This window comes from Actinokineospora terrae, assembly GCF_900111175.1.
Lineage (GTDB): Bacteria > Actinomycetota > Actinomycetes > Mycobacteriales > Pseudonocardiaceae > Actinokineospora > Actinokineospora terrae.
In genome coordinates, this window is sequence record NZ_FOGI01000001.1 from 1 (window position 1) to 115,343 (window position 115,343).

The 115,343-nt window shown below is 71.3% G+C and carries 97 protein-coding genes and 1 pseudogene (1 of these 98 running past the window's edge); 59 read left to right on the forward strand and 39 right to left on the reverse strand.

Features of this window, described 5'->3' with window-relative positions:
- Positions 1-433: 433 nt before the first annotated feature.
- The 6 genes from BMY07_RS34740 to BMY07_RS00035 form a co-directional block, all read right to left on the reverse strand.
- On the reverse strand, positions 434-1,369 hold the full coding sequence (locus BMY07_RS34740) for a GNAT family N-acetyltransferase (protein ID WP_218150551.1): 936 nt from the start codon (positions 1,367-1,369) through the stop codon (positions 434-436).
- A 147-nt stretch (positions 1,370-1,516) separates the two neighbouring features.
- Positions 1,517-3,166: a glycosyl hydrolase family 18 protein gene (locus tag BMY07_RS00015; RefSeq protein ID WP_092774308.1), complete on the reverse strand. Its 1,650-nt coding sequence runs from the start codon at positions 3,164-3,166 to the stop codon at positions 1,517-1,519.
- Positions 3,167-3,315: 149 nt separating this feature from the next.
- Positions 3,316-4,821: a glycoside hydrolase family 3 N-terminal domain-containing protein gene (locus tag BMY07_RS00020; protein ID WP_092774309.1), complete on the reverse strand. Its 1,506-nt coding sequence runs from the start codon at positions 4,819-4,821 to the stop codon at positions 3,316-3,318.
- Positions 4,821-5,654, reverse strand: coding sequence for a carbohydrate ABC transporter permease (locus BMY07_RS00025; protein WP_092774310.1), 834 nt, complete (start codon positions 5,652-5,654; stop codon positions 4,821-4,823). Before BMY07_RS00025 ends, BMY07_RS00020 begins: the two co-directional genes overlap by 1 nt.
- Before the next feature lie 4 nt (positions 5,655-5,658).
- Positions 5,659-6,636, reverse strand: coding sequence for a carbohydrate ABC transporter permease (locus BMY07_RS00030; protein WP_092774311.1), 978 nt, complete (start codon positions 6,634-6,636; stop codon positions 5,659-5,661).
- A gap of 9 nt (positions 6,637-6,645) precedes the next feature.
- Positions 6,646-7,944, reverse strand: a complete 1,299-nt coding sequence (locus BMY07_RS00035; RefSeq protein ID WP_092774312.1) for a sugar ABC transporter substrate-binding protein — start codon at positions 7,942-7,944, stop codon at positions 6,646-6,648.
- A 183-nt stretch (positions 7,945-8,127) separates the two neighbouring features.
- On the opposite strand from BMY07_RS00035, the gene BMY07_RS00040 reads away from it, so the two are divergent.
- Positions 8,128-8,916 (forward strand): GntR family transcriptional regulator, encoded by a 789-nt coding sequence (locus tag BMY07_RS00040; protein WP_092774313.1) that lies wholly within the window; start codon positions 8,128-8,130, stop codon positions 8,914-8,916.
- 260 nt (positions 8,917-9,176) lie between these two features.
- Here BMY07_RS00040 and BMY07_RS00045 read toward each other — a convergent pair whose 3' ends face one another.
- The 4 genes from BMY07_RS00045 to BMY07_RS00060 all read right to left on the reverse strand — a co-directional run bounded on the left by BMY07_RS00045 (position 9,177) and on the right by BMY07_RS00060 (position 14,723).
- Positions 9,177-10,688: a beta-N-acetylhexosaminidase gene (locus BMY07_RS00045; protein WP_092774314.1), complete on the reverse strand. Its 1,512-nt coding sequence runs from the start codon at positions 10,686-10,688 to the stop codon at positions 9,177-9,179.
- A gap of 112 nt (positions 10,689-10,800) precedes the next feature.
- The gene (locus BMY07_RS00050) at positions 10,801-11,814 is read right to left on the reverse strand and encodes a lactonase family protein (protein WP_092774315.1); all 1,014 of its coding nucleotides are present in this window, start codon (positions 11,812-11,814) and stop codon (positions 10,801-10,803) included.
- Between the two features lies 1 nt (position 11,815).
- Positions 11,816-13,417 (reverse strand): N-acyl-D-amino-acid deacylase family protein, encoded by a 1,602-nt coding sequence (locus BMY07_RS00055; protein ID WP_092774316.1) that lies wholly within the window; start codon positions 13,415-13,417, stop codon positions 11,816-11,818.
- Position 13,418: 1 nt separating this feature from the next.
- Positions 13,419-14,723, reverse strand: a complete 1,305-nt coding sequence (locus tag BMY07_RS00060; RefSeq protein WP_092774317.1) for an alanine racemase — start codon at positions 14,721-14,723, stop codon at positions 13,419-13,421.
- 258 nt (positions 14,724-14,981) lie between these two features.
- On the opposite strand from BMY07_RS00060, the gene BMY07_RS00065 reads away from it, so the two are divergent.
- The 5 genes from BMY07_RS00065 (at position 14,982) to BMY07_RS00085 (ending at position 18,598) form a co-directional block, all read left to right on the forward strand.
- Complete coding sequence (locus BMY07_RS00065) at positions 14,982-15,971, forward strand: sugar kinase (protein WP_425426212.1); 990 nt, start codon at positions 14,982-14,984, stop codon at positions 15,969-15,971.
- Positions 15,968-16,720 carry an IclR family transcriptional regulator gene (locus tag BMY07_RS00070; protein WP_092774318.1) on the forward strand — a complete coding sequence of 251 codons (753 nt, stop codon included), beginning with the start codon at positions 15,968-15,970 and terminating at the stop codon, positions 16,718-16,720. Before BMY07_RS00065 ends, BMY07_RS00070 begins: the two co-directional genes overlap by 4 nt.
- A 55-nt stretch (positions 16,721-16,775) precedes the next feature.
- On the forward strand, positions 16,776-17,153 hold the full coding sequence (locus BMY07_RS00075; RefSeq protein ID WP_092774319.1) for a RidA family protein: 378 nt from the start codon (positions 16,776-16,778) through the stop codon (positions 17,151-17,153).
- Positions 17,154-17,236: 83 nt separating this feature from the next.
- Positions 17,237-18,169 carry a sporulation protein gene (locus BMY07_RS00080; protein WP_092774320.1) on the forward strand — a complete coding sequence of 311 codons (933 nt, stop codon included), beginning with the start codon at positions 17,237-17,239 and terminating at the stop codon, positions 18,167-18,169.
- Positions 18,170-18,223: 54 nt separating this feature from the next.
- The gene (locus BMY07_RS00085; protein ID WP_281245012.1) at positions 18,224-18,598 is read left to right on the forward strand and encodes a pyridoxamine 5'-phosphate oxidase family protein; all 375 of its coding nucleotides are present in this window, start codon (positions 18,224-18,226) and stop codon (positions 18,596-18,598) included.
- Between the two features lies 1 nt (position 18,599).
- Here the strand turns inward: BMY07_RS00085 and BMY07_RS00090 are convergent, their stop codons facing one another.
- A complete protein-coding gene (locus BMY07_RS00090; RefSeq protein WP_092774322.1) occupies positions 18,600-19,382 on the reverse strand; it encodes a peptidase M10A in 783 nt (260 codons plus the stop codon).
- A 221-nt stretch (positions 19,383-19,603) separates the two neighbouring features.
- On the opposite strand from BMY07_RS00090, the gene BMY07_RS00095 reads away from it, so the two are divergent.
- Positions 19,604-20,326 carry a response regulator transcription factor gene (locus BMY07_RS00095; protein ID WP_092774323.1) on the forward strand — a complete coding sequence of 241 codons (723 nt, stop codon included), beginning with the start codon at positions 19,604-19,606 and terminating at the stop codon, positions 20,324-20,326.
- Positions 20,327-20,334: 8 nt separating this feature from the next.
- On the opposite strand, the gene BMY07_RS00100 is transcribed toward BMY07_RS00095, so the two are convergent.
- Together BMY07_RS00100 and BMY07_RS00105 are read right to left on the reverse strand one after the other, a co-directional pair.
- Positions 20,335-21,150 (reverse strand): peptidase M10A, encoded by an 816-nt coding sequence (locus tag BMY07_RS00100; RefSeq protein ID WP_092774324.1) that lies wholly within the window; start codon positions 21,148-21,150, stop codon positions 20,335-20,337.
- Between the two features lie 103 nt (positions 21,151-21,253).
- Positions 21,254-22,057, reverse strand: a complete 804-nt coding sequence (locus BMY07_RS00105) for a DNA/RNA non-specific endonuclease (RefSeq protein WP_092774325.1) — start codon at positions 22,055-22,057, stop codon at positions 21,254-21,256.
- A 386-nt stretch (positions 22,058-22,443) separates the two neighbouring features.
- Between BMY07_RS00105 and BMY07_RS00110 the strand changes: the two genes are divergently transcribed.
- The 5 genes from BMY07_RS00110 to BMY07_RS00130 all read left to right on the forward strand — a co-directional run bounded on the left by BMY07_RS00110 (position 22,444) and on the right by BMY07_RS00130 (position 27,471).
- Positions 22,444-24,936: a nitrate- and nitrite sensing domain-containing protein gene (locus tag BMY07_RS00110; protein ID WP_092774326.1), complete on the forward strand. Its 2,493-nt coding sequence runs from the start codon at positions 22,444-22,446 to the stop codon at positions 24,934-24,936.
- 26 nt (positions 24,937-24,962) lie between these two features.
- On the forward strand, positions 24,963-25,430 hold the full coding sequence (locus BMY07_RS00115; protein WP_092774893.1) for a roadblock/LC7 domain-containing protein: 468 nt from the start codon (positions 24,963-24,965) through the stop codon (positions 25,428-25,430).
- Positions 25,430-25,801 carry a DUF742 domain-containing protein gene (locus BMY07_RS00120; RefSeq protein WP_092774327.1) on the forward strand — a complete coding sequence of 124 codons (372 nt, stop codon included), beginning with the start codon at positions 25,430-25,432 and terminating at the stop codon, positions 25,799-25,801. Before BMY07_RS00115 ends, BMY07_RS00120 begins: the two co-directional genes overlap by 1 nt.
- Positions 25,782-26,378, forward strand: coding sequence for a GTP-binding protein (locus BMY07_RS00125; protein WP_177215348.1), 597 nt, complete (start codon positions 25,782-25,784; stop codon positions 26,376-26,378). Before BMY07_RS00120 ends, BMY07_RS00125 begins: the two co-directional genes overlap by 20 nt.
- A 646-nt stretch (positions 26,379-27,024) precedes the next feature.
- Positions 27,025-27,471, forward strand: a complete 447-nt coding sequence (locus tag BMY07_RS00130) for an NUDIX domain-containing protein (protein WP_245782094.1) — start codon at positions 27,025-27,027, stop codon at positions 27,469-27,471.
- Positions 27,472-27,474: 3 nt separating this feature from the next.
- Here BMY07_RS00130 and BMY07_RS00135 read toward each other — a convergent pair whose 3' ends face one another.
- Both BMY07_RS00135 and BMY07_RS00140 read right to left on the reverse strand, forming a co-directional pair.
- Positions 27,475-28,506 carry a hemolysin family protein gene (locus BMY07_RS00135; RefSeq protein ID WP_092774330.1) on the reverse strand — a complete coding sequence of 344 codons (1,032 nt, stop codon included), beginning with the start codon at positions 28,504-28,506 and terminating at the stop codon, positions 27,475-27,477.
- A complete protein-coding gene (locus BMY07_RS00140) occupies positions 28,503-29,852 on the reverse strand; it encodes a hemolysin family protein (RefSeq protein ID WP_092774331.1) in 1,350 nt (449 codons plus the stop codon). The genes BMY07_RS00135 and BMY07_RS00140 overlap by 4 nt, the downstream gene beginning before the upstream one ends.
- A gap of 663 nt (positions 29,853-30,515) precedes the next feature.
- Between BMY07_RS00140 and BMY07_RS00145 the strand changes: the two genes are divergently transcribed.
- From BMY07_RS00145 to BMY07_RS00165, 4 genes are all read left to right on the forward strand, one after another.
- On the forward strand, positions 30,516-31,592 hold the full coding sequence (locus BMY07_RS00145) for a tryptophan dimethylallyltransferase family protein (protein WP_245782095.1): 1,077 nt from the start codon (positions 30,516-30,518) through the stop codon (positions 31,590-31,592).
- A gap of 38 nt (positions 31,593-31,630) precedes the next feature.
- A complete protein-coding gene (locus BMY07_RS00150) occupies positions 31,631-33,001 on the forward strand; it encodes a tryptophanase (protein ID WP_092774333.1) in 1,371 nt (456 codons plus the stop codon).
- A 627-nt stretch (positions 33,002-33,628) separates the two neighbouring features.
- On the forward strand, positions 33,629-34,318 hold the full coding sequence (locus tag BMY07_RS00160; protein WP_177215349.1) for a DUF998 domain-containing protein: 690 nt from the start codon (positions 33,629-33,631) through the stop codon (positions 34,316-34,318).
- A gap of 69 nt (positions 34,319-34,387) precedes the next feature.
- On the forward strand, positions 34,388-35,191 hold the full coding sequence (locus BMY07_RS00165; protein WP_143073280.1) for a hypothetical protein: 804 nt from the start codon (positions 34,388-34,390) through the stop codon (positions 35,189-35,191).
- A 1-nt stretch (position 35,192) separates the two neighbouring features.
- Here the strand turns inward: BMY07_RS00165 and BMY07_RS00170 are convergent, their stop codons facing one another.
- Both BMY07_RS00170 and BMY07_RS00175 read right to left on the reverse strand, forming a co-directional pair.
- Positions 35,193-35,858 carry a leucine-rich repeat domain-containing protein gene (locus BMY07_RS00170; RefSeq protein WP_092774335.1) on the reverse strand — a complete coding sequence of 222 codons (666 nt, stop codon included), beginning with the start codon at positions 35,856-35,858 and terminating at the stop codon, positions 35,193-35,195.
- 21 nt (positions 35,859-35,879) lie between these two features.
- Complete coding sequence (locus BMY07_RS00175; protein WP_143073281.1) at positions 35,880-39,851, reverse strand: hypothetical protein; 3,972 nt, start codon at positions 39,849-39,851, stop codon at positions 35,880-35,882.
- A gap of 318 nt (positions 39,852-40,169) precedes the next feature.
- Between BMY07_RS00175 and BMY07_RS00180 the strand changes: the two genes are divergently transcribed.
- Positions 40,170-41,132, forward strand: a complete 963-nt coding sequence (locus BMY07_RS00180) for a DNA topoisomerase IB (RefSeq protein WP_092774337.1) — start codon at positions 40,170-40,172, stop codon at positions 41,130-41,132.
- Here the strand turns inward: BMY07_RS00180 and BMY07_RS00185 are convergent.
- A complete protein-coding gene (locus tag BMY07_RS00185) occupies positions 41,112-43,490 on the reverse strand; it encodes a glycoside hydrolase family 65 protein (protein ID WP_092774338.1) in 2,379 nt (792 codons plus the stop codon). The genes BMY07_RS00180 and BMY07_RS00185 overlap by 21 nt on opposite strands.
- Positions 43,487-44,221 (reverse strand): HAD family hydrolase, encoded by a 735-nt coding sequence (locus tag BMY07_RS00190; RefSeq protein WP_092774339.1) that lies wholly within the window; start codon positions 44,219-44,221, stop codon positions 43,487-43,489. The genes BMY07_RS00185 and BMY07_RS00190 overlap by 4 nt, the downstream gene beginning before the upstream one ends.
- Here BMY07_RS00190 and BMY07_RS00195 point away from each other — a divergent pair.
- Positions 44,220-44,732 carry an STAS domain-containing protein gene (locus tag BMY07_RS00195; RefSeq protein ID WP_177215350.1) on the forward strand — a complete coding sequence of 171 codons (513 nt, stop codon included), beginning with the start codon at positions 44,220-44,222 and terminating at the stop codon, positions 44,730-44,732. The genes BMY07_RS00190 and BMY07_RS00195 overlap by 2 nt on opposite strands.
- 327 nt (positions 44,733-45,059) lie before the next feature.
- Complete coding sequence (locus BMY07_RS35090) at positions 45,060-45,347, forward strand: WhiB family transcriptional regulator (RefSeq protein WP_342741514.1); 288 nt, start codon at positions 45,060-45,062, stop codon at positions 45,345-45,347.
- Here the strand turns inward: BMY07_RS35090 and BMY07_RS00205 are convergent.
- Entirely contained in the window at positions 45,344-46,129 is a 786-nt protein-coding gene (locus BMY07_RS00205) for a SigB/SigF/SigG family RNA polymerase sigma factor (protein WP_092774896.1), read from the reverse strand. The two genes, BMY07_RS35090 and BMY07_RS00205, sit on opposite strands and share 4 nt — an antisense overlap.
- Before the next feature lie 11 nt (positions 46,130-46,140).
- Complete coding sequence (locus BMY07_RS00210) at positions 46,141-46,596, reverse strand: ATP-binding protein (RefSeq protein WP_092774341.1); 456 nt, start codon at positions 46,594-46,596, stop codon at positions 46,141-46,143.
- Between the two features lie 123 nt (positions 46,597-46,719).
- Between BMY07_RS00210 and BMY07_RS00215 the strand changes: the two genes are divergently transcribed.
- The 3 genes from BMY07_RS00215 to BMY07_RS00225 are packed head-to-tail and all read left to right on the forward strand — an operon-like array spanning position 46,720 to position 47,692.
- Entirely contained in the window at positions 46,720-47,142 is a 423-nt protein-coding gene (locus BMY07_RS00215; protein ID WP_092774342.1) for a phage holin family protein, read from the forward strand.
- Complete coding sequence (locus tag BMY07_RS00220) at positions 47,139-47,423, forward strand: DUF3618 domain-containing protein (RefSeq protein WP_092774343.1); 285 nt, start codon at positions 47,139-47,141, stop codon at positions 47,421-47,423. Before BMY07_RS00215 ends, BMY07_RS00220 begins: the two co-directional genes overlap by 4 nt.
- 2 nt (positions 47,424-47,425) lie before the next feature.
- Positions 47,426-47,692 (forward strand): DUF4235 domain-containing protein, encoded by a 267-nt coding sequence (locus BMY07_RS00225; protein WP_092774344.1) that lies wholly within the window; start codon positions 47,426-47,428, stop codon positions 47,690-47,692.
- Between the two features lie 10 nt (positions 47,693-47,702).
- On the opposite strand, the gene BMY07_RS00230 is transcribed toward BMY07_RS00225, so the two are convergent.
- Complete coding sequence (locus BMY07_RS00230) at positions 47,703-47,909, reverse strand: hypothetical protein (RefSeq protein ID WP_092774345.1); 207 nt, start codon at positions 47,907-47,909, stop codon at positions 47,703-47,705.
- 131 nt (positions 47,910-48,040) lie between these two features.
- Between BMY07_RS00230 and BMY07_RS00235 the strand changes: the two genes are divergently transcribed.
- Positions 48,041-49,975, forward strand: coding sequence for a SpoIIE family protein phosphatase (locus BMY07_RS00235; protein WP_092774346.1), 1,935 nt, complete (start codon positions 48,041-48,043; stop codon positions 49,973-49,975).
- 436 nt (positions 49,976-50,411) lie between these two features.
- Here BMY07_RS00235 and BMY07_RS00240 read toward each other — a convergent pair whose 3' ends face one another.
- Together BMY07_RS00240 and BMY07_RS00245 are read right to left on the reverse strand one after the other, a co-directional pair.
- Positions 50,412-50,792, reverse strand: a complete 381-nt coding sequence (locus tag BMY07_RS00240; RefSeq protein ID WP_092774347.1) for a hypothetical protein — start codon at positions 50,790-50,792, stop codon at positions 50,412-50,414.
- A 9-nt stretch (positions 50,793-50,801) separates the two neighbouring features.
- Positions 50,802-51,899: a carboxylate-amine ligase gene (locus BMY07_RS00245; protein ID WP_092774348.1), complete on the reverse strand. Its 1,098-nt coding sequence runs from the start codon at positions 51,897-51,899 to the stop codon at positions 50,802-50,804.
- Between the two features lie 87 nt (positions 51,900-51,986).
- On the opposite strand from BMY07_RS00245, the gene BMY07_RS00250 reads away from it, so the two are divergent.
- The 3 genes from BMY07_RS00250 to BMY07_RS00260 all read left to right on the forward strand — a co-directional run bounded on the left by BMY07_RS00250 (position 51,987) and on the right by BMY07_RS00260 (position 55,529).
- On the forward strand, positions 51,987-53,474 hold the full coding sequence (locus BMY07_RS00250) for a CYTH and CHAD domain-containing protein (RefSeq protein WP_092774349.1): 1,488 nt from the start codon (positions 51,987-51,989) through the stop codon (positions 53,472-53,474).
- 67 nt (positions 53,475-53,541) lie between these two features.
- Positions 53,542-54,198, forward strand: a complete 657-nt coding sequence (locus tag BMY07_RS00255) for a hypothetical protein (protein WP_092774350.1) — start codon at positions 53,542-53,544, stop codon at positions 54,196-54,198.
- Positions 54,195-55,529: a sodium:proton exchanger gene (locus tag BMY07_RS00260; protein WP_245782097.1), complete on the forward strand. Its 1,335-nt coding sequence runs from the start codon at positions 54,195-54,197 to the stop codon at positions 55,527-55,529. Before BMY07_RS00255 ends, BMY07_RS00260 begins: the two co-directional genes overlap by 4 nt.
- On the opposite strand, the gene BMY07_RS00265 is transcribed toward BMY07_RS00260, so the two are convergent.
- Positions 55,505-55,933 carry an anti-sigma factor antagonist gene (locus BMY07_RS00265; protein ID WP_092774351.1) on the reverse strand — a complete coding sequence of 143 codons (429 nt, stop codon included), beginning with the start codon at positions 55,931-55,933 and terminating at the stop codon, positions 55,505-55,507. The two genes, BMY07_RS00260 and BMY07_RS00265, sit on opposite strands and share 25 nt — an antisense overlap.
- Positions 55,934-56,095: 162 nt before the next feature.
- On the opposite strand from BMY07_RS00265, the gene BMY07_RS34005 reads away from it, so the two are divergent.
- The 3 genes from BMY07_RS34005 (at position 56,096) to malQ (ending at position 59,969) form a co-directional block, all read left to right on the forward strand.
- The gene (locus BMY07_RS34005; RefSeq protein ID WP_177215351.1) at positions 56,096-56,638 is read left to right on the forward strand and encodes a hypothetical protein; all 543 of its coding nucleotides are present in this window, start codon (positions 56,096-56,098) and stop codon (positions 56,636-56,638) included.
- Between the two features lie 25 nt (positions 56,639-56,663).
- Positions 56,664-58,016: an SDR family oxidoreductase gene (locus BMY07_RS00270; protein ID WP_177215352.1), complete on the forward strand. Its 1,353-nt coding sequence runs from the start codon at positions 56,664-56,666 to the stop codon at positions 58,014-58,016.
- Positions 58,017-58,112: 96 nt separating this feature from the next.
- The gene (gene malQ / locus BMY07_RS00275) at positions 58,113-59,969 is read left to right on the forward strand and encodes a 4-alpha-glucanotransferase (RefSeq protein WP_092774353.1); all 1,857 of its coding nucleotides are present in this window, start codon (positions 58,113-58,115) and stop codon (positions 59,967-59,969) included.
- A gap of 226 nt (positions 59,970-60,195) precedes the next feature.
- Here the strand turns inward: malQ and BMY07_RS00280 are convergent, their stop codons facing one another.
- Positions 60,196-60,780 (reverse strand): DUF7711 family protein, encoded by a 585-nt coding sequence (locus BMY07_RS00280; RefSeq protein ID WP_143073282.1) that lies wholly within the window; start codon positions 60,778-60,780, stop codon positions 60,196-60,198.
- A gap of 154 nt (positions 60,781-60,934) precedes the next feature.
- Here BMY07_RS00280 and BMY07_RS00285 point away from each other — a divergent pair, with 154 nt between their 5' ends.
- A complete protein-coding gene (locus BMY07_RS00285) occupies positions 60,935-62,134 on the forward strand; it encodes a cytochrome P450 (RefSeq protein WP_092774355.1) in 1,200 nt (399 codons plus the stop codon).
- Positions 62,131-62,349 carry a ferredoxin gene (locus BMY07_RS00290; RefSeq protein ID WP_092774356.1) on the forward strand — a complete coding sequence of 73 codons (219 nt, stop codon included), beginning with the start codon at positions 62,131-62,133 and terminating at the stop codon, positions 62,347-62,349. Before BMY07_RS00285 ends, BMY07_RS00290 begins: the two co-directional genes overlap by 4 nt.
- A gap of 6 nt (positions 62,350-62,355) precedes the next feature.
- Here BMY07_RS00290 and hisG read toward each other — a convergent pair whose 3' ends face one another.
- From hisG to BMY07_RS00305, 3 genes are all read right to left on the reverse strand, one after another.
- Positions 62,356-63,213 (reverse strand): ATP phosphoribosyltransferase, encoded by an 858-nt coding sequence (gene hisG, locus BMY07_RS00295; RefSeq protein ID WP_092774357.1) that lies wholly within the window; start codon positions 63,211-63,213, stop codon positions 62,356-62,358.
- 677 nt (positions 63,214-63,890) lie between these two features.
- Positions 63,891-64,490 (reverse strand): SRPBCC family protein, encoded by a 600-nt coding sequence (locus BMY07_RS00300; protein WP_092774358.1) that lies wholly within the window; start codon positions 64,488-64,490, stop codon positions 63,891-63,893.
- Complete coding sequence (locus BMY07_RS00305) at positions 64,487-64,837, reverse strand: ArsR/SmtB family transcription factor (RefSeq protein WP_092774359.1); 351 nt, start codon at positions 64,835-64,837, stop codon at positions 64,487-64,489. Before BMY07_RS00305 ends, BMY07_RS00300 begins: the two co-directional genes overlap by 4 nt.
- 97 nt (positions 64,838-64,934) lie before the next feature.
- Between BMY07_RS00305 and BMY07_RS00310 the strand changes: the two genes are divergently transcribed.
- Positions 64,935-65,351: a VOC family protein gene (locus BMY07_RS00310; RefSeq protein WP_092774360.1), complete on the forward strand. Its 417-nt coding sequence runs from the start codon at positions 64,935-64,937 to the stop codon at positions 65,349-65,351.
- Between the two features lie 102 nt (positions 65,352-65,453).
- A complete protein-coding gene (locus BMY07_RS00315; protein ID WP_092774361.1) occupies positions 65,454-65,819 on the forward strand; it encodes an STAS domain-containing protein in 366 nt (121 codons plus the stop codon).
- 18 nt (positions 65,820-65,837) lie between these two features.
- On the opposite strand, the gene BMY07_RS00320 is transcribed toward BMY07_RS00315, so the two are convergent.
- Positions 65,838-67,130, reverse strand: coding sequence for an FAD-dependent monooxygenase (locus BMY07_RS00320; RefSeq protein ID WP_092774362.1), 1,293 nt, complete (start codon positions 67,128-67,130; stop codon positions 65,838-65,840).
- A 363-nt stretch (positions 67,131-67,493) separates the two neighbouring features.
- Between BMY07_RS00320 and BMY07_RS33320 the strand changes: the two genes are divergently transcribed.
- Positions 67,494-67,679, forward strand: a complete 186-nt coding sequence (locus BMY07_RS33320) for a hypothetical protein (protein WP_143073283.1) — start codon at positions 67,494-67,496, stop codon at positions 67,677-67,679.
- Here BMY07_RS33320 and BMY07_RS00325 read toward each other — a convergent pair.
- The gene (locus BMY07_RS00325; protein ID WP_092774363.1) at positions 67,665-68,822 is read right to left on the reverse strand and encodes an MFS transporter; all 1,158 of its coding nucleotides are present in this window, start codon (positions 68,820-68,822) and stop codon (positions 67,665-67,667) included. The genes BMY07_RS33320 and BMY07_RS00325 overlap by 15 nt on opposite strands.
- Positions 68,823-68,990: 168 nt before the next feature.
- On the opposite strand from BMY07_RS00325, the pseudogene BMY07_RS00330 reads away from it, so the two are divergent.
- The 3 genes and pseudogenes from BMY07_RS00330 to BMY07_RS00340 all read left to right on the forward strand — a co-directional run.
- A pseudogene (locus BMY07_RS00330) lies at positions 68,991-71,207 on the forward strand (terpene synthase family protein); the annotation flags it as partial.
- A 754-nt stretch (positions 71,208-71,961) separates the two neighbouring features.
- A complete protein-coding gene (locus BMY07_RS00335; protein ID WP_092774898.1) occupies positions 71,962-72,588 on the forward strand; it encodes a hypothetical protein in 627 nt (208 codons plus the stop codon).
- Positions 72,585-73,604 (forward strand): GNAT family N-acetyltransferase, encoded by a 1,020-nt coding sequence (locus BMY07_RS00340; protein WP_143073284.1) that lies wholly within the window; start codon positions 72,585-72,587, stop codon positions 73,602-73,604. Before BMY07_RS00335 ends, BMY07_RS00340 begins: the two co-directional genes overlap by 4 nt.
- Here BMY07_RS00340 and BMY07_RS00345 read toward each other — a convergent pair.
- Together BMY07_RS00345 and BMY07_RS00350 are read right to left on the reverse strand one after the other, a co-directional pair.
- Positions 73,591-74,790, reverse strand: coding sequence for a hypothetical protein (locus BMY07_RS00345; RefSeq protein WP_092774365.1), 1,200 nt, complete (start codon positions 74,788-74,790; stop codon positions 73,591-73,593). The two genes, BMY07_RS00340 and BMY07_RS00345, sit on opposite strands and share 14 nt — an antisense overlap.
- A 7-nt stretch (positions 74,791-74,797) precedes the next feature.
- Entirely contained in the window at positions 74,798-75,574 is a 777-nt protein-coding gene (locus BMY07_RS00350) for a hypothetical protein (RefSeq protein WP_177215353.1), read from the reverse strand.
- 134 nt (positions 75,575-75,708) lie between these two features.
- Between BMY07_RS00350 and BMY07_RS00355 the strand changes: the two genes are divergently transcribed.
- Positions 75,709-76,449, forward strand: coding sequence for a hypothetical protein (locus tag BMY07_RS00355; RefSeq protein ID WP_143073285.1), 741 nt, complete (start codon positions 75,709-75,711; stop codon positions 76,447-76,449).
- A gap of 5 nt (positions 76,450-76,454) precedes the next feature.
- Here the strand turns inward: BMY07_RS00355 and BMY07_RS00360 are convergent, their stop codons facing one another.
- Complete coding sequence (locus tag BMY07_RS00360; RefSeq protein WP_092774367.1) at positions 76,455-77,267, reverse strand: hypothetical protein; 813 nt, start codon at positions 77,265-77,267, stop codon at positions 76,455-76,457.
- Positions 77,264-78,253 carry a hypothetical protein gene (locus BMY07_RS00365; protein ID WP_092774368.1) on the reverse strand — a complete coding sequence of 330 codons (990 nt, stop codon included), beginning with the start codon at positions 78,251-78,253 and terminating at the stop codon, positions 77,264-77,266. Before BMY07_RS00365 ends, BMY07_RS00360 begins: the two co-directional genes overlap by 4 nt.
- An 88-nt stretch (positions 78,254-78,341) precedes the next feature.
- On the opposite strand from BMY07_RS00365, the gene BMY07_RS00370 reads away from it, so the two are divergent.
- The 12 genes from BMY07_RS00370 (at position 78,342) to BMY07_RS00425 (ending at position 93,178) form a co-directional block, all read left to right on the forward strand.
- A complete protein-coding gene (locus tag BMY07_RS00370) occupies positions 78,342-78,725 on the forward strand; it encodes a YybH family protein (protein ID WP_177215354.1) in 384 nt (127 codons plus the stop codon).
- Positions 78,726-79,003: 278 nt separating this feature from the next.
- Positions 79,004-80,011, forward strand: coding sequence for an NAD-dependent epimerase/dehydratase family protein (locus BMY07_RS00375; RefSeq protein ID WP_092774370.1), 1,008 nt, complete (start codon positions 79,004-79,006; stop codon positions 80,009-80,011).
- Positions 80,008-80,988: a glycosyltransferase family 2 protein gene (locus tag BMY07_RS00380; RefSeq protein ID WP_092774371.1), complete on the forward strand. Its 981-nt coding sequence runs from the start codon at positions 80,008-80,010 to the stop codon at positions 80,986-80,988. Before BMY07_RS00375 ends, BMY07_RS00380 begins: the two co-directional genes overlap by 4 nt.
- Positions 80,985-82,199: an ATP-grasp domain-containing protein gene (locus tag BMY07_RS00385; RefSeq protein ID WP_092774372.1), complete on the forward strand. Its 1,215-nt coding sequence runs from the start codon at positions 80,985-80,987 to the stop codon at positions 82,197-82,199. Before BMY07_RS00380 ends, BMY07_RS00385 begins: the two co-directional genes overlap by 4 nt.
- Positions 82,200-82,223: 24 nt before the next feature.
- A complete protein-coding gene (locus tag BMY07_RS00390; protein WP_092774373.1) occupies positions 82,224-83,783 on the forward strand; it encodes an amidohydrolase in 1,560 nt (519 codons plus the stop codon).
- 208 nt (positions 83,784-83,991) lie between these two features.
- Positions 83,992-86,979: a DUF7927 domain-containing protein gene (locus BMY07_RS00395; protein WP_177215355.1), complete on the forward strand. Its 2,988-nt coding sequence runs from the start codon at positions 83,992-83,994 to the stop codon at positions 86,977-86,979.
- 61 nt (positions 86,980-87,040) lie between these two features.
- Positions 87,041-87,517 carry a molybdenum cofactor biosysynthesis protein gene (locus BMY07_RS00400; protein WP_092774899.1) on the forward strand — a complete coding sequence of 159 codons (477 nt, stop codon included), beginning with the start codon at positions 87,041-87,043 and terminating at the stop codon, positions 87,515-87,517.
- A gap of 53 nt (positions 87,518-87,570) precedes the next feature.
- Positions 87,571-88,524 carry a small ribosomal subunit Rsm22 family protein gene (locus tag BMY07_RS00405; RefSeq protein WP_092774375.1) on the forward strand — a complete coding sequence of 318 codons (954 nt, stop codon included), beginning with the start codon at positions 87,571-87,573 and terminating at the stop codon, positions 88,522-88,524.
- Positions 88,525-88,707: 183 nt separating this feature from the next.
- Positions 88,708-88,884, forward strand: coding sequence for a sigma factor-like helix-turn-helix DNA-binding protein (locus BMY07_RS35095; protein WP_245782099.1), 177 nt, complete (start codon positions 88,708-88,710; stop codon positions 88,882-88,884).
- Between the two features lie 49 nt (positions 88,885-88,933).
- Entirely contained in the window at positions 88,934-89,359 is a 426-nt protein-coding gene (locus tag BMY07_RS00415) for an ester cyclase (protein ID WP_092774377.1), read from the forward strand.
- 301 nt (positions 89,360-89,660) lie between these two features.
- Positions 89,661-92,060 carry an immune inhibitor A domain-containing protein gene (locus BMY07_RS00420; protein ID WP_245782100.1) on the forward strand — a complete coding sequence of 800 codons (2,400 nt, stop codon included), beginning with the start codon at positions 89,661-89,663 and terminating at the stop codon, positions 92,058-92,060.
- A 431-nt stretch (positions 92,061-92,491) separates the two neighbouring features.
- The gene (locus BMY07_RS00425; RefSeq protein WP_143073286.1) at positions 92,492-93,178 is read left to right on the forward strand and encodes a GPO family capsid scaffolding protein; all 687 of its coding nucleotides are present in this window, start codon (positions 92,492-92,494) and stop codon (positions 93,176-93,178) included.
- Here the strand turns inward: BMY07_RS00425 and BMY07_RS00430 are convergent.
- The 4 genes from BMY07_RS00430 to eccCa form a co-directional block, all read right to left on the reverse strand.
- A complete protein-coding gene (locus BMY07_RS00430) occupies positions 93,175-93,921 on the reverse strand; it encodes a phosphotransferase family protein (protein ID WP_092774380.1) in 747 nt (248 codons plus the stop codon). The genes BMY07_RS00425 and BMY07_RS00430 overlap by 4 nt on opposite strands.
- Before the next feature lie 254 nt (positions 93,922-94,175).
- A complete protein-coding gene (locus BMY07_RS00435) occupies positions 94,176-94,661 on the reverse strand; it encodes a sigma-70 family RNA polymerase sigma factor (protein WP_092774381.1) in 486 nt (161 codons plus the stop codon).
- 150 nt (positions 94,662-94,811) lie between these two features.
- Entirely contained in the window at positions 94,812-95,951 is a 1,140-nt protein-coding gene (locus BMY07_RS00440; protein ID WP_092774382.1) for a S8 family serine peptidase, read from the reverse strand.
- A complete protein-coding gene (eccCa, locus tag BMY07_RS00445) occupies positions 95,948-99,892 on the reverse strand; it encodes a type VII secretion protein EccCa (RefSeq protein ID WP_092774383.1) in 3,945 nt (1,314 codons plus the stop codon). Before eccCa ends, BMY07_RS00440 begins: the two co-directional genes overlap by 4 nt.
- Positions 99,893-100,078: 186 nt before the next feature.
- Between eccCa and eccD the strand changes: the two genes are divergently transcribed.
- The 9 genes from eccD to BMY07_RS00490 all read left to right on the forward strand — a co-directional run.
- On the forward strand, positions 100,079-101,452 hold the full coding sequence (eccD, locus tag BMY07_RS00450) for a type VII secretion integral membrane protein EccD (RefSeq protein WP_092774384.1): 1,374 nt from the start codon (positions 100,079-100,081) through the stop codon (positions 101,450-101,452).
- Between the two features lie 57 nt (positions 101,453-101,509).
- The gene (gene eccB, locus BMY07_RS00455; protein ID WP_092774385.1) at positions 101,510-102,844 is read left to right on the forward strand and encodes a type VII secretion protein EccB; all 1,335 of its coding nucleotides are present in this window, start codon (positions 101,510-101,512) and stop codon (positions 102,842-102,844) included.
- A gap of 18 nt (positions 102,845-102,862) precedes the next feature.
- Complete coding sequence (locus tag BMY07_RS00460) at positions 102,863-103,162, forward strand: hypothetical protein (protein WP_092774386.1); 300 nt, start codon at positions 102,863-102,865, stop codon at positions 103,160-103,162.
- Positions 103,163-103,209: 47 nt separating this feature from the next.
- On the forward strand, positions 103,210-103,500 hold the full coding sequence (locus BMY07_RS00465; RefSeq protein ID WP_092774387.1) for a hypothetical protein: 291 nt from the start codon (positions 103,210-103,212) through the stop codon (positions 103,498-103,500).
- Between the two features lie 86 nt (positions 103,501-103,586).
- Positions 103,587-103,961 (forward strand): hypothetical protein, encoded by a 375-nt coding sequence (locus tag BMY07_RS00470; RefSeq protein WP_092774388.1) that lies wholly within the window; start codon positions 103,587-103,589, stop codon positions 103,959-103,961.
- Between the two features lie 30 nt (positions 103,962-103,991).
- The gene (locus tag BMY07_RS34010; RefSeq protein WP_177215357.1) at positions 103,992-106,352 is read left to right on the forward strand and encodes a hypothetical protein; all 2,361 of its coding nucleotides are present in this window, start codon (positions 103,992-103,994) and stop codon (positions 106,350-106,352) included.
- A gap of 177 nt (positions 106,353-106,529) precedes the next feature.
- Positions 106,530-106,928 carry a YbaB/EbfC family nucleoid-associated protein gene (locus BMY07_RS00480; RefSeq protein WP_092774389.1) on the forward strand — a complete coding sequence of 133 codons (399 nt, stop codon included), beginning with the start codon at positions 106,530-106,532 and terminating at the stop codon, positions 106,926-106,928.
- Positions 106,925-107,230: a hypothetical protein gene (locus tag BMY07_RS00485; protein ID WP_092774390.1), complete on the forward strand. Its 306-nt coding sequence runs from the start codon at positions 106,925-106,927 to the stop codon at positions 107,228-107,230. Before BMY07_RS00480 ends, BMY07_RS00485 begins: the two co-directional genes overlap by 4 nt.
- 18 nt (positions 107,231-107,248) lie before the next feature.
- Positions 107,249-115,343: the 5' portion of a toxin glutamine deamidase domain-containing protein gene (locus tag BMY07_RS00490; protein ID WP_092774391.1), read on the forward strand. Its footprint extends 3,122 nt past the window's final position; only the first 8,095 of its 11,217 coding nucleotides appear in the window; it begins with the start codon at positions 107,249-107,251; its stop codon lies beyond the right edge, outside the window.

Below are 115,343 nucleotides of genomic sequence, written 5' to 3' on the forward strand. Positions count from 1 at the left end.
CCGGACAATCATTCGAGAAGCCCCCCACCTTTATTGGTGGGGGGCTTTCTCGTGTTCAAGAACAGCCGCCCCCAACAACGTTGGCCCACCACCCGGCCCTCACGATCGTTGGCCGACAACCGCTCCTCGGAGTCGCTGGTGCCAAGCCGGCTCGATGGGGTGGACTTGTTTTGTGTGGGGTGGCGGCGTCCGTAAGCTCTCCGCGCGGGGGAGGGCCGTCTCTTCAGGCCCCGCCTTTGTGCTCTTCCCAGGACGCCGCAGGGGCCCCGCGCAAAACAAGTTCGCCCCATCGAGCAAAGCTCAAAACTCGCGCCCCGGCCAATGCCGCAGGCGAGGCCCCATCCATCGACGCCGCAGGCGAGACCGAGAGCCGAACAAAAAAAATCGCGCCCCCGCCAATGCCGAGGACGCGACCAAGCAGACACCCCACCCCTCACCCGATCGGCAGCTCCGCCCGCACATCATCCCCGTGATGCGTCAAAGTAGCCCCACAAGTCCGCAACGCCCCCAACGCCGCCGAGTTCCCCGACGTCGTGTCAGCCACGATCGTCCGAACCCCCGCGGCGGCAGCCTCAGCCACCAGCGCCCGTAAAGCGGCAGTCCCGATCCCCTTGCCGCGGGCAGACCGACCCAGCCACATCCCCGTCTCGGCCTCGTCCTGCGACACCCGCGCCATCCGGATCATGCCCGTCAGGCTGCCCTCGGACTCGACCGCGTACATCACGGTGCCGTTGGCGCCGTGGAAGTGGGAGCGGTGGAACTCGCGGAAGGCGTTCTCGGTCGCCGGGGTCCAGGTGTCGGCCCCGTCCTGGGTGGGCATGACGTCGGTGGGGCGGGCCTCGTGGACGGCCACGCTGAGCAGGCGCTCGGTGGTGGCCTCGTCCAGGGGGACCAGGCGGACCACCGGGTTGGTGGGCTTGTCGGCCCGGACCACGTCGTGCATGCGGTCGAGGAAGCGGCGGGCGACCGCCAGTTCCGAGCCGTCGAACTCGCGCATCGCGTCGACCATGTCGGTGATGATGCCACCGTAGAACGACCAGCCCAACCGGATTGCCTCGTCCTGCACGGTCAGCAGGACCCGTCTGCGGTCGCGGTTGTCCCTGGTCCGCCGGACGTACCCGGCCCGGACCAGGCGGTCGACCAGGGCGGTGACCGAGGCCGAGTTCAGCGCCAGCTTGCCGCTGAGCCAGCCCGGTGTCGCCGCCAGCTCCTCGCGCCGCGCGTCCAGCAGGTGGATGAGCGCGCGCAGGTCGGTGGGGTGCAACCCGTTGGCCGCGGCGAACTCCGCCGCCATCAGGTCGAGCCTGCCGGTGATCCGGCGCAGCAGGTGCACCAGTTCCAGTCCCGCGTCCCCGTCGTCCACGTCCACGTGGCACCTCCGCGTGAGCGCTGCCGTCGTGGGCAGCGCGCCGAGTGGAAAGAAAAGCAAGCCGTGCCGGGCGGGGGAACGGGCTGAGCGGCTGCCTGGGGGTTGACCCAGGCAGCCGCCCACATCCGGCCCGTCCCAGCCGGAGATCTAGCCGCGCAGCGCGGTGATCAGCTCACCGTTGGAGGTGTCGCCGGAGAGCTCCCAGAAGAAGGAGCCGCCGAGACCCTGCGCCTTGCCCCAGTTGCGCTTGCCCGCGACAGTGGCGGGGGTGTCGTAACCCCACCAGTTGCCACCGCAGAACGCGTAGGCCGTGCCACCGATGGTGCCGGTCGCGGGGCACTTGGTCTTGAGGACCTTGTAGTCCTCGAAACCGGCCTCGTAGGTGCCCGGAGCGGCGGCGGTCGCGGTGCCACCCGGGGTGGCCTGCGTGACGCCGGTCCAGCCGCGGCCGTAGAAGCCCACGCCCAGCAGGATCTTGCTCGCCGGGATGCCCTTGGACTTGAACTTGTTGATCGCGCCCTCGGTGGTCCACTTGTCCTTCGGGATACCGGGGTACGCGGTCAGCGGCGAGTGCGGGTTGGTCGGGCCCTTGGCGTCCCACGCGCCGAAGAAGTCGTAGGTCATCGGCATGACCCAGTCCAGGTACTGGACCGCGCCCGCGTAGTCCGCGACGTCGAGCTTGCCGCCGTCAGCACCGTCGGCCGAGGTGGCCGCGGTGATCAGGTTGTTGGCGCCGAACTTGTTGCGCAGCGCCTGGGTGACCGCCTTGAAGGAGTCCGGGCCGCTGGTGTCGCAGGTCAGACCACAGGCGTTCGGGTACTCCCAGTCGATGTCGATGCCGTCGAACACGTCGGCCCAACGGGGGTCCTCGACCAGCTTGTAGCAGGAGTCCGCGAACGCGGCCGGGTTCTTCGACGCCTGGCCGAAGCCACCGGACCAGGTCCAGCCACCGAAGGACCAGAGGACCTTCAGGTTCGGGTACTTCTTCTTCAGCTTGCGCAGCTGGTTGAAGTTGCCCCGCAGCGGCTGGTCCCAGTTGTCGGCGACACCGTCGACGCTGTCGGCCGCGGTGTAGGCCTTGTCGTAGTCGGCGTAGGCGTCACCGATGGTGCACTGGCCGTTCTGGACGTTGCCGAACGCGTAGTTGATGTGCGTCAGCTTCGCCGCGGAACCGCTGGTGTCGACGTTCTTCACGTGGAAGTTGCGCCCGTAGACGCCCCACTGGATGAAGTAGCCCACGAGCTTGTCACCGGGGGGCGGGTTGCCCGTGGTGGTGGTCGTCGTGGTCGACGACGAGGTCGTGGTGGTCGTCGAGGACGAGGTCGTCGTCGTCGTGGAGGACGTCGGACGAGTGGTCGTCGTGGTGGTCGTCGTGGTGGACGAGGAGGTGGGGTTGGTGCCACCGCCACACGGCTGGCCGTTCAAGGTGCAGTTGCTCGGCGAACCGGTGCCCGAGCCGTTGAACCCGAACGAGGCCGTGCCACCGGCCGGGACGTTGCCGTTCCAGGACAGGTTCGTGAACTTGTAGTGGTTACCCGTCTTGGTCAGTGCCGCGTCCCACGCCGACGGGATGGAAGTGCCTGCCGGGAGGTCGAACTCGACCGCCCAGCTGCTCAGCGCGGAGCTGCCACCGTTGCGCACGGTGACCTTGCCCGTCCAGCCGGAGCCCCAGTCCTGCGTCTTCTGGAACTCGGCGGTGGGCGAGGCGGCGCCACTGGCTGGCGCGGCCACGATTCCGAACGTGACGGCGGCCGCGGCGATGGCCGCCGCGGTCAGGTGCCATCTGATCCTGGACAATTGTTCACCTCGGGAGGGAGCAGGGATAACACGGTCTACCGTGGTCCAGACCAATTCTTCGGGACAAGGTCTAGACCAATAGTCTCACTCGAATGGAGCAGTGGCGCCAGTCGAACGGACCGTCTGGGTGCGCGTGCGACCACGCGCGGTCACCGGTCGGCGAGACCGGTGGGATCGGTGTGCCTGGCCAGGCCGGACACCGAGGAACCGCTGATCACCTCCGCCGCGGCGCGCAGGCTCGACCTCGAGCCGCCGAAGGTGTCGATCCGGCCCAGGGTGCCCAGATCCGGGCCTGACGTGCCGGTTTCCACGTGCACGACCGCGGTCGCCGTCCGCACCAGGCCCGCGACGAGGTCCAGCACCGCCGGGTGGCGGTGGGCGTCACGGGTGGTCACGACGACTTCCCGGCCGCGCGCCAGGTCGAACAGCTCGCCGGGCTGCGCCGCGGTGACCCGCACCGCCCTCGCGCCGGGGAGCAGTTCGACCAGGTGTGGACCAAGACCCCACGGGACGTGTCCCGCGGCGATGGTGGGCTCGACCTCGACGTCGACCACCAGCGGTTCAGGGGAGAGCGCGGGCAGGTGGCTGGTCCGCAGCGCCTTGCGCGCCACGGCCATGCCCAGTTCGACATCATCTCGGGCGGTGACCCCGCCGTGCGGGGGGACACCGAGCGACCTGGTGCGCTCAGCGGCCTCCGCCAAGCGCTCCTCGGTCAGCGTGCCCGCGTGCACCTCGGCCACGATGCGCTCCACGATGGCCGCCACCGCGTCGGCGTCAGCGATCTCGCCGCCGATGCACAGCGCGTCCGCGCCCGCCCTCAGCGACCGCACAGCGGCGTCCGCGAGGCCGGCCGCGTTGCCCAGGTGCCCGGCCACCGCGCCCATCTCCAGCGCGTCGGTGACCACGGCCCCGGTGAAGCCGAGCTGACCGCGCAGCACCTCCAGGATCGCGGTCGGGTTGACCGTGGCGGGGTCGGGACCCCACTGCGGCACCACCAGGTGCCCGGTCATCACCGACCGCACCCCGGCGGCGATGGCGGCCCGGAACGGCACGAGCTCCACCGCGTCGAGCTCGTCGGGCGTGCGGGGCAGCACCGGCAGGGTGAAGTGCGAGTCCGAGGTGGACGCCCCGTGCCCGGGGAAGTGCTTGGCGCAGGCGGCGACACCGGCGCTCTGCATGCCGCGCACGTAGGCGGCCACGTGCGCGGCCGCGGCGTAGGGGTCCGCGCCGAACGCGCGCACCCCGATGATCGGGTCGTCCAGGGTGAGCGTCAGGTCCGCGCACGGCGCGAGGTCCAGGGTGACCCCGCAGGCCGCGAGCCGGGCGCCCAGCGCGGTGCCGACCTCGGCGGTGAGGCCGAGGTCGCCCGCCGCGCCGAGCGCGAGCGGTCCCGGCAGCGTCGAGCCGGTGGCGGCGTCGAGCCTGGTGACGTCGCCACCCTCCTCGTCGATGCCGATGACCACGTCGTCGCGCTCGCCGCGCAGCTGCGCGGTCAACGCGGCGACCTGCTCGTCGTCGACGATGTTGCGGCCGAACAGCACCACCCCGCCGAGCCCGTCCGCGATCCGCTCGCGGACCCAGTCCGGCGCGCTCGTCCCGGCGAACCCTGGCAGCAGTACCGCCTCGGCCAGCGCGTGCAGCCCCGACCGCGCCATCAGCCCTTCACCGCCCCTGCGGTGGAACCGGAGACCAGCTTGCGCTGCACCAGCAGGAAGAAGATCAGCGCGGGGATCGCGTAGATCACCGAGGCCGCCATGACGCCGCCCCAGTCGGTGCCGAACGCGGTCTTGAACGACGAGAGCCACACCGGCAGCGTCTGCTTGTCCTTCTCGCGCATGAACACCAGCGCGTAGAGGAACTCGTTCCACGCGGTGATGAAGCTGAACACCGAGGTGGCGACCAGGCCGGGGCCCAGCAGCGGCAGCGTGACGCGGGTGAACACGCCCCAGCGTCCACAGCCGTCGACCATCGCGGCCTCTTCCAGCTCGATCGGGATGCCCTTGACGAAGCCGCGCAGCGTCCACACCGTGAACGGCAGCGTGAAGGCCACGTACACCAGCAGCAGACCCCACAGCGAGTTGAGCAGGTCGGCGTCGCGCATGATCAGGTACATCGGGATCAGCAGCGCCTCCAGCGGCGCCAGCTGCGCGATCAGGACCAGCAGGATGAAGCCCTTGCGGCCGCGGAAGCGCAGCCGCGCCAGCGGCACCGCGGCCAGCAGCCCCGCGGCCAGGGCGCAGGCGACCGCGCCGAGGGTGACGACGAGGCTGTTGGTGATGAAGGTCGCGAAGTCCGGCTTGGTGATCGCGTTGACGAAGTTCTTCAGCGTCGCCGTCGTCGGGATCAGGTCGTAGGCGGGCGAGAGGATCTGCGCCGGGGTCTTGAGCGCGGTGGTGAACATCCAGTAGGTCGGGAACAGGAAGAACCCGGCCAGCACCAGGCCGAACACCGCGAGTGCCACGCGCTGGGCGGGCGACTTGTGCAGCATGGCTCTACAGCTCCGTTTCCGGTGAGCGGATCAACAGCCGCATGTACCGCCAGGTCACCGCCAGCAGCACGACCAGCATCAGCACCGCGACCGCGGCCGCCACGCCGAAGTGGCTGCCCGCGATGCCCCTGAGGTAGAGCAGCACCGGCAGGGTCGTGCTCTGCCCGTCCGGGCCGCCCTGGCGGATCGCCCAGACCTGGGTGAAGACCTTGAAGTCCCACAGCACCGACAGGAACGTGACCAGGGTCAGCAGCGGCCGCACCGACGGCCAGCTCACCGCGCGGAAGGCCGCCCACCCGGACGCGCCGTCGATCGCGGCGGCCTCGTAGAGGTCCCTCGGCGTGTTGACCAGTCCGGCGTAGAGGGTGAAGGCGATGAACGGCACCGCCTGCCACACCACCAGCAGACCGATCACGGCCAGCGTGGAGGTGCCGCTGGTGAACCAGGAGTAGCCCTTGAACGAGTCGAACCCGATCAGCACCAGGGTCTTGTTCAGGATCCCGTACTGCTGGTCGAAGATCCACTGGAAGATCGTGGTGGTCGCGATGATCGGCGTGGCCCAGGCCAGCACCAGGCAGACCTGCAGCACGACGCGCACCCACCCGCTCAGGTGCCGCATCAGCACCGCGATGCCCAGGCCCAGCAGCAGGGTGGTGAGCACGACGACCGCGGTGAACATCAGGGTGCGCAGCCCGATGACCCAGAACTCCGGGTCGGTCAGGATCGCGGTGTAGTTGTCGAAGCCGACCCACTTGAGCTCGCCGCGGACCAGTTCACCGAGGTCGAGCTTGCGGAAGCTGATCGCCAGCACCTGCAGCGCGGGCCAGGCCAGCAGCGCCAGCATCAGCAGCACCGCGGGGGCGAGCATCAGGTAGGGGAGGGCTGTCTCGGACAGGGGGCGTCGGGCCCGGCGCCGCGCGCCGGGCCGCGCGGCCGGCGGGGGGGTCCCCGCCGGCCGCGCGGTGTCCACGGTTGAGGTCATCGTGTCCCGCTAGCTGGAGAACGCCTTGTTCAGCGCGTCGTTGGCGTCCTTGGTGGCCTGGTCGATCGACTTGGCACCGGTCAGGTAGGCGGTGAGCAGGTCCTTGATCGGGTTCTGCCCGGCCTCGATGGTCGCCCAGCCCGGGGTGGCCGGGACGGCCTTGCCGTTGGCCGACGCCTTGGCCATCGCGGCGTTGATCGGGTCGGCCTCGAGCAGGCTGACGTCCTTGGAGGTGCCCGGGATCATGCCCGCCTTGGCGAAACCGGCCTGGTACTTGTCGCTGGAGATCAGCTTCAGGTACTCCTTGGCCAGGTCCTTGTCCTTGCTGTTGGCCGGGACGGCCAGGTTCGAGCCGCCCTGGAACACCGGCGCGGTCTTGCCCGCGGTCTTGGACGGGATCGGGAACGCCCCGGTCTTGTCCTTGATGGTCGGGTCCGACTTGGCCGCGGTGGCCAGCTCCCACGGCAGGGCGACGAACATGGCGACCTTGCCGCCGCCGTAGATGCCCGCCTGCTCCGGGGTCTGCTCGTCGGCGTCCTTGGGCGCCTTGGTGCCCGACTCCTCGACCAGCTTCTTGTAGAACTCCAGGCCCGCCTTGGCCTCGGCGCTGTCGAGCGAGGCGGTGAACTTGGTGCCGTCCTTCTTGGCGATGTCGCCGCCCTCGTCCCAGATGAACGACAGCAGGGTGTACCAGTTCTGGCCGGGCAGGTAGAGCGCCTGGAAGTCCGGGTCGCTGCCGAACTTGGCCTTCAGCTTGCCGATGGCGGCCAGCCACTCCTCGCGGGAGGTGGGCGGCGCGGTGATGCCCGCCTGCTCGAACAGGTCCTTGCGGTACAGGATCTCGCGGTTGGCGGCGTAGAACGGGATGGCGTACTGCTTGCCGTCCCACGAGCCGGAGTCCTTGAGGCTGCTCAGCCAGTTGGCGCCGTTGAAGTCACCGGTGCTGGCGGTGAGGTCCTCGAGCACGTTCTCGCTGGCGAACTTGGGCGCCTGGGTGTTGCCGATCTCGATCACGTCGGGCGCGTCGTTGCTGGCCAGCGCGGTGGTCAGCTTGTCCTGGATGCCGTTCCACTGCTGGATCTCGTACTTGACGGTGACGTCCTTGTGCGAGGCCTGGAACTCCTTGTGCAGCTCGTCGGTCAGCGTGGTGGGAGCCGACCCGTTCATCAGCCACACGGTCAGCGTGCGCGGACCCGAGGGCGCGCTCGTCTGCCCGGCGCTGTCGTTGCCGGAACCGGACCCGGCGCACCCCGCGACCGCGAGTGCGACCGCGAACCCCCCGACCAAAGCCTTCGACCAACTTCTCACGGTGATGCATTCCTTCCGGACGCTGCTCCTCCCGGCACGAGAGGAGCGAAGGACTTGAGTGGTTTAGACCATTGCGATTAGAGTGGTCCGAGCTTCTCCGGCTTGTCAAGATAAATGCTTAAACGTGACATCAGATGTCCACCCCGACACGGGTCGCCGACGCACGGGCGAGCGAGGAACAACATGGGTGAGAACCTGCTCGGCGATGCCGTGGAAAACGGGAAGAAATCGCCTCGAACACCGAAGCACTGGGAGCTCAAGGAGCGCCTGGCCGAGCTGCTGCGCGCGGTCTCGCCCGGCGGCTCGCTGCCCGGTGAACGCGCCCTGGCCAGCGAGTTCGGCGTCTCCCGCACGACCGTGCGCAAGGCGCTGGCCGAGCTGACCGCCGAGGGTCGGCTGACCAGGGTGCACGGCAGCGGGACCTTCGCGGGGGAGGGCAAGCTGACGCAGCGGCTGCAGCTGTCCTCCTACACCGAGGACATGCGCTCGCACGGGCGCAGACCGACATCGTCGCTGCTCGACGCCCGGATCGGGGCCGCCGACCCGGAACTGGCCGCCCTGCTGGGCATCCGCTCCGGCGACGACGTGCTGCGGCTGCGCAGGCTGCGCCGGGCCGACGGCGAGCCGATGGCCATCGAGACCTCGCGGCTGCCGCTGCCGCGCTTCCCCGGCCTGGACCGCTACGTCGGCGACGGCTCGCTCTACGGCGTGCTCTACCAGCACTACGGGGTCGAACTGGGCCACGCGGAGGAGACCATCGAGACCGCGCTGGCCACCCCGGCCGAGGCCGCGCTGCTCGGGAATGAGGCCGGTGCGCTCATGCTGCTGCTGTCCCGGCATTCGTTCGACACCGACGGCCGACCGGTGGAATGGGTTCGGTCGGTATACCGCGGTGACCGTTACAAGTTCGTTGCGACCCTGGTGTCGCCGCAATCGTCGGATGATTCCATTGCGGCCAGGGTCGAGCGCTGAACAACGATTCCGGTCCGGCGGGTTCGCCGGGCCGGAATGCATTTCCCGACCACCGGATCCGACCGCGCGCGCGGTGTGCCGCGGCCGGTGCCCGGTGATTTCGGGCGAGTGCTGATCGACGCTGCCGGTGCGCTCTCCTCGCTGTCGGTGCCTGCTCTGCTCGGGGGTCTCGCGGGTGGTGCCTGTGTCCTCGGGGGTGGTGCCGGTGCTCTTCGGGCGCGCGGTGCCGGGTGCCGGTGGGGTCGGCGCGGCGGCGGCGGTCACCGGTCCGCGCGGGGACGGCCGGGCACGCCCGGTCTGCGCTGCCAGGGCAGGGGTCCGGCCAGGGGCCGGTACTCCACGCCGAGTGCGTCGAGCCGCGGCAGGTGGTGGGTGGCCACCCGGTCGACGAACTCATCGAGGTCCACGGGTCCACGTGGACTCCAGACCACCTCCGCGAACGCCGCGAGGCGGGGGAAGGCAGCGTAATCGACGCGCCTGCCGTTGTCGAAGTACTCCGCCCACAGCTGCGCCTGGGCGCCGAGCACGCGGTGGTGCGCCTGCTCGGGCAGTTCGGCCGGGATCGGTTCGTAGGCGCGGACGTCGGCCAGGGTGCGCACGAAGCCCACCGGGATCGGCTCGTCCGGGTCGTCGGACTGCCGGTGGTCGAGGTACACCCGCTGCTCCGGGCACATGACCACATCGTGCCCCGAGACCGCCGCGCGCACACCCGCTGCCTCGCCCCGCCAGGACGCCACGACCGCGCCTTCCGGCAGGTCACCGGCGTCGAGGATCTCGTCCCAGCCCAGCACGCGTCGCCCGTTCGCGGCGAGGTGGCCCGCCAGCGCGCGGATGAACCAGGCGTGCAGGTCGTCGGGGGAGTCCAGGCCGAGTTCGGCGACCCTGGCCTTGACCGCGGTGCTGGCGTGCCACTGCGTGGTCGGGACCTCGTCGCCGCCCAGGCAGATCACCGGGGAGTCGAAGATGGCCATGACGTGGTCGAGGACGGCGCGGAAGAAGTCCACGGTGGACTCGGCCGGGTTGAGCACGTGCTCGCTGACGCCCCAGCCGTGCCACACCTCGACCTGCTCGCCGGTGACGCCCAACTCCGGGTAGGCGGCGATCACGGCCTGGCTGTGCCCGGGGACGTCGACCTCGGGCACCACGGTGATGTGCCGGGCGGCCGCGTAGGCGACGATCTCGCGCAGGTCGGCGGTCGTGTAGAAGCCGCCGTGCGGGCGGTTGTCGTGCGTGGGGTCGCCGTCGGGCTGCCTGCCCACCCAGGTGCCCGCCCGCCACGCGGCGACCTCGGTGAGCCGCGGGTAGCCGGGTACCTCGACCCGCCAGCCCTGGTCGTCGGTCAGGTGCAGGTGCAGCACGTTGAGCTTGTGCGCGGCCATCAGGTCCAGGAAGCGCAGCACCCCGGCCTTGGGCATGAAGTGCCGCGCCACGTCCAGCAGCACACCGCGCCAGCCGAACCTCGGGTGGTCGGTGATCTCGCCGAGGGGCAGTTCCCAGGTTCCGCGATGGATGTCCGCGGCCCGGAAGGCGTCCGGCCCGAGCAGTTGGCGCAGCGTCTGCGTGGCGTGGAACGCGCCTGCCGCGTCGTGCGCGACGGCGTCTACGCCCGTGGACGTTATGGAAAGTCGGTATCCCCCGGGAAGTGGCACGGCGACCGGGTCGAGCGCCACTGTGGAGGTGTCGAGCACCGCGGCCGGGTGGTCGACCACGAGCACTCCGGGATCCCGCCGGGCCGAAACCGGCTGGGGGAGCAGGGTCTCGAAGCCGGTCATCGGAGCAGCGTCCCTTCCACCTACGATGTTGCGCTCTGTGCAACATTCGTTTCACTGGCAGCAATGCAGTGGATGGTAGGGCCGCCATCGCGGCGGCACAAGCACCGCGCGGTCAGGCGAGGGCGACCCAACAGGCACCACGCACCGTGACCTCACCCGCGATCGGGCCGAGCCGCCCGGTCGCCGGATCACGCGGCAGCCAGGTGACCGAGCCGGGGCGTTGGTTGGCCACGTAGAGCCAGGTCCCGCCCGGTCCGAGCGCGCAGTGCCTCGGCCAGGCACCGCCCGTCGGGGAGGTCTGGACCAATTGTGGCGCACCGGGGCCGATCCGCAAAACCCCGACCGCGTCCTCACCGCGCGTGGTCACGTAGAGGAACCGCCCGTCACCGCTGGCGGCGATCTCCGCGGGGTAGGTCGGGTCGGGCGCGCCGGGCCCGGTGACGGTCACCGACTCGCCCCGGGTCAGCGTCCCGGCCACCGGCTCCCAGTCGGCGGTGGTGATCGTCGGGGTCAGCTCGCCGAGCACGAACACCCGGGTGCCGTCGGGGTGGAACACCAGGTGCCGCGGCCCGGTCTTGGCGGGCAGGTCCATCCGCGAGTGCTCGGCCAGCGCCCCGGTGGCCCGGTCGAAGCGCAGCACGAACACCGCGTCCAACCCGAGCGCGACCGCGAGCAGCCACCGGCCGGTCGGGTCCGGCACCACCTGGTGCGCGTGCGGCGACGCCCCGCTGCCGGGGACCTCCAGCAGCAACGCCGCCCCGAGCGGGCCGAGGGACCCGTCCGCGTCGATCGGGTGGCTGGCGACCACGCCGTCGCTGTAGTGCGCGGTCACCAGGTGGTCGCCGAAGACGTCCAGGTGCGTCGGACCCGCGCCGCCGGAGGGCTGCGCGGTGAGCACGGCCGGGCGTTGCGGGTCGGAGATGTCGACCGCGGTCACCACGCCGTCCGGGAGTTCGGACACCGCGTACAGCGTGGCGCGGTCCGCCGAGAAGGCCAGCGCGGACGGCTCGCGCACCTCGGGCAGCGCGGCGGTCACCGTCAACGCGCCGTCCCGCGCGGTCGCCACGACGAGCCCGTCGCCGTCGAGGGTTCCGATGTAGACGGTCTGGGTCTCGGGGCTGGTCATCTCAGGCACCTGTCCGTCGGATCGAGTGGCCGGGCAGCGCGCCGGTCGGCTCGCCGTCGCTGAGCACCGGCACGCCGTTGACCAGCACGTGCTCGATGCCGGTCGCCCGCTGCCTCGGCTCGGTGTAGGTCGCGGTGTCGCCGACCGTCGCCGGGTCGAACAGCACCAGGTCGGCCGCGTACCCGGCGCGGACCAGGCCGCGGTCGGTGAGCCGGAGCCTGCGCGCGGCCCGGCCGGTCAGGTGCGCCACGCACTCCTCCAGCCCGAGCACGCCCTCCTCGCGCACGTAGTGGCCCAGGTAGCGGGGGAAGGTGCCCCAGGCCCTGGGGTGCGGCCGGTCGCCGACCAGCAGCCCGTCGCTGCCGCCGGTGTGCCCGGGGTGGGTCATGATCGCCCGCACGTTGGCCTCGTGGCCCACGTGCATCAGGCACGAGGTGCCCAGCCGCTCGGCCAGCAGCGTGTCGGCGAACAGCTCGAACGGCGCGACCCCGGCCGCGGCGGCCGACTCGGCGACCGAGCGGCCGACCAGGTGCCGGTTGGCGTCCAGCCGGACCCCGTTGACCTCGATGGTGGTCCAGTCCACCGGGACGCCGTGGCAGCCATCGGACCCGGTCACCTCCAGGTCGACCCTGACCCGCTCCCTGATGTCCACATCGGACAGTCGAGCCAGCGTGGCGTCCACCCCGCCCTCGGCGGCCCAGCTCGGCAGCAAGGCGGACAGGTAGGTCGCGCCCGCGAGGTACGGGTAGCTGTCGAGGGTGATGTCGGCACCGCGCGCGGCCGCGGCGTCCAGCAGGGCCAGCAGGTCTGCGGCCCTGCCCTCGTTCTCCGGGAAGTTCATCGTCGCGTGCGCCAGGTGCAGCGGGCAGCCGGTGCGCAGGCTCAGCTCGACCATCTCCTCGTACGCCGCGAGCGCGCCCGCGCCGTAGCTGCGGTGGTGCGGGCTGAAGTAGCCGTCGTGCGCGGCCACCACCTCGCACAACGCCTCCAGCTCGGCCAGGTCCGCGTACATGCCCGGCGCGTAGGTCAACCCGGCCGAGAGCCCGACCGCGCCCTCGCGCAGCCCGGCCGCGGTCACCTCCCGCATCCGCGCCAGCTCCGCCGGGGTCGCCCGCCGGTCGTCCCAGCCCATGACCAGGATCCGGACCGTGCCGTGCGGGACCAGGTAGGCGGCGTTGACCGCGATCCCCTTGTCCAGCCTGCCCAGGTAGCAGCCGACGTCGCGCCAGTTCCAGTCGAACCCCGGCGGGTCGCCGTTCCACCCGGCCAGCTGCGCGCGCAGCGGTTCGATGGTGTCGTCGTCGACCGGGGCGTAGGACAACCCGTCCTGCCCGAGCACCTCCAGGGTCACCCCCTGCGACACCTTGGCGACGTGGTCGGGCTCGGCCAGCAGCCGCAGGTCCGAGTGCGAGTGCATGTCGATGAACCCCGGCGCCAGCACCAGCCCGTCCGCGTCGACCACCCGCCCGGGCCTGCTCAACCCGCCCGCGGGCTCGATGGCGGCCACCCGGCCCGCGGCGACGTGCACGTCGGCCCGGTAGCCGGGTGACCCGGTGCCGTCTACGACTGTTGCCCCTCGGAAGAGGATCCCCGGTGCGGTCATGTCAGAAGAAGGTACGGACAAGGTCCACGACCGTCTCCCCGTCGGTCCCGGTGACCGGCACCAGTTGCCACTTGTCGAACACCGTGCACGGGTGCGAGAGGCCGAGCCCGACCCAGTCGCCGACCGCGATCCTGGTGTGCGAGCCGACCGCGAGGAACCCGTGCTGGTCGTTGAGCGCGGTCACCCTGGCGTCGTGCAGCCCGTGCGTCCCGGTCGGGGTCCGCAGCACCTGCGGCTCCGGCAGGTCGATGTCGTAGGGCACGTCCCGCTTGCCGACCGCCAGCAGCGCCAACCCCGGCTCCGGCCGCGACACCACCTGCGCCCACGCCCGCAGCGCCGAGCGCAGCGGCGGCACCGACGACACCCGCGGGTGCGCGCCGAGCGGGGAGATGTCGCGGTAGAACCCGTCGTCGTGGGTGATGTAGGCGCCGCTGCGCAGCACCGGCAGCACGGGTAACCCGGCGGGCCACGGCGCGGTGAGCGCGTCGGCGACCCGGTCGAAGAACGCGCTGCCGCCCGCGGTGACCAGCACGTGCTCGGTCTCGAACCTCCCGCGCAGCATCGCCACCGTCTCGCGCAGCCTGCCCAGGAACGCGTCCACCGCGGCCAGGCTCGACTCGCTGGCGTCCGGCCCGGCCGGTCCCTCGTAGCCGCCGACGCCCGCCAGCCGCAGCACCGGGCTGGCCACGACCGCCTCGGCCACCGCCCGCGCGGTGGACTGGTCGCGGACCCCGGTCCGCCCGCCCGCCACGCCGACCTCGACCAGCACCCGCACCGGCCGCGCCACCGGGCCCGCCGCGGTCAGCCCCTCGGTCATCAGCTCGACGCCGCGCACCGAGTCCACCCAGCAGGTGAACTCGAACTCCTCGTCGGCGGCCAGCTCGCCTGCCAGCCACGCCAGCCCGCCCGGGTCGAGCAGCTCGTTGGCGAACAGCACCCGGCTCACCCCGAACGCCCGGTACACCCGCAGCTGCCCGACCGTGGCCGCGGTGATGCCCCACGCGCCGTGGTCGAGCTGGCGGGCGAACAGCGACGGCGCCATCGTCGTCTTGCCGTGCGGCGCCAGCGCGAGCCCCCGCTCGGCGCACCACGCCGCCATCGTCGCCAGGTTGTGCTCCACCGCGTCGTTGTCCAGCGCGACCACGGGACCGATGAACCCGTCCCGGAACAGGCCGGGCCGCCGCGCCACCGCCTGGCCGACGGTCAGCCCGAACAGCGCGTGCGGGACCGACTTGAACCGCCAGTCCAGCGGTTCGTCGGCCAACCCGGCCACCGCGGTCCGATCGATGCGCCCGGCACCAGCCACCGTGCCCCCTCGCAGTCGTGGGGGCGCTGGGCGCTCCCGGTCGTCGTCGGCCGGTGTGCCGACCACCCCCACCCAACCGCGCCGGTGGTGGCGGCGTCACCCGCCGACCAGGCACTCTGGCGGTTCCCACGCCACGGGACACCGCCAATACGGTGGATTGCGTTCCGTGCAACGACTAGTGCGCCATGTGCTACGCAGTGTGTAGCATCTCGCGGGTACCGGTTCAACGGCGCCGGTCGCGTGGCTGCTGGAGGCTCGGTGCACAACGCAGGGGTGGAGGTCGTGTGCCTCGGTGAGTCCATGGCCGTGTTCGTCCCGGCCGAGCCGGGGCCCGCCGACCTGGTCGAGACCTGGACCAGGACCGTCGGCGGCGCCGAGTCGAACGTGGCGCGGACGCTGGCCGGGCTCGGGGTCCGCTCGGCGTGGGTGAGCGCGGTCGGCGACGACCCGTTCGGCCGCGCCGTGGTCGCCGCTGTCGCCGCCGCCGGGGTCGACGTCTCCGGGGTGCTGGTCGACCCGACCCGCCCCACCGGCCTCTACATCAAGGAGAGCGACGCCGCGGGCAGCCCGGTCCGCTACTACCGGCGCGGGTCGGCCGCCTCGGCGATGGGGCCGGACACCCTCGACCGGGTCGACCTCGCGGGCGCCCGGCTGGTGCACATCAGCGGGATCACCGCCGCCCTGTCGCCGGACTGCCTCGCCCTGCTGCGCGCGGTGCTCGACCTGCCGAGGACCGCGCACCAGGTGTCGTTCGACCTCAACTGGCGGCCCGCGCTCTGGGCCGGGTCCGACCACGGCGTCCTGCGGGAACTGGCCGACCGCGCCGACATCGTGCTCGTCGGCTCGGACGAGGCCGAGGTGGTGTGGGGCGCCGCGACCCCGGCCGAGGTCCGCGCCGTGCTGCCCACCCCGCACACGCTGGTCGTCAAGCAGGGCGCGGTCGGGGCGACCCTGCTGCGCCACGGTCAGCCCGAGGTGTTCGAGCCCGCGCTGCGCGTCGAGGTCGTCGAACCGGTCGGCGCCGGTGACGCCTTCGCCGCCGGGTTCCTCGCCGCCGCCCTGCGCGGCGAACCGCCCGCCCGTGCCCTGCGCGCGGGCCACATCCGCGCCGCGACCGTGCTGCGCACCCACCACGACGTCGCCGACCCGCTCCCGGCGCCCACCGTCGACGACCTGCTCGACGCCGACCCGGCCGCCTGGGCCGCCACCAGCTGGACCGGTGCGGGGATCGGGGTGCGCGCCCGATGAGCCAGAGCCTCGACCGCGCCCTCGTCCTGCTCGACGCCCTCGCCGACGGCCCGCGGACCCTCGACCAGCTCGCCGAGCAGGCGGGCGTGCACAAGACGACCGTCCTGCGGCTGCTGCGCACCCTGGAGTCCCGCCGGTTCGTCCAGCGCGACGACGCCCGCCACTACCGGCTGGGCACCGCGCTGTTCGACCTGGCCAACCGCTCCCTCGACAGCAGGGACGTGCGCCGCGCCGCCGAACCCGCGCTGCGCGAGCTCAACGAGCTGACCGGGCACACCGTGCACCTGGCCAGCTACGAGGGCGGCGAGGTCGTCTACATCGACAAGTTCGAGAGCCGCCACCAGGTCCGGATGTACTCGCGGGTGGGCAAGCGCGCCGCGCTGCACTGCACCGCCGTCGCCAAGGTCCTCGTCGCCGCGATGGACCCGGACCGCCGCGAACGCCTCGCCGCCACCATCGACTACGTGCCGATGACCGCCAACACCATCACCACCGCCGAGGCCTACCTCGCCGAACTCGCCGTGGTCGCCGAGCGGGGCTACGCGCTCGACGACTCCGAGCACGAGGACTTCATCCACTGCGTCGCCGCGCCGGTGCGCGGGCAGCGCGGCGGGGTGATCGCCGCGGTGTCGGTGTCGGTGCCCAAGGTCCTGCTCGACCACGACGGGCTGCTGGCCCTCGTGCCCGACCTGCTGCGCACGGCCGCCAGGGCATCCGCGGCCTGCGGCCACACCGCCGCGCTGACCTGACCCGCACTGAATCCCTTGCCGATCCGTCGATCCGAGTACCACCGAGAGGAACACCATGCCCAGGACCGCACTGACCCCGTTCTCCGCGCCGTCGGACGTGCCGATCTCGCCCGGTGTGCGCAAGGGCGGCATCGTCCAGGTGGCGGGCCAGGTCGCCTTCCACCCCGAGACCGGCGCCGTGGTCGGCTCGACCGTCGCCGAGCAGACCGAGCAGACCATGCGCAACGTCCTCGCCGTCCTCGCCGAGGCGGGCGCCACCGAGGCCGACGTGGTCATGTTCCGCGTCTACCTCACCGACACCGCGCACTTCGCCGAGATGAACGACACCTACGCCAGGTTCATCTCCGACCCGCGCCCGGCGCGGACCACGGTCTACGTCGGACTGCCGGAGGGGCTGCTGGTGGAGATCGACGCGCTGGCCGTGCTTGACTGAAATCGGGCACGGGGGGCGATCAACCACGCGGGGCGTGGTGCGTCACTAGGGGTGAGCAAGCTCCCCGCGAGGAAAGGGTGACGATGGTCTTCAAGAAGGTGCTGCGGGCGCTGGGGGTCGGCGGGCCGTCCGTGGACACGGTGCTGTCGAACTCCCGCGTGCACCCCGGCGGTGTGCTCACCGGCGAGGTCAGGATGGTCGGCGGCGACGCCGACGCCGACATCGACTACGTCGCGCTGTCGCTGGTGGCCAGGGTCGAGCGGTCCGACGACAGCGTGGCCCCGGTGGAGTTCGACCGCGCGGTGGTCGCGGGCCGGTTCAGCCTGCCTGCCGGTCAGCAGCGGTCGATCCCGTTCCAGCTGCCGGTGCCGTGGGAGGCGCCGCTGACCGAGGTGTTCGGCACCCACCTGCACGGCATGGCGCTGGGTCTGCGCACCGAGCTCGCGGTCGCCAAGGCCGTGGACAAGGGTGACCTCGACCCGGTGCAGATCGTGCCGCTGCCCTCGCAGGAGGCGGTGCTCGGCGCGTTCGGGCAGCTCGGTTTCCGCTTCAAGACCGCGGACCTGGAGGCGGGCCGCATCCACGGCGTGCACCAGCAGCTGCCGTTCTTCCAGGAGATCGAGTTCTACCCGCCGCCGCACCTGGCGCGGGGCATCACCCAGGTCGAGCTGACCTTCGTCACCGAACCGCAGGGCATGGCCATCGTCCTGGAGGCCGACCGCCGCTCCGGCCTGTTCACCGCAGGCGGCGACGTCTACGGCCGCTTCCACGTCAGCCACCACGACGCCGAGCGCACCGACTGGCGCGCCCGCGTCGAGGAATGGCTCACCCAGGTCTCCGGCCGCCGCGCCCAGTCGCACGGTTCCCATGGCGCCCACGGCTTCCACGGCGGCCACCACGGCGGCCCCGGCGTCGGCGGCGTGGTCGCGGGCGCCGCCGCGGGCGTCGTCGGCGGCATGGTCCTCGGCGAGGTCTTCGACGAGATCGGCGACTTCTTCGGCGGGGACGACGACTAGCCGCTGCCGGTTCTGTGCGTACGGGTGACACCCGGGCCGAGTACCGTGGCCCGGGTGTCACCCGATTTCGAGCAATTCTGGCGCGAACGCCACCTGTGCACCCTGACCACCCTGCGCCCCGACGGCACCCCGCACGTGGTCCCGGTAGGAGTCACCTACGACGCCGGAGCACGCGTGGCCAGGGTGATCACCTCACGAGACACCCGCAAGGTCCGCAACGCCCTGGCCACCGGCCGGGTCGTGGTGTGCCAGGTGGACGGTCGCAGGTGGACCTCCCTGGAGGGCACCGCCACAGTGACCGACACCCCCGACCGAGTCGCCGACGCCGAACGCCGGTACGCGGCCCGCTACCGCGAACCGCGCCCCAACCCCGACCGCGTGGTGATCGAGATCGCCGTCGAGCGGATCCTCGGCACCGTCCGCGAGTGAGCTACCGGACCGTCCCCGCGGCCTTGAGGCCCGCGTAGTCGCCCGCGCCCAGCAGGCGGCGGGAGGTGTCGCACGGGGCGCTGGAGGGGGTCATGGTCTGGGCGGCGCTGCGGACCTGGTCGACGTGGGCGAGGCCCGCGGTGTGCAGGCGTTCGTGGGTCATGGTGGTCTCGAGGTCGTAGAGCTGGCCCGCGCAGTTGGCGGGCTTCGAGGTGAACCAGGTGTAGACCACGTTGTCGATCAGCGCGTCCGAGGCGATCACCACGCCCTTGGCGTTGAAGAAGGTGCACGTGTACGCCAGCACCTTGGGCGGGAGCGCGCCCCAGCCGGTCACGCTCTTGCCGTCGTTGCCGGTGCAGGTGAGGTCGCTGGCGACCTGCGGTTTGGCGGTCGAGGTGCCCCCGTACTTGTACGCGGTGGTGAAGCTGGTCGCCAGGCCGCACCGGTTCGCGCCCTTGCCGACGGTGTCGCCGGATGCGGTGATGGCGGCCAGGGCGGTGCTCGCGACGGCCGGTGGAGCGCCCTCGCCGTTGTAGAACCAGTTGTACGTGCCCGTCACCCGCCACGTCTTGATCGCGTAGCTGGTGTCGGTGCACGAGGTGTCCTCCGTGGGCGCCGCGGCTCCCGCGTACTGCGCGTCGTCCTCGTCTGCTGCGTAGATCGCCTGCCCCACCACGAAGACCTGCTCGTCGGCCACTGTCGGCCCTGGCACGGACCCCGGCACCAAGACGATGGCGGCGGCGAGTGCTGCGGCGGCGACAACGGTGACCTGGCTTCGGCGCATGACATGTCCTTCCACTCGGCGAGATGTGGCGTGGGTCACTAACGACGGTAGAGTGCCCATTCCGGGGAGCGAGACAGTTGAGCGGACAGTTGCGATTTGGTTGCGCCGAGTAACACCCTGTGGGTGACATCCGCGTCGTGCGGGCCGGTTCGTCCCGTTTTACGGTGAGGATCACGCCGGGGCCCGCACGAGCCCCACGTCAGAGGGGGTGAACGGGGGCGATGGCGCGGATCCTCGCGGTGGACGACGACCCGGACGTGCTGGGTGTGCTCCGGCTGCTGTTCGACGCCTCCGGCCACGAGCTGCTGTGCGTCGGCGACGGCCGCGCGGGGCTGCGGCTGCTGCACCAGACCCGCCCGCACCTGCTGCTGCTCGACCTCGGCCTGGTCGCCGGGCCCGGGATGGACGGTTGGGGTGTGCTGGAGCGGGTCCGCGACATCGCCGACCTGCCGGTGCTGCTGCTCTCCGCGCACGGCGGGGTCGCCGACAAGGTCCGCGGCCTGCGCGGCGGCGCCGACGACGTGCTCACCAAGCCCTTCGCCGCGATCGAGCTGCTGGCCAGGGTGGAGGCGCTGCTGCGCAGGTCGGGCGGCGAGCTGGGGGAGCGGGCGCAGGTCTACGACGACGGCGAGGTCCGGGTCGACCCGCGCACCCGCCTGGTCAGCGTGCACGGCCGCGAGCTCGAGCTGACCGGCACCGAGTTCCGCCTGCTCAACGTGCTGGTGCGCAACCCGGGCGCCGCGCTGACCCTGGCCGACCTGCTGGCCTCGGTGTGGGACGACCCGACCGGCATCGCGCCGGACCGGGTCAAGTTCGCCGTGCTGCGGCTGCGCCGGAAACTGGGCTGGGCCGGGAACGGCTCACCCCTCTCGGCCGTGCGCGGCGTCGGTTACCGCTATCGGCCGAGAGGGGTGAACCGTTCCCGACCGGTTACGTCGAGATGAGTGCTTCCTTAACGAGTGGCTCGCGCGGCGAGGGCCTTCAGACCCGCGTAGTCACCCGCGCCGAGCAGGCGGCGCGAGGTGTCGCAGGCGGAGCTGGCGGGGGTCATCACCTGGGCGGCGTTCTTGACCTGGTCGACGTGCGCGAGCCCTGCCGTGTGCAGCCGCTCGTGGGTCAGCGTGGTCTGCAGGTCGTACTTGGCGCCGGTGCAGTTCGCGGGCTTGGTGGTGAACCAGGTGTAGGCCACGTTGTCGATCAGGGTGTCGGAGGCGACGACCACGCCGCGCGCGTTGTAGTAGGTGCAGGTGTAGGCGAGCACCTTGGCGGGCAGCGCGCCCCAGCCGGTGACCGACTTGCCGTCGTTGCCGGTACAGGTGGCGTTCGTGGCGACCTGCGGCTTCACCGACGTGGTCCCCGCGTAGGTGAACGTGCTGGTCAGGTTCGCGGGCTGGCCGCAGCGGTTGGCGCCCTTGGCGACGGTGTCGGAGGCGGTGGTGATCGTCGACAGCGCGGTCGAGGCGATCGCGGCGGGCACGCCGGTGCTGTTGTAGAGCCACTTGAGCGTGGTGACCTTCCACGGCTTGAGCGCGTAGGTGCCGTCGGTGCACGAGGTGTCCGCGGTGGCCTTGGCCGCCGAGAAGGTGTTCGCGTCACCCTCGCCGGTGGTGCCGGTCTGGACCTCGCCGGACTCGTCGAAGGTGTAGGCGGTGGCGACCAGGTACAGCTCGTCGCTCCCGGCGGCGTCGGCGACCGGCTGCTCGACGAGCATCACGGCGCAGGCGGCGAGAACGGTGGCCAGTGCTGCGGTCGTCTTGCTGCGTCGCATCGGATGCCCCTTCGGCTTGTGGCTTGTGGTGACAAGCGTCAGCCGATAGGGGAGCGAGCCGGGTACGCGGGAAGGTGTGTTTTGGGTGCGCGGTGACCGCGCGTCAGAACCAGGCGATCTGGTCGAGGGAGCCCAGCGGCGGGCGGTCGAGGTCCTGCGCGACCAGTGGCGCGGTGTCGGCCGCGGTCAGCTCGGGGGCGAACCGCAGCCCCACCCGCTCACCGAGCCCGGCGACCGCGACCTGGTAGACCCGGAACTCCTCGAACTCCAGGCTCTCCACCCGGTTCAGGTTCTGCGTCAGCACGAACGCGCTTGCCCGGAGCGTGCCCGACTGCACGGACGCGATCACCTTCCAGAACTCGCGGGGCAGCGCGACGCCCCGGTACACCCGGTCGTCGGCGCCGAGCACCGGGCCGCCGAACACGCTCACCCGCAGCCGGTCCACCTCGACGTCGGTGTAGAGGGCGTCCTCCAGCCTGCCCCACAGGCCCTGCCGCACGCTCTGGTTGAAGTCGTCCACCTGCGGGGTGATGTTCGTGAAGCGGAACGAGTCGCGGTTGGCCGCCTTCGCCTCCGGCAGCGACCCCCACAGCAGGTCCGCCCGCCGGGCCAGGTGACCTCGGTCGAGCCGGTTGCCCGCGTACACCTCGTCGCCGACCTGGACCTGCGCGGGCAGCCGGGGGTCCTTGCTGAACTCGATCCCGGTGCGCGGCAGCTTGTGCATCCGGCCGCCGTCGATGTTCCACGCCACCCACCTGGCGAACCGCCGCGACCGGCTCAGCGCCAGCGAGAAGTGCGTGTAGTCCACCGTGCTGGTCCCGTCGAGCCGCACGGCGTCGTCCTCGAGCGCCGGGTCCAGCCCGGGCGCCGGCAGGGTCACGTCCAGGAAGTCGGGGTCGTAGCCCATCCTTGGCCTCCGGTCCACGCGGGTGGCTAGACCGTGCCGTTGATCACCCCGCGTTGGCAAGGCACCCGGGCCGGATCTGCCCCCGGGGAGGGTGCCCGGATGGCCGTCGGGGCAACCCGGAGTGGTCGGCGGCGGGATTGGTACAACCCGGTAGCGCTCCCAGCACACGGCGTACGGGTCGACTACCTGCTGTTCACCCCGCCGGCCATCCCAGCGCACGGACCGGTCACTTCCGCTTGTGGGTGAACCGGTACGCTTCACCCTTGCGTACCGCGTGTGATCGCTGGCGCTGAGTTAGATTGATCTTGACTGGATCGGGTCTGTCACTCGCCGGGGCGATAACCCGCCTGGTGGCGTGCGTGGCAAACCGACAAGTGTGGAGAGCTGTGAAGCGGAACAGCGGGTCGCCCGCCAAGTCGACCACGACGATCCGGTCCCGCCTCACCGGCGTCGTGGTGGTGCCCAGCGTCATCCTGCTGGTGATGTGGGCGGTCTTCTCGTCCTACACCGTCTTCGACGGCATCTACCTCAAGGCCGTGACCAGCGGCGTCAAGGACGCCTCGATCCCCGCGGTCGACACCTTCGCCGCGCTGCAGCGCGAGCGCCAGCTCACCATGACCGCGCTGAGCACCGCGAACCCGGACACCCTGGCGCTCAAGACCCAGCAGCAGACCACCGACAAGGTCGTCGGCGAGCTGCGCGTCGCCCTCGACGGCCTGGCGGCCAACGCCCCGGCCGAGGTCAACGCCCGCGTCCAGGCGCTCAACCAGGCGCTGGCCCCGCTGCCGCAGCGGCGCGCCCAGGTCGAGTCCGGCCGGGCCAACCGCGACGAGATCTACACCTTCTACAACACCGTGCTCGACGCCGGCGCCGCGCTGTTCGACACCCAGGCCCGCATCGTGCCCGACTCGGTCGTGGTGCAGGCAGGTCTGACCGCGACCGACATCTTCCGCGCCGCCGACCGCATGTCCCGCGCCTCGTCGCAGGGCGCGGCCGCGCTCGCCGCCGGTGCCTTCACCGCCGACCAGCACGTCGAGTTCGCGAACCTGGTCGGCTCCTACCGCTCCGTGCTGGCCACCTCGGCGAGCGCGGGCACCGACGAGGTCAAGGCCCACTACCAGCGGCTCACCGGCGCCGAGTCGTGGCTGCGGCTGACCGCGGCGGAGAACGCCCTCATCGGAGCCGCCCCCCGCGCCGCCGAGAACGGCAACCGCCGCACCGAGCCGGTCGCCATGCCGGTCGGCGCCGGTGAGTGGGAGGCCGTCACGCAGAGCGCCTCAGAGGAACTGATCAAGCTCGCCGTCGAGCAGGCCACCGGCGGTGTGGAACTGGGCCTGCAGCGCGCCGACGACAAGTTCTTCGAGGTCATCATCGGCAGCCTGATCGCGCTGCTGGCCGTGGTCACCGGCATCGTGCTCGCCGTGCGCATCTCGCGCAGGCTGGTCAACAAGGCCCTGGTGACCCGGCTCGACCAGCTCAAGAGCGACTCGCTGCAACTGGCGCACGAGAAGCTGCCCAGCATCGTCGACCGGCTGCGCCAGGGCGACCGGGTCGACGTCGGCGCCGAGGTGCCGCCGCTGGACTACGGCACCGACGAGATCGGCCAGGTGGCCGACGCCTTCAACGCCGCCCAGTACACCGCCATCGCCGCCGCGGTGAAGGAGAGCCAGGCCCGCGAGGGCGTCAACCGCGTCTTCCTCGGCATCGCCCACCGCCACCAGGGCCTGGTCCACCGCCAGCTCAAGATCCTGGACAAGATGGAGCGCGAGGAGGAGAACCCCGAGCACCTCGACTCCCTCTTCCAGCTCGACCACCTCGCCACCCGCGCCCGCCGCAACGCCGAGAACCTGATCATCCTCGCCGGTGAGCAGCCCGGTCGGCAGTGGCGCAAACCGGTGCGGCTGCTCGACATCCTGCGCGCCGCGGTCGCCGAGACCGAGCAGTACGTCCGGGTCCGGGTCCGCCAGGTGCCCGACGTGGCGCTCAACGGCGTCGCCGTCGCCGACACCATCCACCTGGTCGCCGAGCTGGTCGACAACGCCGCGTCGTTCTCCCCGCCGCGCTCCCAGGTCGAGGTCTACACCAGCCAGGTCTCCGGCGGTGTCGTCGTCGAGATCGAGGACCACGGGCTCGGCATGACCGCCGAGGACCGCGAGCAGCACAACCAGATGCTGGCGCACCCGCCGGAGTTCGACGCGATGGCGCTGCGCGGCGAGTCCCGCCTCGGCCTGTTCGTGGTCGCCCGGCTGGCCGCGCGCCGCGCGATCCGGGTCGAGCTGCGCGAGTCGCCCTACGGCGGCACCGTGGCCCTGGTGTTCATCCCCGCCGACATCGTCGCCGAGACCCCGGACTTCGTGCCGGAGTCCGACGCGCCGAGCCCCCGCCCGCGCAAGGCGCTCGACCGCGGCGCCGGTGCCGTCGTCGACAGCGACACCGTGGTCGAGCTGGTGGAGCCGCGCGGGGGCATCGACAAGTTCTGGTCCGACGCGGTGGGCGACGACCTCGCCCACGCGGATCTGTGGCCGCTGACCGACGAGGAGGCGCCCGACCACCACGCGGGTGCCGGCGCCGCGAACGGGGTGGGGGACTCGCACACGGACAACGGGCACCGCGACGGTGTGAGAGCGGACAGCGCCGACGGTGCGCGGTCCGGGGCCGGTGACGCCACCGGGCGCGGGGATCGGCCGACGCTGCCGCGCAGACAGCGCCAGCAGAACCTCGCCCCGCAGTTGCGCGACGAGCCCGTGCTGCCGGACTGGGAGAGCGAGCCGGAGCCCGCGGAGCAGTCCGAGCAGACCGCGAAGCGGGTCCGCGACACCATGGCGGCCTTCCAACGCGGCACCAAGCAGGCGCGCCGGACCGATGGAGCACAGCAGTGAACCCCCCGGGAGCGGCGGCGGGGTTGATGGCGGGGACGACGGGGAAGGAACAGCCCAAGGTGAACGACAAGATCGGTCAGGACCACCAGCTGAACTGGCTTTTGGACGACCTGGTCCGCCGGGTCGTGGGGATCCGCCACTCGGTCGTGCTCTCCGCCGACGGACTGCTGCTCGGCCGCTCGGCCGAGCTGTCCAAGGACGACTCCGAGCACCTGTCGGCGATGGCCTCGGCGTTCCAGAGCCTGGCCCGGGGCACCGGCCGCCAGTTCGGCGGCGGGCAGGTCCGGCAGACCATCGTGGAGATGGACCACGCGTTCCTGTTCGTCACCGCCGCGGGCCGCGGCGCCTGCCTCGCCGTGCTCGGCGAGGAGGACGCGGACGTCGGCATGATCGCCTACGAGATGAACATGCTGGTCAAGCGGGTCGGCGCGCACCTGGCCTCGGCCCCGCGCGGCGGCGCCCCGGTCACGGTGACCGGCCGACGGCCCTCGTGATGTCCGGCGAGGCGGACTGGTGGTTCGACGAGGCGGCCGGACCCCTGGTCCGCCCGTACGCGATGACCAGGGGGCGCACCAGGCCCAACGCGCCCAACCTGAACCTGGTCACCCAGGTCCGGGTCGCCCGCCAGCCGTCGGACCCCTCGACCCTGTCCCCGGAGCACCTGCAGATCATCGAGCTCTGCACGGTCCCGCTCTCGGTGGCCGAGGTCGCCGCCTACCTCAACGTCCCGCTCGTGGTGGTCAAGGTCCTCATCTCCGACCTGATCGAACGCGGCGACGTGCAGGCAGGCGCGCTGTTCCAGACCACGGAGATCAACGACACGAAGTTGCTCCAGGCGGTACTCGATGGCATTCGGAGGATCTGAACAGGTGAGCGACACCCCGGTGGTCCCCACCTCCATCAAGATCGTGGTGGCAGGCGGCTTCGGCGTCGGCAAGACGACCATGGTCAACTCGGTCAGCGAGATCCCCCCGCTGCGCACCGAGGAAGTCCTCACCGAGGCCAGCGTCGGTGTCGACGACATGCGCGGCATCGAGGGCAAGGAGACCACCACGGTCGCCCTCGACTTCGGCCGCATCACGATCAACCCGCAGGTGGTGCTGTACCTGTTCGGCACCCCCGGCCAGAACCGCTTCTGGTTCATGTGGGACGAGCTGGCCCACGGTGCCTTGGGCGCGATCGTGCTGGTCGACACCCGCAGGCTCGACTCCAGCTTCCCCTCGATCGACTTCTTCGAACGCCGCAACATCCCCTTCATCATCGCCGTCAACGGCTTCGAGGGTTCCTGGGAACACACCGCCGAGGAAGTCCGCCAAGCCCTCGACATTGCCCCCACAGTCCCCATAATCAACTGCGACGCCCGCATCAAGGACTCCAGCAAGGACGTCCTGGTCGAGCTGGTCCAGTACACAATGGACCTACTCAGCAAAACCCCCGTCTAGCCCCACTCCCACCCCTCACCACCACCCCGCCGCCCCAACCCCCGGACTTCAATCCCATCAAGATCAACTCCGCTCCGGCGGCCCACCCTCCCGGGGCCCGGGGCCCCATCTCTGAACCTATCGCGATGGCTGATCTGTCAATAGGTCTCGGCCGGGGGCTGTGGATGGTTGAAGGGGTTGTGGACAGACGTCCCTTCGCCGGCCGCTCATTGCGCTCGAAGCGGCTGGTCCGATCCGGCGGAGACTTGGGACGGTGGTCTGCACCCGGCCTTCACGATCGTTGGCCAACCACGCGCCCCTCTACAACGTTGGCCTCCACGCGCCCGCAAACAACGTTGGCCCTAGACCGCTCCTCGGGGTCGCTGGTGCCAAGCCGGCTCGATGGGGTGGACTTGTTTTGTGTGGGGGAGCGCCAGTCGTAGCGTCGTTCGCGGACAGGGCCATGCTTTTCGGCCCCTGCTTTGCGGTCCTGCCACGGCTGGTGTCGGGGCCCCGCGCAAAACAAGTCCACCGCATCGAGCACAGCTCGTAAATCGCGCCCGGGCCAATGCCGAAGGCGAGGCGTCCACCGTCGACGGCGAAGCCGAGCACGAGAGCCGCCAGTCCCTCAGCTCAAGATCAAACCGCCCCGAGAAAGACACCCCAATTGCCACCCCACCACACCATCATCGACGTCCACACCCTCCTAATCCGCCACAACCACCTACTCCTGACCCGCCGCCGCAGCCACTACGGCAAAGGCATGTGGCACCTACCCTCCGGCAAGCTGGACCCCCATGAGTCCCTCCCCGCCGCCGCAGCACGTGAAGCGTTCGAAGAAGTAGGCGTCACCATCGAGCCCGACCGCCTCCGCCACGTGCACACAGCCCACGTCGCGGACTCCGGTCCCACCCCACGCCTCGGCATCTTCTTCGAGGCACGCCACTGGATCGGCGAGCCGGAGAACCGCGAACCCGACAAGTGCTTCGCGGTCGAGTGGTTTCCCCTCGACGCGCTCCCGGACAACGTGATCCCCTACCCGCTGGCCGGGATCCGGGCTTACCTCGACGGCACCACCTTCACCGCCACCGGGTGGGGGACTCGACCTCGGTAGCGCTCAAGCGTCCGTCTCGTCCTCGAACTCCCCCAGGATCTCCTCCAGCAGATCCTCCAACGCCGCCAACCCCACGATCTCCGCCCCCGCCGACACCAACGCCAACTGCGCCCGTTCCCCCCGCATCCGAGCCACCGCGTCCGCGGCCGTCGACTCAGCGGGCAGCACCAACGGCTCGGTCATCAAATCCCCAGCCAGCACCGAAGACCCGGACAACGTCGCCCGCACCGCGTCCCGAACGTGCACCAACCCGGTCGGTTCCCCAGCCGCGTCCAGCACGATCAACCGAGATCGCCCACTGGTCCGGCACACGTCCTCGATCTCCGCCACCGTCGCCGAGTCGGGGACCGCGACCATTGCCGAGCGCGGGGCCATCACCTGTTCCACCGTCGTCCGTTGCACTTGGAGCACGCCGGAGAGGATCTGGTGCTGCTGTTCCGGCAACAGGCCGTGCTCCCGAGACTCCCGCAGCAACATCCGGAGGTCGTCCGGTCCGTGTGCCTGCGCCAGGGTGTCTTGCGGTTCGACCTTCACCGCGCGCAACGTTGCGTTGGCCAGGCCGTTGAGCATGGTCAGCACCGGGCCGGTCACGCGGGTGAACGCGCGGAACGGCAGCGCGAGCCACAGCGCCGACCGCTCCGGGTGCGAGATCGCCCAGGACTTGGGGGCCATCTCGCCGACGACCATGTGCAGGAAGACGACGATGACGACCGCGAGGACGAACGCGATCGGGTAGCTCCACGACGGTGACAGGCCGAGGGTGGTGAACAGCGGGTCGAGCAGGTGCGCGACGGCGGGCTTGGCCAGTGCGCCGAGGCCCAGGGTGCACAGGGTGATGCCGAGTTGGGCGCCCGCCAGCATCACCGACAGCTCGCGGGTCCCCGCGACCGCGGCCCGCGCGGCGCGGCTGCCCTCGGCGGCGGCTTCCTCCAGCCGGTGCCGCTTGGACGCCACGAGGGCGAACTCGGCGGCGACGAAGAACGCGTTCGCGACCAGCAACACGAACGACACCAGCAACGCCGGTCCGGTGCTCACGCCGACACCTCCGCCTTCGAGCTGACCGACACCAGCACCGTGCGCGGCACGTGCCGGTGCACCTCGGTGACGGCGACGACCGCCTTGTGCGGGCCGTCGTCGAGGTCGGCGTCGGCGATGCCCACCTCGACCTCCACGTGGTCGCCGGGGCGCGGGACCCGGCCCAGGCGCTGCATGACCAGGCCGCTGACCGTGTCGTAGCCCGCGCTCTCGGGCAGTTCGATGCCGGTGACCTCCGCGACCTCGTCCACCCGCCAGCGGGCGGGCACCGACCACGAGCCGTCGGCGTGCGCGATCGCCTGGACCTCCATGTGGTCGTCCTCGTCGAGGATCTCGCCGACGACCTCCTCGGCGACGTCCTCGAACGACACCACGCCCGCGAAGCCGCCGAACTCGTCGACGACGCACGCCAGTTGCCGGTGCTCGGCGCGCAGCCGCTCCAGCACCTCGGGCAGCGGCAGGCTGTCGGGCAGGTACAGCGGCGCGACCGCGATGTCGCGCACCGGGGTGCTCGCCCGCGCGGCCGGGGCCACCGTCAGCACCTCCGCGATGCCGACCACCCCGATCACGTCGTCGACGTCCGCGCCGACCACCGGGAACCGGGACCGGCCGGTGTCGAGCAGTTCCACCACCCGGACCGTCGGGTCGTCGGCGCGCAGCAGGTGCACGTCGACCCGCGGCGTCATCACCTGCCCCGCGGTGAGGGTGCGGAAGTCGAGGCCGCCCTCCAGCAGCCGGGACGTGCCCGCGTCCAGGTGACCGCCCTGGCGGGACTCGTCGATGATGCCGCGCAGGTCCTCGGCCGTGGCGCCCTGCGGCAGCTCCTCGATCGGCTCGATGCCGACCGCGCGCAGCAGCCGGGTCGAGGCGCTGTCGAACATCCGGATCAGCGGCCCGGCCACCGCCAGGTACACCAGGGTGGACCGGCTCAGCGCCTTGGCCAGCGCCTCCGGCTTGGCGATCGCCAGGTTCTTGGGCGCGAGCTCGCCGAAGACCATCTGCACGACCGTGGAGAACAGCAGCGCGACCACGATGGACAGCGCCGTGCTCAGCCCCGAGGGCAACCCGGCCAGGCCGAGCAGCGCGGCGGTGCCGTCGCCGAGGAACGGCTCGGACACGTAGCCGACCAGCAGCGCGGTCACGGTGATGCCGAACTGGGCGCCGGAGAGCATGAACGACAACCGCTGGGTCACCCGGTACGCCCGTTCGGCCGCCTTGTCGCCGTCCTCGGCGAGTTGGCGCAGCCGGTTGCGGTCCACGGCGACGTAGGCGAACTCCTGCGCGACGAAGTACCCGGTCGCGGCGGTGAGGAGCAGGACGGAGACGAGTCCGACGAGGATCAGCACCGGCCCTCCGGGGCGGTGGTGCCGGGGCGGCGGTGGTGCCGTGTCGGGGGCCGGGCGCTACCCGGCCCGGGACTGCAGCCGTCGGTGGAACTCATGCGACCAACGCTAACACGATGTCCGTTTCACCGGGCGGCGCGCGCTGAGCCCGGTGTCCATCATGGACTCTTCGGGGAGTTGGCCTGCGGTGCCGCTGTCAAGCCGACACCCCGATCGGACCATCGGATGTCTCACGTGACGCAGATCGCCCTCACCTTCGGCGCCCACGCAGGGTCACGGCCACGCGCACGCGCACCTGCACGGGCGCCAAGAGGACCAGACCACCCCGTACCACCCGCGCCGGGGTGTAAGCACTGCTCAGTCGATCTCGGACGGGGTACGGATATACCGGTAAACTTTTCACGAAGTGAATTGCTTCACACGAAATCGGTCGCTTTTTCGCGACCCTCCGTGCAGGCCGCAATGTCACTAGCACGGCGCCCACAATCCGGCAACGGCGGTTTTCGGCAGCTCTTCTCATTTACGCTCAGTAAGAGCGCGTGCGGAGTGGATCACCGCCTTGGCGGTACTGGCTTGTTCGTATTCACCCGTACGTTGCCTGGTGTCGTCGGTGTGGGTGAATGGCTGGGTAGGGGTCTGCAGGTGAGGATCACGCGGTCGAGGGCTGTGACGCTCAACGAACACACCGGGGCCCAGGTGCGACGGCTGTGCGCCGTGCTCGGTCTCGCCGAGCAGGCCGACGAGGTCGCCGCCGTGCTCGCCGACATCATCGGCCCGGCCGGTGCCAGGGCGCTCGACGAGCCGCCGCTGTGGCGCTCGGACGTGGCCGACGACCACACCCCGGTCGAGTACTCCGTGGCGTTCGAACAGGACGGTTCGCACACGCTGCGGCTGCTGGTCGAGTCGGTCGCGCGCAGGCCGGGACCCTCGGCCAACCTCGACGCCGCGCTGTCCTGTCTAGACCGTCTGGCCGAACGCTACCCGTTGGCGCTGGACAGGTTCGACGCCGTGCGCGGGCTGTTCCTGCCCGACGAGCCGCGCGGGGTGTTCTCGCTGTGGTTCTCCATCGTGGTCACCAGGGCGCGGGTCGCGGTCAAGGTCTACCTCAACCCGGAGGTGCACGGCCAGGCCGCCGCACCGGGGCTGGTCGCCGCCGGGCTCGACCGGCTCGGCCTGACCGCCGCCTGGCCGGACCTGAGCTCGCACGCGCCCCGCCCGACGTCCACATTGGACCGGTTCTCGTTCTTCGCCATCGACCTCGACGACTCGCCGCGCTCGCGGGTCAAGGTCTACCAGAGCCACTTCCGCGCCGGGCTGCGCGAACTGGCCCACCTCGCCGCCGCCTGCCCGCTCACCGACCAGGACGTGCTCGCCGACTTCGAGTCGACCATCGGCGGCCTCGACAGCTACGACGGCAGGCCGCTGGTCACCAGCTACATCTACCTGGCCGGGCAACGCGAACCCAGCGGGTTCTCCGTCTACCTGCCGGTCCGCGACTACGTCCCCGACGACGCCGTGGCGCTCACCAGGACCAAGACCCTGTTGTCCGGGCACGGCTTCGACGCCGCCGTGCTCGACCGCGCCATCGCCGCGGTGACCAACCGTCCACTCGAGTCGGGGGTGGGGCTGATCGCGCACGTGTCGCTGCGCATGGGCCGACCGCGGCCGGGGATCACCGTCTACCTGTCCGCCGAGGCCTACGCCGTCGCCGCCCCCGGCGGGGTCGCGGCAGGCGCGGCGTAAATCAGGGAAACAGCCGAGGAAAAGGACGTAAACCGCAGATGCCGCTCATGGAGCCGTACCGCGTCAAGGTCGTCGAGCCCATTCCGATCCTCACCAGGGCCGACCGGGAAGCGGCCATGGCCAGGGCTGGTTACAACCCGTTCAACCTGCGCGCCGACGAAATCACGATCGACCTGCTCAGCGATTCCGGGACCGGCGCTCTCTCGGCCGCGCAACAGGCCGCGGGCGCGATCGGCGACGAGACCTACGCGGGGTCGGCGTCGTGGTTCCGCTTCCGCGGGGTCGTCGACGAGCTGACCGGGTACCCGCACATCTTCCCGGTCCACCAGGGCCGCGCCGCCGAGCGGATCCTGTTCAACGCGCTGCTCGAGCCGGGCCAGTTGTGCGTCAGCAACACCCACTTCGACACCACCAGGGCCAACGTCCTGCTCGCGGGCGGCACCCCGGTCGACCTGCCCTGCGCCGCGGCCGCCGACCTCGACAGCGACCACCCGTTCAAGGGCGACATCGACCTCGACGCCCTGCGCGCGACCCTCGCGGGCCCCGAGTCGGTCGGCGTGGTGGTCATGACCATCACCAACAACGGCGGCGGCGGTCAGCCGGTGTCCATGGCGAACCTGACCGCGGTGCGCGACCTGTGCCGCGAGCACGGGGTGCCGTTCTTCCTCGACGCGGCCCGTTTCGCCGAGAACGCGTGGCTGGTCGTGCAGCGCGAGCCCGGCTGGTCGGACAAGACCCCGGCCGAGGTCGCCAGGGCCGCGTTCGACCTCGCCGACGGCGCCGTGGCGTCGCTGAAGAAGGACGCCATCGCCCACATCGGCGGCTTCCTCGCGCTGCGCGACCCGGACCTGGCCGCCCAGTGCGAGCTGGTCCTCATCGCCACAGAGGGCTTCCGCACCTACGGCGGCCTCGCCGGGCGCGACCTGGAGATGCTCGCCCAGGGCCTGCGCGAGGTCGTCGACCCGCGCTACCTCGCCGCCCGCGCCGCCGCGACCCGCTACCTCGGCGACCTGGTCAAGGCGGCGGGCGTGTCCATCGTCGAACCCGCGGGCATCCACGCCCTCTACCTCAACGCCGGGCGGCTGCTCACCCACCTGCCGGCCGCCCAGTACCCCGGGCACGCGCTGGCCACCGAGCTCTACCTCGCGGGCGGCATCCGCTGCGCCGAGCTCGGCACCCTGTACCTGGGGGAGGAGGACGAGAACGGCACCCTCGTCAAACCCGCCCCATTCGAACTCGTCCGCCTGGCCATCCCGCGCCGGGTCTACACCCAGAGCCACCTGGAATACGTCGCCGAGGTCATCGCGGAGATCGCCAAGAACCCCGAACGCGTCCCCGGCTACCGGATGGTGTCGTCACCGCCACTGCTGAGGCACTTCAACTGCCGCGTGGAGCCGGTGCCCGCGTAGTTCCCGGTGCCCGTGTGGTTACCGGTGCCGTGGTGGGGCTGGTGAGTCGCTGGGGGTGCCGGTGTCGGCGTGGGGCTGGTGTCCCTCGACGAACTCGGCGCCGCCATCGAGCAGCACGGTCACGCTGAACTGGCCAGAGGCCGAGCGGTGCTAGCGGCGATGACAGAGCCACCACGCGGCGTTGACCACCTCGTCGAGCTGGTGATCGATCAGCTACTCGGCCCGGTTAACGCCAACGGCGCCGAGGCCGTGTTGCCGCGCGGTCGCCGGAACCGTGCTGGAGCCGGTGCTCGCAGGTAGCCGGTGTCGGCGTAGTGCCGGTGTTCGCGTGGTTGCCGGTGCGGTGGTGGGGCTGTGCCTGCATCGTTGCCGGTGCCAGCGTGGGGCTTGGTGCCCGCGTGGTTGCCGGTGTGATGCCGGTGGCCGTGTGGTTGCTGGTGTCGGCGTGGTGCCGGTAGCCCGCGTGGAGTTGGTGTCCGCGTAGTTACCGGTGCTGTGCTGGAGTCGGTGCTCGCGGGGTTGCCGGTGCCGGCGGTGGGCTGTGCTCGTGGGTGCCAGGGCTGGCGTTGAGTTGGTGCTCGTGTGGTTCTCAGTGCCGCCACAGGGTCTCTGCCTACGCTGGTCCGCGTGGCTGTCGAGGCGCGGACCAGGCGGGAGACCGGGGTGCTGTGGGCACTCGGTGGGCTGCTCGGCGGTGTCGTGCTGCTGCTGGCGTTGCACGTGCTGCCGCCGACTGCCGACATCAGCCCGGTGCGGCGCACGATCAGCGAGTACGCCCTCAGCGGCAGCAAGTGGCTCTTCGACACCGCCCTCGTGCTGATCGCCACCGCGTCCGCGCTGGCCTTCACCCTGCTGTGGCGCCGCCGCGCGCACGTCCCCACCGCGGTCCTGGGCGCCATCTGGACCCTCAGCCTCCTGACCATCGTCCTGTTCACCAAGAACAACTGGTCAGTAGGCCCCAGCACCGGCGGCACGATCCACCGCTACGCCAGCGTCGCCGCCTTCCTCGCCCTGCCCCTGGCCACCTTCCCCGCCGCCCGCCACGTGTTCCCCGACCACCGCGTGTGGCGCTGGTCCACGCAGGCCTTCGCCACCCTGTCCCTGCTCTCCTTCGGCACCATCGTCGTAGGCGCCCTCAACATGCTCGCCGGTGGTCCGCCGTGGTGGCGCTTCGTCCCGCTGGGCCTGGTGGAACGCCTCATCGCCCTCTCCGCAGTAGCGGCCCTGCTGCTGCTCATGCTCGGCCTGCTCCGACAGACCGGGGGGCCGCCCAGCGCGGTTCGATCATGGGACCGCCCCGGGACGGGGTCGGGTTGAGCCATCTCGACCAGGGGGTGTTCGGGCGTCCGGTGTCACGTCGGACGTCCGACCGGCGATACGGTGGTCGTGATCGAAGTCTGTACCGATGAAGCCTGGTCACCGTCGGTCGTCGGCGTTTACCCGTTCGGGCGACCCGCGGTGCGCCGCGCCCCCCGCCTCCCCGAGACCGACCGCGCCGAGGCCTTCCTGCTCGGCCTCTACCCCGGTGCCCTGCGCGTCCGCTGGCACCGGCCCGGCGGCGGGCAGGTCGCCGCGCTCGCCGTGGACGACGAGCCCGACAGCTGCCCGACCACGGCCGACCAGGCCGACCGGGTGGCGAGCTGGCGCGGATCCGTCGGCTGGCGGACCGACTGGGGCACTGTCGAGGTCGCCGACCCGCCCGACGCCGCGCGGCTGGTGGTCACCGAGGTGCTCGACCCGCTCGGCCTCGACCACCGCGCGGTCTACTCGACCCACTGCGTCCCCACGTACTTCGTGAAGTCCGGCGACCGCCAGGCCAACGCCATCGCCGAGTACGACCGGTTCGCCACCGCCGCCGGACTGCCCCGCTCCGCGCTGCACCGCCGCCCCGACCGCCGCGAGCTCGTGCACCGGGCCCTGCGCCACGAGGGCCGCGAACTGCTCCGCCAGCTCAAGGACGCCGACGCCCCGCTGGTGATCACCCTCGGCCGGGAGGCGGCGGACGTCTTCGCGGGCCTCGCGGGCACCGACCGCGTCCCCTTCCGCCTCACCGGCTCCTACGGCACCCCCCACCACGTCCCCCTCGGCGCCCGCGAACTGCGCTGGATCCCCCTCATCCACCCCGCCACCCGCCGCGGCGTCGGCTGGCGCAACACCCATGCCCGCTGGGCGCTGGAACACAGCAAGTGACTCACATGTCGTCGCGCCGGGCGAACAGCGCGTGGACCTGCTCGGGGTCCGACGCCAACGCCGACGTCAGCTCGTCCTCCGTCACGACCGGGTGACCGAACTCGGGCTGGTCGGTGTGCCGCAGCCCCGGGCTGTTGAGCCGGAGACCGCTGTCGTCGCGGTAGCAGCAGTACGGCAACCCCGCGTCCTGCAGCCGGCGGGTCAGCCGCCATTCCCGCGGCTGCGAGCACTCCACCCGGACACCCCGGGCGCGCAGGGCGGGGATCACCCGCTCGTAGGAGTCGTCGGACAGCGGGTTGCCCTCGACACTGACGCCCAGGAGGGTGGTCACGTCCAACAGCGGACCCAGGTCGACGACCAGGTTGCGCGCGAGTTCCGCCCGCACCAGCGGCAGGGCGTGGAGTCCCGCGAGTGAGACGAGCCCGCTGTCCCTGACCACCAGCGACCGCAGCCTGGCCAACTCGGCCACCTCGGTCAGGTCGACCGGATCGCACCCGAGCAGGACAAGCAGCTCCAGGCCGTCGCAGCGCCGCAACCCGGTCAGGTCACGGGCGTTGCTGAGTGCCAGCCGACCGATCCCCGCCCACTCGTCGTCCCGCGCGGGTAGCGCGTGCCCGACAGCGTCCTCCACCGCTGCCGCGACCGCCGGATCAAGTGCGCCACCCATATCCGAGCCTCCTCGTGCGTATTACTTGACGATGAGCTTGGTGTAAGCCGTCAGGAAATCGGTATCGACCTGGGCGTAGTTCGCCGTGTGGATTTCACTCAACTTGCGGAGCGTGATGTTGTCGTGCCGTCGTACAGTCACCTGGGGGTCGCCCACACCGGTGACTTCGATCTCCTTGTAGGTGGCGTCGATCTCGATCTCCCACAGTTCGGGTGCGAACGAGTCAATTTTCCCGTCCCACATCAACTTCCCGTCTACGAGCAGCGAGTGCATCACTCCGACGAACTCGGCGGGCGTGCCCTTGGGGTGGTTCTTGACGAACTTCAGGAAGTGCCCGCGCAGGCTGTTGTGCCAGATCCCGTCCCGGCCGTTGTAGATGTTCTTGCCCTTGTTCGAGAACGCTCCGGCGTGGACGTGGATGGATTCCTTGCCGTACCTCTTCACCGTGTTCGAAGGGGTGATCTCCCAGATCACGTGGCAGGTATACGAGCGGAGTTCGTGCTGCAGGGTCACCCAGTCGTCGGCGATCAGGGTGCCGTGCTGGAGGTCCTTCCGACTCCGCACGGCGACTTCGAGGACCTCGCCGATGTAGTTCGTCGGTATCCACTCGTGCATGCCCTCGTTCGCACCCCGGTACTCGCCCTTCAACCAGGCGCGCGACCCCGGGTGGGTGTCCCACAAGGTCTTGAACCGGTCGTAATCGATCTTCATGACGGTGCCGCCGCGCGCCATTGACCTGAGGAAGCCGATGACCCCGTCCGGGTGTGAGCGAACGGCGTTCTCCAGGTCGACGTCCGGTGGCGGGGTGCTTCCCGGCAAGGGGAGGTATTTTCCGTAGTGCCCCTTGGTCACGTCGAAGGCGAGGGTTGTGTAGTCCTTCCCGCCTTTTCCCCTGGTGTGTTCCGTGACGTCGGTCCGGATCTTGTCCTCGGATGCCTTGCCGACACCGGTGAGGAAGTCCGTCCGGGTGTCGCTGGACCCCACGAAGATCTTTTCCCGCCAGATCGTGGGCTTGTCCGGCCGGACTTTCCTGCCCGCGACGTACTTCGCGTAGAGCGCCTTCTGGTACCCGGCGTCCCGCAGCACCTTCGTCCCGTGGTCGGCCGAGCCCCGCAGGACGGACTCGTCCGACCAGATCGTCGTACGGCTCAACTGGTGTCGCCACCACTCCAGCAGGGCCTTCCCCAGGAACTTGCTGCCGAAGGCGAAGAGGTACCGCGGGAACCTGTCCTCGCGTCTCTGCTCCTTGGCGGCCCGTTCCGCCGCCGTGGCCCGCATCCGTTTGGGCGCCGTCCGGGCGGTCTGGACGTGCAGCAGTTCGCTGTCCAGGGTCTTGGCGTCGGTGACCAGGTGCAGGGGGACGCGGTGCTTGCGTTCGATCGCGGGCAGGCGGTCCGCGATCTGGTCGCGGGAGTCGGACCGCGCCAGGGCGCGGGTGGCGTCGGCGATGGCGGCCTGCTCGCGCGCGTCCGCGCCGCGTGCCCGGTCGGCACCCGGCTTGCCGCGCCTGGCGGGATCGCGCCGCTGACCAGGTCCGGGTCGTCGCTTCCCGGGGCCTGCCGGTGCGGGCTTTCCCGGTCCTGCCGTCTCGTGCCGCTTGCCGGGCTCCGGCGAACCGCGCCGCGTCTTGGCCAGGACCGCGCGGCTCGCGGCGACGATCTTGTCGATGACGAGGTCGACGGCCTTGGTGACCGGTTTGCTCAGGGACTGAACGATCGACTTGACCCTGGCGGTGACGCCGCCGAGGTTGAGCAGGGCGGCCAGGGCGCCGATGAGCAGGGGGATGCCCGCGGCCAGGGCGTTCTCGACGAGCAGCGGGACGCCGCCGCCACCGCCGCCCGCGATGGCGATGACGGCGTCGAGGACGGAGTTGACGAACGCCATGACCTGCGCGGCGTTGTCGATCAGGAACCGGACGAAGTCGATGATCATCTTGATCGCCCGGATGAACGCCGACGCCGGGTTGAGCAGGCTGATGATCAGGGTGATGCCCGCGACCAGGACGGTCGGCACCAGGTATTCGGCGATCTTGCCGAACAGCGCGCCCTTGATGTCGCCGACCGCGTCGCGCACGACCGGGCCGACGCCCTCGGACCGCAGCCGCGCCGCCTCGGGCACCGCGGCCTCGACCGCGTCCATCGCCCGCTCCGGGACGCCGCGGCGCAGCACCCGGGCGCGGATGGTCGCCCAGGTCAGCCCGAGGAGGGTGGCGATCATGGTGATGATCCCGGGGCTGTCGAACCGCGCGGGCACCGGCAGGCCCGCGGCGGGCATGGCGCCGAAGAGCCAGCCGACCAGGCCGCGCTTGAGGTGCTCGCCGATGTTGGCGACGAACCCGCGCAGTCCGGCGCCGACCGCGCTGACCAGGTTGCCGAGGAAGCCGATCGGGTCGCGCAGGATGGCCCCGATCACCGCGGCCGCCTTGGCCAGGATGCCCAGCAGCAGGTCCTTGAGCTTGAGGATGGTGTCGATGACGCCCTTGACCGCGTCGACCGCCTTGGCCACCAGGCCCTTGTTCTTGTCCTTCTCGGCCGCGATCTCCTCGTCGACGGACTTGAGCGCGTCGTTGTACTTCGCGGCGAGGGTCTGCACGAGCGCGTCGCCCTTGGCGTCGACGGACTCGGTCAGCTCGTCGAACCTCCCCGAGAACTCGTCGGCGGCCCGCTTGCCGATCGCGCGCAGTTCCGGCGCCAGCGAGTCGACGGCGGTGCGCAGTTCGGCGCGGCCGACGCCGATGCGGGCCTTGGCGCGGTTCAGCTCGCCGCCGATGAGGTCGGCGACCTCGGAGATGACCCGCTGCACGCCGGTGACGTAGTTCTGCCGCGCGGCGTCGAAGAACCGGTTCACCTCGGCGGGCATCCCGGCGACCTTGTCCTTGATCCACCGGGCCGGGCCGAGCGGCCCGGAGTACCGCTTGTCCTTGTAGTCGTCCATCTTGCGCTTGTGCTCGGCGGTGAACGCGTCGCGGACGGCCTTCTCCCCGGCGGTGAACCGGTCCTCGACCTTCTTGTCCAGCTCGCCGAGGATCTTCTCGACGTCGGACTTGGTGGCGTCGAAGACCTTCTGCAGCGTCGTGGTGACCTGCACGCGCCGCGCCTCGTCCTCGCTCTTGGCGCCCTGCTTGCCCGCGGTGACCTGTGCGCCCGCCTTGGTCCGGTCGCCCGCGAACGCGGTCATCGCCGTCGCCCCGGCCCGCGCGGCGTTGTTCTTCGTCCCGGCAAGGGTTTGCGCCTCCGCCGCCCGCACCTGGCCCGGCGCGGTCGCGGCGTGCGCCTCGGCGGACTTCTTCTCCCGCAACGCGTCGGCGAACTCGGGCTCGTTCGACCTGGCCAGCTGGTCCTCGGTGACCTCGGCCCGCGCCATCTGCTGGTCGACCTCGGCGGGACCGGCGGAGAAGTCGGTGGCGGCCGCGGGTGCCTTGTCCGGCACGGCGTTGGCGGCGTTCGGCGGCGCGGGGGTGGGCGGCGGGCGGTCCGGGGCGAGCGGGGTGACCGGTTTCTCCTGCGCGGCACCGGTGTCGGGCGGTGCCTTGGTGGTGGTCTCGATCTGCTCGGCCGACTGCTGCTTGCCCTGGGTGACCTGGCCCTGCACCTGGCCCTTGACCGCGTCGGCCTTGCCGGAGTCGGCGAACTTGTCGGCCTCGTCGAGGTTCTTGGGCGCCTGCGCGGCGATGGCCTCGTTGACCGCCCGGACGAACGCGGCCTTGTCGAACTCCCCGGGCTTCGCGGCGTTCATCTTCTCCGCGTTGGCCGTCTTGCCCTGCGCCTCCTTGTCGTCCTGGGGCGGGGTCGCGGCTGCTGCCGCGGCGGCGGCCTCGGTGCCGGGCGGGGGATGCGCCTTCGCCGTGCCCTGCTTGCCTTCCACCTCAGCGGCGACCACGGCGAACTTGGCGTCGGACTCTGCCGCCGCCCGCGTCTCCACCCGCTGCACCGCAGGCCGGGCGAGGAGACGCACCGCCGCCCGGTTGCCCGCCACCCGCTGCAACCGTTGCACCGCGGCGGGATCCACCGCCCGCCCCAGCCGAACCTGGCCTGACTCCCGCGGCCGCGGCACGGCCGACTGCGCTTCAGGGCGTTCCTGGGCACCGTCAGCCGGTGTCTTCACACGTCCCCCCAGACCTGCGCCTGCTCCTCTCACCCCAGTCTGGGGGACTTCGCCGGGACCGGAGGCCGAGTCAGCGGACGGTTGCGGCTTCCCGGAAGGGCGTAGACCCCCGTGGGACTGACGGCTCGCCGACCCGCTGCGCCACGATCGGCCCGAATTGGGGCGAGCGGTGTTTCAGCAGGTCCGAACCCGGGAACACCCCCGCTCGTGCGACTGCGGCGCAGTGATTGCTCGGCACCGGGGATCCGGCGGCGGAGGGTGGGGCGGGGGTTTGCCTACAGCCGCGATGACGGGCGGGTGGTGACGGAGGAGGAGAAGGCTCGGGTCAAGGGGTTGGCGGTGCCGCCCGCGTGGCGGGACGTGTGGATCTGCCCGCACCCGACCGGGCACATCCAGGCGGTGGGGGTTGATGACGCGGGGCGCAGGCAGTACCTCTACCACGACCAATGGCGGGAAGACCGGGACGCCGAGAAGCACGAGCGGGTGTTGGTGCTGGCGCGGCGGATGCCGAAGGTGCGGGAGCGGATCGAGCACGACCTGAGGCTGCCGGGCCTCACGCGGGAGCGGGTGCTCGCGGGCGCGCTCAGGATCCTCGACAGGGGTGTGTTCCGCGTCGGTGGCGAGGAGTACGCCGAGGAGAACGACTCGCGCGGCGTGTCCACATTGCTCCGCAGGCACGTGACCCCGCGCGCGGGTGAGCTTCACTTCGAGTTCCCCGCCAAGAGCGGCCAGCACCGAGAGGCCACCATCAAGGACCCGCTGCTGGGCAAGCTCATCGTGGCACTACGACGAGGACGCGCCGACGACGACAGGTTGTTCTACCACCGGGACGGCGAGATCCACGCCGGTGAGGTGAACGAGCGGTTCAAGGAGTTCGCGGGCGATGACTTCACCGTCAAGGACATGCGCACCTGGACCGCGACCGTGTTGGCCGCCACCGAGTTCGCCGCCTACGACGGGCCGCCGAGCAAGCGCGCGGTGGCGCAGGTCATGCGGACCGTCGCCGAGCAGTTGGGCAACACGCCCGCGATGGCCCGCAAGTCCTATGTGGACCCGCGGGTCGTCGACGCGTTCACCGGGGGCCGCACGATCCCGCTCAAGCGCGCCACCGGCGAGCAGGACGTCCGGGAGCCGCTGGAACGCGCCGTCCTACGGCTCCTGCGTACTTGAGCCCGCCTTCGTCCGGCGGCGCGGTTCGCGGCCAGGCGGGGCGGACGGGGTGGGGAAGACCGGGGGAGCGGGGATCGGCAGCGTCACCTCGCCGTCGATGACGATGTCGTCGCCGTGGTGGCGGGTCCGCACCGGGTCGCCGGAGGTCAACCGGTAGGTGGCCTGGTCGGCGGTCACCTCCACCTGGATGCGGCTGTCGCGGTAGGACATCCGGAACGCCACCCGGTCCAGCGCGTCGGGCAGCCGGGGCGCGAAGGTCAGCGTGCCGCCGTGGTCGCGCATGCCGCCCAGACCGGCCACGATCGCCTGCCACGCCCCCGCCAGCGACGCCATGTGCAGGCCGTTGGCGACGTTGTGGTGCAGGTCGTTGAGGTCGGTCAGCGCCGCCTCGGCCAGGTAGGCGTAAGCGAGATCCATATGACCGCACTCGGCCGCGACAACCGACTGCGTTCCGGCTGAGAGCGACGAGTCCCGGACCGTGCGGGCTTCGTAGTAGGCGAAGTCAGCGGCCTTCTGCTCTAGCGTGAACGCGTCCCCCCGCAGGTGCAGGGCCAGGACGAGGTCGGCCTGCTTCACGACCTGCCTGCGGTAGAGCTCGAAGTACGGGTAGTGCAACAGCAGCGGGTACTTCTCCGCCTCGGTCCCCTCGAAGTCCCACTCCTCGTGCGCGGTGAACCCCTCGGCCTGCTCGTGCACCCCGAGCAGCTCGTCGAACGGTAGGCGCATCCGGTCCGCCGCGCGCGCCCACTCGGCCAGCTCGTCCTCGGTCACGTCCAGCCGGGTGGCGACCTTCGGGTTGCGCTCACAGGCCGCGATGGCCTCGCGCAGGTTCTTCTGCGCCATCAGGTTCGTGTAGATGTTGTTGTCCACCACCGCCGAGTACTCGTCCGGCCCGGTGATCCCATCGATGCGGAACCCGTCGTGCGGGTCGTGGTGCCCTAGCGACCGCCACAGCCGGGCGGTCTCCACCAGCAGCTCCGTGCCCGCGGCCTGGTCGAACTCCGTGTCCAACGTCGCCGCGTAGTACCGGGCGACCGCGTCGGCGATGTCAGCGCTGACGTGGAAGGCCGCCGTACCCGCGGGCCAGTACGCCGAGCACTCCTTGCCGTTGATCGACCGCCACGGGAACGCCGCACCGCGCTTCCCGAGCACCTCGGCGCGTTCTTGCGCCAACGACAACGTCGAGTGCCGCCACCGCAGCGCGTCTCTAGCCGCCTTCGGCATCGTGTACGTCAACACCGGCAGGACGAACGTCTCCGTGTCCCAGAACGCGTGCCCGTCATAACCGGGACCGGTAAGACCCTTGCCCGGGATGCCGCGACTCTCCCCGCGCGCCCCGGCTTGCAGGACGTGGAACAGCCCCAACCGCACCGCCTGCTGGAGTTCGTCGTCGCCGTCGATCTCGACGTCGGCGGCCTCCCAGAAGTCGTCGAGGAACGCCCGCTGCTCGGCCAGCAACCCCTCCCAGCCGGTCTGCAGCGCGCCCGCCAGCGCCGCCTCCACCTGCGCGCGCAACGCGGGACCCGAGCGCGTGCTCGACCAGCCGTAGCCCAGGTACTTGGTCAGCCGCAGCACCCCGCCGACCGGGATGTCGGCCGCCACCGTCAGCCGCGCCAGGTCGTCCTCGGCCGACACCTCGGTGCGCAGGCCCGGCACGTCCTCGACCTCGTGGTCCATCCCGGCCGCCATCCGCAGCCCGGACTCCTTGGTCTGGTGCACCAGCACCGCCCGCAACCCCGAGCAGTGGTGCGACTCACCGGCCAGCGGCGACTTCAGCGCCAGCGCGACCCGCGGGTCGCGGGTGCGGCTCTCGATCGGCTCGTTGGCCAGCAGGTCCGACTGCACCACCAGCTGTGTCTTCTCCGGCCCCGCGCTGTCCCCGGCGACCGGCTCGACCTCGTAGCGGATGGCCGCGACCGCGCGCTGGGTGAACGACACCAGCCGCTGCGTGCGGACCCGCACCCGGCGCCCGGTCGGCGACTCCCACAGCGTCTGCCTGGTCAGCACCCCGGTGCGGAAGTCCAGCGTGCGGTGGTGCTCCAGGGCCTGCCCGTAGCGCATGTCCAGCGGCTCGTCCTCGACCAGCAGCCGGATGATCTTGCCGTCGGTCACGTTGACCACGGTCTGCCCCGCCTCGGGGTAGCCGTAACCGGCCTCGGCATAGGGCAACGCGTGTTCCTCGTAGAACCCGTTGAGGTACGTCCCCGGTAGCCCTACCGGCTCACCCTCGTCGAGACTCCCGCGCAGCCCCACGTGCCCGTTGGACAACGCGAACACGGACTCCGTGCGGTGCAACTGGTCCACCGCGAGCCCACTCCACCGCAGCTCCCACGGCGCCAGGTCGAAACCGCCGCTCACTTGGCCCCGTCCAGCAGCTCCGCCAGGTCGTCCACGACGATGTCGGCACCGTGCTCCAGCAACTGATCCGCTTGGTCAGCCCGGTCGACGCCGACGACGTAACCGAACCCGCCCGCGCGCCCCGCTTCCACGCCCGACAACGCGTCCTCGAACACGGCAGCCTCACCAGGCGCCACACCCAGGGCGCGCGCCCCGGCCAGGAACGAGTCCGGCGCCGGTTTCCCCCGCAGCCGCTCTTCGACGATGGTGATGCCATCGACGCGGGCCTGTACGAACGAGGTCAGACCCGCCACCTCCAACACGTGTTCCCCATTGGCGGACGACGTCACCACCGCGATCTTCAACCCCGCCGCGCGTGCCGCCTCCAGGTACGCGACCGAACCCGGGTAGGGCTGCACGCCCTTCTCGTCGATGAGCCGCAGCAGCGCCTCGTTCTTGCGGTTCCCCACGCCGTTGATGGTCTCCGCGTCCGGCGAGTCGTCCGCGCCGCCCTCCGGCAGCTGGATCCCGCGCGACGACAGGAAGGTCCGCACGCCGTCCGCGCGCGGCCTCCCGTCGACGAAGGCGGTGTAGTCGTGCAGCGTGAACGGCGCGCGATCACCGTCCGAGCGGTGCGCGAGGAACTCGTCGAAGGTCCGCTGCCACGCGATGCGGTGCAGGGTCGCCGTGCTCGTCAGCACGCCGTCTAGGTCGAACAGGCAGGCCGTCACCGCGCCGGGGAGACCGATCATGCCTGAACGCTACCGGCGCCACGGCCGCGCGGCAGGTCAACCCGGTGTGACCGCCACCTGGTATGACCGCCGGGTCGGGTTCGCGCTGCCGCCCGCTGGACGCTCCTGGGACAATGCCTCCATGCCAGCCTCGACGCCCGCCCCCGACCCGGCCCCCGGTGCCGCCTCGCCGCAGCTGCTGGAGGTCACCGTCGACGAGCACCCCGAGGGTGCCGTCGTGGTCCGCGCCGGTGGCGAGATCGACCTGCTCACCGCGCCCCGCTTCGCCGACGCCATGGTCACCGCCATCGACGGCGGCGCCGCCCTGGTCGTGGTCGACCTGGACCAGGTGACCTTCTTCGGGTCGGCCGCGGTGGCGAACCTGGCCCGCGCCGCCGAGCGCGCCGACACCGCGGGCACCGTGTTCCGGCTCGTGGTCGGCGAGTCGATGGCCACCAGGGTGCTGGAGATCAGCGGGCTCGCCGACCTGCTCGACCTGCGCCCCACGGTGGCTGACGCGCTCGCGGGCTGATCCTGCCGGTTACCACCGGGTTACTCCGGAGAGTGACCAGCGCCACCTCCGCTCGGGAACGCTCGACCCCCCTCGCGCGTTGGACCGGGTGTCGCCGCGCGGAGGAAGACCCGCGGACGTTTCCCGGAGATGTTCCCCCCAACGTCGCTGGACGCACGCCGTGTGCCTCCGCGACGGCGACACGAGCCGCCGACCGGACGACCCCCCACCCCAGTCCGGTCGGCGGCGCACCCCCCGCACCCCGCGCGCCTCGTCCACTACCGAGTGTCATCACTCGGTAGAGGTGCGTGGGGTTTCGCGCGGGTGCCGCGGGGCTACCCGGCCGGGGTGAGAAGAGCCCCCGAGCCGTGGCAGGCCCACGGCGCCTGCCAGACGTTGCCCGTCGACCGGTTCTACAGCCCGGACAACGAGCGCGGCCTCGCCCGCGACCGACGCGTCCAAGCGGCCAAGCTGGTCTGCTCCCGGTGCCCGGTGCTCCGCCGGTGTCGTGATTTCGCCCTGCGCACCGCGGAGCCCTACGGCGTCTGGGGTGGTCTGGACGAGCGCGAGCGCGCGGACCTCCGTCGCGCCGCCCGCATCCCTACGCCCAGAGGCACCGAGGTCGCCGCGGTCTAGAGGTCCTCGGTCATCATCTCTCGTAGGCCTGCGAGGGTCTTGGCCAAGAGGCGGGACACGTGCATCTGCGAAAGCCCGACCTTGTCCGCGATCTGCGTCTGCGTGAGGTTGCCATAGAAGCGCAGGATCAGGATCTGCCGCTCGCGTTCAGGTAGCCGTGCCAGCAGCGGTTTCAGCGTCTCGTGGTACTCCACGTCAGCCATACCGGTGTCCTCGACGCCGATCCGGTCCCCAACCGACCCGGTCTCGTCCTGCGGTCCCAGGATCTCGTCGAGCGAGCGCGACCGGTACACCGCGCCCGCCTGCAACCCCGCGTAGATGTCCTCGACCGGCATGTCCAGCCGCTCGGCCAGTTCTCGCGGTGTCGGTGCCCGCCCCAGGCGCTGCGACATCTCGCTGGTGGCCCCGGCGATGGCCAGGTGCAGTTCCTTGAGCCTGCGCGGGACCCGCATCGACCAGCTCGCGTCCCGGAAGTGCCTGCGCACCTCGCCCATCACCGTGGGCACCGCGAAGGACAGGAAGTCGCTGCCCCGGCCCGGGTCGAACCGGTCGATGGCGTTGATCAACCCGACCGTGGCCACCTGGAGCAGGTCGTCGTAGGGCTCGCCGCGGTTGGCGAAGCGCCGCGCCACGTGCTGGGCCAGCGGCAGGAACTCGGTCACCAGCGACGCCCGCAACCGCTCGCGCCGCGGGCTGCCCGCGGGCAGTTCCGCGAACTCGGCGAGCAGCGGGGCGAGGTGGGCGTATCCGGAGTTCTCCACGCGTTCGGCCGACGTGGCCATCTGGGGCTGCGTCACTCGTGCGCCGTCCTGTTCGCCATCCCGAACTCGATCACCAGCTCCGGGAACACCGGCCCGGGCCGCACGCTGTCGCGCACCCACTCGGCCAGCGAGGACACCAGCGTCCAGCCCAGTCCCGCGCGCTCGAGGGGGTCCTCGTCGAGCACCGGTACCGAGCACCGCACCTCGACGCCCTCGTCGGTCACCAGGAACCGCACCGCCATCGTCCCGAACGGCAGGGCGCGGGTCAGTGCCATCGCGCACGCCTCGTCGACCAGCAGGCGCAGGTCCGCGATCGAGTCGATGTCGAAGTCCTTGCGCATCGCCACCGCCCCGGACACGGTCCGCACCAACGGCAATTGAGTGTGGGAGGCGTCCACTCGGAGCTCCACCACCTCACCCGCGGGCGGGGTCGTGGGGGAGGCGATGGCGGGCGCCAGCCTTCGGCGCGGGTGCAGCGGGTCGGTCACTGTGCCCGGATACCCAGCGGAGCCGGTTCCACACCTGCGTGACGGCCTGTAGTGACTAGAGCGTCGAGAAGCCCACGCCGCCGCGCAGGAGTAACAGCACGTTGCAGCGGGTAGCTCAAGGGTATGAACGAGTCGAAACCGACTACACGGGTGAACGACCCGACCGAGCCGTCTACGGGTGAGCTGGTCGGCAGGCTCGGCGAGCAGGTCTCACGCCTGCTGCGCGACGAACTCGAACTGGCCAAGGTCGAGCTCAAGGACAAGGGCAAGCAGGCCGGTGTCGGCGCCGCGCTCGGCGGTACGGCGGGCATCCTCGCGTGGTTCGCCGTGGGGACCCTGGTGGCCGCCGCGGTCGCCGGACTCGCCACCGCCGTGCCCGTGTGGGCGTCGGCGCTGATCGTGGCCGGGGCGCTGCTGCTGATCGCGGGCGGGCTCGCGGCGATCGCGGCCAACCGGGTCGGGCACGCGACCCCGCCGATCCCGGAGCAGGCGATCAAGAGCACCCAGCGGGACGTGGCAGTCGTGAAGGAGAGTGCGCACCGATGAGCAAGCACGCCGAGCAGGAGGCCCTGCGCGCCGACATCGAGCAGGCCAGGGGCGACCTCGCCGAGACGGTCGACGCCCTGGTGGCCAAGACCGACGTCAAGCGCCGCGTCGGGGAGAAGACCGAGCAGGTGCGCGGGGTCATCACCGAGCGCGCGCACGAGGCCAAGGCGAAGGCCGGTGACGCTGTCGTGCTCGCGCGCCGCAACCCGGTCCCGGTCGCCCTGGGTGCCGCCGCGGTCGCCGCGCTGGTCGCCCTGCTGGTCCGACTGCTGGGGAGGTAGCCGTGCGACTGCTGTACCGGCCGTTGAGCCTGCTCGTCAGCGTCCTGGGCGGCCTGCTCGCCGGGGTGCTGTTCAAGCGGGTCTGGCGCGGGGTGTCCGGCGACGACGAGGCGCCCGAGGCGACGTCACCGGACCACTCCACCCGCGAGGTCCTGCTCGCCGCGCTGCTGCAGGGCGCGATCTTCGGCGTGGTCAAGGCCGGGGTCGACCGCGCGGGCGCCAAGGGGTTCCGCAAGCTCACCGGCGAGCACCTCGACAAGAAGGACTGATGCCGACCACTCAGTCCGGCGGCTCCTGGGCATCCGGTCCGGGGGCCGCCGACTCGTCGTCGGCCTCGTCCGCGTTCGCTTCCGCGGTGTCGACCTGGACGGGGCCGTGGGTCTCGCTGGTGGCGTAATCGTCGAGCGGTGCGGTGCTGCGGTCGAGCAGCCGCTCCGCGTCGGGGGTGTCGGCTTTGCCGGTTTTCGCGTTCTTCTCGTCACTCACCCCGCGTGGGTATCCCGGATAGACGCCGCCCACACCGGGCCCGTCGATGTTGCGTGTCACCCGTGCGAGGTCCAGGCTGACCGGCGGGGGAGCGGCTGCCGGGGATCCGGCCGCCGCGGGTCCGGGGCGTGATGGGGGGCATCGAACTGCACGAGACGGACGCCGCGGCGCTCGCGTTCGAGACAGCGCCCGCGATCATGTGGCTGTTCGCGGGCCAGGAGCACCGCATCCTCGCCGCCAACCGGCTGGCCAGGGCCAGCGTGGGGGACCGCCCGGGGCTGATCGGCACCCCGGTGCGCTCGGCCGTGCCCGAGGCGGCCGGTCAGCAGGTGTTCGAGCTGCTCGACCAGGTCGCGCGCACCGGCGAGCCGCAGCTGGGCGTCGAGCGTCGGGTCGAGGTCGACATCACCGGCGACGGCGACATGGTCGAGGGCTACTTCAACTACAGCGTGGTGCGGATCGTGGCGTCGGACGGCACGTTGGTGCTGATGGCGCACTGCATCGACGTTACGGCCTCGGTGCGTCAACGCCGTGCGGCGCAGGCAGAGGTGGCCGAGGTACGGCAACGGCTCGCAGCCGAGCGTCGGGTCACCCTCCAACTCCAACGCAACCTGCTGCCGACAGGCCTACCGCTGCTGCCTGACGTCGGACTGGGCGCGGCCTACGTGCCCGCGGGGGAGTGGCACACCGCGGGCGGGGACTGGTACGACGTGGTGCCGATGCCCGGCGATCGCGTGGGGTTCGTGCTCGGTGACGTCGTGGGGCACGGGCCGACCGCGTCCGGGGCGATGGGGCAGCTACGGGCCGTCGCCGCCGAACGGCTGGTGCGCGGCGGGACGGTCAGCGAGGTCCTGCGCGCGCTCGACACCATCGCCCGGCTGTCCCCGGACGCCCGGGGGTCCACGGTGTGCGTCGCGGTGTTCGACCGGCTCACCCGGGTGTTGGAGCACGGCAGCCGGGGGCACCCACGGCCGCTGCTGCTCGGCGCCGATGGCGTGCCGCGCTTCCTCGACGGCCCGGTCGGCCCGCCACTGGCCTACCTCGACGGCGACTCGCCCGTCGCGTACACCACGCTGACCCAAGGTGAGACCCTCGTCCTGTACTCCGATGGCGTCGTCGAGGCCCCCGGCCGCGGCTTCACCGAGTCCCGCGACCGCCTCGTCGACTGCGTCGCCCACGTCGCCGCGCGCAACACCGACACCGACCCGCGCGACCTCCCCGACCGCCTGTGCTCCGCCCTCGCCGCGATGGTCGACAACCAAACCTCCCGCGACGACGTGACCGTGCTCGCCGCCACGGTTTTGGCCGGCCCGGCCCCTCGGCTCGACTTGGCACTACCCGCGGCACCGGAGCAGCTCGTGGTCCTACACCGCGAACTCAACGCCTGGCTCGACGCTCTATCCGCGCACCGCGACGACCGCATGGGGATCGCGCTGTGCATCGTGGAGGCGGTCACGAACTCGATCGAACACGGCTACCGGGACCACAGCGGGACCGTGACGGTCTTGGCCGAACTCGACGGTGTCGGCGGTGTAGAGGTGACTGTCGCGGATACGGGTACCTGGCGGGAACCGATCGAACGCAGCCCTTACCGCGGCCGCGGAATGCTGATGATGCGCGAATGCAGCGACCACCTGTCCGTCGACACCGGCGACACCGGCACGACTGTCCACATGCGCCGCACCATCCGCCGCCCACCGGTCCCCCAGCCGGACTTCGACCCACCACACCCGCTGACGGCCCCGCACTCGTTCTCGGTCAAGACCGAGGTCTCCGGCACCACCGTCCGCGTATTCGCCACCGGCGTCCTCGACTCCTCTAACGCGGGCGAACTCCGCTCCGCCCTCCAAGAAGCCGCCCGCAGCGGCGTAGGCACCTGCACAATCCTCCTGGCCGACGTAGACCTCCTAACCAGCGCCGCCCTCCGAGTCTTGTATGAGCAGGTGACGGACCTCCGAGCCACCGCCCGAACCCTCCGCCTCATCACACCCCCCGAAAGCCCCGCCGCCGCAGCCTTCACCGCCAGCGGCCTAACCCAACTCCTCCCGGTCTACAGCACCGAGTAACCCACCCCCACACCTTCCCGCCGGCCCAAGACTCAGCGACGTTGGCCAACCACGCGCTCCTCGGAGTCACCGGTCCCAACTGGTCGAGACTCTGCGACGTTGGCCCCCACGTGCCCCTCTACAACGTTGGCCCTAACTGCCCCTCCCAGGCGTTGGCCGAACAACGCTCCTCGGAGTCGCTGGTGCCAACCCTGCTCGATGGGGCGGACTTGTTTTGCGTGGGGGGACAGCAGCCGTAGCGTCGTCCACGCGGCAGGGCCTGCTTTTCGGCCCCTGCTTTGCGGTTCTGCCACGGGTGTTGTAGGGGCCCCACGCAAAACAAGTTCGCCCCATCGAGCAAAGCTCGAAACTCGCGCCCCACCGCAATGCCGCAGGCGAGCCGTTCACTGTCGACGGCGAAGCCGAGCACGAGAGCCGGATCCCCCCAAGACCTCGATCAACCCTCCCGCAACGCCTCAGCAACCGACCCGCCCGCCTCATCAGCGGCCTGCCCACGCAGCTCAGCCTCCGTGTGCCGATGATGAGCAGGCACCGCGTCGTCCACAGCGGACTGCTCGTCGATCCGATCGTCCACCCGCGCCAACGGTGTATCAGGCCCAGGCGGATCATCCTGCGCCGTGACGTCCGGTTCCTCCTCCGCCAACCGCTCGTCGAGGCTCTCCCCAGCGCGCTGCTCGGCGGTGGTCATGCCGAACTTGTCCGCCTCGGCCCAGTGCTCCGGCGGCTCGACGCCCTGCTCGAGCGGGTCCACCCGCAGGTTGTCCTCGTCCAGGCTCTCCGCCTGGCTCAGGGTCGAGTCGTAGCCGTCGTCGCTCATGGGCTCGACCTACCCGGCCACGCTCTGCGACAAACTCGTCTGCCGCGCGAGCAGCCGCAGCACGCCGTCGACGCCGGCGCTGTTCTCCGCGGCCTCCAGTTGCCGGTGCGCGCCGTCGCCGTGGTGGTCGAGCCAGGTCATGGTGGCGCGCACGAAGTCCAGCTCCCCGCTGGCCCGTAGCTCGTCGGTGTGCGCGCGCACCAGGTCGCCGATCACGGCAGTGGCCTCTCGCAGCGACCCCGTCACCGGATCGGGGACGGCCGCCGAGCGCCCTCCCTTCGCCGCCCGCCACTGTGCCGCTCGGATGACCTCCGTCGGCACTCTCGGCGCGGTGTCGGTAGCGCGCAACGCGTCGGATACCAGCAACCGGATCAGGACAGCCATGAACGCCGCCTCTTCCACCGTACCCAGCACATCGGACACCCTGACCTCTACGGTCGGCTGTGCCTCCGAGGGCCGCACGTCCCAATAGACCATCTTCCGGTCCATGGCCACGCCGGTGTCGAGCAACCCGTTCACGATCGACTCGTACTCGTCGGTGGAGTCCATATAGGGCGGCGGCCCTGCCGTGGGCCACCGGTTCCACAGCAGGTGGCGCGCGGAGGCGTAACCGGTGTCAGCACCGTCATAGAAGGCCGAGTTGCCCGACATCGCTAGCAAAGCCGGTAGCCACGGCCGCAGATGGTTGGCCACTCGTAGTGCGGTAGCCGTGTCCTCCACTCCTACGTGTACGTGACACCCGCACGTCATCCCGCTGAAGATGAACGGCCCCACGTGCCGCGCGATGCGGTGGTAGCGCGTACCGGGCCCGATCTCGGAGATGTCCGGCTGCGCGTGCGGCGCGGTACCGGCCGCGATGAGCAGCGCGTCCTGCTCGGCGGCACCCGCGGCCAGGCGCTCGCGCAGCTCGGTCAGCTCGTCGCGGATCTCGCCCGCGGTCTTGAGCACACCGGTCGCCGACTCGACCTGGCAGCGCAGCAGTTCCGGCTTGAGGTCGACGTCGGTGATCCCGGCGACCGCCTCCGGCCCCTGGTTCACCAGTCGCCCGTCCGGCCCGACGAGGAAGAACTCCTCCTCGACGCCCACCGTCAACTCTTGCCCGGTCACATGCCCTCCTCGGTGTCACAAGCTGCCCCCGTAGTACCCACGCGGGCCACGAGTCACCCAGACGGGCCTTGGATGTCATAGTGGGGTGTGGCTACGAAGGTAAGAGAGACGGAACGCAAGTACGAGGCCCCCGCCGACTACACCCTGCCCGATCTGAGCGGGACCGGCCCGGTGCACTCGTGCGAGGGTCCGCGCGGCGCGGACCTGGACGCAACGTACTTCGACACCGTGGATCTCCGCCTGGCCCGCGCGGGTATCACCCTGCGCAGGCGAACTGGAGGCGACGACGCGGGGTGGCACGCGAAGCTCCCGGTTGCCCCGAACGTGCGCGACGAGATCCGCTTCCCGCTGGGCCGCGCTAAGAGCACCGTCCCCGCTGCGTTGGTCTCCCTTGTCCGGTCACACACCCTGGGCGCCCCACTGACCCCGGTCGTCCGCATCACGACCCACCGCGACGAGTGGGAGCTTCGCGACGCCGACGGCACCACCATCGCTCTTATCGCCGACGACGCCGTGACAGCCCACCCCGTAGACGGCACTGCCCACTCCTGGCGGGAGCTAGAGGTCGAGGCCACCGACCTCGACGTCCTAGACGCTATCGGCGAGGTTCTTGGCGCCACCCCCGCGAAGTCCACGTCCAAGCTCGCCCAAGCCCTCGGCGACCGCGCGAAGCCGCGCAAGCCCGCGCCGCTGCCCACCAACCCCTCCGCTGCCGACGTCGCCTTGTCCTACCTGCAGGCGCAGACCGCGGCGATCCGCGCCAACGACACCGGCATCCGCGTCGACACCGACGACTCGATCCACCAGTTCCGCATCGCGAGCCGCCGCTTGCGCAGCGCCCTGCGCGCCTTCCGGCCCCTGCTCGACGCCGACAGGGTCAACGCGCTGCGGGCCGAGCTCAAGTGGATCGGCGGTGTCGCCTCGCCCGCCAGGGACGCGGAGGTACTGGCCGAGGAACTCGCCGCCGAGCTGCGGGAACTCCCCTCGGAGGACGTGCTCGGCGCCGTCCCGGCCACTGTGGACGCCGAGCTGAGCCGGACCCAGGCGGACGCGCGCAAGGCTCTTGTGTCCGAGCTGGACGGTGAGCGCTACCTGGCGCTGCTCGCGGACCTCGACGCGTTCCTGGCCGACCCGCCGTGGACCAAGAAGGCCCGCCGACCGGCCGTGCACCAGCTGCGCAAGCCTGTCGTCAAGGCGTGGCGGACGTTGCAGGCCTCGGTCGCCGCCGTGGAAGGAGCCGCGGACCGTGACACCGCCCTGCATCAGGTACGTAAGGACGCGAAGAAGGCCCGCTACGCCGCGGAAGCTGTCGCCCCCGCTTTCGGGCCGAAACTGGAGCGTTGGGGTAAGAGGGTCAAGAAGGCGCAGTCAGTGCTAGGAACCCGACAGGACGTCACCGTCGCGCGCGGCGAACTACGCGGCATGGGCGTACGTGCTCACCTGAGCGGGGAGAACGGGTTCACCTACGGCGTGCTCTACGCGAGGCAAGAGGCTCGCGGGCGACGCGCGGAAGAGTCTTTCGGCCGGGTCTGGAAGAAGGTCCTCGGGGTGAAGGAGCCCCGCTGGCTGCGCTGAGCCCCGGTTTCACGCCCTGAACCCGGTGGTATACCCACCGTGACCGGTTGGGTGGAAGGGGCCTGTCGTGGACGACGGTACGTATGTCTTGTTCTTGGTCCTCGGGATCGCGCTGGTGGTGGCGGATGGGCAGATCATCTACCGCAGCGGGCTGAGGTACCTGGCCGATTCCTACGGTGAGGACGAGTCGGCGCGGTCGATGGCCCGGCTGGTGTCGGTGCTGTTCCACTTCGCCGTGCTCGGCGTCCTGCTGCTGATCTCGGCCATCGACCTCGGTGGCGACACGCAACTCGTGGCCATGGTGCGCAAGCTCGGCGTGGTGCTCCTGCTGCTCGCGGTGGCACACGCGCTGACCATCCGAATGCTGACCCGGATGCGCGACCGGCTCGACGCCGAGAACCTCACCAAGCAGCGTTACGACCACATGCAGCACAACGGCGTGCCGCTCGACAGCGCGCCGACCCCGCCCGCGGGTGCCGTGGACTCGGAGGACATCGCGCGCGCCAACGGCACCGCCGAGACCCGCCTGTCGCGGGCGCCGGGCGCCGAGCCCGGTGTCGGGACGGTCCCGGCGGGCGCGGACGGCACGGTGCCCGCCCCCAGGGCGGGCCGGGCGGTCCCCGGTCAGGACGTGCCGGTGCGGCAGGGCGCGCCGGTGCGGCCGGACCTGGGCCCGGAGGCCGTGGCGCGTCGCGGCGGCGTGGCTGGGCCGGACGGGCATTGATCACCGACTCGCCGCGGCCCGCCACCAGGCGGGCCGCGGCGCCGTTGGGTGCCGCCGCGGTGGCCACCGCGCCCGGGGTGTTCCTCGGGGTGACCGGCGTCCACCTGACCCCGCCGCTGGCGGCCCTGCTGTTCGGCATCGCGGTCATCGGTGCCGCTTTCGTGCTGTCCTGGGTGGCCGAGGCCGTCCAGGTCGACATCTCGCCGGGGTTGGCGATCACGGTCCTCGCGCTGATCGCGGTCCTGCCCGAGTACGCGGTCGACTTCGTGTTCGCGTCCGAGGGCGGCCGCGCGTTCGCCGAGCACGGACCCGCTTGCGTCCCACCTGGCTCTAACGACCATTCCAGCTGTGGTCTGGCCCTGGCGAACATGACCGGTGCCAACCGGATCCTCGTCGGAGTCGGCTGGGCTCTAGTGGTTCTCCTCGCCGCTTGGCGCATTCGCCGCGGTGGCGCTCACTCCGCTGACAGCGAGCGCGGTGGGCACAAGAAGCACGCGGGTGTCACCTTGGAGCGCACCGACGCGGTCCCGCTGGCGTTCCTCGCCGTGGCGACCCTCTACTCGTTGACCCTTCCTTTGCGCCACAGCATCACCCTGATTGACGCGGCCGTGTTGGTCGCCATCTTCGTGCTCTACGCCGTCCGGGTCGCGAAAGCACCGCCGGGTGACCCTGACCTCGAAGGCGTCGCCAAGGTGCTGGGGGAGCAGCCGAAGCTGCACCGCAGGCTGTCGTGCGTCGGCCTGTTCGCCTTCGCCGCCGTGGTGATCCTGCTGGTCGCGGAGAACTTCGCGCACGCGCTGGTCGAGACCGGCACCCAGGTCGGCATCAGCCAGTTCTTCCTGGTCCAGTGGCTGGCCCCGCTCGCGTCCGAGGCCCCCGAGCTGCTGGTGGCCTGCTTGTACGCCTGGCGGCTCAAGACCACCGACGCGCTGGCCACCCTGGTGTCCTCCAAGGTCAACCAGTGGACCCTGCTGGTGGGCACCCTGCCCGTTGTGTTCGCCATCGCCTCGGCCTCGACCTCGGGGCTGCCGATCGATGCCGCGCAGCGGGAGGAGTTGCTGCTGACCGCCGCGCAGTCGCTGTTCGCGGTATCGCTCCTGCTTAGCCTGACGATCACCGTGCGCGGCGGTCTGCTGCTGCTCGGCTTGTTCGTCGCCCAGTTCGTGCTCGCTGCCGTGCTGCCGGAGTCGGTGAAGGGCATCGAACTGGTAGCGCTGTCCAGCGTCTACCTGGCCGGTGCCGCGGTGGTCACGTTCCGTTCGCGGCGGGACCTAGTCGCGCTCGCCAAGGACGGTTTCCGTACCCCTTACCGGGAACTCGCCGACCGCTGAAGGTAGGGCCCGAGCGGCCCGGCGAGGTCGCGGTGCAACCGGAACGTGCGCCGCAGCCCGGTGATGTCCAGCAGCCGCAGTACCGAGCGCCCGTGCGCGACCAGCCGCAGGTCGATCGCCCGGCAGGCCGCGGTGTCGCGCGCCAGCACCAGCGCGCCGAGCCCGGCGGCGGCCAGGAAGTCCACTTCGGACAGGTCGACCACCACCAGGAGCGCGTCCGGGGTGGCCAGCCCGACGCGCAGTGCCTCGTGCACGGCCGGGGTGGTCACCAGGTCGACCTCGCCGCGCACGGTCACCAGCACCGCCCACCGGCCGACCTGCTCGACGGTCGCGGTGCTGACGTGCCCGCGCGCGGGTCGGGGCGTCGGGAGGGGAACGGCCGGGATCCGGGTGCGGGGAACCATGTCGGCCTCGGTTCATGCCGTCGGGAAGTCCTCGAAGCATAGAGCACCGTTCGCGCGGGGCAAGGACGTCAGCGGCGCTTCGCCCGATGGGCGCAGGAGCCACGATTGGGAGTGACCGGACGGGGGTAGCTCATTGGAGGGCCGGTGACCCTAGGAGGACACGTGCTGCGACGACAGTGGGCGCGCCCCTACCAACTCGTGCTGACCGCGCTGTCCGCCGCCGTCGGGTTCACCGGCGTCTGCGCGGGAGTCTCCCTGCTGCGGACGTGGACTCTCGTCTTCCTTGCTATAACGTCGATTTGCCTTGGCTTAGCGTTATCCGCCGCTCTTACCGGCAACGGCAGACTCGACCTGGGCGCGTCGGCGTTGTCGGCCGCGCTGTACGTCACCTTGATCGGCACGGCGGGTCTGGTCATCTTGGTCGAATGGGTCGGCTTCGCTCTCGTTGGTGCCCTGGTCGTCGCCGCGCTCCCGTTGCGGGGAGGCCGCGGTTACTCCACCGAGCACCTGTGCGCGCGGTGGAAGGACACCCTTCTCACGCTGCGCGACGCCAAGACCCCCAGGGAGGCGGTTGTCGTCCTCCGCGCCCGGCAGCGCTACCTCGACGAGTTGGAGCGACGTCATCCCGAAGCCTTCAACCGCTGGCTCACCACACCCGACGCCGACCCGGCCACCATCCTCGCCCCTCGCCAGAACTCGCTCTGATCCTGGAATTGGGCAAGATGGGGTCGTGTCCACCTGCCTCATCCTCGGAGCCAGCGGCTACATCGGTGTCCACCTGACCGCGGCCCTCACGGCGGCAGGCCACCACGTGCGCACGTTCGCGAGGTCACTCGACGAATCCTCCGGAGACGACGCCATCCGCGGCGACGTGCTCGATCCGGTAGCTCTGACCGCGGCTATGAGAGAGGTCGACGTCGTCTACCACCTCATCCACTCGATGACCGGTGGCGACTTCGTCGCCAACGACGAGAAGATCGCCCGAGCCGTCGCCGACGCCGCGGCACAGGCCGGGGTCCGGCAGGTGGTCTACCTCGGCGGCCCCCGCCCGACCGAGGGCGAGGTCTCGGCCCACCTCGCGTCCCGGGCCCAGGTCGGCGACATCTTCCTGGCCGCGCCGACCCCCGCCCTGGTCCTCCAGGCCTCGATGATCATCGGCGCGGGCTCCGCCAGCTTCGAACTCCTGGCGAAAGCCGCCCGAGGTGGCCCGGTGCTGCCCAACCCCACGTACATGAGCAACCGCAGCCGCCCGATCGCGATCCGCGACGTCTTGCACTACCTGGTCGAGGCGGCGGCAAGCGAGCCAGTGAACCTGATTGCCGACATCGCCGGGCCGGACACCGTCACCTACCTCGACTTGGTCCAGCGGTGCGCGCGAGTCGCAGGCCTTCCCCGACGACTTCCGTTGCCGGTAGTCGTACCGCCCGCCGTTGTCGCGGCCTTCACGCCCGAACCGCTTGTTCGCGCGCTGCTCGAATCACTACGCCATGACCTCGTGCCGACTGAGGTACTGCCTCCTCCGCCCGGTGGCGGTACCAGCCTCGACCGCGCGCTCCGAGAAGCATTGGGCGTACCGGCACCGGAAGGGCCACCGGTCGACTCCCCGGACATGCTCCGCGACCGCAAGACAACCCGAGTCAGGGCTACCCGCGACCGGTTGTGGCAGGTCATCACCGACATCGGCGGCGACAACGGCTGGCACACCGTCCCCGGCGCGTGGTCCGTCAGAGGAGCCCTAGACCACGTCATCGGTGGCGTGGGCCTGCACCGAGGTAGGCCTACCGACCTGGCGGTAGGCGACACCGTCGACAGTTGGTCCGTGGTCGACCGCTCCGACGACACCACCGAACTGCTCCTCCGCACCGACATGCGACTCCCCGGCCGCGCCTGGCTCTCGCTCCGCGCGGTCGACGGCCGGGAACCGGGGGAGAGCGGCCTTGAGCAGACCACCTGGTTCCAGCCGCACGGCCTCGCCGGGAAGCTCTACTGGTACGCCCAGAAACCCGCCCACGACATCGTCTTCGGCCTCATGGGCGCGGGCATCGCGAAGGCAGCCGAGGTGGACCGGCCCCGAGCCGGGTGATCGGGACCGCACCGCCCGCCCGGCACCGCGCGGGAACCGGCGAAAGCGGCACCGGTCCGGTTGAATGGGAGCCGACCCCTTCCGAAAGGCTCCCTTGTGGACGATCGACTTGCCGACCTGGCCGCGGCGCACGGAGTGGCGCTGGACTACGAGAACGGTGAGCGGCGACGCGTCGTGGTCGACCCCGAGGTGGTCAGGGCCATCCTCGCCGAGCTCGGCGACCCGCCGACCAGGGCCGCGGTGCCGTCGGTGCTCCGCCAGGGCGCCCGGGTCGAGGTCGGCCGCGGCGAGGTGGAACTCGAGTACGGCGGGGTCGTCCCGGTCGACGGCGTGCTGCCCGACCTGCCGCTGGGCTGGCACCGGCTGCGGGTCGGCAACCGGGAGACCTCGCTGGCCGTCACCCCCGCCAGGCTGCCCGACCTGGAGCGCACCTGGGGGTGGATGGTCCAGCTCTACGCGCTGCACGGCCCCGACTCGTGGGGCATCGGCGACTACCGCGACCTGCGCGCCTTCGTCGCCCGTGCCGCCAAGGACGCGGCGGGCGCGGTGCTGGTGAGCCCGGTCGCCGCGGGCGCGCTGACCACGCCGGTGCGCAAGTCCCCGTACTCGCCGTCGAGCAGGCGGTCCCTCAACCCGCTGCACCTGTCGGTCCTCGACACCCCCGAGTTCGCCGCCGCCGACGAGGCCACCCGCGACCGCGTCCTCGCGCTGCGCCCCGACCTCGGGCCGCGGATCGACCACGACGGGGTCTGGGCCGCCAAGACGGCCGCGTTCGCCCAGCTCGGGCCGCGCCTGCCGGACCTCGCCACCCTCGACGCGGACCTGCTCGACTTCGCCACGTTCAGCGCGCTCGCCGAACGGCACGGCCCCGACTGGCGGACCTGGCCCGCCGAACTGCGCCACCCCTCGAACCTGGCCGTAGTCGCCGCACGTACCGAACTCGCAGACAGGGTCGCCTTCCACGCTTGGCTCCAACAGCGCTCGGCAGCACAACTCGACGCCGTTCGCTCTGCCGCGACCGGTATGCGCGTAGGAGTCATCCACGACCTGCCTGTCGGCGTGGACCCGGGCGGCGCGGACGGGTGGTCGCTGCAAGACGTCCTCGCCTCGCGGGTCACCGTTGGCGCGCCCCCGGACGCGTTCAGCCCGCTAGGGCAAGACTGGGTTCTGCCGCCTCTACGCCCGGACAAGCTCGCTGAGCAGGGCTACCTGCCGTTCCGCGACATGATCCGCGCGGTCTTGTCCCACGGCGACGGCATCCGCGTAGACCACGTCGCCGGACTGTGGCGGCTGTGGTGGATCCCACCGGGCGAGGGCCCTGACCGTGGCACGTACGTGCACTACGACGGTGAGGCGATGCTCGGCGTCTTGGCGCTAGAGGCGCATCGGGCGAACGCCGTGGTCATCGGCGAGGACCTCGGGACCGTGCCCGAGTACGTCACCGAACAGCTCCAAGAGCGCGGTGTGCTCAGCTGCGCCGTCGCCTGGTTCCAGCGCGACCGCGACAACCGGCAACTCCCCGCCGACCGCTACCCCAGGCAGGCCGCGGCGAGCATCTCCACCCACGACCTCCCGACCGCGTCGGGCTTCCTCGCCGGTGAGCACGTCCGGGTGCGCACCGAGCTCGGCCTGCTCAAGGACCCGGAGGCCGAGGAGGTCACCGCGGCGGCCGAACGCGCCGACATCCTGCGGGTGTTGACCGAGGAGGGTGTGATCGGCCCCGACCCCACCGTCGAGGAGATCGTGCTCGCGCTGCACCGGTTCATCGCCAGGACACCGTGTGCCCTGGTCTTCGCCGCCCCCCAGGACCTGGTGGGGGAACTGCGGCAACCCAACCTGCCCGGAACCGTCGACCAGTACCCCAACTGGCGACTCCCGCTCCCGCTCACGGTCGACGAGATCATGGCCCACCCCGCGGTGCGCGCGGCGGTGGCCGAGCTCCGAGCCAGGTGAGAGCTACGGGCAGGCGGGCTCCGGCTCGGGCATCGGCGCGCCGATCGGCTCCTCGAGCAGGCCCTGCTCCCGCAGCAGCGCGGTGTAGATCGGGTTCGGGTCGACGTCGGGCACGGTGACTCTGCTTTCCCTCGCGTGTTGTCGGACGGTAGCTGTGTATCCAGCTGCCACCAGTCTCACACCTCCGTTCGGGTGACGGTTGCCAGTTCGCAATACCCGGAAGGCGCTATTTGATCACATCGAGTAGATCGAGGTAGCCGGTACTGGCCTGCCACAGCGCGTCGGACACCGGCTCCAGCTTGCCCGGCTTCCACCGCCGCTCGGCGTACTCGCCGGTACGGTCCCGCACCGCGCGCAGGCTCAGCGCCAGCTCGTCGGCCAGCCTGGTGCGCAGCTCCTCGGACGTCGGGGCCGCGGGCCGCAGCGCCTCCGCCTCGCCGCGCGTGATCGCCGCGAGCACGTCGGCGTCGACCCCGTCCTCGACCGACCACACCAGCACCGGCCGCTCCAGCCGGTGGTTCCACACGGGGGAGTGCGCCGACCGCCAGTGCACCTCGACCGGCATCTGCGGCACCCGCGCCGCGGCGGCCCAGTGCTTGGCGCCCTGCGGCTCGGTCAACCACGGCACCTCGGGCGCGTCGACGGTCAGCGCCACCGTGACCGCCTCCACCTCGCGCCGGTCCCCGAGCAGCGCGCCCGCCACCCACAGCGCCCCGACCCGCAGCGGGAAGATCGCCACCGGCCGCGTCGCCATGTCGGCGCAGGTCGCGGCCAGGGTTTCCAGGTGGTGCACGGCACGTGTCCAGTTCACCGCGCCATCCTGCCGCACCCCGCCGACAGCCCACTCCGCGCGCGTGCGGGTGTCACCCTCCGCGACTGGTCGTTGACGGTCCGCCGTCGTCGGACGTACGTTGGGGTGGGGCGACCCGAGTGGGGGACCCCGAACGAGACCGGAGGGGGAGCGAATGACCGCGGCCGACCAGCGCGTCCAGGACTACCCGTTCAACCGCCCGGAGGGCCTCGACCTCGCGCCCGCCTACGGTGCCGCGCGGACCGCCCCGGGCATGATCCGCGTGCAGCTGCCCTTCGGTGAGCCCGCCTGGCTGGCGACCCGCTACGACGACGCCCGGTTCGTGCTCGGCGACCGCCGGTTCAGCCGGGCCGCGTCCGTGGACCGCGACGAACCGCGCGTCCAGTTCCACCGCGGCTCCGGCGGCATCCTGGCCATGGACCCGCCCGACCACACGCGGCTGCGCGTGCTCGTGGCCAGCGCGTTCACCGTGCGCAGGGTCGAGCGGCTGCGGCCGAGGGTCCGGGAGATCGCGGACAGACTTGTCGCTGACATGCGCGCCGCCGGTTCCCCTACCGACCTGGTGGAGGCGTTCGCCCTACCTCTGCCGGTTCAGGTCATCTGCGAGCTGCTTGGAGTGCCCGCGGAGGACCGGCACCTGTTCCGCGCGTGGAGCGACGGGCTGTTGTCCACCGCCGCGCTGACCGCGGAGGAGTTCGCCCGCAACGACCAGGAGCTGTCCGCGTACATGGCCGGTCTGGTCGCGCAGCGCCGTGAGGAACCGGCCGACGACCTGATGTCCGCGCTGATCGCCGCGCGCGCCGACGACGTCGAACGGCTCACCGAGCGCGAGCTGGTGGAGCTGTGCGTCGGCGTGCTGGTCGCGGGGCACGAGACCACCGCGACCCAGATCCCCAACTTCGTGCACGTCCTGCTCACCCGCCCCGACCGCCTCGCCGAGCTGCGCGCCGACCCCGACCTCATCCCGGCCGCGGTCGAGGAGCTGATGCGCTTCGTCCCGCTGGGCGCGACGTCCGCGTTCGCCCGCTACGCCACCGAGGACGTCCAGGTCGGCGCGGTCCTGGTCCGCAAGGGCGACCCGGTCCTGGCCGCCATCGGCTCCGCCAACCACGACGAGTCCCGCTTCCCGGACGCGGGCCGGCTCCGTTTCGACCGTGAATCCACCGCTCACCTGGGTTTCGGCCACGGCGCCCACCACTGCCTGGGTGCGGCTCTGGCTCGGGTGGAGCTGCAAGAGGCTCTCCGGGCGCTGCTAGCCCTACCTGGCCTTGTTGAGGCGGGCGACCCGGTGTGGAAGACACAGATGTTGGTGCGCGGACCGCGCACGCTGCCGGTGGCGTGGGAGGAACGATGACCTGGTCTATCAGCGTGGACACGGGGAGCTGCCTGGGCTCCGGCATCTGCGCGGGCTCCCGCCCGGACATTTTCCGGTTCCACGGCTCTTACGCCGAAACCATCACCGGCACTCTTACCCCGGACGAGGACATCTTGGACCTGGCCGACACCTGCCCCGCTGCGGCAATCCTCATCCGCGACGAGTCAGGGGCGGAGCTCGCGCCCCGCCCCTGACTGCGGCTAGATGCGGCTGGACTCGAGCGGGGTGACGAGGATCGCGCGGGCGCCGACCTCCCAGAGTTCGTCCATGACGAAGGGGGCGCGGTCGCGGGGGACCAGGGAGCGGACGGCCACCCAGCCCTCGCGGGCCAGCGGGGACACCGTGGGCGACTCGATGCCCGGTGTCAGCGCGCAGGCGGCTTCCTGCACGTCGGTCGGGCAGTCGTAGTCGATCATCACGTACTGGCGGGCGATGAGAACGCCCTTGAGCCTGCGGCGGACCCGTTCCACCGCGGTGGCGACCGTCTCGTCGGCGTCCGGCCTGCGGATGAGCACGGCCTCGGAGCGCAGGATCGGCTCGCCGAACACGGCCAGCCCGGAGTTGCGCAGGCTGGTGCCGGTCTCCACCACGTCGGCCACCGCGTCGGCGATGCCCAGCTGCACCGAGGTCTCGACCGCGCCGTCGAGCCGGACCAGCCTGGCCTCGACGCCGTGCTCGGCCAGGTGCGCCGCGACCAGCCCGGGGTAGCTGGTGGCGACCCGCTTGCCCGCGAGGTCGGCGACCGCGGTGAGGTCCCCCGGCCGCGCCGCGAACCGGAACGTCGAGGCCGAGTAACCGAGCGGCAGCACCTCCTCGGCACCGGTGTCGGCGTCGAGCAGCAGGTCACGCCCGGTGATCCCCGCGTCGAGCGTGCCGGAGCCGACGTAGAGCGCGATGTCGCGGGGCCGCAGGAAGAAGAAGCGCACGTCGTTGCGGGCGTCGTCGATCATGAGCTCGCGGTTGGCGCGATGGACCCGGTACCCCGCCGCGGTGAGGAGCTGGTCGGAGGGCAGGCTGAGCGACCCCTTGTTGGGCACGGCGATACGTAGCGTGGTCACGCGCCGGGATCCTGCCACACCCCACCCCCACCCCCCACGCCCCGCACCTGAACACCCGATGACCCCCACCGCTCGCCGCCGGACCGGGACGATGAGGCCACTGCCAGTCCGAGAACGGTGCAGTACCTACCCGCAGCCGGGCCGGGTACGCCACCGGCGATTGTCCCGCCGTCAAGCCAGGACCGGTGCAATACCTGTTCGCTGCCAGGTACGCCGCAGGCGACCGTCCGCTGCCAGGCCGGGTACGTCACCGGGTGACCCTCCGCTGCCAAGCCGGGGACACCACCGGCGACTGTCCGCTGCCAGATCGGAACGCTGCCGGGTGCCCTCCGCCGCCAAGCCGGGAACGATGCCGGGCGGGGATGTGGGGGCGGGTGGCGGGAGGAAATGGGCACAGTGGCGGGAGGGAATCAACACAGGCGAGGCCGGACACGCAGGGCGTAGGTCGCGTGTCCGGCCCGTACCCGTGGCCGACCCACCATTCGGGTGACCCGGGGCCCGGAGCCGACGGCCGGTTTCCGCGACGGCCGTGCGAAGCTCCGATCGGAGTGGTGCAGGGTGACTTGAGCATGCCGGGTTGGTCGCTGACGCGCCCATCCCAATGACTCATAGTTTCGGGTTATGCACCATTCGCCCGATAGCAGGCTGGTTTGCGCCGAACGGGTGTATGCGGAGCGTCAGTCCTTGACGTCCGGGCAATACTGCGCAAGGGCCGCGGCTCGCCCGGCCTCGATCTCGGCAAAGGAAGCGGCCCCCGTGCTCGCCGCGACCCACGCCTCGATGGACGCCAGGTTGAACCGCTGCGTCTCCAGCGAGTTCGCCGCCGCGACCGGGTCGTCGGCCACCTCGCCTGCCAGGAACAACGCCAGCCCCAGCACCGCCCCATCCCAGCCCGGGCCGACGAACAGCGACCCCGCCGCGCTCCCCGCGAACGCCACCGGCACGCTGTGCTCCAACTCCAGCCGGGTCCGCGGCCCCGCGATCAACCGGACCTCCACCAGGCTGGTCGCGTCGCCGAAGGTGACCCGCAGCCGGGCCGGCGGCTCGCAGTGCAGGATCTCCCCGCCCGCGTTGCCCTCCAGGTGGAACCGGCCGCCGACGCGCAGGTCGCCGGTGATCGGCAGGAACCAGCGCCGCAGCCGGTCCGGGTCGGTCAGCGCGTCCCACACGTCGGCGGGCTCGGCGTCGTAGTCGCGGGTGAGCAGCACCCGGACCAGTCCCTCGGCCTCGGTGACCTCGCGGCCGGTGGCGCCGATCTGCGCGGCGATGTCGATCATGGTTGCTCCTCGGTGACGTGCGGTGCCGCGGCGCGCCTGCCCCTGGCCAACTCGGTCGCCAGGGCGTCGAGGCGCTGGTCCCAGAACCGGCGGAACCGGTCCAGCCACTGGTCGAGTTCCCGCAGCGGGTCCGCGTCGACCGCGTACAGCCGCCGGGTCCCCTCGGCGCGCACCGAGGTGAAACCGTTCTCCCGCAACACCCGCAGGTGCTGGGAGACGCCGGGCTGCGAGATGCCGAACTCCGACCGGACGATCTCGGTGATCGACCCGGCCGAGCGCTCGCCGTCGACGAGCAGTTCGAGGATCCGGCGGCGGACGGGATCCCCGAGGACGTCGAACGCGTGCACAGTGCCACTGTGTCAGTACCGGCTTATATAAGTCAACTGTGGGATTGTCGGAACCCGCTCGTAGAGTCCGGTGCCACCACCGACCGAGGGGGATCCGATGGGGTTCAAGGTCGACCTCACGCTGGACTGCGCGGACGCGCCGCGGCTCGCGGAGTTCTACAAGACCGTGCTCGGCTACGTCGACGAGCCGCCGCCCGCGCCGTTCGCCACCCGCGCGGAGTGGCTGGAGCAGTTCGAGGAAGACGAGGACGGCGGGGAGGGCGCCTGGCTGTACGACCCGGACGGTGTGGCGCCGCGCCTTTCCTTACTGCCGGTCCCGGAACCGAAGACCGCGAAGAACCGGTTGCACATGGACGTCCGGGTCGCCGGTACCGGCACCCCGGAGCAGCGGTGGGCGCGGATCACCGAGGCCGCCGACCGCTTCGTCGCCGCGGGAGCTACCCGACTGGGTGAGTTCGCCGGTCACCACATCGTGCTCGCCGACCCGGAGGGCAACGAACTCTGCCTGGGCTGACCCGTTCGTCCACTGTGGACTAGCTGATAATCGCCGCTCCCCGGTCCGCGCCGAGTGGTTACACTTGAGCGCCATGCGGATGTGTGACCTCGGGCGGCGTCCTTGACGCGTCCCCTGCTCGACTTCGTCCGCGTCCCCGGCCCCGCGCACGCGGTGCTGGCGGTCACCGGCGAGGTGGACATGTCCAGTGCCCACCTGCTCGACCACCACCTCAGCGCGGCCCAGACCGACCACGCGACCGTCCTGCTCGACCTGACCGCTGTCCGCTTCCTCAGCGCCGCGGGCGTCGACGTCATCGTCACCGCCGCCTACCGCGCCGACGAGACCGGCGGCAGGCTGGTGGTCGTCGCCGCCGAGAACTCGGCCCCCCACCGCACGATCACGCTCGCGGGCACCGTCCGACCGATCGCGCTGTCGCACTCGGTGGCCGACGCCCTGCGCGAGTCCGATCGGGAACCGTTGGCTTAGAACGAGAACCGGCGCGGTTCAGGTCAGCGTGGCGGCCAGTTCGGTGAGTCCGGCGATGTCCGAGGTGGACCTCGCGGTGTCCAGCACTATCCGGTCGGGACGGATGAGCGCGGCGCGGACCCCGGCGGCGCGCAGCCAGTCCCGGTAGGGGGAGTCGAGGTCGACCACGCGCGGCCGGTCGCCGAGCAGGTCGTCCGTCCAGCCGTCCGGGGTGGACCACTGCGGGCACACGCGCCCGGCCAACCGGCCTCCGCCCACCAGCGGCCCGGGGTCGAGCGGGGGAGTGGGCAGCTTTCCCGCCGCGGCGGCCACGCCGGGGACACGGGCCGCGGCGCGGATCAGTTGCCGCCGAGCGGGTCCGGCACCGAGCGCCCAGCCGACGACCTGCGCCGCGCGGATCGTGCGCACCGCCTGCGGCAACCGCTCGGACTGGTAGGTGTCGAGCACCGCGGGGTCGCCGCCGCGCAGGACGAGGGCGAGCTTCCACGCCAGGTTGTGCGCGTCCCGCAGCCCCGACCCGAGCCCCTGGCCGACGAACGGCGGACCCTCGTGCGCCGCGTCGCCCAGCAGGAACACCGGGCCGACCCGCCACCGCCGCGCCACCCGGGAGCGGAATGTGTAGGTCGCGGCGCGCACGACCTCGCCACCGGACCACGGCGCCGCGCGCGGCTGCCCGCCCACCCGGAACTCCCACCGGTGGTGGTCCCCGGTGACCCGCATGTAGGTGGCGGGCCGCCGCCGGTCGCACACCTGGTGCACCCCGCCCCAGTCGACCAGCTCGTCCCGGCTGCGCACGTCGACCACCATCCACGCCTGCGGCCGACCCAGCTCCCGGCTCGCGATCCCCAGGTGCCGCCGCACGAAGCTGTCCGCCCCGTCGCACGCCAGCACGAACCGGGCGTCGATGTCGCCGCGGTCGGTCCGCACGCCGCGGTCGGTGACCCCGGTGACGGTGACGCCCCGGCGCACCCGGTCGCCGACCTCGTCGAGCAGCACCCGGTCCAGGTCGGGCTGGTGGAACATCGACGACTCCGGGAACTCGCCCAGCCCCCTGGCGAACTCCGCCAGCACCCCGCCCGCCGGGTCGACCAGCCGCAGCCCCGGCATCCCCCGGCTCACCGCCCGGAACCGCCCCCCGACCCCCGCGGCCTGCAACACCCGCACCGCGTCCCCGTCCAGGTGCACCGCCCGCGGCAACCCGTACGCAGCCGGGTGCTGCTCCACCACCGCGACATCAACCCCACACCGCCCCAACAACGCCGCCACCGTCAACCCGACCGGCCCGGCACCCACCACCACAACTTGAGACACCCCTCCCTCCTACCACGCCGCACTCGGTGCCTATCACCTACACCTAGCTATCCCACATGCGCAATCAGCTATCAAGATAATGGACATGAGTTGGCTGAAGTGGCGCGGCCGGAGGTGGTGTCGGGCGCACATCGGAAAGACGGCCACGGCAGGGCAGGGCAGGGCAAGGAAGGGCCGGGGTGGGAAGGGAAGAGAAGGGAAGAGAAGAGGAAGGGGTGGCTGGCCTCAGGGAAACGCGCGGACCGCTGGTAGTTGTCCACAGGGCCCGCCGCTGGTCACGACGTTTCGTCGGTGGCTCTCGGTAAGCTGTATATCGGGGGCTGCTCCGATCGGTTTGATCTTGAGTCGGGGCATCGAACGCCGGTGAGCCCGCGTCGGCAGGTGGGCAAGGCGTGGCCCAAGGGCAAGACCGCCAGCCTCGCGAACACCCCGCTCAGCAGGCTGCCCACGCCCCCGATCGCACCCACCACGGTCAGCCTGACCCCTGCCGCCAACTCGGGCCGCTCGCTAGCGCCGAACGCAGGCGAGCCGGGGTCAGTGGGCGGTTGAGTTGGACAGGGTGCGGCCCAAGAGCAAGACCACCACCCCCGCGAACACCACGCTCAGCAGTCCGACCCGAAGGCTGCTCACGTCCGCGATCACCCCCGTCACCGGTGCCGCAACCAGTGACCCGATCCGCAGCATCCAACTCACCACGGTCAACCCAACCCCCGCCGTAAGCCCCGGAAGCTCGTCAGCGCTATGCATAGCGGCCGGTACAAGAGTCGCCGTTCCCAAGCCTGCCAGCGTGAACCCCACCAGCGTCGTCCCCACCGAAGGCACCGCGAGCGCGAACCCCATCCCAACGGCCGCCAACACCCCGCCCCACCGCACCACCCGGCGCTGGCCGAACCGGTCCGTCACGCGGTCCCCGAGCAGGCGCCCCACGGTCATCGCGGTCTGCAAGCACACGAACCCCAACCCAGCCGTCGCCGCCCCGGCCCCCAGGGACCCCGACAGGTAGATCGCCGACCACGACGACCCGCTGTCCTCGACCAGCGCCCCGCAAGCCGCGAGCACCCCGAACGCCACCAGCAGCCACACCGCGCGGCCGGAGGCGTGGATCGACGGCGTGCGTTCCGAGTCGTCCGGGCCTGGCAGCATGAAGCGGTAGCAGACCACCGCGACCCCGCTGAACAGCGCGGCGGCCGCGATCAGGTGCACCGAGAGCGGCACCGCCAACCCCGCCGCGGCCGCTCCCAGCAGCCCTCCGCTGACCGCGCCGATGCTCCACACCCCGTGGAACGAGTTCACGATCGACCGCCCGTACCGCCGCTGGACCCGCAGTCCGTGCGTGTTCTGCGCGACGTCCACCACCGAGTCCAGGGCGCCTGCCGCGAACATCGCCAAGGCCAGGACCAGCCAGCCCGGGGCCAGGCCGATGGCCACGACGGTCACCGCCAGCGCGACGATCCCCAGGGCCGCGACCCGGGACGACCGCAGGCGGGTGATCAGCGCGGGCGCGAACAGCCCGGCGACCAGCGCGCCCAGCGGGGACGCCGCGATCGCGGTGCCCAGGGCGGCGTTGCTCAGGTCGAGGCCCGCCTTGATCTCCGGCAGCCGGGGGACGACGCTCGCGTACAGCGCGCCGTTGGTCAGGAAGACCCCGGCGACGGCGGCCCTCGCGCGGGTGTCGGCTGTGGACGGCGGCATCCCGGTCGAGCCTACGGGACGCACGGTGAGTGGTTGTTGTCGATCTTGAGCGGCTCGATCGGGTGGTTTCCGGGTCAGGGGGTTGGCCCGCGGTGCTGACCACTGGTTCTCTTCACCGCGTCGCAGGGTCGTCGGGGCCGCTGGTCCCCAGGAAGGTCGGGTGTGTCGATGCAGCCGTTCCAGCTGCCGGAGTTCTACATGCCTTACCCGGCACGGCTGAACCCGAACCTGGAGACCGCCCGCGCGCACAGCAAGGTGTGGGCGCGGCGGATGGAGATGATCGACGTCCCGCAGCAGGGGACGATGATCTGGACCGAGGCCGATCTCGACGCCCACGACTACGCGCTGTTGTGCGCCTACACCCACCCGGACTGCGACGCGACCGAGTTGGACCTCATCACCGACTGGTACGTGTGGGTCTTCTACTTCGACGACCACTTCCTGGAGCTGTTCAAGCGCACCCGCGACATTCTCGGCGCCCGCGCCTACCTCGACCGCTTGCGGCTGTTCATGCCGGTCGAGGGCCCCATCACCGAGACCCCCACCAACCCGGTCGAGGCCGGTCTCGCCGACCTGTGGGAGCGCACCACCCCCGCGATGTCGTCGGACTGGCGGCGCCGATTCGTCGAGAGCACCAAGAACCTGCTCGACGAGTCGCTGTGGGAGCTGGCCAACATCGATGCCGGCCGGGTGTCCAACCCGCTCGAGTACATCGAAATGCGCCGCAAGGTCGGTGGCGCGCCCTGGTCGGCGAACCTGGTGGAGCACGCCGTCGGCGCCGCGGTGCCCGCCGTGATCGCCGAGAGCCGACCGATGCACGTGCTGCGCGACACCTTCTCCGACGCCGTGCACCTGCGCAACGACCTGTTCTCCTACGAGCGCGAGGTGCTCGACGAGGGCGAGCTGAGCAACGGTGTGCTGGTGTTCGAGAAGTTCCTCGGCATCGGTACCCAGGAGGCCGCCGAGTCGGTCAACGACCTGCTCACCTCCCGGCTGCACCAGTTCGAGCACACCACCCTCACCGAGCTGCCGCCGCTGTTCGACGAGCACGCCGTCGACCCGGTCTCGCGCCTGGGCGTGCTCGCCTACGTCAAGGGCCTGCAGGACTGGCAGTCCGGCGGCCACGAGTGGCACATGCGCTCCAGCCGGTACATGAACGACGGCGGCGCCCCCGGCACCGGCACCCTGTCCGGTCCGCTGGGCCTGGGCACCTCGGCCGCCAGGATCGTGCCGTCGCTGCTGGCCAGCCACGACCAGCGGGCCCGCTCGTTCACCCACGTCCCGTTCGAGCAGTCGGGGCACGTGAGCAAGCCCGAGCTGCGGATGCCGTTCCCGGTCCGGTCGAACCCGCACCTGGAGCAGGCCAGGGAGAACGTCATCGCCTGGGGCCACGCGGTCGGCATCATCGACGAGGTCCCCGGCCTGTGGGACGAGGAGCGCTTCCGCGACTACGACCTGCCGCTGTGCGCGGCGGGCATCCACCCGGACGCCTCCGCCGACGCGCTCGACATCTCCTCCGGCTGGCTCGCCTGGGGCACCTACGGCGACGACTACTACCCGGTGTTCTTCCGCACCGCGGCGAGCTACCCGGCCGCCAAGGCGCAGACCGAGCGGTTCTCGCAGCTCATGCCGCTCGACGGCGAGCCGACCCCGGAGCCGGTCAACGCGCTCGAGCGCGGCCTGCTCGACCTGTGGACCCGCACCACCGCGCCGATGACCCTCGACGCCAGGGCACAGTTCCGGCACGCCATCGAGATCATGGCCGAGAGCTGGGTGTGGGAGCTGGTCAACGCCTACCACAACCGCATCCCGGACCCGGTCGACTACATCGAGATGCGCCGCCGCACCTTCGGCTCCGAGCTGACCATGAGCCTCTCGCGCATCGGCCACGGCCGGACCGTGCCGCCCGAGGTGTACCGCAGCCGCCCGGTGCTGGCCATGGAGAACTCGGCCATGGACTACGCCTGCATGATCAACGACATCTACTCCTACCAGAAGGAGATCCAGTTCGAGGGCGAGATCCACAACCTCGTGCTGGTGGTGCGCAACTTCTTCGACACCGACGCGCAGACCGCGATGGACATCGTCGGCGACCTGATGGACTCCAGGATGCGCGAGTTCGAGCACGTCGTGGCGACCGGCCTGCCCGCGCTGTTCGAGGACTTCGACCTCGACGAGGACGCCCAGCGCACCCTGCTCGGGTACGCCGAGGAGCTGCGCAACTGGCTTTCGGGCATCCTCGAGTGGCACGAGGGCTGCCGCCGCTACGCCGAGCCCGACCTGCTGCGCCACTTCCCGGAGAGCCCCGGCGCCCCCCGCGAGACCGGCTTCCCGCACCTGCCCAGCGGCCTGGGCACCTCGGCGTTCCGGATCACCCAGCCGAGCGCGCCTGCCCGTCAGCCCGCGATGGCGGGGGCGCCCAGCCGTGTCCCCGGCGGACTGCGCGGCGCGGCGTCGGCGATCGGCCGGGCCGCGGAGACGGCGGGCGTGGACAGCTCCGGGACCTCCGGCGCCATCAGCACCCCCGGCGTCCCGCCGACCGCCCCGGTGTCGGCCGCGGGCAAGAGCGCGGAGTCGGCCGGTGTGGACGGTTCCTCGCCGCTGGCGGCCCCGAGCCTGCCGCACCGGCCCAGCGGCCTCGGCACCGCCGCGGCCAGGGTGAAGCCGCTCGACGAGTCCGCTCTCCCGGCCCGCCCCGGCGTGCAGAGCGGCGCCACCACCCCCGCCATCCCCCGCGGCTTCAGCGGTCTCGGCACCACCGCCGCCCGCGTCACCCCACCGGCCCGCGCCGCCGGGACAGCCGCCACAAGCTAACCCCGCAAGGACGGTGTGCCCCTCGACCAACGGCGGTCGGGGGGTATATCGGTGTTCTGGCCAGGTATGCAGACCCGCACGAGGCGCAGCCACAGCCTGCGATAGCGCTGGGCGAGGTGACCTGCCAAGTCGGGAACGATGCTGGGCGAGGTGACCTGCCAAGTCGGGAACGATGCCGGGCGGGGATGTGGGGGCGGGTGGCGGGAGGGAGTGTTACTAGCCCGGTCGGCGCAATCGTGGGGCATGAGGTTAAGTGGCCTGGGTTCGCGTGGCACACTGCGCGATCGTGTGGACATTCGGGTGGCGGGCGCTTTACCGCCAGGTGGTGCGGTCGTCGTTCGCGACGGTGCCGTTCTACCGGGAGCGATGGGCCCTGCACGGCCGCACGGACCCGGTGATGGTCGCGGGCAAGGGGGAGCGCGACGGTGCTGTCCCCGCGGAGGAACTGGCTGGGCGCCTGCCGGACCTGGTGCCGCTCGCCGGTGGGTCGGCGACCCCGGATCCGCTGCGGGGCCTGGAGATCGTGCTGCACCAGTGCGCCAGGATCTCCCCGGACACGCTGATCATCGGCGCCGCCCCCGAGTACCACCCGCGCGTGGTCGCCTTCGAGTCCACACCGGACGAACCGCGCGGCCACGTGCTCGCCGTCGGCACCCCGGGCCAACTCGCCGGTGTCGGCCAGGACATCCCGAGGGTCCCGTTGGTCACCTTCGCGGAACGCGGCTCCGAGGGCCTGCTGGTCGACGACCTGCTCGGTGTCCTCGGCGGTGTCCGGGACTGCGGCAACTGGCACGTCGACTGGCCGCGCGTGTACGCCAGGGAGACCCCGCTCGGCCTCGCCTTCACCCTGCTGCTCCAGCGATCCCCGCGACTGGTCGACATCGTGCCCGCGGGCGCGTCGGGCCGGATCGCCCGTTGCCCCCAGCACCGGACCCCGGTGATCGCCGCATGAGGGTGGAGATCCTCGACCCGCGAACCGACCCGGAACCCGAGTACTGGGCGCGGCTGCGCGTCACGGCGGGATTGCGCGCCGACTGGGCGTGGGAGGTGCTCGCCGCGCAGGCGTGGGGCGCCAGGACCGTCCAGTTGGTCACCGTGCTGTTCGACGGCACCACCCCGAAAGCCGTGGTCAACGCCGCGTGGCTCGGGGCGCCGCTGCACCGGTTCTCCTTCACCGGCGCCACGTCCAGGCCGTGGTTCGGCGCCGTGCACGTGCGCGGTCCCGGCAGCGGCGCGGTCCCCGGCTGGTGGTTGGCCGACGACGTGCCGATCACCGCGCTCACCGAGACCTACGCCCGCGCCATGCGCCGTGAGCTCGGTCCCGGCTGCCTTGCCCTGGTGCTGCGCCAGGTCACCGAGGAGCAGGCCGCGCAGGCGGGGCGGTTCAAGGTGGTGCGCCCGACCGAGCGGATCTGGACGTTCCCGGTGCACGAGTGGTCCGACCCGGAGGCGTGGCTGATGTCGTTGAGCCGCAGCAGGCGCAGCAACCTGCGGGGGATCTTCCGGCGGGTGCGGGAGAACGACGGCCTGGAGATCCGGATCGAGACCGCGACCACCGACCTCGACGTGGTCAGGGTCATCGAGGCGATGCGCTGGAACGACGACAAGTACGGCGGCAAGCTCATCCCGCGGATCCGGGTGCTCACCGCGTACCTGCAAGCCCTTGTGGCGCAACCGGATGTGCACTCCACGAGCTACATCGACCGAGCCACCGGCGACCTGATCGCGTTCGGCACCGCGCTCGACCACCCGACGGTGCCCATCGTCCGGTCCTGGACGCAGCGGCCCGCGGCCGAGGGCGGCGCGAAGTACCTGTACTTCTACCACCTGGCCAAGCAGGTCGAGTGGGCCATCGCGAACGGCAAGCGGTGGGTGGAGCTGGGCAAGGGCAAGTCGCAGGAGAAGCAGTCGCTCGGCGCGGTCCCGTCCGACCAGGCCGCGATGGCGGTGCCGATCAGACCCTGGTGACCACCGGGAGGTCCACTGTGGAGGGTGTGAGCCGCAGTCGCAGCACGGTGGCCTTCGTGGCCAGGCCGACCACCAGCGCGACGAACGCGCCGACCGCCCCGAGCGGTCCGGTCGCCAGCAGCGCGGTGGCGCTGGTGGCGACCAGGGACGCCAGCGCGGCGGAGGTGGTCAGCGACAGCACGGCGCCGTTGGTGTTCTCCAGCAGGAACACCGCGTAGACCACCGCGCAGAAGCTCGTCATCTCCACCAGGACGACGAACCCCAGCAGCAGCCTGCTCTCGGTGACCGGGGCGAGCGCGGCCAACGCGACGACGGCCACCACCACGAGTCCCGCCACGGCGGCGGTCCAGCCGGTGATCCGCCGGGCCAGTTCCCGACCACCCACCCCGCCGGTGCCGCGCAGCCGCAGCGAGGTAGCGGGCTGGATCAGGCGGAGCACCAGTACACCGAATGCCCCGAGCGCGCTGGAGATCAGGATCAGCACGTACACCAGGGCTGTCTCGGACGGCTTGGCCGCCACCGCCAATACGATGTAGAGGACCGAGACGCCCGCGGTGTCGGCGACGTCGGAGAAGCCCAACAGCAGCACGCGCCGGTTGAGCAGCGAGCCGAGGCCTGCGCGGGTCTCGTGTGGACGTCCACGTGGGACCAGCGCGGCCAGCACCGCGCACACCACGACCAGCCCGCCGGTCAACGCCAGCAGGTAGCTCAACGGGCGCAACACCTCGAGAGCGGCCAAACCGGCCATACCGACGACCCAGGCCGCGTACGTCGTGAAAGCGGCGGTGTCCCTACCGGGGCGTTCCGCCAAACGGTGTACCGCGGCCAGGACGGACATGAGCCCGAGCCCGGCCGCGTTCGCCGCCGCGGCCGCGTACAAAGCGACCAGTCCGCCCACCGGCAGCAGCGCCGCCATCGCGAGCAGACCGAGCCCGAACGGGACGGCCGCCCTGGCGATGAGCATCCAGGTGACCTGCGGGCCGAGCACCCGGGTGCGCGGGACGGCGGTCAGCGCGGACTTCTCCACGCCGATCACCAGCGTCTGCACCCAGGCGAACGTGCCGGTGGCCGCGACGTAGCGGCCGAAGTCGTCGGCGCCCCACACCGGGAGCAGGGCGAGCATCGACAGTTGGATGCCCGCCCGCGCCGCCCCCCGGCCCGCGATGACCCGCAGGGCGGCCCGCACCCCCGCCTCAGCCCTTGGCCGTGGTCGGCTCGGTCTCAGCGGCGGACTTGGTCCCAGTGGTGCTCGTGGTCTCGACCGCTGGGGCCTCGGTGGACTCGACAGCAGAGGTCTCGGTGGTGGCCCCGGGCGCGGTCTTGCCCCGGCCGGAGAGCTTGCGCCAGACCCGGTCCGGCAGCGTGAGGATCAGCACCGCGACGATGACGTGCACGGCGATCAGCGTGAACGCCTCGTACTTCGACGCCGGGTGTCCGAGTCGGACGGTCATGTGGTCGGCCCAGGTCCACACCTCGGGGATCGGCGTCCAGGCCGGGTCGGTGTGCGGGTTGATGGTGAGGAAGGCCAGGTCCTCCAGGCCGGAGAGCTGCAGCACGATCATCGCGTAGCCGAGCCTGCGCGCACCGCCCGCGGTGCCGCCGCCGAGCCGGTGCGACAGGGTCAGCGCCAGGATCAGGAACGGGGTCAGGGTGAGGATCAGGTAGTAGATGCTCTTGTCGTTGCCCGCCGCGAAGAAGATCGACGGGACGAAGTAGGTGAAGAACACCAGGAAGCACACCGGCACCGCGACCCTGGCGATCTTGTGCCGTAACGCGAGGCTGAACCGCATGGCCGCGATGGCCTCGACGGCGAGGACGAACGGGACGAGCTTGGCCAGCAGCACCCACAGGTTCGGGATCGATTTCTGGTGCGGGAAGCCCACCCAGACCGCGGCGGCGGCCGCGAACGCGGCGACCGTGATGATGATGAACGTCCTGTGCGCGCGCAGGCCCGTGCCGATTTCCGCCATGCGATGAACTCCATGCCCCTGTTGCCCCGATCCGGAATGGGCATAATACGCGGGAATCCCTTGTGTGGAAGGGGGATCGGCTCCCCGGCGCAAGACGTGGGGCCAATCGGAGCACCGGGGTGGGGAGTGGGCGGATGGGATATTCCCAGTTGGCCTGGGAACGCGCGGCCGCGGCGGTGGGCGCGCGGGCGGTCCGCGAGGTCCCGTTCTACCGGGAGCGGCACGCCCGCGGCCTGGGGTTGGCGCCGGTCCCGGTCGAGGAGTTGGAGCGGCGGCTGTGGGCGTTGTGCCCGTTGTCGCGGCCCTACCGCCCGGCGGCGGAACCCACGCTGTGGACCGGGGATCCGCGTGACCTGGCGACCGCGCTGCTGGTCGCGGGCGTCAGCGGCGCCGGGGTGCTGGAGGTCCGCTCGGCCGTGGTGCCGTGGACCCGGTTGGGGGCGCTGGGGCCCCGGTACGCGCCCGTTCTGGCGCCCTCGGCCGATGTGGTCGATCTGTCCGCCTCGGACGGTCCGGCGCGCGCCATGGTCGCATCGGGGGAGACCGTGCTGGTGTCCCCGCCGGAGGTCGCCGACGAGGTCAGCGCCAGGATCGGGCACGCGGGCATGATCGTCCGCAGGCTCACCTCGGCCACCGACATCCTCGGTCCGGCGGTCCTGCACAACCGGCACATCGGCTACTTCGCCGCCCGCCCGCACGGGTGCGCGCGCTGGCACGTCCTGTGGCGCCGCTTCCACGTGTCCCCGGGCGACGGTGGCCTGCTGGTCACCGCCCTGCGTCGGCGGCGCCCCACCCTGGTCCGCGTCTTGATCGATATAGGACTGAACCGGGTGGGCATCTGCCGCGAGCACGGCCGCCCGGTCCTGGGGGCTTGACCGCTTCAGGCCTCGAGCGCCGCGAGCACGGCCTCGCGCAGCGGCCGCGTGCCGGTCCGGTAGACCCGGACGGCCGCGGTGATCTCGTCGGGGGTGAACAGCTCCAGCAGCGCGACCGGGCGCGGCCCACCGTCGGTTCCGAACAGTGCCGTCCGCAACGCCGAGGCCTGGTCGCGTTCGAGGGGCTCGCCGCGCAGGTACGCCTTGGCCGCCAGTTCGACGAATTCCGCCTCGGGGCGGTCTTCGACGTGTCGTGACACGATCCAGCACTGGGTTCGCCCCGGTCCGGCCAGCCACCGCCGGGCGTAGTCGACGCGGTCGCGTGCCGCTGGGCCGGTCAGGGAGAGGTCGTCCACCACAAGGTCTACCCGGTAGCACCGTTCGTGCAATCGGCCTATCGCGGCCGATACCGTAGGTAGGCCACTGTGGACAGATCCTTCGGCCGTTCGGTCGAACCGGGTGTGCAGCTGGTAGTAGGTGGCCCGGTCGAGCTCGGTCGCGGCGAGGGCCTTGGCGGCCGCCGTCCTGGCCCAGGCGAGCACCGGGGGAGCGAGGTAGCGGGCGTGCGGGTCCGCGGGCAGCGCGAGCATGACCGGGGCGGGGACTTCCCGCAGCGCGGCGAGGTCCCGGGTGGACACGACCGCCTCGCAGCGGGCGCACCAGAACCGCGCGGACCGGCGGCCGAGCCGGTAGACGGCCGTGGTCCCGTCGCGCCCGCACTGGGGGCAGCGCGGCGAGAGCGCCTCGCGCTCCGGCGAACGGCCCAACGCGGTGGCGGCCATCCGGGCGTGCGCGCGCAGACTGTCCAGAATGGTCACCAGCCCACCACCAGGTGGTTGGCGACCGGTCGCGCGCCGAAGCGCTCCTTGATCCTGGCCATCCCCTTGCCGGGGCGCAGCGTGGCCCTGCCCAGGCCGATGGTGTGCTCGACCAGGTCGACGTAGTGGTCGAAGTAGAGGTTGGGCAGCCCGCCGTCGACGCGGTCGCGGATGCCCCAGTAGCTCATGGTCAGGTCGGTCCCGTTGTCGTGCACCGTGGACAGCGCCAGCAGCCCGCGGTCGTCGCGGTAGGTGGAGAACCGGGTGCCGGGGTCGGCGTTGAGGTGCTCGAAGTAGTGCTCCGGGATGGGCGTGCGGACGACACCGCGGCGCTGGTGCTTGAACCGGACGAGGTTCACCAGCCGCGCCGCGTCGGGGGGCGGCACCTGGTCCACCAGCGCGCGGCGCACCCCGGGCGCGGACCGCACGGTCGCCCGGATCTTGCGCAGTTGCGAGCGCCACTTCGGCGGCAGCTGAGCCAGGTAGCCATCCACATTGGACCATTCGGCGGTCAGCACCGTGTCCGGTGACACCGCGAGCACCCGCCGTGAGCCCCGGTCGACCGCGGGCACGTCCCCGGATTCCACGTGCCGGTAGCAGAACCCGGCCACCCGGTACCGCGACCGGACGGCCCGTTCGAACGCCTCGACCGCGGCCCGCCTGCCCGAGGCGTCGAGACCGGTGGCGAACAGGTGCCCGGCGAGCGAGGCGGGGGAGAGCCTGCATTCGACGAATCCCACGGGGGGAACCGATCCAGAACGGTGGAACCGGCGGTAGTCCTGGGGTCCGTGCAGCCTGGCGTGGAAGAGCGCCGCCACGTCCGTCCCATCGCGAACGACGGCCATGACCGTCGCCGTCTGCCCCGCCCAGGCCGCCGTGGTCAACGGGTCGGCGTGCCACAGCACGCAGGCGCCCTGATCGGCGGCGAACCGGTCCCAGCCGGGGTCGACGACCTCGGTGAGCGGGTCGACCAGGTCACCGTGCATGATTCCCCCGCCGCATGATCTCCCCGGCTACGCTCCACCGACCCCGCGGGAGACACCCGCGCGGGCGACACTCTCCCGGAGGACCACCGTGCCTGTCCAGGACTGGCAGTCCGACGCCGAGGCCACCATCGACGCGCACCTGCGCGCGGTGGCCGGGCGCGACCTCGACACCTTCGCCGCGACCGTCCACCCCGACGTCACCGTGATCATCCCGTCCGGACGGATCCTGCGCGGCGCCGCCGAGGTCGTGGACTTCCACCGCGAGTGGTTCACCGACGGTGACTGGACCTACGCCGTGGAGCCGGTCCTGGCGACCACGACGGCCGCCACCGCGACCAGGGTGCTGGCCGTGACCGTGGTCGGCGAGCCGGGCGCGGAGCCGTCGAGGTTCCTCATGGGACTGACCTTCGTCGCCGAGTCCGGCCGCTGGCTACTCATTCACGACCAGTGCACGATCGGCCGTCCGGCGTAGTTTCCGCTGCGACTCACCCGCCACGGGGAATTCCGTGAACCACAACCCTTTTGCCGCTCCAAAAGCGTTGTTATAGTCCGCGTCACTTCGTGGCAAGTCCGTCCCGCGTTCCAGCGCCGAACCCACTTCGGTGCCGGTCCACCCTGCGCTCACCCGTTCCGTGGTCGGGTATCGCGCTGCGTGACAGACCCCGCGAACGCGGTGTCACCAGACCGGTGCGCACCGCCGGACCAGGCGTGACCAACGCCGGGTCGCCGGATGAGGAGGGGTTCGCGGCAATGGGGAAACCGGTCCTGATTACCGGAGTGGCGGGTTTTCTCGGCAGTCATCTTGCCGACGATATGCTCAACCGCGGTTACTCCGTTCGCGGTATCGACAACATGATCGACGGTTTCAAGGAGAATATCCCGGCCGGGGTGGAGTTCCACGAGGTCGACTGCCGGGACGCCCTCGGGCACCCCGAGCTGTTCGAGGGCGTGGAGCTGGTCTACCACTGCGCGGCGGCCCCGTACGAGGGCCTGTCGGTGTTCTCCCCGTTCCTGGTGCACGAGCACACCACCAGCGCCACGGTCGCGATGCTGTCCGCGTCGGTGCGCGCCGGGGTGGAGCGGTTCGTGCACTGCTCGTCGATGTCGCGCTACGGCGAGCTGGTGCCGCCGTTCACCGAGGACATGACGCCGGTCCCGCTGACCCCGTACGGCATCGCCAAGTACGCGGCGGACCTGCAGGTGCGGGCGATCGCGCAGGTGCACGGCATGCAGCACAACATCGCCGTGCCGCACAACATCATCGGGCCGAGGCAGCGCTTCGACGACCCGTACCGCAACGTCGCGGCGATCATGATCAACCGGGTGCTGCGCGGGTTGCCGCCGATCATCTACGGCGACGGCAGCCAGACCCGCTGCTTCAGCTTCGTCTCCGACGTGGTGGCCTGCCTGACCAAGCTCGGCATCGACCCGGACATCACCGGCGAGATCATCAACGTCGGCCCGGACGAGGGCGAGGTGACCGTCCTGCGGTTGGCGCAGGAGATCTGCTCGATCGTCGGGGTGGACTGCGACCCGATCTTCATGCCCGCCCGGCCGCTGGAGGTCCACCACGCGACCTGCAGCTCCGACAAGGCGCGTCGCCTGCTGGGCTACCGCACCGAGGTCGGCCTGCGCGACGGTCTCACCGAGATGGTCGAGTGGATCCGGCAGACCGGGCCCAGGGAGTTCGACTACAACCTGGAACTGGAGATCGTCAACGAGCTGACCCCGCGCACCTGGTCGAGCAGGTTGATGTGACCGGCCTGACCGCGATCGTGCCCTGCTACAACGAGGGCGAGCAGGTCGACGTCGCCTACCGCTCGGTGTGCGACGCGCTCGGCGGCATCGACGGGTTCGAGCTGCTGTTCGTCGACGACGGCAGCCGCGACGACACCCTCGCGCGGATCAAGGCACTGGCCGAACGCGACAGTCGCGTCCGCTACCTCAGCTTCGCGCGCAACTTCGGCCTGGTCGCCGCGGTGACCGCCGGGTTCCGCTACGCGGGCAAGCCGTGGTCGGTGCAGCTCGACGCGGACCTGCAGTTCCCGGCGCACGAGACGTGGGCGTTGCTGGAGACCGCGGCGCAGGGCTACGACGTGGTCTTCGGCGTGCGCCGCGACCGGCAGGACTCGTGGCTGCGGCGGGTCGGCGCGGCGGGCACGCACACGGTGGCGCGCAAGCTGTTGGGCATCGAGGTGCCGCAGGGCGCCAGCTCGTTCCGGGTGGTGCGCACCGCGGTCGGTCGCACGATCGTCGACCTGCCGACCGGGAACTCGCACTTCGTCGCCAAGGCGCCGCAGGTCGGTGCCCGGTACACGACGGTGCCGGTCTCGCACGCGCCGCGCACCGCGGGGCAGTCGAAGTTCCGGTTCGGCAGGCTCGCCGGGGACGCGTTCGAGCTGCTGTTCGGGTTCTCCTGGCGGCCGCTGAACGTGTTGTACGGGACGGCCGCGGTCGTGTTCGGGCTGGCGTTGCTGTTGGCGCTGCTCGGCGCGTTCGGCGCGGTGTCCGCCCTGGCGCTGCTGGTGTCCACGTTGCTCGTCAGCGCGTTCGGGGTCGCCTCGACCGCGCTGGTCGGGCGCTACCTGCACCGCAGGATGCTCGACGTGCGAACCAGGCGGATCTACTACATCCGGGAGGCCAACTTCCCGGTCGCCGACGAGGACCTCCTCGACCACGGCGCGCCGGCCGTGCCGCCGCCGGTGCGGCGCCCGACCCTCGAGGTGGCCTCATGACCCCCGCCCTGATCGTGCTCGGCGCGGGCGAGGAACAGGTCGTGCTCTACCGCGAGGCCCGTCGCCGCGGCCTGCCCACCATCGCGGTGGACATGCGCGCGGACCGGCCGGGCATCGCGCTGGCCGACCGGTTCCTCCAGCTGTCCACAACGGACCACCAGGCGATCGCGGAGGCGTTGGCGGGCGAGGAGATCGCCGGGGTCGTCTCGACCGCGGCGGACACCTGCCTGGAGTCGTGGCACCGGCTCGCCGAGCACTTCGCCACCCCGTGGCGCTACCCGGCGTCGGCGGCCGCGGTGTCGATGGACAAGTCGGCGTTCCACGCGCTGGCGGCCTCGGTCGGTGTCCCGGTGTACCAGTGGGCGCAGTCGCACGACCTGGCGGACCTGGCCGGTTCGGCCACCGGGTTCGGCCTGCCGGTGGTGGTGAAGCCGACCGACGCGTCCGGGTGCCGCGGCGTGCTGCGGGTCGACGAACCGTCCGAACTGGACGCCGCGCTGCACAACGCGGCGGTGAACTCGCCCAGCGGGCAGGTGATCGTCGAGAAGCTGCTGCTGGGCAAGGACTACACGGTCAACGTGTTCCTGCACCGCGGCGACCTGGCCTTCTCGCTCATCACCGAGAAGCACATCGTGCCGGGGCCGCGGTTCCTCATCGGCGGCCACGTCGCGCCTGCCGACCTCGACCCGGCCGTCGAGACCGCGCTGCTCGCCGACGCCCACGCGCTCTGCCTGGCGATGGGCCTGGGCGACGGCCCGGCCAACTTCGACGTCATCGTCGGCCACGACGGCACCCGGTACGTGCTGGAGGTCGGCGCCCGGATGTCCGGCAACGGGTTCCCGCGGCTGGCCGAGGCGGTGGCGGGCGTCGACTGCGTGCGCGCGCTGGTGTCCCTCGCGGTCGGCGAGCCCGTCGAACTGGTGGGCGACCGGTCCGAGGTGGCCCGGCTGCAGGTGCTGACCTCGCCGCTGGAGGTCGAGGGCGAACTCGCGTCGGTGGGCGACCTGGCGGCGGTCCGCGCGCTGCCCGGCGTGAGCGACGTCGACGTCTTCGCGGCCCCGGGCGATGTGGTGCTGCCGTTCACCGAGGCGGGCCGCAAGCTCGGCTGGCTGGTGGTGCACGCGCCGACCAGGGCCGCACTCGACGAGGTGCTGGCGACCTCCCTGGCCGCGTTGGAGTTGGTGGTGGTCCCGGCGACCGTTCCGGTGTGAGACCCCCGCCCCTAGGGTGGGGGCATGCTCGATCTCCTCCTGCGTGACGCGAAGTTCCACACGATGGACCCGGCGCGGCCGACCGCGCGTGGCCTCGGGATCTGGCGTGGCCGGATTGTCGGGTTCGACGACCAGGTCGATTCCCTGCCCGCGCGGCGGGTGGTGGACCTCGGGGGTGCGACCGTGCTCCCGGGGTTCGTCGACGCGCACGTGCACATGGTGTGGGCCGGGCTGCGGGAGAACGCCCTGTCGGTGGCGCCGTGCGCGCGGGTCGACGCCGTGCTCGACGCGATCGACCGGGCTCCCGGCGCGCCGGGGGAGTGGCTCGACGTGGTCGGGTACGACCAACGCGGCCTGGGCAGGCACATCACCGCGGACGAGTTGGAGAGCGTCGCACGCGGGCGGAAGGTGTTGCTGCTGCACGATTCCGGCCACGCCTGTGTCGTCAACCGCGCCGTGCTGGCCGATTTGCCTGCCGGGGTGGAGCACCAGGACGGGTTCCTGGCAGAGAGCGGCATGGCGGCGGCGCGTGCCCTGCGGCAGCCGTACTCGTTGGCGGAGATGGTCGCCGCCATCAGGACCGCCGCGTCCACCTGCCTCGCCGAGGGCGTCACCACGGTGGCGGAGGCCGGGGTCGGCGGCGGCCTGATCAGCCACAGCCCGGTGGAGTTGGCCGCGTACCAGCGCGCCGACCTGCCGTTGCGGGTGCGGCTCATGGTGGCCGCGTCGTTGCTGCGCGACGTGGGCGCGCACGCCGGTGACGACTTGCCGCGCGGCATGGACCTGGGGATTCACACCGGGTTCGGCGGTGATCGGCTGGGTATCAGCGCGCTGAAGGTCTTCGTGGACGGCGGCATGATGGCCCGCACCGCGGCGATGTCCGCGCCCTACGCCGGGTCTGACCACAGTGGACAGTGGTACGCGGACCCGGACGAGATCCGGCGGCACATCCGCGACGGGCACCGGGCCGGGTGGCAGCTCGCGGTCCACGCCATCGGCGACCGGGCGGTGGACCTGGCCCTCGACACGATCGCCGAGGCGCAGCGGCGGCACCCGCGGTCGGACACCCGGCACCGGATCGAGCACGCCGGGGCCGTCCGACCCGACCAGCTGGGCCGGTTCGCGGAGCTGGGCGTCAGCGCGGTCGTGCAGCCGTCGTTCCTCTACTACTACGGCGACGACTACGCCGCGGTCATGGGGCCCGAGCGCGCCGACTGGCTCTACCGCGGCCGGGGCTTCCTCGACAACGGTGTCGACCTGGTCGCCAGCTCCGACCGGCCGGTGACCGTCGGCGCACCGTTGCGGGCCATCCAGTTCATGGTGACCCGGCAGACCCAGGCGGGCAACGTTGTGGGCGCGGGGGAGGCGATCAGCATCGCCGAGGCGCTCCGCGCATACACCGTGGCGGGGGCGCACGCGTGCCGGATGGAGCACGCGGTGGGGTCGCTGGCCGAGGGCAAGCTCGCCGACCTGGTGGTGCTCGGCGACGACCCGCACACCGTCGAGCCGGACCGCGTCGGTGGCATCCAGGTGGTCGCCACCGCGGTCGACGGGGCCGTCGTGCACGGCCAGGAGCTGTGGTGAGCGCTGCGGCATCCGGTGGGTTCCTGCGCTGAAAGGGTGATGGTCGGACCCGCGGAAGAATGACCCGCTGTCGTCATGATCACCAACGGGTGAGAATTCACCTGGCGCGGTAGCGGGCGGCCGGTCGCCGTCGATTCCCAGCACGAGCGCGAATGGGGTCGACCGGCGGGTGGAGTGCGTTATGCGGCGAACTACCTCGGTTCTGGGTGTGCTTTTCCTGGTCCTCGCGGTGGTGGGTGCGGGACCCGTGGCGCCGGTCGCGGTCGCGGGTGCCGCGCCCACCCCCTTCGCCCAGCTGGCCAAGTTCAGCGGCCCGCTGGGGCTGGTGGAGATCGGCGGCTCCGAGCTGGCCGAGACCCTGGGGCAGAACAACTGCGGTCGTCCGCCGACCACCGCCGCGCTGGCGCTGCCCACCGGATCCACGCTGCGGGGCGCTTTCCTGCGCTGGTCGGGGACGACGGAGAACTCGTCGGCGCCCGCCATGCGCCCGGCCAACCCGATCGGCTCGTCGATCTCGTTCACCGTGCCCGGCGCGGCCCCGGTCACCGTCGCCTCGACCGCCGACTCGTCCGACCACATCGTGCTCCCGGGTGTCACCCTGCGGTTCCAGGGCCGGTTCGCCGATGTCACCGGCGTGCTCGCCGGGCTCCCCGCGCTCAACGGCGGCTATTCAGCCGATGTCACCGGCGGATATCCGAACGGCTGTCCGCTTTTCCAGGGAAACGCGCGGGCGTGGACGCTGACCGTGGTTTACGAGAACCCGGCCATCACCGAACTGTCCACCGCGTACATCTACCACGGCATGAACACGCTGGCGGGCGGGTCGCAGGTGTCGATCGGCGTCACCGGGTTCCGGGCACCGGCGGTGGGCAGCACCGCGGCCAGGCTGACCTACGTCGCGATCCAGGGCGACCCGGCGCTCGCGGGGGAGACCCTGCGGACGGACCAGCCGGGTCTAGCCGTCGCCCCGCCCGACTGGGCTGACTCCTCCTCCGGGGTCGCGCTCGACATCGATACGCTCACCGGCGACCTCAGCCCGGGTGCCACGTCCTTGCGGATCGACGCGGGCACGACCGGTGACGTCATCACGTTGACTGAGATCAACCTGCTGGTTCGCACCGAACCGGCAGGGGTGAGCGTGAGCAAGACCGCTGATGTCGCCGACCCCGTTGGCGGTGACACGGTCACTTACACCGTGCGGTACACCAACACCGGTGGCGTCGACCTGGCTGGCCAGACCTTCACCGACGACCTCAGCCAGGTGCTGGACGACGGCACATACGTCCCTGGTGACGCCACCACCGGCTCGGCGACCCTGGCGGGGACAACGCTGACGTGGACAGGTGACGTTGCCTTCGGGCAGACCGTGACCGTCACCTACGGCGTGCGGCTGGACAAACGCGGGGACGCTCGGCTGGTGAACACCGTCACGGCCAACGGGCCACAGAGCAACTGTGCGACCGGCTCGACAGACACCCGGTGCCGGGTCGCGCTGTTGGTGCGGTCATCGGAGTTCGTGAAGACCGCGGACAACAACGACCCCGAGCCCGGTGAGACGGTCACCTACACCGTCCGAGTCACCAATACCGGCGCCGTTGACCTCACCGGGCTCTCTTTCACCGACGACCTCGCTGACGTAGTCGATGACGCGACGTACAACGGCGCTACCGCGGACTCCGGCGTGGTGTCCTACGTCGGGACGCGGTTGGCGTGGTCCGGTGATCTCGTGGTTGGCGCTGTCGCCACCGTTACGTACTCGATCACCCTGCACGACCCGGCCACCGGCGACAACCAGATGGTCAACACCATCGTCTCCACTGGCCCGGGTAGCACGTGCGGCGAGGGGTCGACCAATCCGGCGTGCACGGTCGCGTTGCCCCTACCCGGCCTGCACCTGGCGAAGTCCGCGAGCGTGACGGGTAGCACTGCCCCCGGCCAGGACATCACGTACACGGTCGACATCACCAACACCGGCCGGGTCGACCTGCCGAACCAGACGGCCATCGACGACCTCGCGAAGGTCTTGGACGACGCCACCTACATGGGCGACGCCGCGGCCACCGTTGGCACTGTCCGCCGGGTCGAGAACAAGCTCGTCTGGGTCGGGGACCTCGCCATAGGGCAGACCGCGCGCGTCACCTACTCCGTGCACGTCACCGGCGCCGGCGACGCGCGACTCACCAACTCGGTGACGTCCCCGGGGCCGGGCAGCAACTGCAAGTCGGGCACTACATCGCCTGAGTGCACCGTGAGCCACACCATGCCCAGGGTGTCCGTCTACAAGACCGCCCAGTACGGCGACACGCTGCCCACGCTCGGCGGCAAGGTCACCTTCGTCCTCGTGATGAGGAACGAGGGCACCGAGGACGTGGTGGGCCAGAGCATGACGGACGACCTGTCCAGCGTTCTCGACGACGCCGTCTACAACAACGACGCCACGGCCACCATCGGCACAGCCTCTTACACCGCTCCGGTGCTTCGCTGGGATGGCGCCCTGCGGATCGACGAGGTCGCGACGGTCACCTTCAGCGTCACCATCCGCGACCATGACCTCGGTGACGGACAACTCCACAACACCGTGCACTCCACCGGCCCCAATAGCGGCTGCTCGCCCTCTTCCAGCGGGCGAGGCTGTTCGGTCTCGGTCGGCGTCGAGGCGGTACGAGCGAAGAAGGAGGTAACCCCGACCACGAGGGTCGAGCCGGGCGGTACCGCGACCTACACCATCACCCTGGTCAACGAGGGCGGCCCTGCTGACCCGGTCCTTGTCGACGACCTGGCCGCGGTGCTCGACGACGCCACTTACAACAACGACGCCAAGGCGTCCGTGGGCACCGTGGTCCTGGATGGCACCAAGCTCTCTTGGACGGGCACCCTCGACATCGACAAGAGCGCCGTCATCACCTACACCGTGCGCGTCAACGATCCCCCCAGCGGCGACGGCACCCTCGGCAACTCCATCGTCCTCCCCGGCAGCAACTGCCTGGCGTCCTCGGTGGACCCGCTGTGCCACACGTCGGTGGCGACCACACCCCGGGCGACCCCTCCGCCGTCCACGCAGCCGCCGCGCGGGCAGGGCTCGGCGCAGGGCGGACTGCCCAACACCGGGTCCCCGGTCGGGATGGTCCTGCTGGCGGGCCTGGGTCTGACCCTGCTCGGAGCGGTCGTGGTGGTGCGCACCCGCCGCCGACACTGACTCGGGGCGGTGCCACGCCGTCCTGGATTCAGCGGCGGTGCGGCTCGCTAGGCTCGTGGGCATGGTCGAGGTGATCGCCCTGATGGTGTCCGCGGTGCACGCCTACGAGGGCCGACCGACCGAGCCGCCGCGGCCCGACCCCGAGCCGGTCTCCAGGTCCGAGGTGCGCGTCCGCGCAGGCCTGGGCATCGTCGGCGACCGGTACTTCAACCAGCCCGCCCACCGCGCCGCCTCGGTCACCTTCTTCGCCGCCGAGTCCCTCCCCGCGGGCGACCCGCTCCTCACCCGCCGCAACGTCATCGTCCGCGGCATCGACGTCGACCTCCTGGCCCGCGACCGCGCCGACTTCAGCCTCGACACCGGCGACGGCCCCGTCCGCTTCCGCGCCCACACCGCCGCCACCCCCTGCCGCTGGCTCGACACCGTGCTCGCCCCCGGGACCGCCAAGGCGCTGCGCGGCCTCTCCGGAGCCCGCTGCACCCCCCTCGACGACGGCACCCTCCGCGTCGGTGCCGCCGCCTTCACCCGCCTCACCTAGAACCGGGTACCCCGTCCGGGAAGGACCGCCCGGTCACGGCATGATGGGCCGTCATGGTCACCCTGTCTGACGCGCTGGACGCCGAGGTCGCGCGGTTCCCGACCAAGCGGCTCGCGGACTCGGCGCAGGCGCTGATCCACCGCTACCGCACCGGGGTCGACCCGGCCACGCTGGTGCTCGACGCCGAGGTCACCGCCGCGGCCTACGCCGCCTACCGGATGCCCGCCACGCACGCCGCTGTCACCGCCGCGCTCACCGAGGTCGCCGCCAGGGCGCCGGACTTCGCGCCCACCACCCACGTCGACATCGGCGGCGGGACCGGTGCCGCGGTGTGGGCCGCCAGGGGGGTCTGGCCCTCGCTGGCCGACATCACCGTCCTCGACCAGTCCACCCAGGCGATGGACCTGGGCAGGCGGCTCGCCGACCGCGCCGACGACCCCGCCATCCGCCGGGTCCGGTGGCAGCGCACCGCCCTCGGCGCCACCCGGCTCCCGCCTGCCGACGTCGCCACCCTGTCCTATGTGCTCAGTGAGCTCACCGACGCCGCCCGCGCCGACACCGTGCGCGCGATGACCTCCGCCACCCTCGCCGTGGTCGTCGAACCCGGGACCCCCGCGGGCTACGAGCGGATCATGGCCGCCCGCGACGAGCTCACCGCCGCGGGCATGCACATCGTCGCCCCGTGCCCCCACAGCACCACGTGCCCCATCCCGCGCGGGCAGGACTGGTGCCACTTCGCCGCGCGGCTCGGGCGCAGCCCGCTGCACCAGCGCCTCAAGACGGCCGTGCTGAACTTCGAGGACGAGAAGTTCTCCTACGTGGCCGCCTGCCGGGAGCCGTGGCCCGCCGCGCCCGCCCGGATCGTGCGGCACCCGCTCAAGCGCAAGGGCATGGTGTCGCTGCGGCTGTGCGGACCGGACGGTCTGGCCGACACCATCGTCAGCAAGCGCGACCCCGCCGCCTACCGGGCCGCCCGCGACACCGACTGGGGCGACCCCTGGCCGTGACGGCGGGGGAGCGCCGTCGCACCTACCGTGCCGAGCGCCGGACTCGGGGCTTGTTGGGAAAAGTCGCACGTTGGTGGCGTCATGGTTGCCGCGGCGGTGCGTCCCACCGGCATGCGGACACCCAAGACGCCCCACGGTGGGCGGCTAGTGATCCCGGACCCCCGTGGGGACGCGACCGGACAGATGGCGGTGCTCACCCCGCTGCAGCTGCGCATCCTGCACCTGCGCGTGGTCGACGGCCACACCGCCGAGCAGGTCGCCATCAAGCTCGACATGTCGCCGTCCGCGGTGCGCATCACCCAGCACCGCGCGCTGCAGCGGCTGCGCGAGCAGCTGCGCGCCGCGGGCGAGACCACCTGACCGGGTGGATCTTGTGCCACGCCGGGGCCGCCGTGCCTAGCGTGGCCGCATGACCGCTTCGAAGATCCACCGGCTGCACTGGCAGACCATCGACACCTACGACTGGGAAGCCATGCGCGCCCGGTACCACCCCGACTACCTCTACACCGACGTCACCGGCACCCGCTTCGACAACACCGACCAGCCCGTCGAGGTCATGCGGACCCTGCACGCGGCCTTCCCCGACGTCGTGTTCACCTACCGCGACTTCCACGAGAGCCTCGACGGCGGCACGTCCCTCGTCGAGGTCCGCTGCGTCGGCACCCACCTCGGCCCGCTGGGCCCGCTGCCCGCCACCGGCCGCCGGGTGGTCAGCTTCGCCTGCCACGTCGTCGAGGTCCGCGAGGGCCTGATCCACCGCGAGCGCGATTACTTCGACATGGCCGCCATCCACCGGCAGATCACCGGGGATCTCGTCGTGCCCGTCGAGGACTGACCCGGTCGCCCCGGCTAATGCGTTAAACCGGTCCCCACCGATCCCGGCCGTTGTGCCCAAAACTGTGAAACGCCCATTTCCGGTATGCTTCGCGCTGCCCGATTCCCACCCCGGCGGCTGCCCTGGACCGGCTGGTTCAGCGGCCCTTTGCGCCATTTGGGGCATCACTCGGTGCTATAGCTTAATGTGATGGCCGGAATGGCTCTTGTAATCATGTCGTGATATCTGCATGGGTGCCCCTCCTCTACTGTTTCGCCTGGACTTCACCTGGAGTCGTCCCCATCGATACAGGAGGATTTGAGTGCGCCGAAGATTGGTCGTCGCGATCGCCGCGGCGACGGTGGTCGGGACCGGGGCGGTGGTGGTCAACGGTGCCGCCGACGCGGCCCCCGCACCCACCCAACAGGCTCCCCAGGCCGCCGCGGACCACGCCGACGAGGTGGTCTCCCCGCTCGAGGAGAAGCGTCGCGCGCTGCGTCAGGAGGGCCTGGCCAAGGTCCTCTCCGGTGAGGCCAGCGTCGAGAAGCGCGGCGCCAGCTCCGTGGTCAAGGTCGGCACCGCCGCCTCGGCCAAGAACAAGAGCACCGGCAAGAAGGGCGTCGACCAGTACGTCGAGTTGGCGCGGGAGAAGACCGACAAGATCTTCGTGGTGCTCGCCGAGTTCGGCGACGAGCGCCACCCGGACTTCCCCGACAAGGACACCAACCCCAACGTGCCCGGTCCGGCCCGCTACGACGGCCCGCGGCACAACCAGATCGCCAAGCCCAACCGGGCGGTGGACAACAAGACGATCTGGCAGGCGGACTACTCCAAGAAGCACTTCGAGGACATGTACTTCGCGCAGGGCGCGAACACCGAGTCCCTGAAGACCTTCTACGAGAAGGCCTCCTCCGGCCGCTACTCGGTCGAGGGCCAGGTCACCGACTGGGTCAAGGTCAAGTACAACGAGGCAAGGTACGGCCGTTCCGACGGCTACCCCTGCCCCGGCCGCATCTGCGGCAACTCCTGGTACCTGGTCTCCGACGCGCTGCAGCAGTGGGTCACCGACCGCAAGGCCGCCGGTGCCACCGACGCCTCGATCAAGGCCGACCTCGCGTCGTACGACACCTGGGACCGCTACGACTACGACGGTGACGGCGACTTCAACGAGCCCGACGGCTACCTGGACCACTTCCAGATCGTGCACGCCGGTGGCGACCAGTCCGACGCCGATCCCGCACAGGGTGAGGACGCCATCTGGGCGCACCGCTGGTACGCCTTCTCCAGCAACACCACCGGCCCGGTCAACAACAAGCTCGGCGGTGTGCAGATCGGCACCACCGGCCTGTGGGTCGGCGACTACACCATGCAGCCCGAGAACGGCGGCCTCGGCGTGTTCGCGCACGAGTACGGCCACGACCTCGGTCTGCCGGACCACTACGACACCGTTGGCCCGGGCGGCGCCCAGGAGAACGGCATCAACTGGTGGTCGCTGATGGGCCAGAGCCGCGTGTCCAACACCAACGAGGCGATCGGCCTGCGGGCCAACGACCTCTCGGCGTGGGACAAGCTGCAGCTGGGCTGGTTGGACTACGAGACCGTCGTGGCCGGTCAGGACAAGAAGATCGACCTCGGCCCCGGTGCGTACAACACCGACAAGGCCCAGGGCGTCGTCGTGGTCCTGCCCGACAAGCAGGTCTCGACCAGCTACGGCACGCCGTTCGCGGGCACGAAGATGTGGTGGAGCAGCAAGGGCGACAACCTGTCGAACTCGCTGACCCGCTCGGTGAACCTCACCGGCAAGACCTCCGCCGAGCTCAAGCTCAAGGCGCGCTACGACATCGAGGACTGCGACTGCGACTTCCTGTTCGTGGAGGCCTCGACCGACGGTGGCGCCAACTGGACCGCGCTCGACGGTGTCGCCAACGGCAAGCCCTTCACCCGGGACGCCGTGGGCACCCCGGCGATCACCAACACCACGAACAACGCGTGGGTTGACGTCGCCGTGCCGCTGACCTCGCTGGCGGGCAAGGACGCCCAGATCCGACTGCGCTACCGCACCGACGGCGGCGTGGCCCTGGACGGCTTCTTCGCCGACGAGATCTCCGTGGTCGCCGACGGCGCGCCGCTGTTCACCGATGGTGCCGAGGCTGGCAACAACGGCTGGACCCCGGCCGGTTTCCGCATCACCACCGGCACCGAGACCGCGAGCTACGACCACTTCTACGTGGCCAGCAACCGGACTTACACCGGGTACGACAAGTACCTGCAGCCCGGCCCGTACGACTACGGCGACCCGAGCCGCCCGAACTGGGCGACCCGCTTCCCGTACCAGGACGGCCTGCTGGTGACCTACTGGGACACCTCCCAGCCGGACAACAACGCCTCCGTCCACCCGGGCGAGGGCCTGCTGTCGGTGGTCGACGCCCACCCGGACCCCATCTACAACCTGCAGGGCCAGGCCTGGCGACCCCGCGTCGCGGGCTACGACGCCCCGTTCTCGCTGCAGAAGTCGGACTCGTTCACCCTGTTCGCGGGTGGCCGGGCGAGCTACATCCGCGGCACCGAGGCGCAGCCGCTGTTCGACGACACCAAGTCCTACTTCAACGCCGCCCAGCCGACCGCGGGCGTCAAGCTCCCCGCCGCCGGTGTGAGCATCAAGGTGCTGAAGCAGGAGGGTACGTCGCTGCAGATCCGGGTGTTCCCGAGCAAGAAGAAGTAGCACCGAGGAACTACCGCTCCTGGTAGCTGTGGCGGGGCATGCCATGCGCCACATCGGGAGTTGAGAGGGCCGGTGGTGGGGGTAACCCCACCACCGGCCCTCGTGCTTACCGCATGGTCCGGTGATCACCGGACCTGATCCACGCGCGCGTGGGCAGGGTCTACGTTTTCGGGGGAGTGCTGCCTGCCGGGATCGCGGGGCTCGCCGTTCGGGCCGGTGGCGCGAGTCAGCCATGTGGTGCTGGCGACGCTCTGGCTGGTGTCGACGGTTGTGGGTTACCGGCGATCGCGGGTATCACCTCGTGGCTGGGTTGGACCGTGCCGCTGCTGGTTCTTGAGTGGTTTGTGGGACGACCGCGGGGGGTTGCTCGGTAGCCTTAAGCGGTGGGGGGACTCAGGCCAGTTCACATAGACGGCGCGGCGGGGCGTTGGGTGGTTCGACCACCGGAGGCGCCTGCCACCTCGCGTGAGGCCAAGCTGGGGCTGACGTTCGGGTTGGGGGCCGCGCTGGGCGTGGTCATGAGCGCGGTCGACGACTGGGGTGCGTGGGGGCTGCTGTTCCTGGTCCCGCTGCTGGTCTTCGGGCTGCGGGTCCGCCGCGAGCGGGTGGGGCGCGTGGTGGTGGCCTTCCGCTCGACCGACGTCGACGCCGACTCGACCGCCCTGGCCAACCGGCTGGTCATCTCCTTCGCGACCCTCGTCGCGAGCCGCACGGCCGCCGCGGGCTGGCTGCCGCAGGAGACCCTCGCGACCGCGCAACGGGTGGTCTGGGCCGCGTTGGGGTCACTGCGGGATTCGGCAGGCTTGCGCGCGCTCCTGCGGGAGTCGCGGCGCTACCCCGAACTGGCGGGCGAAGTCGCGGCCAAGCAGGCCGAGCTGACCTCGGTCATCGACTCGGTCACCGCCGTCGCGGACCGCATGGACGAGGTCCTCACCGCCCTCGGTGCCGCCGAGCTGGAGATCGCCACCGCCGAGGCCGAGCAGGCCAGGGCCCAACGGGTCGCCGACCTCCGCGAACGCCTCTCCGGCACCACGGCCCCGCCCGCACCGCGCCAGGTGGACCTCGACGCCGTCGCCGCGGCCGTCACCGCGGCCGCGGACATCCTCTCGGTGGCCTAGGCGTCCCGCATCCGGGCCCTGAGCACGTCGAACTCACACCCCGGCGCGTCCGGGTCGAACCCGTGCCCGATCAACCAGCGCGACGCCACCAGGGCACGCAGCGACCACCAGGCCCGGATCACGTCCCGGTCCGCGCCGGGGCCGTACCCCGCGAGCAGGTCGTCCAGCCGCTCCTCGTGCCCGAGGGTCAGGATGGCGAGGTCGAACATGGCGTCCCCGGGGGCGGCCTCCGACCAGTCGATGATCCCGGTGACCTCGTCGCCGTCGACGAAGACATGGGTGATCTGCAGGTCCCCGTGGATGAACACCGGATCCCAGCGCCGAAGCGCGCCCTCGGCGATCTCGCGATTGCGCCGAATCACCCCGGCGGGTAGCACCCCGTTGTCGACCAGCCACGCGCACTCCCGGTCGAGCCGCGCCGCCACCTCGTCAACCCCAACCCCCACCCACGGCGGCAACGGCGCCTCATGCAACCGCCGAACGACATCCCCCACCGCCGCCCAAGCACCCCCTGACGCCCTCGACGGTTCCCCAAGCACCCCAAGCGCCTCACCAGGCACAGCCCCAATGGCGAGCACGGGCGGCTCCCGCCAAAGCACCACCGGCGTCGGCACCGGCGCCAGCGCCATCGCCCGCACCTCGACCTCGGCATGCGCCGGATCGCCGTCGACCTTCAGGAACACATCCCCAACCCGCAACGTCACCCGCTGCCGGTGCGCGACAACAACCTCCACCTCGTCCACACCGGCCATCCTGACGACAACAACCGCCGATGTCGCCGGATTTCGCGAGCCGCGGCACCACACCCGACACATCGCTCATCGCCGCGCGGTGCCTCCAGCGCCCGCAGTGCTGTGGACCTTCGCGGACTCCGAGACCCGGCCTGTGCCACGGTCCGACTCCTGTCGCGGGCGCCGGTCACTGGGGGAGGGACGAGGGTCGCGGTGCAGATCGGGGACCGCCCGGCGCGGAGGTGGCTGTGGTGGGAGCGGGGTGGTCAGGCGGCGGTGAGGGTGGATTCGCGCAGCGTGCGGAGGGCGTAGTGCAGGCGGGACTTGACCGTGCCGACCGGGACTCGGAGGGTGATGGCGGCGGCCGCGGCGGTGCGGTCGGCGAAGTAGACCTCGACGACGGTCTGGCGGTGGGGCTCGGGGAGGGTGTCGAGGGCGGCGTCGACCAGGAGGCGGTCGATGACCTCGTCGGTGCGGGCCGGGGCCGAGGTCGTGTCCACCTCCGGCAGCTCCACCTCCGACGGGCGGGCCGCGCGGCCGCGGTGCTGGTCGACGGCGATGTTGTGGGCGACGCGGGTGAGCCAGGCCCGGACGGAGCCGCGGTCCTCGGTGAGCCTGTCCTGGTGCCGCCAGGCGCGGATCCAGGTTTCCTGGACGACGTCCTCGGCGCGGTGCGGGCAACCGGTCACGCGGCGGGCGTAGGCCAGCAGGGCGGTGCGGTGGGCGGCGACGATGCTGTCGAAAGTGGTCATCCCGGCTCTCCTCGTGTCGCGGTTCTCCCTCTGACACAAGACTTCCGGTTCCTACCCCGACACTCTCTGGGCCAATCCCCCCAAACCAGGGGGACACCCCTCCACCTCGCGGAGGCCACCACCCCCGTACCGGTGGGGATATCCCTACCCCTACCCGGCGGCCGCCCGCCAACGCCGACGCCGCGCGCGCCCCACCACCGCGGCCGTACCCCCCGCGACCAGCGACGCACCCGCTAACACCGCCACGAACCACATGGCCGCGCGCGCCGGTCCCGTGTCTTCCGGGGTGGGTAAGACCATCGAGATGTGCTCAGTCGACGGTGCCGGTTTGGTCTGTCCCGTGAGGAGAGTGCTCACCGCCGCGACAGGGTCGACGATCCCGTAGCCCACCGCAGGATGCGGTACCTGCCCGGATGGTCGGTCCGCTGTAGCCATCAACCGCTTCACGACCTCGACAGCGGGCAACTCCGGGTACTGCTCCCGCACCAAGGCAGCGCTACCTGCCACGAACGCCACCGCCAGTTCCGGCCCGGATGCCAACCGGTGGCCCAATCCCGACGGTCCGATGCCGACAAGCTGCTCGGCGGGCGCGGCCACCGTCGGCTGCGCCCCCAGCAACGCCGACTTCGGCGGCCCGTCCGGCCCCACCGGCGCCACGGCGACCACCCCGTCCGCCGACGCCGGGTACGCCCGCTGCTTGGCCTGCCGCACCGCGGCCGGGGCGATCACCACCACGTCCCGCGACCGCGCCAGGTCCACCGCCGCCTGCAACTCGGGCGCGTCGACCGTGTTCACCACCCCGATCGCGACGATCCGCGCCCCGCTGTCCACCGCGGCCCGCAGCCCGGCCGCCAACACCACCGGGTCGACCCGCGCCGGGTCGTTGGTCACCCGCACCGGCACGATCTGCGCCGCGGGCGCCACCCCGGCGAACGCGGTCCGCTCCATCGGCCGCGCCGCGATCAACCCGGCCAGGAACGTCCCGTGCCCCGCGCAGTCGGTGTTCGCGGGACCACCCGAGACGTCCACCCCCTCGGCCACCGCCCCCGCCAACGTCGGCGCCTCGGCGCTGACCCCGGTGTCGACCACCGCGACCCGCACCGCGCCCTTCGTCATCGCCCACACCCGCTCGGGCGAGAGCCGCTGCTGCGCCCACGGCACCGGCTGCGCCACCGTCGCCTCCGGCGGCGCGCACTGCCCCTGCTGCTGCGCCGCGGCGGGCACTGGAACCCCGAGCACCGGCACCGCGAGCACCAGGCCCACGGCGGCGAGCACGGCCCAGCCTCTCATGACGGCTCCTCCGTCCACCCGATCTGCAGCGAGGTGAAGTCCCGCCGGGTGACCAGCAGCGCGCGCCCGGGCGGCAGCTGCCGACCGCGCTGGCCGTTGAGCAGCGGCATCTCGTTCGGCGGCACCGACAGCACCAGGTCGGGTGTGTTCGACTCCTGCAACCGCCGCACCACCGCGTCCATCGACATCCGGCCCGACCCGGCCGCCGCGCGGGCGAGCACCACGTGCAGGCCGATGTCCCCGGCCTGCGGCAGCAGCTCGACCAGCGAGTCGAGCGGACCGCCCGCGCCGCTGTGCACCAGGTCGTAGTCGTCGACGATGACGAAGTACTCCGGCCCGGTCCACCAGTCCCGGTCGCGCAACCTGCTCGGGGTGATGTCCGCGCCGGGAACGCGGGTCTTGAGGTCCGCGGCCAACGGCCGGATCAGCTCGGCGGCAGGCCCGGACGACACCGCGACACCGTGCCGGTAAGACTCCGGGATCGACTCAAGGAGCCCGCGCCGCGGGTCGAGCAGCACGATCCGTGCCTCGTCCGCGCCGTATGCCTTGGGGATGGCCTGCGCGATGAGACGCAGCACCGCCGTCTTACCGCTACCGGTGTCGCCCAGCACGGTCAGGTGCGGTCGCGCGGAGAAGTCGTGCCACACCGGCTTCAGGTCGAGCTCGCCCGAGCCCAGCGCGATCCGCATGCGGCCCTCGGGGTCGGGCAGCTCAGCGGCGGGCAGCACCGCGGGCAGCGTCCGCACCCGGGGCGCGAACGGACCCGACCAGCACTCGGCCACCGACCGGACCAGCTCGCGGGTCGCCTCGGCCAGCCCCTCCGCTGTGGCCTCGCCGTCCGCGCGGGGCACCGCCCCGAGGAAGTGCAGCTTGTCCTGGGTCAGGCCGCGGCCGGGCAGCCGGGGCACCTGGCCCGCCTTGCGCATGTCGATCACCGAGTCGATCGCGTCACCGAGCCGCAGCTCCAGCCGGGTGCCCAGCTGGTCGCGCAGCGCGCTGTGCACATCGGACCAGCGGCCCGCGGTGATCACCAGGTGCACGCCGTAGGCGAGGCCGCGCACCGTCATCTGCCGGATGGTCTGGTCGTGCTGCTCGAAGTCCGCGCGCAGCGACCCCCAGCCGTCCACCACGAGGAACACGTCGCCGTGCGGGTCGTCGGCGAACTCGCCCGCGGCCCGCCGTTCCCGGTAGGCGGCCATGCTCTCGATGCCGTGCTCGGCGAACACCTTCTCCCGCTCGGCCAGGATGCCCTTGACCTCGGCGATGGTCCGGCCGACCCGCTCCGGCTGCAACCGCCCGCAGACCCCGCCGACGTGCGGCAGACCCTCCAGCACCGACAGCGTGCCGCCACCGAAGTCGAGGCAGTAGAACTGCACCTCCGCCGGTGTGTGCGTCATCGCCAGCGCGGTGATCATGGTCCGCAGCAGGGTGCTCTTACCGGACTGGGTACCGCCCGCGATGCCGACGTGCCCACCGGAACCGGACAGGTCGACCATGTGCAGATCGCGAACCTGCTCGAACGGCTTGTCCACGACACCCACCGGGATCTTCAACCCACCACGGCCAGGCCAATCGGCGGGAGTCAGGCCCATCGTCGGGTGTGGCACCAATGGCGGCAGGAGCTGGTCGAGCGGCGGCGGGTTGTCCAGCGGCGGCAGCCACACCTGGTGCGCGGGCGGTCCCTGGCCCAAGAGCTTCTCGACCGCCACGTCCAAGACAGTGTCAACGTGCTCGTCCGCGACCGGAGCGGCCACCACCTCGACCTCGGCCGCAGTGGGCAGCCGGCCCGCCCCGAACGCGACGACCTGCCTACGCACCTCTTCCTGCCGCTGCTCCTTCGTGCGCCTCTGATACCGGCCGGACACGTAGGCGGCCTTGAACCGCACCAGCGTCGCGACATCACTGCGCAGGTAACCATTACCGGGCGCGCTGGGCAGCTGGTACGCGTCGGGCACGCCGATCACCGAGCGGCTCTCCATCGCGGAGAACGTGCGCAGACCGATCCGGTACGACAGGTGGCTCTCCAGCTTGTGCATGCGGCCGTCGTCGATGCGCTGCGAGGCCAGCAGCAGGTGCACGCCCAGCGACCGGCCGAGGCGGCCGATCATGACGAACAGCTCCGCGAAGTCCGGGTTGGCCGCGAGCAGCTCGCTGAACTCGTCGACGATGAGGAACAGCGTCGGCAGCGGGTCCAGCGGCGCCCCCGCCTGCCTGGCCCGCTCGTAGTCCAGCAGCGAGCTGAAGTTCCCCGCCGCCCGCAGGTGCTCCTGGCGGCGCACCATCTCCCCGTGCAGCGAGTCCTGCATGCGGGTCACCAGCGGCGCCTCGTCGGCGAGGTTGGTGATCACCGCCGAGGTGTGCGGCAGCCGGTCGAGGCCGAGGAAGGTCGCGCCGCCCTTGAAGTCGACCAGCACGAAGTTGAGGATCTCCGACGAGTGCGTCATCGCCAGGCCCAGCACCAGGGTGCGCAGCAGCTCGGACTTGCCGGAGCCGGTCGCGCCGATCAGCAGCCCGTGCGGGCCCATGCCGCCCTGCGCGGACTCCTTGATGTCGAGGTCCACCGACGAGCCGTCCTCGGCGATGCCCAGCGGGATGCGGAAGCGCTCGCTGCCCATCCCGGTGCGCCACAGCGACTTCGGGTCCAGCGCGTCCAGGTCGGCCACCCCGAGCAGCCGGGGCAGGTCGAAGTCGGCGACCATCGGCTCGGCGACGTCGCCGGTGGAGTTGATCCGGTACGGCGAGATCACCCTGGCCAGCGCCCCGACCTTCGGCACGCTCACCACGTCCGGGCGCCCCAGCCGGGTGCGCACCTGCTGGCCGGTCCGGTCGGTCCGCACGGTGTGCAGGTCGGTCGGCGTGACCTCCAGCCGCAGCCGCGACCGGCCCGCGGACCCGTCGAGTGCCCCGGAGACGTCGAGCACCACGGAGTTGCGGTACCCGGCCGCCGCGAGCCGCGCCTCGGCGGGCACGTCCACCCCGTCGAGCACCACGACCACGTACGGCTCCTCGCGGCTCGGCGTCGCCGCCGCCTCGAACCTGGCCCGGTCGTCGAGCTCGGCGGCCAGCAGCTCGGTCAGCGCGTCGACCCCGTCGGCCAGCAGCCGCACCTGGCCCGCGCCGTCCTGCTCGACCGGGTGCTGGGCGTGCGGCAGCCACTTCACCCAGTCCCACTCGGGCAGCCGGTCGGCGCTCGCGCACACCGCGACCCGCAGGTCCTCGGGGGAGTGGAAGGTGACCAGCTGGGCCAGCAGCGCGCGCACGGTGGCCCGGATGGTGTCCTCGTCGCCGGAGAAGCGCACCTGGGCGAAGCCGCGCAGGAACAGGGCGGTCGGCTGGTCGGAGATGGTGGTGTAGGCGTTGATGAACCGGCGCAGCGCGCGGGCGGAGAGCGGCTCCAGGTCGGCGACCGGCTTGGTGTTGAGCGGGTTCATCGCCATCGCCAACCGCTGCGGCCCGACCCCGATGCGGACCTCCGCGAAGTCGGCGTGCGCGGCCCGGCGCTCCCACAGCCTGCTGGTCATGGCGACCGACCACAGCGCGGCGGGTTCCGGGTGGCGCCACCCGAGGGCGGTCCGCTGCTGGTCGGCGACGGCGCGGATCTGCGCACGGGTACCGGACAGGTAGCGCAGGTAGTCCCGCCGCTCACCCCTGAGCCGCTGCCTGCGGTCGGCGCCGCCCCGGCCCATCTGGCCGAAGAGCATCATGACGCCCATCAGGCCCATCATCCCGGCCATCATCAGCGCCATCTGCGGGTTCTGCGGACCCATGAAGAACAGCATCGCCGCGCCACCGCCGATGGTCATCGGCAGGTACATGAGCATCCCGCCCATGCCACCCCCGATGGTCTCGGGCAACACCGGCGGCTCCTGCAGCGACAACTCCCCACCGGGCATCTCCGGCGGCTTCTCCCTGGCCTGCCTGCGAAACAGCGTGGTACTCATCCGCCACTCCTGACCCTCACGACTGCTGCCCGTCCCCCACTACACGGCTCACCCCGTCGCGGGAGTTCACCCCAGTTTCCCGGCCTCACCGCGCGGGCGCGGCGATGTCAGCGAGACGGCGGTAGGTCATCTGAAGTTCACCGAACCGCTCTGAACCATCCCCGCCGTCCCGGCCGTGTCCCTGGCATGGCCACCACCGCTGCCGCGGGTTCCGGCGAGATGTGCAGGCTGACCATTTGCGGGCCTGCCTCCCGGGTCGAACTCGCCGTCCCTGCCCACGTCCCGCTCGCCGACCTGATGCCGACGGTGCTCGGGCACCTCGACCCCGCGCTGGCCACCACCGGCCTGGCGCACGGGGGCTGGGTGCTGCAGCGCCTCGGCGAGCCGCCGCTCGACGAGGACAACGGGACGGCCGCGCTCGGGCTCTACGACGGCGACCTGCTGCACCTGCGCCCCCGGGACGCGCTCCTGCCGCTGGTCGACTTCGACGACCTGGTCGACGGCATCCACACCGGACTCTCCGCCAGGGAGGACAAGTGGCGCCCCTCGATGACCAAGCGCGCCCTGGTCGTCCTGATGGGACTGGTCGCCGCGGCCGCGGTGTTCGCGGCCGGGGCGAACGCCATCTTCGCTGGCGCCGTCGCGGTAGTCCTACTAGCCGCGGCAGCTGCCGCCAGCAGGGCACTGGGTGACCGCCCGGCCGCACTGGTCCTAGCCGCGTTCGGCACGGTTTCCGCTGCCCTGGCCGGTCTGGCGATACCCGCAGGTGTGCACGGTCTCTTCACCGGACCAGGTGTCCTAGCGGGCGCGGCCGCCGCGACAGTCGCCGGAGTCATCGCCAGGGTGGCCGTAGGTGGAACAGACGCCCCGTTCACCGCGGTAGGCGTAGCGGCACTTCTAGCCACCATCGGCGGTGGATTCGCGACAGTCACAGGGTTCAGCAGTGCCGCAGCCGCCGCGGTGACGCTGGTTCTCGCTCTGGCACTAGTCAGGGCCGCACCCCTCGCTTCGGCAAGACTGGCCGGACTCGCAGTGGACCAGGTACCGACAAGCGCCGCCGAGTTCCAGCAAGACCTAGACCCGCAGCCCAGCGCAAGAGTGCTCAAAAGCGCCAACCGCGCAAACGCCTACCTGACAGCGTTCTTCGTGTCCCTCGGCGCGGTCGCCGGTGTCTCCATGGTCATCCTCGCGTTCGACAGCAAGTGGGACGCCAAGACCCTCACCGCCGTCACCGCGCTGCTGATGCTCTTGCACGCCAGAGAGCTCAACGCCACATTCCAACGCCTCTCCGCGATGGCACCGGCGATCGCCGGTCTGTTCGCCCTCTTGCTGGTAGGCACAACCGAGGTGTCACAACCGTTCCGCCCCGTACTGCTCGGTGGACTGGTGATCGCCGCGGGCCTGGCACTGGCCGCCGCGCACGTCATCCCCGAACGCAAACTCGTGCCGCGCTGGGGCCGTTGGGGTGACCTCTTGCACTGGGGGACCGCTCTGGCCGTCATCCCGTTGGCCCTGTCGGTGGCCGGTGTCTACACCGCACTCATGGCCGCCTGGTCGTAGTGAACCTTCCGCCCCGCTCCACCCGTGTACTGACCGAACGAGAAACGGAGGCAAGCCATGTACAGCAGGCGTGACCAGGTCCAGGCCCACTCCTTCCTCGTCGGCAGGCTGGTGAGCGCGGTTCTGCGGGTCGACCCCGACTCGCTGGACCGGCCGCTGCGCCGCACCGTCGTCGGCCTCTTCGGCGGCACCGCGGTCGCCGGGCTGGTGCTGGTCGTGATCCTGGTCGTCGGGCTGCTCTCGCCCGGTGGCGGTGACGCCTGGCGGGAGCCGGGGGCGCTGATCGTCGCCGAGGACACCGGTAGCCGCTACGTCATGGTGGACGGCAGGCTCCGCCCGGTCCTCAACTACGCCTCCGCCCGGCTGCTGCTCGGCGCCGCGCCCAAGGTCGCCACCGTCGAGTCCGCCGACCTGGCGGGCATGCCGCAGGGCGGCCCGGTCGGGATCATGGGCGCCCCGGACACGCTGCCCACCGCCGGTGGCGCGCCCCGCGCGTGGACCGTCTGCTCCATGTCCACACCGGACGGACCGGCCGTGGCCCTAGCCCTCACCGCGGACGGCCGGCAGATCCCCACCGCCGACGGCGCGCTGCTCGTACGAACCCCCAACGGCACCACACACCTCGTCTGGCGCGACCGCCGGATGCGCATCACCGCCGGCTGGGTGCCCACCGCGCTCGGTCTTGACCCCGGCACGGCTGTGCGGGTCACCGAGTCTTGGCTCAACGCACTCCCCGCGGCCCCCGACCTCGGCTCACCCAAGGTCCAACGCGGCGGGGACGGACCGGTCATCGCCGGTAGGCCCACCACCAACGGACTGCTCATCCAGGTACCCGAAGCCGTTGTCGGCGACCGGTTCTACCTCGTGCAACCGGGCGGACTGCTCCCGGTCAGCGCCACCGTCGCCGCCCTGCTGGTAGCGGACCCCGCCTCGACAGAGCCACCGCGCCAGGTCACCGGTTCGGCGCTAGCCGCCTCGACCATGCTGCCCGCCCTCGACTGGCAGAATGCCCTGCCCGCCGAACCGCCCGCGGCCCTTGATCTCGGCGACGGCGCCCCGTGCGTCCGCTGGGCGGGGGAGAAGGCAGAGGTCGTAGTCGGCCCCAAGGTCGGTGGCCAGCCGGACCCCGCCGTCCAGGGTGCCGTCCGCGACAGCCGTACCGCGGACCGGGTGCTGGTAGCCCCCGGTGCCGGGTTGCTCGTAAGGACCCGCCCCGCCCCTGGCGTCCCCGGCGCAGGTATGTACCTCGTCACCGACGCAGGCACCAAGTTCCCCGTCGCGAGCGGTGACGCCGCCGCCGCGCTGGGCCAACCCGCCGACAGCGCCGCACCGGTCCCCGCGGACCTCATCGCGCTGCTGCCGACCGGGCCCGTGCTCGACAAGATCGCCTGACACCGAAGGAGAACCACGATGGCCAACCGCTACGGCTATGACGACGCCACCCTCCAGGGCATCATCACCGCCACCGAGACCAGCCTGCAGAACATGGGCAACCTCAACCAGGGCGTCATGAACATCCAGGCGATGCTGCCCTCGGTCAACAACTCGACCTCCGGCATGAAGCTCGCGGCCGCGATCGGCGACTGGACCGGCGACTTCAACGTCGTCAAGACCCAGCTCGAGGCGCTCAACGGCAAGGCGACCGCGCTGCTGCAGACCAACCGCACCGCCGAGACCGACGCCGACTCGGCCTCCAACGGCGCTTCCTGACCTCCCCCCTCACCCCCCGCTCGCCAGTTCCGGAAAGGACACCCGCCATGACCGCCTTTGACATCGACCACGACGGCTACCTCGAGCTCAACGAGCAGCTCTACATGTACGTCCGCCAGCTGGGCGACATCCTGAGCAACCTCAACGCCTCGCTCAAGAACATCGAGGTCGCCACCCAGGGCAAGGCCACGCCGCTGTGGCAGGAGGCCCAGGCGCAGTGGACGGTCACCTACACCGACATGGAGACCAAGCTGAACTCCCAGTCGCTGTCGTCGATCAACGTCCACGAGATCTTCTCCGAGGGCGACAGCCGCGGCCAGGGCATCATGCTCGGCTGATCCGCGGGGGGCGCCGCGCCGCACACCGCACGCGCGGCGCCCCGCCCCACCCCTCGCGCACCCCAAGCCCAAGGAAGAGAGCAGTCATGGCGAACATCACCTTCGACGAGGAGCGGTACAACCAGCTCATCCGCGTCCTCGACCAGATGGAGGACGACCTGCGGCTGTCCACCGACTCCGACACCATGCCGCTGGACTCGGACTTCACCGTCCAGCCCGGCACCCAGAAGTGGCAGCCCGCGATCACCCTGGTCACCAAGGGCAAGGAGTTCGGCGGCTCGGTCGAGCAGCAGAACGAGGCGATCAGGCAGGCCATCGTGAAGTTCCGCAACGCGCTGGTCGCGGCCAAGGGGATCTTCAAGGAGACCGACGACCTCGCCGAGTACGACATCACCCGGTTCATCGCCGAGTTCCCCGACTTCAACGTCGGCGGCGGCTTCAGCGGCACCCCCGGCAAGTAGCCAGCAGCCAACGACCCAGGAGCGACAGCGATGCCAGACCCCACGATCCCCGCGACCGGGGACTTCTCCACCGCGACCTTCGAGCAGATCCTGTTCGCGGTCACCGGTTTGGGCAGCGACCTCCACGCCCTCCTCGAGAACGGCGGTGGGACTGGCGAGTCGCCCAACACCTGGTTCACCTTCACCCCGCCCGGATCGGCGTCGAACTCCTTCTCCTACCGCGCGTGGGACAAGTACTACTTCGGCGCCGACTTCAACATGACCGCGTTCAACGCCTGGTACGCGGGCTGGAACAGCATCAACGACGCGACGGCCAGGGCGTTGACCGGGATCGCGGGGCTGATGAACAAGCCCCACCTCGACGCCTCCCGCACCGTGGTCAACAAGTACCTGACCTTCCTCGACACCAACCGCACCACCACCAAGTCGTGGGCCGACAGCCTCGACAGCGACGACAGCGCGTTCAAGGGCAAGGCCGCCTACGCGATCCAGGTGAACCTGCGCAGGCTCAACTTCACCTTCAACGACCTGCACAACCAGATCACCCTCGACCGCACCCCGGCCACCCCCGCGGGCCTGGAGGCGGCCGCGACCGCGTTGTCCACCTTCGGCACCGCGATGTACAACGCGTGGCAGGAGCAGGCCGTGTTCCTGCTCAACGCGCCGATGAACACCGCGAACTCGTTCGTCGGCAACGTCAACGCCTACATCAAGAACGCGGGCATCGACGTGTCCACCAAGGGCGGCACCCCGCCGTACCTGCTCGACCAGTGGGGCGCGGGGGACCGGGCCAAGGCCGAGCAGTTCATCAAGGACGCCTTCGCCCGCTACAGCACCAGCGGCGCCCCCGCGATGCCCACCGACTTCGGCACCGTCACCGGCGACCTGTCCACGAGCAACACCTGGCTCAACGTCAACACCGCGATCAGCAAGGTCGCGATGGTCGCGATGACCAAGCTCGACACCGCGGCCCGCACCGCTCTTGCCGCGCTCGACACCGCTTACCGCCGCGCGGGCAAGGGCCTCGGCGACCTCAAGACGAATCAGCCGCCCACGATCGGCAGCCCGCCTCCGGACCCCAACACGAACCCCAACGGTCCTAACGGCAACACCAACGTACCGCCCCCGCCGAACGGCAACACGAACATCCCGCCGCCCCCTAACGGCAACACCAACGTGCCGCCGCCTCCCAGCGGTAGCACCAACCTGCCCGGCGGGCCCAACGGCGGGCAGAACTTCAACGGTCCCAACGGTGGCCCCAACGGCGGGCCGAACCTGCCTGACCCGAACGGCGGGTTGAACCTGCTTGGCGGCCCGAACGGCGGACCCAACGGCGGCCTCAACGAGGCTCTTGGCCCCAACGGTCTGCCGGAGGGCATCGGCGGTCTTGGCAACGGCGCCAACGGTGGCCTTGACGGTGACGGACTGCCCGGTGGCGCTAACGGCGGCTTCGTCCCGCCCGTGCTGCCGCCCAGTCTGCGCCCCGGCGGTGGCCGCGACGACGAGAAGCCCAACGGCGGCACCAACTTGCCCAACCTCCCCGGCCTGGACACCTCGCCCGACGGGACGATCGACGACGACGGCTGGTCGCCCGGTCAGCCGGTCACCCGCCCGCCGCTGGTCCCCAACCTGCCCGGTGGGTCCTCGGGCGGTGCGCCCAACGGCGGCGTGAACTTCGGTCCCGGCTCGCTGCCGGGGACCGGTCCCCTCCCCAACCTGCCCGGCCTCAACGGCGGTGGTCTCGGTGGCGGGCTCGGCGGAGGCCTCGGTGGGGGTCTTGGCGGCGGGCTGGGCGGTGGCGGTCTCGGCGGTGGAGGGCTCGACTCGTGGGGTGCCGCCGGTGGCGGTGCCGGGGTCGGCGCGGACGGGTCGTTCGGCACCGGCGGCGGCCTTGGCGGCCTCGGTGACGGTGCGGGCGGTCTAGGCGCTGACGGGGCTTTCGGTGCGGGCGGTGGCGCCGGCAGCGGCCTGGGCGGCAACTCGCCGTTCGGTAGCGGCAACGGCGACGGTTGGTCCGACTGGTCCGGTCGCGGGTCGGACGGTACCGGCGGTCAGGGCGCCCCTGGCGCTAGCGGTGCCGACTCGGACCACCGCGGTGGCATGCCGTTCATGCCGCCGATGATGGGTGGCATGGGCGGCGGTGGCCGCGGCTCCGAGGAGAAGGAGCGCGAGCGCACCACCTGGCTCTCGGAGGACGAGAAGATCTGGGGCACCGACGCCGCGGTCGGCGACGGCGTCATCGGCCGACCCGACTCCGGCGACGTCGAGACCGACGAGCCCTTGGTCGCGACCCACATCCACCACCGGTCCACCACCCCGGCCAGCCGGGCCAAGGCGGCCGAGCAGCAGGACCGCGAGGCCACCGGGACCTCGGCGACCAGCTCCGGCTGATCGCCGCGATGACCGCCCGGAGCGCAGCCACCCCCAGGGCGCGCTCCGGGCGGTCTGTCCACTGTGGCCGGTGAACCCGAGGTGGTCACCCGGACGTGTGAGAGCTGTGCGGGTTGTCCCCGGTGCCGTGCTCGGTAACCGGGGACAACCACGACAACGGAGAGGAGCGGGTCGCAGATGTCCACGCCACTGCACAACGAGCTGGCCACCGCGCTGGCCGAGCTGCGCGAGCAGCAGGAGAAGATCGCCGCCGCGGTCGACACGGTCGCCAACGCGACCACCACCGTCGCCGCCGAGGACCGGATGGTCGAGGCGACCGTCGACGGCCAGGGCAAGCTGGTGGAGCTGAAGTTCAACGGCCGCCGCTGGCGCGACCTGGCCCCCAAGGAGCTGGCGAGTCGGCTGGTCGAGGTGATCGGCAAGGCCCAGGAGCAGGCCGCGTCGGCGTCCGCGGCGGTGTTCGCCGGGGTCATGCCCGGTGGCGCCGCGCCGTCGGTGGTCGACTTCTCCGACCCGGCCGCGCTCAACGCCGAGATCGCCGCCATGTTCGACGCCGCGGTCAAGGAGTGGCGATGAGCAGGCTGTCGGTCGACCCCGAGGGCCTGCGCCAGGGCGGGGTCAACATCCAGGCCACCGTCGACCTCGCGGTCAACATCTGCAACGAGCTGTTCGCCGCCGCCGAGGAGAACCGCGGCGCGGGCGGCACCGGTGAGATCGGCGAGAAGTTCGACAGCGGCTACCGGCCGGGGGAGGAGCAGGGGCTGAAGTTCCTGCGCCTCATGCAGCGCACCATCGGCGAGACCGGCACCCGCACCGTCAAGACCGCGGGCGTGTTCAGCGAGTCCTCCGACGACGCCGACGCCGCGGTGCGGCCCTAGACCCAGGGGTGACGACCGATGGCGATGATGGTGCCCGACGAGGTCCGCAAGCTGTTCCAGGTGCTCACCGGCGAGGAGTGGCCGGACGCCAACGAGGACAAGCTGCGCGCTCTCGCCGACGCGTGGGACCGGGCGGCCTACCGGCTCTCCGGTGAGCTGTCCCCGCAGCTGCGCACCGCCGTCGTCACCATCAGGTCGAACTTCGACGGCGCCGCCGAGCAGGCGTTCGCCAACCGGATGGCGCCCTACGTCGAGGGGTCGAACAACTACATCTCCATCGCCGACGAGCAGTTCCGGGCGCTGGCGAAGTTCCTGCGCGACCTGGCGCTGGAGGTCGAGTACGTCAAGCTCGTCTCGATCCTGTCGCTGATCATGCTCATCGCCGAGATCGCCTGGGCCATCGCGGCCGCGTTCGGCACCGCGGGCGCCAGCATGGCCTGGCTGGCGGCCCGGATGGCGATCGTGCGCTGGCTGCTCAAGTCGCTGCTGGGCAGGCTGCTGATCAAGGTCGTCCAGGCGCAGGTCGTCGGCATCGCCTTCCAGCTGGTCATCGACGTGGTCGCGCAGCTCATCCAGTTCGGCATGGGCACCCGCACCGAGTGGAACCCGAAGTACACCGCCAGCGCGGCCGCGGTGGGTGCCCTCGGTGGCGCGTTGACGCTGCCGCTGGCCGGTTTCGGCAAGGCGCTCGCGCACATCACCACCTCCGGTCTGGACTCCTGGCTCGGCAAGATCGGCAAGGACGCGTTCGACTGGCACAAGGTCGTGCCGGAGACGATCACCGAGATCGGCATCGAGGCGTTCCACGAGACGCTGACCGAGGCGCTCTACAAGTACGCCACCGAGGGCGAGTTCGAGATGAACCCGTACTCGTCGACCTCGGGCGCGGTCTCCGGCGCGGGCGGCATCGCGGGCGGCGCCATCGGCAACGCCCTCGCCCCGCCCAAACCCGCCCCCACCAACGGCGGCAAGGGCGGCCCCGGCCCCGAGACCCGCCCCAAGGGCATGACCGGCGACGGCACACCCCCCGGCCGGCCCGGCGGCTCGACACCCCCGCCGACCACCGCCACCACCATCACCAGCCCGACCCCCAAGAACGTCCCGGACGTCAGTGGGCAGGTGCCCGGCTCCAAGGGCGGGCAGAACCCGGCCAACCAGCCGGTCACCCAGGCGCCGCCGGTCATCTCGCCCACCCAGACCCCAGGGCAGACGGTGACCACCGGCTCCGGTCAGGGCAACCCGACCCCGCGTCCCGGCCAGACCCCGGTGACCCAGCCGGGCCAGACGCCGGTTACTCAGCCGGGTCAAACCCCGGTGACGCAACCAGGTCAAACCCCGGTGACCCAGCCAGGTCAGACGCCGGTGACGCAGCCAGGTCAGACGCCTGTCACGCAGACCGGTCAGACCCCGGTGACCCAGACCGGCCAGAACCCCGTCACTCAGAACGGCCAGAACCCCGCGACCCAGACCGGCCAGAACCCGGCGACCCAGAACGGCCAGACGCCGGCCACGCAGACCGGCCAGAACCCCGTTACCCAGAACGGTCAAAACCCGGCGACCCAGAGCGGTCAGACGCCGTCGACCCAGTCGGGCCAGACGCCGGTGACCCAGGCGAGTCAGACCCCGGTCACCCAGACCCCGGTGGCCGAGACCTCCACCGGCCAGTCGCAGACCGGCCAGACGACCCAGACCTTGACCGGCACCTCGCAGTCCACCACCACCCAGTCGACCACTCAGTCGACGCAGGGCCAAAACCCCGGCGGCCAGTCGACCACCCAGTCCTCGAACCAACCCGGTGGGACGCAGTCCACCACCCAGTCCTCGAACCAGCCGGGCGGTTCGCAGTCGACCACGAGCCAGCAGTCGACCACCTCGCAGCCGAGCCAGTCCACCTCGCAGAACCCGACGCAGTCCGGCACTACTCAGTCCGGCACTACACAGTCGACCACCGGCCAGCAGTCGACCACGACCGGTCAGTCGACCACCTCGACCACCCAGTCGACGAGCCAGTCACCCGCCACCCAGTCGACGACCTCGCAGACCACCACCCAGTCGACCACGAGCCAATCCACCACCACCCAGTCGACCACGAGCCAGTCCAACACCACCCAGTCGACTCAGTCCCAATCCACCCAGTCCCAGTCGACCCAATCCCAGTCGACCCAGTCGTCGACCACCCAGTCCTCGACCACCGGCGCCAAGACCACCACGCCATCCACCACCCCCGCGACCACCCCGACCACCACCTCCCAGTCGAGCACCACTCAGTCCAACACCACCCAATCCACCTCCGCCAAGACCACTGCCCCGACTCCCACCACCCCCACCGCCAAGCCGGTCACCGCCGCTGCCCAAGCGGGCATCACCTCAACCCGGTCGGCGACTCCCAAACCCCCCGCCAAGATCACCAAGAAGCGGCAGGCGCCCACTCTCCCCAAGAGCACGGCCAAGCTCACCAAGAAGCCGGCCACCACAACAAAGCCCACCGCCACAACCAAATCCACCACCCCCACCTCAGCCGCCCCCACCCTCGCCACCACCACCGCGCGGCAGCAAACCGCCACCGCGGGCACCCCCACCACCAAGTCCCAGCGCTCCGCCAAGCGCCCCCGGCGCGAGGCCCCCTCCACCAAGCCGACCCCCACCACGGCCAAGTTCCAGGACTTCCGCGCCTGGGTGGCGGGCATCAACTCCGTCAACGGCACCGTCAACTGCGTCAACGCCGCCGTCGCCTTCCACTCGACCTGGCGCGGTAACCCCACCAAGGCAGGCCCCGACCGCGCCAATACCGGGTTCGCCAGTGACCGCACCGGATACGCGCCCGCCTTCCTCGGTGAGGGCGAGGCAGCGATGGCCGAGGTGGAGAAGCGGGTCAAGCGCGGCGGGCACGGAACCGATGCCATCGTGTTCACCACGCCCCCCAACGCCACTGACGGGCACGCGTGGAACGTCGTCAACCAGCACGGTGAGGTGTCCCATGTGGACGCCCAGTCCGCGACCTGGTCCGACAAGGCGCCGCCCGCGGGCAAGGTGTGGGCGATCGTGCTCGATCCCGAGGGCAACTTCGTCGACGGTGACACGGTCGACAACCAGGGGAGTACCGGTGCGCAGGCGATCGGTGACTCGTTCGGTGTGCGGCCGCCCAACAACATCAACGCCATCGCCGCCCAGGAGCTCACCACCGCGCAGGGGCACCGCGACCAGGCGAAGCTCTCCGTGCAGCGCGCCGAGCAGGCAGGCAGGTCCGCGCAGGCCCAGGTGCACGGTGCCGCCGAGCCGCACCGGCAGGCGCAGGCCGCCGTCGCTGCCACGCAGGCTGTCGCGACGCCGTTGACGCAGGCGCTCGACGCGGTGCGGCAGCAGATCAACACCGCCATCGGGATCCTCAACACCCAGGTGCTCACCGAGAGCGGCCTGCAACAGCAGGTGGACCAGGCGAACCAGGCCGAGGACATCGCGGGCATCGCTCTCGACGCCGCGCAGCTCCGGCTCGACAACGCGCCGCCCGCGAACATCGCCGCCGACACCATTGCCCGTGACGGTAGGCGGGGCGCGCTCAACGCGTTGGTTCAGAACCACGCCCCCTTGCGCCTACAGCTCCAACAGGCCACACACGCCAGGCAGACCACTCAGGGGCAGATCGCCACCCTGCGCGTACAGGAAGCCGCCGCCCACGACGCCGCCCGAGGTCCGCAGGTATCCGCGACGGCTGCCGCTACCGCCGCCGTTACCGCGACGCAGCGTCTAGCCGCGAGCAACACCGAGCTGGGGCTGACCACCGGTCACGTCAACACCGCCCGCGGCCACCTTCAGACCGCCGAGCAGCACGTGACGAACGCCGCGGGTCTGGTCACCCAGATCCAGGCCGCCGCCGCCCTGGAGATCACCCGGCACAACGCCGCGAACGCCGCCAACCTCACCGCCAACACTGCCGAGCAGGGCGTCCGCGACCTCCAGCAGCGGATCGATCAGCTCGACAACCAGATCAACGGCCTGCAGCGCACCGTCGACCAGGCGAAGCTCGACGTCGCCAGGGACAAGCGCGCCCTGGCCGCCGACCGCGCCCAGGAAGCCGCCCAGGCCGCCACCAACGGCCAGCCGTCCGGCAGCACCCAGCCGTCGAGCAGTACCCAACCGTCGAGCAGCACCCAGCAGAACCCGGCGTTCGCCCAGCGCGACGCCGACATCACCAAGGCCGAGGGCCGGATCACCGCCCAGGAAGCCGAGATCACCCGGCTCAACGGCCAGCGCACGCCGCTCGGCACCCAGCTCACCACCGACAGCGCCGAGGCGATCCGCCTGCGTGGTCTGGCCGACGCCGCGCAGCTCGCCGCCGACCAGCAGGCCGACACGGTCAACACCCTGCACACCACGCTCGTCACCAACCGCACCAACGCCCAGCTGGCCGCCCAGAACGCCGCCGCCGCGGCCGCCTCGGCGAACAACACCGCCCGCAACGCCAAGGACGCCGCGGCCGACGTGAAGACCGCCGCCAAGCAGGGCGATGTCGAGCGCGGCCTGACCCTGCTCACCGACGTCCCGTTCACCGAGCGGATCGTCATGGAGGAGCTCGGCGACACCACCGGCGTGGCCACCGCCGTCACCGGCCTGTTCGGCGACCACCCCGCAGTCGCCAACCAGGCGGGTCGGACCGCCGCGACCGCCGTGCGCAACCACCTCGGCGACATCATCAACCACGGCCACGAGATCACCGTCGACCTGCCCAACGGCACCACCGCGCGGGTCCTGCTCACCGGCGTCCCCAAGCGCCCCGGCGACACCCGCAAGGCGGCGACGGTCAACGCGGTGCCCAACTCGCACCCCGACATCGTCAAGACCCGGCGCGACGACACGCACAACCCGAAGGCGACGGCCGGGTCGAGCAACCTGCCGCTGCGCATCCCGTTCATCTCGCTGGCCCCGATCCTCGACGGCGGCCTGTTCCTGCGCCCGATCGCCTCCGCCGGGTTCACCCTCAAGCGCTCGCAGGGCATGACCTCCAACGACATCAGCAGGCCCGGTGTCCGCACCGGCGACCGGCCGTGGGTGGAGACCGACTTCGAGATCGTCGCCACCCGCATCGGCGGCCCGGTCGGCCCGGCGACCGCGACGGTGCACGGCGGCATGCGGGTCCCGGCCGTGGTCCCGACGACCTCGCCCGCGCAGCCGCTGCCCGTGGTCGGCCGCGACGAGCTGACCTCCGACGCCGTGCGCATCCCCACCGCGTTCACCGACGGCGTCACCACCGCGCTGGGCACCACCGACCACCGCGCGGAGATCACCAGCCTGCTCGGGTCCCAGCAGGTGCGGCACATGCCCAACAACGGCACCGTCACCGAGACCATCGGCGGCACGCAGGTCGTCGTCACCCCCAACGGCGCCCCGCAGATCACCCTGGTCGGCCCGTCCACCAAGGTCGACGAGCAGCGCACCGGCGTGAACCCGTCCGCGGCGATCACCAAGGGCGGCGACGCGACCGCGGCCATCGGTCTGGCCGTGGGCAAGGAGATCCCGGGCCTGCAGTGGTTCGTCGGCCTGTTCTCCGACTTCTCCAGCGGGCGCTCCGGCGGCTACAACCGCGGCAACGAGTCCGCCGTCGAGCGCAACTCCTCGCAGCCCGAGCTGGTCTACCAGGTGACCCGACCGCTGACCGTCACCACCAACGGCCAGCAGATCAACGACACCGTCACCGAGCTGGTCACCGTGCCGGTCCCGTTGGCCCGTCAGCTCAACCTGACCCTGCCGCCGCACCTCGACCCGACCAACGGCCAGGTCAGGGCGCCGGGCAACCAGCCCTACGCCATCGGCACCGATGACATCACCGCGGTGCCCGGCAAGGACCAGATGGTCACCTTCATCAGCAACGGCCTCGACGCCACCGGGCAGGCGGCCGTGGCGGCGAAGTTCGACTCGGACCCCAAGACCGTCACCGCCGTGTTCAACTCCATGCACGGCGGCGAGGAGGTCACCTGGATCGCCGACGGCAGGCTGCACAAGCTGGAGATCTACACCCAGATCGTGCCGCCCGCGGTGAGCTACCCGTCCGGCCAGGCCAAGGGCACCGTGCAGGACCAGGTCACCTCGCAGCGCAGGCGCACCGACCAGATCAGCCGCAACGCCAAGCTCGGTGTGGGCGGTGAGGTCAGGCCTACCTTCAGCGGTGACAAGCCCGCCAACGGCAACCCCAACGCGAGCGGTACCGCGAGCACGGCACTGCCCCGCGTGGTCATCTCCGGCACCTACGAGCGCAGCCGTACTTCGGCGGTGGGCACCAACGGCCGCGATGGCCGCATCACCGCGTACGGCGGCGAGTACCGCGGCTTCGACGGCACCCTGGAACTCGTCGTCGTGCACCGCGACACCCCCGCGCCCAACTGGTTCCGCCGCGTGTTCATGGGCGGCAAGATGACCTTCGGCCCCGCCTCGACCGACCGGCTCACCGAGCCGACCACCGCCGACGTCGACACCGCCCGCACGCTCAACGCGAACCTCCCCGCGGGCACCCCCGGGGTCACCAAGCAGACCATCCCCAACGCGGTCACCGTCTCCGCCCCGGTCGACAAGTTCGCCTGGTCCGACCGCCCGATGGCCCCGTCGCCGATGACCCCGGGCCTCTACGTCGGCACCCCGCCGGTCCAGCCCAACGGCACCGTCGTGGTCGACACGGCGCTGTTCGGCGAGTTCGCGGGCGTCGAGCACGTGCGGGTCAGCCCCAACTCCACCGAGGGCCTCAACCTGGTCCTCGCCAAGAACGTGCAGACCGTGCCGGTGGTCAACCCGCCCGCGAACATGCCGCCCGCGGTCACCAGGAACTCGCCGTTCATGAGCGGCACCTGGCCGTCCTGGGGCACCAGGAGCATCACCGAGACCAACCGCGGCGCGGGCATCCCGCAGCGCCAGTTCCGGTACAAGCTCTCCGACCTCACCAAGCCGGGCACCACCGCGGCCGACGCCGTGCGCGGGTTCGTCTCGCAGGTCGGCAGGCGCGGCGCCGCGGTGCTCGGTCTCAACGGCGAGAAGGCCGGTCCGCACAAGCTGTTCGAGCCCGGCAGGCTCACCGACATGAACGGCGCCATCTCGGCGACCGCGACCTACTCCTCGCCGCGGGTGGTCGACGTGCGCAAGGACGGTCAGCTGCAACGCCGCCAGGACGGCGACCTGGTGGTCAACAACAGCAAGAACCGCCAGTTCGGCCTGGAGGGCGAGCTGGCCATGGACGTCATCCCGCGCCGCCTGCACCGCTTCGGCGCCCGGATCCGGCTGGTCTTCGGCGGCAACAAGCGCTGGGGCAAGGGCAAGGTCGACGAGCTGACCCCCGGCGGCCGCCAGCTCTACAACTACAAGGGCCCGACGGTGTGGATGACGATGGACGTCCGCTACACCTACACCGGCGACGTCAACATCCGGAACTCCATCAAGACCTCGCAGGCGGAGTCCCTCTCGGTCACGGTGGACGAGCCGGACGGCGTGCTCGTGCAGATGCCCGCCACCACCGCCGCCGAGTTGCTGACCCAGTCCGGGTTGCCGATCCCACCCGAGGTCCAGGCCGTGCTCCCGGCCCCGCCCGCGGCGACCGGCACGACCCAGCACCTGATCACCGACCCGGCCAACCCGGCGTACAACGGCTACGCCTCGCACGGCACCACCACCGTGTTCAACTCGCGCCTGCACGGCCCCGACCCGCTGCGCGACGTCCGCACCCGCCTCGACCAGCTCGGCGTGACCGGCAAGTGGCAGGCCGACGTGCTGGAGCGGATCACCGAGCTGTTCAGCAGCCCGCGCGGGCAGATCTCGCTGCGCGACGTGCTCGCCGACACCGGGGTGATCTCCATCCCGGACAACGACCCGTTCTACACCGACGTGGTCGACGTGCGGATCACCTCGGCGCCCACCCAGTTCGTCCCCGGCGTCCCGGCCCGGCCCGCGCTGCCCGCCAACGCGCTGACGCCGAACTCGCAGACCACCTACTCCTACATCACCACCACCGACGCGGCCCAGGAGACCAACTCCTACAGCATGTCCGCCGGTTTGCAGAACGACCTGGTCGTCCGCACCGCGGCCCCGAAGGACGACCAGGGCAACGTCCTGCCCGGGTCCACCGCGGGCAACCTCG

What these genes read in the sequence shown, in the direction of transcription:
- BMY07_RS00415 (WP_092774377.1), top strand. Translation starts at nt 88,934, where the DNA reads ATGACCGCTTCGAAGATCCACCGGCTGCACTGGCAGACCATCGACACC.
- BMY07_RS00400 (WP_092774899.1), top strand. Translation starts at nt 87,041, where the DNA reads ATGGTCGAGGTGATCGCCCTGATGGTGTCCGCGGTGCACGCCTACGAG.
- BMY07_RS00300 (WP_092774358.1), bottom strand. Translation starts at nt 64,490, where the DNA reads ATGATCGACATCGCCGCGCAGATCGGCGCCACCGGCCGCGAGGTCACC.
- BMY07_RS00045 (WP_092774314.1), bottom strand. Translation starts at nt 10,688, where the DNA reads ATGACCGGCTTCGAGACCCTGCTCCCCCAGCCGGTTTCGGCCCGGCGG.
- BMY07_RS00440 (WP_092774382.1), bottom strand. Translation starts at nt 95,951, where the DNA reads ATGAGAGGCTGGGCCGTGCTCGCCGCCGTGGGCCTGGTGCTCGCGGTG.
- BMY07_RS00215 (WP_092774342.1), top strand. Translation starts at nt 46,720, where the DNA reads ATGAACGAGTCGAAACCGACTACACGGGTGAACGACCCGACCGAGCCG.
- eccB (WP_092774385.1), top strand. Translation starts at nt 101,510, where the DNA reads ATGTACAGCAGGCGTGACCAGGTCCAGGCCCACTCCTTCCTCGTCGGC.
- BMY07_RS00095 (WP_092774323.1), top strand. Translation starts at nt 19,604, where the DNA reads ATGGCGCGGATCCTCGCGGTGGACGACGACCCGGACGTGCTGGGTGTG.
- BMY07_RS00340 (WP_143073284.1), top strand. Translation starts at nt 72,585, where the DNA reads ATGAGGGTGGAGATCCTCGACCCGCGAACCGACCCGGAACCCGAGTAC.
- BMY07_RS00405 (WP_092774375.1), top strand. Translation starts at nt 87,571, where the DNA reads ATGGTCACCCTGTCTGACGCGCTGGACGCCGAGGTCGCGCGGTTCCCG.
- BMY07_RS00030 (WP_092774311.1), bottom strand. Translation starts at nt 6,636, where the DNA reads ATGACCTCAACCGTGGACACCGCGCGGCCGGCGGGGACCCCCCCGCCG.
- BMY07_RS00460 (WP_092774386.1), top strand. Translation starts at nt 102,863, where the DNA reads ATGGCCAACCGCTACGGCTATGACGACGCCACCCTCCAGGGCATCATC.
- BMY07_RS00355 (WP_143073285.1), top strand. Translation starts at nt 75,709, where the DNA reads ATGGGATATTCCCAGTTGGCCTGGGAACGCGCGGCCGCGGCGGTGGGC.
- BMY07_RS00025 (WP_092774310.1), bottom strand. Translation starts at nt 5,654, where the DNA reads ATGCTGCACAAGTCGCCCGCCCAGCGCGTGGCACTCGCGGTGTTCGGC.
- BMY07_RS00480 (WP_092774389.1), top strand. Translation starts at nt 106,530, where the DNA reads ATGTCCACGCCACTGCACAACGAGCTGGCCACCGCGCTGGCCGAGCTG.
- BMY07_RS00075 (WP_092774319.1), top strand. Translation starts at nt 16,776, where the DNA reads ATGCCCAGGACCGCACTGACCCCGTTCTCCGCGCCGTCGGACGTGCCG.
- BMY07_RS00265 (WP_092774351.1), bottom strand. Translation starts at nt 55,933, where the DNA reads ATGGTTCCCCGCACCCGGATCCCGGCCGTTCCCCTCCCGACGCCCCGA.
- BMY07_RS00195 (WP_177215350.1), top strand. Translation starts at nt 44,220, where the DNA reads ATGCCTGAACGCTACCGGCGCCACGGCCGCGCGGCAGGTCAACCCGGT.
- BMY07_RS00190 (WP_092774339.1), bottom strand. Translation starts at nt 44,221, where the DNA reads ATGATCGGTCTCCCCGGCGCGGTGACGGCCTGCCTGTTCGACCTAGAC.
- BMY07_RS00090 (WP_092774322.1), bottom strand. Translation starts at nt 19,382, where the DNA reads ATGCGCCGAAGCCAGGTCACCGTTGTCGCCGCCGCAGCACTCGCCGCC.
- BMY07_RS00120 (WP_092774327.1), top strand. Translation starts at nt 25,430, where the DNA reads ATGTCCGGCGAGGCGGACTGGTGGTTCGACGAGGCGGCCGGACCCCTG.
- BMY07_RS00465 (WP_092774387.1), top strand. Translation starts at nt 103,210, where the DNA reads ATGACCGCCTTTGACATCGACCACGACGGCTACCTCGAGCTCAACGAG.
- BMY07_RS00105 (WP_092774325.1), bottom strand. Translation starts at nt 22,057, where the DNA reads ATGGGCTACGACCCCGACTTCCTGGACGTGACCCTGCCGGCGCCCGGG.
- BMY07_RS00100 (WP_092774324.1), bottom strand. Translation starts at nt 21,150, where the DNA reads ATGCGACGCAGCAAGACGACCGCAGCACTGGCCACCGTTCTCGCCGCC.
- BMY07_RS00240 (WP_092774347.1), bottom strand. Translation starts at nt 50,792, where the DNA reads ATGAGCGACGACGGCTACGACTCGACCCTGAGCCAGGCGGAGAGCCTG.
- BMY07_RS00485 (WP_092774390.1), top strand. Translation starts at nt 106,925, where the DNA reads ATGAGCAGGCTGTCGGTCGACCCCGAGGGCCTGCGCCAGGGCGGGGTC.
- BMY07_RS00050 (WP_092774315.1), bottom strand. Translation starts at nt 11,814, where the DNA reads ATGACCAGCCCCGAGACCCAGACCGTCTACATCGGAACCCTCGACGGC.
- BMY07_RS00080 (WP_092774320.1), top strand. Translation starts at nt 17,237, where the DNA reads ATGGTCTTCAAGAAGGTGCTGCGGGCGCTGGGGGTCGGCGGGCCGTCC.
- BMY07_RS00375 (WP_092774370.1), top strand. Translation starts at nt 79,004, where the DNA reads ATGGGGAAACCGGTCCTGATTACCGGAGTGGCGGGTTTTCTCGGCAGT.
- BMY07_RS00290 (WP_092774356.1), top strand. Translation starts at nt 62,131, where the DNA reads ATGACCTGGTCTATCAGCGTGGACACGGGGAGCTGCCTGGGCTCCGGC.
- BMY07_RS00055 (WP_092774316.1), bottom strand. Translation starts at nt 13,417, where the DNA reads ATGACCGCACCGGGGATCCTCTTCCGAGGGGCAACAGTCGTAGACGGC.
- BMY07_RS00365 (WP_092774368.1), bottom strand. Translation starts at nt 78,253, where the DNA reads ATGCACGGTGACCTGGTCGACCCGCTCACCGAGGTCGTCGACCCCGGC.
- BMY07_RS00125 (WP_177215348.1), top strand. Translation starts at nt 25,782, where the DNA reads ATGGCATTCGGAGGATCTGAACAGGTGAGCGACACCCCGGTGGTCCCC.
- BMY07_RS00470 (WP_092774388.1), top strand. Translation starts at nt 103,587, where the DNA reads ATGGCGAACATCACCTTCGACGAGGAGCGGTACAACCAGCTCATCCGC.
- BMY07_RS34010 (WP_177215357.1), top strand. Translation starts at nt 103,992, where the DNA reads ATGCCAGACCCCACGATCCCCGCGACCGGGGACTTCTCCACCGCGACC.
- BMY07_RS00310 (WP_092774360.1), top strand. Translation starts at nt 64,935, where the DNA reads ATGGGGTTCAAGGTCGACCTCACGCTGGACTGCGCGGACGCGCCGCGG.
- eccCa (WP_092774383.1), bottom strand. Translation starts at nt 99,892, where the DNA reads ATGAGTACCACGCTGTTTCGCAGGCAGGCCAGGGAGAAGCCGCCGGAG.
- BMY07_RS00390 (WP_092774373.1), top strand. Translation starts at nt 82,224, where the DNA reads ATGCTCGATCTCCTCCTGCGTGACGCGAAGTTCCACACGATGGACCCG.
- BMY07_RS00385 (WP_092774372.1), top strand. Translation starts at nt 80,985, where the DNA reads ATGACCCCCGCCCTGATCGTGCTCGGCGCGGGCGAGGAACAGGTCGTG.
- BMY07_RS00040 (WP_092774313.1), top strand. Translation starts at nt 8,128, where the DNA reads ATGGGTGAGAACCTGCTCGGCGATGCCGTGGAAAACGGGAAGAAATCG.
- BMY07_RS00115 (WP_092774893.1), top strand. Translation starts at nt 24,963, where the DNA reads ATGGCGGGGACGACGGGGAAGGAACAGCCCAAGGTGAACGACAAGATC.
- BMY07_RS00285 (WP_092774355.1), top strand. Translation starts at nt 60,935, where the DNA reads ATGACCGCGGCCGACCAGCGCGTCCAGGACTACCCGTTCAACCGCCCG.
- BMY07_RS35095 (WP_245782099.1), top strand. Translation starts at nt 88,708, where the DNA reads ATGGCGGTGCTCACCCCGCTGCAGCTGCGCATCCTGCACCTGCGCGTG.
- BMY07_RS00170 (WP_092774335.1), bottom strand. Translation starts at nt 35,858, where the DNA reads ATGGGTGGCGCACTTGATCCGGCGGTCGCGGCAGCGGTGGAGGACGCT.
- eccD (WP_092774384.1), top strand. Translation starts at nt 100,079, where the DNA reads ATGGCCACCACCGCTGCCGCGGGTTCCGGCGAGATGTGCAGGCTGACC.
- BMY07_RS00020 (WP_092774309.1), bottom strand. Translation starts at nt 4,821, where the DNA reads ATGGCGCGGTCGGGGCTGCACGCGCTGGCCGAGGCGGTACTGCTGCCA.
- BMY07_RS00435 (WP_092774381.1), bottom strand. Translation starts at nt 94,661, where the DNA reads ATGACCACTTTCGACAGCATCGTCGCCGCCCACCGCACCGCCCTGCTG.
- BMY07_RS00070 (WP_092774318.1), top strand. Translation starts at nt 15,968, where the DNA reads ATGAGCCAGAGCCTCGACCGCGCCCTCGTCCTGCTCGACGCCCTCGCC.
- BMY07_RS00150 (WP_092774333.1), top strand. Translation starts at nt 31,631, where the DNA reads ATGCCGCTCATGGAGCCGTACCGCGTCAAGGTCGTCGAGCCCATTCCG.
- BMY07_RS00220 (WP_092774343.1), top strand. Translation starts at nt 47,139, where the DNA reads ATGAGCAAGCACGCCGAGCAGGAGGCCCTGCGCGCCGACATCGAGCAG.
- BMY07_RS00205 (WP_092774896.1), bottom strand. Translation starts at nt 46,129, where the DNA reads ATGGCCACGTCGGCCGAACGCGTGGAGAACTCCGGATACGCCCACCTC.
- BMY07_RS00350 (WP_177215353.1), bottom strand. Translation starts at nt 75,574, where the DNA reads ATGGCGGAAATCGGCACGGGCCTGCGCGCGCACAGGACGTTCATCATC.
- BMY07_RS00235 (WP_092774346.1), top strand. Translation starts at nt 48,041, where the DNA reads ATGGGGGGCATCGAACTGCACGAGACGGACGCCGCGGCGCTCGCGTTC.
- BMY07_RS00325 (WP_092774363.1), bottom strand. Translation starts at nt 68,822, where the DNA reads ATGCCGCCGTCCACAGCCGACACCCGCGCGAGGGCCGCCGTCGCCGGG.